Source organism: Vibrio sp. ED002, from assembly GCF_023277445.1.
In the GTDB taxonomy this organism is placed as follows: Bacteria; Pseudomonadota; Gammaproteobacteria; order Enterobacterales; family Vibrionaceae; genus Vibrio; species Vibrio jasicida.
Genome location: NZ_CP080239.1, coordinates 1,497,390 through 1,612,732, shown reverse-complemented (window position 1 = coordinate 1,612,732; position 115,343 = coordinate 1,497,390). Strand labels below are relative to the sequence as shown.

Here is a 115,343-nt window from a genome sequence, read left to right as displayed (position 1 = left end):
TGTACGGTGTAGTAAGACTTGCCGAACGTATGCGTGAAGATGTGATCTTAAGAGAGCAGGCAAACTTCTGGCGTACGGCTATTTCGGGCATGGAAGGCGATATCGATGCGAAATTCGCGACCGGAAAAGCGCTCGTATTTGGGCGTGGTACAGAGAAAAACATTCCTAAAGGTCACCAATTAATCGAAGAAGCTGCCGATGAAGGCTGCATTCCAGCCATGCTGTATATGGGCGAATGGCAGTTGTCACCAGAAAACACATCAGGTCAGCGGGCTGATGCGTTGTTTTGGTTTATGAAAGCTGCAGAGCAAGACAGTGCTGATGGCAAAATCCAAGTAGGTCTATGCTATCTCAATGGCATTGGTACTGAAAAATGTATGGTCAAAGGCTGTTATTGGTTAGAAAGAGCGGCGGAAAGCGGCAGTGCAGAAGCCATGTTCCATGCAGGTGAAGCGTGGAAAGACACTGGCAAAACAGGTAACGCGATTGCTTACGTTTGGTTGTTCTTGTCTGCGAACATGGGTTATGAGCCTGCGAGAGTTGTACGTGATGAGGTTGCCAGCAACATCGGTGTAGATGTGGTGGTTGGCTTACAATCAATTGCTAAACCGCTACAAAGAAAGTTGGCTTCTGGCGTGGTGAAAAAGCACTCAATCATCAGAGCCTTAAACAAGGTTTACAAGCGTGAGCCGTATTTCCCTGGAGAAGAAGAACTGAACGAGTTGCTTAATGAAGAGCATCATGAAGAAGCAAACGTACCTGATGGGATGCCAGAGTTAAACTTCGAAAGCGAAGTGTCCGCACAACAAGAATTTGCGCCTCCACCAAAACAACCTTCCAAAGAAGTGCTCGATTTTACGCAAAACTTCTTACAGCCACAGAATCTCAACAAGCCTCATTCGTGAGGCTTTTTTATCACTCAAATTCTTCTTTACTCTATCGATTGCATAATTGTTGGGTGATCTTTATGCAAAGCTTCAACAGAATTCTACCTGTCACCGAGCTGTTGGTATATAAATCGACAAATAGAGGGAAATCCCCCCTTGCTGAAAATACATGAATTAAGCTCCAATCCATTATTATTGATTAGCTCATATCATGGCTATGAAATTACTTTGTTAGCTTAAATTATTTTTAGTTAACTAGAACCATTACTTTAACTAATATTTGCTATTAAGAATTATATTATTAAATCTTAATTTCTATTTTTGTTACTAAGTGAATGCTATTGATCTTTAATTAAATTGAGCGCAAGATACCAAAAATAAAAATAGCGCATACTCTGCGTATAAATACAGTCGGAAGTAACCTGTTATTATCCTTTTCAACATAAAAGAGCAACGTCGTGCTCTTTTTGTTTCTATTAGAGATTTGTGTATGTTGAGAATCATTAGTGCAGATAAGTTCATCTCTTCAAGGTTTATCTTGGAATACAGCAAAGTGGAGTTTGCATCTTTGTTGGGTGTTTCCGTAGCTAAGATAACCAATATAGAGAATGGCAAATCTTCGATTCCCCCGGTGTACGATTACGCCATCAATCATTTGCTCAGTGAGCATCCGTTTAAAGATAGTGCAGTGGACGCCTTGTGCTCCCATGAGACACTTAACTTCGCTCGTCGTGTTGACGTAAACAGTAAGGTTCAGCGTCTTTCTTGTAAGCGCTGTGACAGTCGAAGGTTACACGTTATGGCTGGTATGAGTGGTTTGTATTTTGTCGAATGTATGGACTGCAAGCACACCATGTATTCGTCTGGTAACGCGGTGAAACGGTATCAATTGTGGTCAAATAACGGCGTTAAACTCGATAGCCATTTGTTCGATTAGACTTGAGCTCGAAGAAAGCACCAAAGAAAAAACAATAACGTGAAAAGCCATCAGCAGAAATGTTGATGGCTTTTTGTTATAGTTTATAAATTGTTAAATATAAGCGTATTTATTGTGTTTGTTATTGCTAATAAATCAATCTAGTTAAATATAGAGTGATGAAAATCGCAAAATTTTATTTTCTTTTGATTCCTTTTTTAATAATAACTGGTGAGGTCACATAATTCTTCACCTGAATTCAATTTAAACCAAAATTCAATATCATTGGCTTATTGAAAGGAAAGTGATAAAGATCGCGAAATTTTATTTCGAGAAAATAAGAGTTATAAATATGAACGAATAATCACGAAATTTGGTTTTTTAATTTTAAATATTAAATCCATTTGTAATATCTGTCTTATCGTTTTTACAGAACAAATAAGAGATATTTCAATGAAACGTTTAATTATCGGTGTTAGTAATTACATGCCAGAAGACTTCAGTTTATTATCTGAATCTTTGGATGAACAATTTAACCGAACTTTAAAACCGCTAGAGCATGTCGAATTAACTGACGTTGGCGCTGCAATTATTACTTCTTCAGATATTAAGGCTGGTCTACACAAAATTATTTCTGAGACGGGTTATGGTATCCCGGTCTTCTTAGTAACAGATGAAAATCCGGTCTCCGCCGACGATTATGTCTGGTTAACCGGTGTTATTGATCTAGAAAGACAATCAATTGAATACTACGGTCGTCAAATCAATGAAGCGGTGACCAAGTACGAATGCCGCCTATTACCGCCTTTCTTCAAACAATTGACTCACTATGTGGAAATGGGCAATTCTGCATTCGACTGCCCAGGACACCAAGGCGGTCAGTTCTTCAAAAAACACCCAGCGGGTAAACAGTTCTACGATTTCTTCGGTGAAAACCTATTCCGCAGTGACTTGTGTAACGCGGATGTTGATTTAGGTGACTTGCTGATCCACGAAGGTTCTGCTCACCAAGCTCAAGCGCACGCAGCAAAAGTGTTCAACTCCGACAAAACCTACTTCGTACTCAACGGTACTTCGGCTTCAAACAAAGTGGTTTGTAACGCGTTAGTGACCGAGGGCGACTTGGTGATGTTTGACCGTAACAACCACAAATCAAACCACCACGGTGCGTTAATTCAAGCGGGCGGTACGCCAGTTTATCTAGAAACGGCACGTAACCCTTGGGGTTTTATCGGTGGTATGGATGAGCACTGTTTTGATGAGGAATACATTCGCGCTCAAATTGCGAAAGTATCACCAGAGCGTGCGCGTGATGAACGTCCATTCCGTCTTGCGATCATTCAGTTAGGTACTTATGACGGTACGATCTACAACGCGCGTTACGTGATGGATAAGATTGGTCATCTTTGTGACTACATCCTATTTGACTCTGCATGGGTAGGCTATGAGCAGTTCATTCCTATGATGAAAGACTGTTCTCCATTGCTACTGGATCTGAAACCAGAAGATGCGGGTGTGATCGTGACTCAGTCTGTTCACAAGCAACAGGCTGGCTTCTCTCAAACCTCGCAAATCCATAAAAAAGACCACCATATTAAAGGTCAGGCTCGCTACTGTAACCACAAACGCTTCAACAACGCGTTTATGATGCATGCGTCAACCTCACCATTCTACGCGCTGTTCTCTGCTCTAGATGTGAACGCGAAGATCCACGATGGTGAAGCAGGTCTACGTCTATGGCGAGATGCAGTTAAGACAGGTATCGAAGCACGTAAAGAAATACTGAAAAGCTGTGAGCTGATCCGTCCATTCATTCCGGATGAAGTTGAAGGCCAGCCATGGGGTAGCTACGACACCGATCTTATCGCAACCAATAAGAAGTTCTTCATGTTCGAGCCAAATGCAAGCTGGCATAAATTCGAAGGCTACGGTGAAGGTCAGTACTTCGTTGACCCTTGTAAATTGCTACTAACCACAGCTGGTATTGCAGAAGATGGTAGCTACGCAGACTTTGGTATTCCTGCAACGTTATTGGCGAACTTCCTACGCGAAAACGGCATCATCCCTGAGAAGTGTGATTTGAACTCTATCTTGTTCCTGCTTACTCCAGCAGAAGATATGGGCAAGATCCGTCATCTTGTGGCGCAAATCAACCGCTTCGAGAAGTTCATTCGTGATGATGCACCGCTAAACATCGTGCTGCCTCGCGTTTATGAAGCAAACAAAGAACGCTACCGCGGCTACACCATCCGTCAGCTATGTCAGGAAATGCATGACATGTACAAAGAGCTGAATGTGAAACAGCTACAAAAAGCGATGTTCCGTAGCGAATACTTCCCAACCATGGTGCACAAACCAGATGTGGCAACACGCAAATACTTCCGTGGAGAGTGTGATTACTTACCACTTAAAGAAGCGGTAGGCCGTGTCGCAGCAGAAGGCGCGCTTCCTTACCCTCCTGGCATCATATGTGTGATCACTGGTGAGGTTTGGACACAGCACGTTGTCGACTATTTCTTGTCTCTAGAAGAAGGCATCAACCGATTCCCAGGCTTTGCACCAGAGATCCAAGGTGTGTACCTAGAAGACGTCAATGGCCGCACCACCGCCCATTGTTACGCCCTAAAAGATTAATCTACCCGTTCGCACCGTGCGTGAAAACCGCGGTGCGAACCGTTTATTCGTGGAGAATAATTTATGAGTACTGAAACCAAAAAAATGTCGGTGGTGCAACTTACCATTCTGACGTTCATTAACATGGCTGGTTCGGGCATCATCATGTTGCCAAGTAAGCTAGCGCAAGTAGGCACCATTTCGATTTTGTCTTGGTTGATTACGGCTGCTGGCTCTTTGGCTCTCGCGTATGTGTTCGCAAAATGTGGTCGCTTTAGCAAACGTGACGGTGGTATGAACGGTTATGCGTCGTACGCGTTTGGTAAATCGGGTGCGTTTATGGCGGGTTGGACCTACGGCTTATCATTGTTGATTGCCAATATCGCAATCGCCATTACCTGTGTCGGTTACGGCTCAGCGTTTTTTGAAGTGACTTTGTCGCCAGTAGAAACCTGTCTGTACACCATCGCTATCCTTTGGATTTGTACCTTCGCTAACTTTGGTGGTGCGAAGATCACAGGTCAAATCGGCTCGTTTACGGTCTGGGGCGTTATTCTTCCTGTCTGTTCTTTGGGCATTGTTGGTTGGTTCTACTTCAGCCCAACTATGTACATCGAAGCGTGGAACCCACACCACCTACCATTTGGTGAAGCGGTAAGTGCGTCGATCGCGATGACACTTTGGGCATTCCTAGGCCTTGAATCGGCTTGTGCAAACTCAGAAGCGGTAGAAAACCCAGAGAAGAACGTTCCAATCGCAGTATTGGGCGGTACGCTGATCGCGGCAGTGGTTTACATTGTTTCAACCAACATCTGTTCTGGTATCGTGGCGAACTCTGAGCTTGCTGCTTCTACGGCGCCATTCTCAACGGTATGGACAGTAATGCTAGGTTCTACTGCAGGTAAAGTGGTTGCGGGCATGGCAGTGCTAGCTTGTGCGGGTTCACTACTTGGTTGGCAGTTCACCATCGCGTCGGTATTTAAATCGTCTTCAGATGCGGGCTTCTTCCCGAAACTGTTCTCAGAAGTTGATAAACGCGGTACGCCAATCAAAGGTATGCTTGCTATTACAGTCATTCAATCCGTCTTGTCGCTTATGACGATCTCTCCGACGTTGAACGAGCAGTTTGAAGCATTGGTTAACCTTGCGGTTGTGACTAACGTTATTCCTTACATTCTATGTATGGGGGCGATTTTCATCATGCAAAAAGTGGCGCATGTACCTGACCGAGAAATGAAAACCACCAACATCATCGCTTTGGTTGGCTCTCTCTACAGCTTCTACGCGTTGTATGGTTCTGGCTATGAAGCCATGATGTGGGGCTCTATCGTTACCTTCCTAGGTTGGAGCGCTTATGGTCTGATTGCTTCTAAGCATGAACCGCTAGTGAACTAAGTTTTTTCAATCGAGCCTTCCCATACGCGGTGTGGAGGGCTCTTTTGTTTTTATCCATTTGGCAGATTAAGGACACAAAAGAAAGTTACTCGCCACTCGTAACGTGAAAACTCATTTTCGACAATTGGGGGACGAAAGATGATTAGCCAACCTGTTAAGATCGGTGACGATACCGTCGTAGTCATTCCAAGCGTGATCCTGAGCGAGCTCGGGATAAGGGAAGGGGACACCCTCGAAATTGCGCTCAATAAAGACAAAATGGAAATTAAGAAAATGGTACTGAAAACCAGCTCTCCAACCGATTCCAGCGAAGAAGGCTAGAATTGAGTTAGAGAATCTTGGTTTGTCGGATACACTACTGGTTTCGCAAATCTGGCGCTCGCCGCTGTCTTTGAACTATTGATAACAACAAGAAGAGGTCTGGTACTATGCAAGGTATCCTCTCTATACAATCTCATGTTTCTTTTGGTCACGCTGGTAACAGCAGTGCCGTTTTCCCAATGCAACGCATGGGTTTCGAAGTGTGGCCTATTCACACGGTTCAATTTTCTAACCACACCCAGTATCAAGAAGGCTGGACGGGTCGTGCGTTTTCGGCTGATGACATCAGCGAATTAGTTCGTGGTCTTGGCAACATTGGCGCGCTAGAGAAGTGCCAAGCGGTTCTGACTGGTTACCAAGGCAGTGCTGAGCAATGTCTGGCAGTAGAAGATACCGTCACTAAAGTTAAACAAGCGAATCCAGAAGCGCTTTACGTATGTGACCCAGTGATGGGCGCGCCAGACAAAGGCTGTATTGTTGCGCCGGGTATCGCAGAAAACTTGTTGAATCGTCTAATGCCAATGGCGGATGTGATCGTGCCTAACCAGTTCGAGCTAAGCCAATTTGCAGAGATGGAAATTCACACGTTGGATGACGCGATTAACGCTTGTCAGCGTGCGCTAGCAAAAGGCCCTAAAGTGGTGTTGGTGAAGCACCTTTACTGCTTGTCAGATGACAGCTTCAATATGCTGCTTGCGACACCAGAAGGCACTTACCTAGCGAAGCGTCCTCATTTTGAATTTGCCAAAGCACCGGTAGGCGCTGGCGATTTGATCTCGGCGATCTTCACTGCTGGCCTATTGAAAGGTTGGACGCCAAAACAAGCGTTCCAACACTGTCACGATGCTTGCTATGGCGTACTTAACGCGACTTACCAAGCGGGTGAATGGGAACTTCAAACCATTGCAGCGCAACAAGAGTTTGTAGAGCCAAGTGCGCACTTCCCATTGGAAGAAGTAACACTCAGCCAAGCGTAAATTCAGGCTGTAAGCAGTAAAAAGGGAGCATTGAGCTCCCTTTTTGATTTCTATAGCCTGTTCTACACAACCACAACGTTAAGTCTGTCCTAACAGCGAGAGGTATCAACCTTAAAGCTGTGTCCATCAGCGCCTTTTCCATCCAAGCGGTAATACGCATAGCATTTGCCTACCATGAGCGTTTCTGGTGATTCGTCATTGCCATACCCAACCATGGAGTATTGATTGTTCTCGATGAAGACTAAATCTGTCTGTTTCATCTCATCGGTGATGGTTAAGTTATCGAAGAAGCTGACCTGCTCACCGCACTCACTTTGGGTTTCTGGGTAGCCATTGTAAAACTCTTGATACCCAGCAGCGGTTAAGACGCATTGGTCTGCCCCGTGGTCTTGCTTAAAAGCTTTCGCATTCTGATTGAGAATAGAAACGTGATACTGCATGTCGGCAAAGATCACTTGAATGGCGGCTGTGCGGGCATCAGAAGTTCGTTGGTTGGAGTGATAAACGGCATACGCAGTTAAGCCGCCGAGCACGACAGCCGTTAGCAGCCACTCTTTTGACGAAAATCCAGACAACAATCTCATCGGTTTTTACCCTAAATACAACTCAACCATGCGCATAACAGGGCGGGATTCTACGCATGGTTTGAGGGAATTTTAAGGGCAAACTGCGTGTTTCAGAAAAACCTGACACAAACTTGAAGAACGATCAAATTATGAAGAGAGGAGCATATTGCTCCTCTTGCATTTAGAGTTAATTTGGTGTCGGCATTGGAATAAGGTTAGGCGATACAATCAGTTGAGCTTCCGTCGCCGCTTGTACCTCTTCAACGGAAAACTCTGGCGCGAGTTCGGTCAGCATCATGCCTTTATCGGTGATCTCGAATACACCCATCTCGGTAACAATCAAATCCACCTGACCCACTGCAGTCAGCGGTAAAGTGCAATGTTTGAGTAGTTTCGGATTGCCTTTCACCGAGTGTTCCATGGCGACAATCACTTTCTTTGCGCCGACCACAAGATCCATCGCGCCGCCCATTCCCGGGACCATTTTGCCCGGAATGATCCAGTTGGCAAGATTGCCACGTTCATCCACTTGCAGCGCACCAAGTACGGTTGAATCCACGTGACCGCCACGAATGATGGCAAAAGAGTCGGCGCTGTTAAAGTAACATGATCCTGCGATTGCTGTGATGTTCTGTCCGCCTGCATTGACCAGGTCAGGGTCGATTTCTTCCTCAGATGCCAGTTTATCAATGCCAATTAAGCCATTTTCCGCTTGCAGTAATAGCTCGACGTCTTTGTCTACTTCATTGGCAACCAGCGTTGGTAGACCTATTCCTAGGTTAACGATGTCGCCATCTTGCATCTCTTGAGCAACGCGCCATGCAATGCGGCGGCGAACGACTTCTTTATCTAATTGTGCAGTCATTAGTTGTCCTCCACTAAGATGTAATCGATGTACAAACTTGGGGTATGCACGGCTTCGGGTTCAATGTCGCCCAATTCCACAATCTGCTCTGGTTCCACCACCACGGTTTCTGCCGCAGTTGCCATTAAAGGGTTAAAGTTTTGAGTGGTTTTGCTGTAAAAAACGTTGCCTCGACGGTCAACTTTTGAACCACGAATCAGCGCTAAGTCGGCCTTCAGTGGCATTTCCAAGAGATACTGTTTGCCATCAACTTCAATCACGCGTTTGTTCTCTGCGACTATGGTGCCAAGCCCGGTTGGTGTTAGTACGCCACCCAAACCCGCGCCAGCACTGCGAATGCGCTCTGCCAATGTACCTTGAGGAACCAGCTCTACTTCAAGTGTGCCTTCGTTCATTTGCTTGCCCGTTTCAGGGTTGGTGCCGATGTGTGAGGCATACAGTTTCTTCACCCGTTTTTCCGCGATGAGTCGACTAGAGCCACGACCCGGTGAGCCTGTGTCGGTACTGATTAAGGTAATGTCTTTGATGTCTTTTTTGATCAGCAAGTCAATCAAACGCTCTGGGGCTCCCGTCGCCATAAAGCCACCAATCATGATGGTCATGCCGTCGTGTAGTAGGTCTCCAATTTGCTCGGTAGTGGCTGCTTTTTTCATGTTTTTCGTGTCCATGAGAGGCTCCTTTTAGCAACGTTTTAAAATCAACGCCGTGCCCATGCCGCCGCCGATGCAAAGTGATGCCAAACCGTAATCGCGGCGAGTGCGTTGTAGTTGATAAATCAAGGTGGTCACAATGCGGTTACCTGATGCACCGATTGGGTGACCCAGTGCAATGGCACCGCCACTTAAGTTACTGCGTTCTAGCAGCCACGCTTCATCTATATTGTGTTGCTCGGTAAGAGAGCGAACCACGCCAAGTGCTTGTGCAGCAAACGCTTCGTTAAGCTCAAAAACGTCGATATCTTCAATCGCCATTTCGGCTTTGGCTAAGGTATTGGCAATCGCAGACACCGGACCTAAGCCCATCACCTCTGGAGCGATAGCACCTTGTCCGTATTCGATGAGTTCAGCTATTGGCTTGAGGTTGTGGCGTTTCACTGCGCTTTCGGAAGCGAGCAAAATTGCGGATGCGCCATCGTTAATACCGGATGCATTGCCTGCGGTAACGCTGCCTTCTTTATCGAATGCAGGGCGCAGCGCCTGTAGACCTTCAAAGGTGCTGTCGGCTTTCGGATATTCGTCGTTCTTCACTTCGAATTGGCGTTTGCGATCCACAATGGTAATTGGCGCAATTTCTGCTTCAAAACGACCATTTTCTATCGCGCTGACTGCTTTACGTTGGCTTTGTAAGGCAAAGGCATCCTGATCTTCTCGGCTGATTTGGAATTGCTTGGCGATGTTTTCTGCCGTAACACCCATGTGGTAGTTGTGGAAGGCATCCGTCAAACCATCTTTGATGATGCTGTCTTCTTGGATTTGATGACCCATGCGGTAGCCGCGACGAATCTGGCCAGAAGAGACATAAGGTGCGTTAGACATGCTCTCCATACCGCAAGTAAGCACTAACTCAGCATCGCCCGCCCTAATGTGGCTTGCACCGTCCATGATGACTTTCATGCCACTGCCACAAATCATATTGAGGGTGTAAGCGGGAACGGATTCTGGAATGCCTGCCTTCATTGCGGCTTGACGACCCGGTCCCATGCCTGCGCCTCCAGTCAGTACATTGCCCACAATCACTTCATCGATTTGTTCTGGTGCAATATCCACTTGCTCCAAGGCTGCCTTGATGGCATGAGCGCCTAATTCCACACCGGACAATGACGCTAACGAGCCATTAAAGCTGCCAATTGGGGTGCGCTTTGCCGCCACAATAAAGATTCGTTCCATACCGCAGTTTACTCCGTAATCGTTCTGTCACAACCAGTGTAGGGAGTGCGATGTGCTCGCGATATAGCCAGGAATTCAAAGCCGCTTTGCGAAAATGCAAAGTACAAACGAGGCGCAAATCACGAACTTTTACCCCCACCAATCTTAAGGTGAAAGGAAATCAACTTAGGAGAAAAACACATGCTTGATCGTATTGCTTGCGCCCCATGCTGCTGGGGAGTGGAAGAGGCATCTCATGCGACCAACCCAAGCTGGGGAAAGGTGTTAATGGATGCGAGTGACAGTGGCTTTCGTGGTATTGAATTAGGACCGGATGGCTTTTTCCCAGAAGATCCTGAACTGCTGAAAAGTGCGTTTCGCGTACGTGGATTGCAGATGTGCTCTGGCAAGGTACAAGTGCCATTTTGCGATTCTGCAAACATGTCTGCCATTTTGGAAGATGTCGATACCGTTTGTCAGCGCTTAGATGCATTGGGTGTAAAGAACTTACTGGTGATGGAAGGCATTCACGCGGAACGCTATGGCTATATAGGACAAAGCGTCACTGCACCGCGTTTGAAAATGGAAAGTAAACGAACCATGATTGCCAACCTCGAACGCATCATTAGCGTAGCTAGCCAATATGGTTTGCGCTGTTTACTTCATCCGGGCATCGGCGGTTACATCAGTTATAAAGACGAGATCGATTTTGTCATGAGCCAGGTTCCAGCGAACAAGCTCGGACTTTGCATCGATATCGGGCATGCATTTTTAGATGGGATGGATCCGCTGGGGCTTATCCGTCAGTACGGAACGCGCATTGAGCATATTCATGTTAAAGATGTGTCGACGGACAAATTGAGGTTAGCTAATCGCGATAAGTTGGAGTGGGTCGATGCGTACAGCAAAGGGCTGATTACGCCACTAGGGGATGGCGATATCAAGCTCCAACAAGTGATGAGTGCACTTAAGGCGGCCGACTATCAAGGTTGGATCGTGGTCGAGCATGAACACGGCACCGCAGACGTGAGTCAGGTTTCGCGCGATTTAAAACGCAGTCGCGATTATCTCGCTCAGATTGTGGCGTAGTTCGATATTCGATTCTAAAAAGGTGACGATGATGCTCAGCGATCCTTGGTTCTATCTTTTGGCGATTCCTGCGGTGTTAATCTATGGCATTGGTAAAGGTGGGCTCGGTGGGGCGCTGGGCATTTTGGCTGTTCCTATGATGGCGCTGGTGGTGCCGCCAACACAAGCCGCAGCGATTTTATTGCCCATTCTGTTGGTAATGGATGCCTTTGCGGTGCGTCATCATTATCGAAATGCCGATGTTCGAGTGCTTAAAACCATGCTGCCTGGGGCTTTGCTTGGGGTGGTATTAGCGGGCTTATTTCTGAGTATCACGCCAGAGTCAGGGTTGAAGATCACCGTCGGTGTGTTGTCTTTGCTGTTCTGCTTTCAGTATTGGTTAAGTGGTGAAACACCCTCTCAATCAGGGAAGCTAGATGCTTGGGTTTGGAGCACTCTGAGCGGTTTTTCCAGTACTGCAATTCATGCTGGTGGCGGTCCCGCGAGTATTTATTTACTCCCGTTGAAACTGCCTAAAATCAACCTGATAGCAACCATGGCGGTGCTGTTCGGCATAGTGAATGTAGCGAAACTCGTGCCTTACATTTGGCTTGGTGAATTTGATTCGACCAACTTAATGACTGCGCTAGTGTTGATTCCACTCGCGCCCGTTGGCGTTAAGATGGGTGTGTATCTTTTGCATCGCGTCAGTCAGGAAAGAATCTATCAGCTCTGTTACTTGTTCTTGTTTCTTTCAGGCGCCAAGCTGACTTACGATGGCGTCAGCAGCTTATTGTTTTAAATCCAATCCGTCTTAACAAGGGGTTTTTAATAAGAACTCTTTGAACTTTATCGCCACTGGAGATGCAGTTTTGGGTGAATGATAGTACAGATTCAAACTCCAAATACTGGTCTCATACTCTTCCAATAACGGTACTAACTCGCCTTTATCTACTGCTTCTGTTGTGACAAATTGCGGTAAGTACGCGACGCCTGCACCCTTTAAGGTGCCACTAAGCAACAGGTCACTGTCATTCACTTCAATAGTTTTTGGCACTTTCAGCACCATGTTTTCCATTCCTTGACGGAAGATCCAATCGTTGCTGCCTGTCAGTGTGGTTGCAATCAAGCAAGCGTGGTCTCTTAGTGCTTCTGGATGCGTAGCCAAGCCATGCTTTTCAAGATATTGAGGCGAAGCCACGACGATAAACGGGCACTGCATCAGCTCACGTTTCACCAGTAATAAATCTTTTTCACGGTAGCCTTGGAAGCTAGCGTTAGCGCTGATCATCAGGTCACAAGTACTGGCATGATCTAATGCCCAAGGAGTGACGTTGATGTTGAAGGTCACCTTTGGGTTAAGCTTGGAATAATCGGCGATTTTGTCCATCAGGTAGTGATTGGCATACACGGGCGTGCACGCGATGTTGATATGACCTTTTTCGCTGTCTTGGAAGTCTTCTAATTTGCGGCTGATACGCTCGGCGCTGTCAACAAGAGGAGAGAACTCTTCATATAAGGTTTGGCCTGCTTGAGTGGCTTCCAATAATCGGTTCGAGCGGCGGCATAGGGTAGTGCCGAAGTGTTGTTCCAGTTCTTGCAGCCAACGGCTTCCGGCGGAGACCGAAATATTGAATTTACGCGCTGCGGAGGAGATAGACCCAGAGCGGATCACATAGACAAAGAACGCCATTTTATCGAGCATGAGGTTTGCCTCCAAAAGCAAAAGGGAACAAGTGCTAACACCTGTTCCCTTTGTAAAACATTAAGTTATCTTATGCACGTGCTTCAGTCGCAGTTCCAGATACTTTTTTACCCAGTTTTTTCGCCATCGCTTCTTCCATTTTTTCCAAGCTGACGCCTTTGGTTTCAGGCACATACTTGACGACCACGAACATACAGATGAGGGACAAGACGCCGAATAACCAGAAGGCAAAGGCACCGTTGAAGTTCTCTTGTAGGTAGGCGTTTTCATTGAGCATTGGGAATGACTGCGTCACGATAAAGCCAGTAAACCATTGTGCACCGACCGCGATAGCCATGGCACGAGAGCGGATACTGTTCGGGAAGATTTCTGAAATCATAGTCCAACATGCGCAGCCCCAAGAGGTCGCGTAAGACACCACGTACAGACAAAGTGCGAATAGCGCCGCGTAACCTTCCGTTTGCTGGTAAAGCACGTAGCCAACGATGAACATACCGAACGCACAGCCAAAGGTGCCGTATTTCATCAGTGGCAAGCGGCCGACTTTATCGATCAGGTACATACCCAAAGCGTTACCACCGATAAATACGATACCCACGAACGTGGTTTGGAATAGCGCGTTTTCAGTAGAGCCTGTGATTGGTTTTAAGATCTCCGGAGTGTAGTACATGATCACGTTGATACCGGTTAGCTGCTGGGCTGCCGCGACAAACGTACCGATAACCAAGATTGCGAACAATAATGGCGAACGCAGGCTGACCTTGTTCTTCTTCGCACCATGACTTTCTACTAACGACTCTTGGATCTCTTTGATCAAGCGGTCCGCGTGTTTCGGGTTAGAAATTCGAGAGAGAGTATCTTTTGCTTCGGCGACTTTGCCTTTTAGTACCAGCCAACGTGGTGACTCTGGAATGAGGAACAGCAACATGGCGAAAAGCGCGGCAGGAATCACTTCTGACCCGAGCATCCAACGCCAACCGAGATCGACGAGCCAAGCCTCGGACATGCCTTTTGCAATTAAATAGTTAACGTAGAACACGCCAGTCTGACCGATAACCGCGGATTGCTGGAACATGCTCACCGCGCGCCCACGGAAGTCTTTTGGCGCGACTTCCGACATGTACATTGGTGATACCACACAAGCCAGACCTACCGCGACACCGCCTACGATACGGAGCATGACATAGAACGAGAAGGTTTGTGCGAGGGCAGAACCGATGGCTGAAATGATAAAGAGGATAGCGGCGATAAAGAGTGTGTTGCGTCGACCGTATTTAAGGGCTGCCCAACCTGCGCTTACTGCGCCAATAATACTCCCTAGTACAACGCTGGATACGGCCCAACCGGTTTGTGCTGCTGACAATCCGAAATATTCACGGATTGGTCCAATTGCCCCAGAGATAACAGCAGTGTCGTAACCTAATAAGATGCCTCCGAGTGCAGCGATACAACAAATCCTAATGATGTAGGCGAGGTTGTGCTTTCGAGCTTCGGCCTTGGATGTAGCTTCCATTGTTTTTTCCTTTATTAGATCCCCAATCCTTCCCTTAACCATCGAATAAGAGCCAGTTGGGTAGCGGCCAATACTCCGCTTTGTAGGGTACGAGTATTGGATATCTATATTGCCGACTTGTTGTGTTTATTAGATGTATGAAAATTATTTTTCATTTGTCGGTTGGTTTAATCATATTTACTCTTTTGTTATTCGACTAGGTGTCTGTTCGTTTTTTATCCTAAAGTGTTATCCAAATCAAATAATGAAAAACATTTTTCATTTGATGTGCTTTATTTAACTTAATGATTTTAAATGATAAATTATAAATGAGATCCAGATCATACTCGCTTGAAAGGCACGTGGCTATTAGCTTTTTTCATGATTTAACAATTTGATGACATCGATTGCTTTGATTGAAAAATATTTTTCAATTTGTCTTTTTTTCGCTAATGTAATTTCCAGTGAAACGAAATTGGTGAAAGAAAAGCATCGATAAAAACACGCTTTTACTTCACGACATTTATTAAATAACGCAAACATTGTCGGAGAATAAAAATGAGCAACGTGCAATATGGAATTAGCCCACTGACTTGGACCAACGATGATATGCCTGAATTAGGCGGCGATATCCCATTGGAAACGTGTCTAAGTGAAATGGCAGAAGCTGGTTTCACTGGTACAGAGCTAGGTACTAAGTACCCACGTGAGCCAGAAGTTCTAATCCCTCTACTAGAAAAACATGGCCTAGTGCTCGCTTCTGGCTGGTACAGCGGCAATCTAATGAAGCTGACTGCGGAAGAAGAAATCGCAGCGATGCAAGAGCACATCAAATTGCTTAAGGCTGCTGGCTGTAAAGCAATGGTGTTCGGTGAAGTGAGTAACACGGTTCACGGCGACATCAACACGCCACTTTCTCAACGCGTGATCCTTACTATGGATGAGTGGAAAACCTACTGCGCGAAGTTAACTCAAGTTGCGGAATACCTTCTAAACGAGCACGACATCAAGCTGTCTTTCCACCATCACGTCGGCACCATCTGTGAAACGGAAGATGACATCAACATCATGATGGAATTCACTGGCGAAGCGGTTTACCTGACTCTAGATACGGGTCACATCACTTACGGTGGTGGTAACCCAGTGACCATGATCAAACGTTGGGGTCACCGTATTGGTCACATGCACTTTAAAGACCTTCGCCTAGAAGTAATGAAAGCCGCGCGTGATGCAGACAAATCATTCTTAAACGCAGTACTTGATGGCGTATTCACTGTTCCTGGTACAGGTGACGTGGATTACGACGACGTATTCGCAGCACTAAAAGAGCGCAACTACCAAGGCTGGTTGCTGGTTGAAGCAGAGCAAGACCCAGCGAAAGCGCACCCATTGACGTACGCGACAACTGCTTACGAGAACATCACAGGCTACGCGAAGAAATACGGCCTATAAGAGCACAAGCAAGGAAGGGGAGATTCGTCTCCCCTGTATCAAGCCGCGGAGACAACGTGGCTACAAAAATGATTGATACTACCGGGGAAGACAATGAAAACTGTACGCCTAACTGTTGCAGAAGCGCTAGCTCAGTACCTAGCCGCACAAATGATTGAAATTGATGGTAAAAAAGAACAGCTGTTTGGTGCAGCGTTTGCCATCTTTGGTCACGGTAACGTGACGTGTTTTGGCCAACAGCTAAAAAACATCGAAGACAAAATTCCGACTTGGCGTGGTCAAAATGAGCAGTCGATGGCAACAGCGGCAATCGCGTATGCCAAAGCGAACTTACGTCGTCGCATCGGCATCGCGACCAGTTCAATTGGTCCGGGTGCAACCAATATGGTTACCGCAGCAGGTATCGCGCACACAAACCGTTTACCAGTGCTTTTGATTTCTGGTGATGCTTACGTCAGTCGTCTGCCAGATCCTGTGCTTCAACAGCCAGAGAATTTCTACGATCCTTCTATCACTTGTAACGATGCGTTCAAACCGCTAACACGTTACTGGGATCGCATTATCTCGCCAACGCAATTGATGCACTCATTGCCTCAGGCAATTGACACTATGCTTGACCCAGAAACCTGTGGTCCAGCGTTTATCGGCTTACCACAAGATATTCAGGGCGTGGCTTACGATTTCCCTGAAGTCTTCTTCCAAGAAAAAGTACACCGCATTCGTCGTCCAGAGCCAGAAGTGGCAGATCTAGAAGATGCAAAAGCGGCGTTGCTTAGCGCGAAACAACCTTTGGTTATCTCTGGCGGTGGCGTGCATTACTCACTAGCAACGGACGAGTTGGCTGCCTTTGCGAAAAAACACAACATCCCTGTGGTTGAGACCATTGCTGGTCGCGCCACGATGCTGCAAGACAATCCTCTAAACGCAGGTCCAATCGGCGTGACAGGCTCAGACTCTGCAAACTACATGGCAGAGCATGCGGATGTGGTGTTGGCGGTGGGTACTCGCTTACAAGACTTCACGACAGGCTCTTGGTCGGTGTTCAAGAACCCAGATATGAAGCTGGTTACCATCAATACCGCACGCTTTGATGCCATTAAACATCGCGCTATTCCAGTTAAAGCAGACGCAAAACGTGGCTTAGTTGAGCTGTCTAACCTACTGGGTGATTTCCGTAGCAGTGACGAATGGGCGGCAACGGCGAAAGTGCAAGCGGATGAATGGAAGGCCGTGGTGCATCGCCGTACTCATCCTCAACCAGGCGACCTACTCGACGGTACGTCTTCTTATGCAGAAGTGATTGGCAAGCTCAACAAATCTATGCAGCCGGGCGACACCGTACTTACGGCAGCGGGTGGCTTACCAGCAGAGCTCGCGATGAACTGGCAGAACTACCAAATTGGTAAGTTCGACATTGAATTCGGCTTCTCTTGCATGGGTTATGAAATCGCAGGTGGTTGGGGCGCGAAAGTCGCGAACCCAGATAACGATGTGGTTGTGCTCGTCGGTGATGGTTCTTACCTGATTCAAAACTCAGACATCTACTCGTCAGTTCTGACGGGTCACAAGATGATTGTCGTGGTATGCGATAACGGTGGTTTCGCGGTGATCAACAAGCTGCAAAACAATACGGGTAACGAGTCGTTCAATAACCTATTGGAAGACTGTCGCCGTCCTGATGGTGAGGTAGCTCGCGTGGACTTTGCTAAGCATGCCGAAGCGCAAGGCGCAATCAGTGAGAAGCTGACCTCAATCGACCAGTTTGATGACGCATTCCAACGTGCCAAAGAAGCCGACCGTACTTACGTGATTGTGGTTGACATCGACCCAGTATCGCCAATGGCTTGGTCTAAGTGTGATTGCTGGTGGGAAGTGGGACTTCCTCAAGTGACACGCAATGACGACACCGCTGAGAAAGTGGCGGCATGGGAAGAAGGCAGAGCAGCGCAACGCGCCGGCGTTTAAGCCCAAACCGATTTATGTATCAAAACATCCAGCTTTAAAACAGATTTCAACAATTCGATTTATAGGCTCTTAAGCAAGAGCCTGTCAAGGAGTCAAACATGTTTAATGAAGAACGTCATTTTGAGCAACCAATCCGTTGGGCAATGGTCGGCGGTGGTCGTGGCAGTCAGATCGGTTACTCGCACCGTAATGCGGCGCAGCGTGATGGTTTGTTCAAATTGGTAGCTGGTGCATTCGATTTGGATGCGGATCGTTGTCGTGATTTCGGTGAGAACTTAGGTCTAGATGGCGACCGTTGCTACGCAAATTACAAAGAAATGTTTGAGAAGGAAGCGCAACGCGAAGATGGCATTCAAGCTGTTTCAGTCGCAACGCCAAACTCAACGCACTACGAAATTTGTAAAGCAGCACTGGAAGCCAACTTGCACGTCGTGTGTGAAAAACCAATCACCTTCACGACGGAAGAAGCAGAAGAACTCAAACAGATCGCAGCAGAGCGCAATCGCGTGATTGGCGTGATGTACGGTTACAGCGGTTTCCCAATGGTTCAGCAAGCGCGTGAAATGGTGAAACGTGGTGATCTGGGTGAGATTCGTGTTGTGAACATGCAGTTTGCTCATGGCTTCCACAACGAAGAGTACGAGAAAAACGATCCAGGTTTGAAATGGCGCGTCAGCCCAGAAGTCTCAGGTCCAACTTATGTTCTAGGCGATGTAGGTACGCACGCTTTCTACCTGTGTGAAGTGATGACAGGTCTTGAAATCGACCGCCTGTCTTGCATGCGTCAAAGCTTCATCCAGTCACGTGCTCCGCTCGAAGATAACGCTCACATCATGATGCAATTCAAAGATGGTGCGGTCGGTACGCTTTGGGCATCTGCAGTGAATGCAGGTTCGATGCACCAACAAAAAATCCGCATCGTCGGTTCGAAAGCGTCCATCGAATGGTGGGATGAGCAACCAAACCAACTTCGTTTTGAAGTGCAAGGTGAAGCTCCACGCATTCTAGAGCGCGGTATGGGCTACCTATACCAAGATGCTCCGGGTGTGGCTTCCAACCGTGTTGGTGGTGGCCATGCAGAAGGTTACTTTGAATCATGGGCGAACTTGTACCACCGTTTCGCGTTGGCGTTCGATGCGGCGGACCGTGATGACCAGCAAGCGCTGTCTGAAATTTGGTTCCCGGGTATCGACGCTGGCATCGAAGGCGTACGCCTATGCGAGAAGTGTGTGGAATCTGCAGACCAGAACGCCGCTTGGGTTGAATACAAATAATAGGAACAGACGATGACAAACATTGCACTTGAAATAAATCGACCATTGGATGCCATCGTTTTAGGACGTGCGGGCGTAGATCTCTACGCTCGCGAAGCTAAAACCGACATGGCGGACATCTCCGGCTTCAACAAATTCGTTGGCGGCTCAGCAGCAAACATTGCGGTGGGCATTGCCAAGTTAGGCGGTAAGGTCGGCTTTATTGGCTGCGTGGCTGACGATGCATTCGGTGGTTACGTCAAAGGTTACATGACGGAGCAAGGCATCAACCTTGATGGTATGAGAACCGATGATTCTGGTTCGCGCACTTCGGTGGCATTCACTGAGATGAAGCCAAAAGATTGCACCGTGCTTATCTACCGTAACAACGCATCGGATTTGACCATCAAACCAGAAGAGATCGACCCAACTTACATCGCTAGCTCAAAAGTCTTGGTAGTCACGGGTACGGCCTTGTCGGAAAGCCCAAGCCGTGAAGCCACTTTGATTGCGATGCAGCATGCCCGCCGCAGCAATACCTTAGTGGTGCTGGATGTCGATTACCGTCCTTACTCTTGGCGTACGGATACCGATGCTTCGATTTACTACGGCATTGCCGCGGGTCTTTCAGACATCGTTATTGGTAATCGTGAAGAGTTCGACATGATGGAAACCGTCATTGCACCGGGTAACACCGATGATGACCAAACGGCGGCTCGATTCCTCACGGAGAACACGCAAGTGGTGGTGGTGAAAGCCGGTGAGCATGGTTCGAAAGTGTACGACCGTACGGGGCATAAGTTCGAGCAAGGCATTTTCCGAGTGGAAGCCAATAAGCCATTTGGTTCTGGTGACTCATTCGCCGGCGGTCTGATTTGGACGCTAGTTACTGGCGGTTCGCTAGAAGAGGGCGTACGCAACGGCACGGCTGCAGCGGCGATTAATGTCAGCGGTCACAGCTGCACAGAAGCCATGCCAACCAAGGAACAATTATTCGATTTTATTGAGACGCGAAGTTAAGCACGGTTTGGTGCTTTCGGGCACCACATTGCTGCGCGTTTGGTCTCCCGGGCCGGTATGTCACTTGAGGGTAACCAAACAGTGCTCGTACACACCATCGTGGCCCGGCTTTTTTGTTAAGCCACTTTCAGAAGGATAGGACAGTCTCGTTATCAAACGAACTGTGAGGAGAAAAGAAAAATGGGAAAACACATTCCACCATTTGATAACAAGAATGAACCAATTATTGGTGCGAACGACGAAGTAACGCCGCTATGTTACTTCAACCAAGTGTTCTTGAATCAGAACGAAACTTTTGACCATGTTATCGAAGGGTATGAGTCTGTCATCGTATTGGCTGGCGGTACTTGCAGTATCACTGTGACGAAAGACGGCGAGAGCGAAACGTTCGACAACATTGGTAAGCGTAAATCAGTTTGGGACGGCAACCCAGAAGCGGTTTACGTGCCACTTGGCTACCGCGCAACCATCCAATGTGTGAGCGACAAGGCTGACGTCATGATTGCGGGTGGTAAGTTTGAAGCGTCACTGGAGCCTTTCTGTGTCCGCGAAGAGAACGTGGACATGGTTCAGTACGGTTCAGATGACACCAAAACACACCGCAAGATCAAACACGTGCTGGGTCAATCCAACGCAGACAAACGTGGTCGCTTATTAGTGAGTGAGCTATTCACCGTTGGGGCAGGCGGTTGGTCTGGCTTCCCTCCACACAAGCACGATGAAGATCGTGTTAAGCCTGACGGCAGCAAAGAAACCCTTTACGAAGAAGTGTATCAATTCCGCTTCAACCCAGATTTTGGCTTTGGTGCGCAGTTCCTATACGAGCACGAAGACGACTTTGGTCCGGTTTACCACGTGCGCACGGGCTCAGTGATTGCCATCGACAAAGGCTATCACCCAAGTGTGGCTGCTCCGGGTTACGAAATGTATTACTTCACCATCATTGTTGGCAAAACAGAGAAATCTTTGATTCAGCACTTCGATCCGCACCATGAATACCAAGTGGAAACGATCCCTGGCATCAAAGACATGATCGCGAAATTTAAGTAGGGGAATCATCATGTTGGTAAATTTGAATGACCTATTGCCGGAGGCTGCGGCGTCTAACTACGCTGTCCCTTGCTTTAATGTGTTCGGCTTTGAAGATGCACGTGCTGTTGTTGAAGCGGCAGAGCAAGTGAACAAACCTGTAATTTTAGCCTGCAACAAAGACGTAGTGGATTTTTATGGCGTAGAAACCGCTGCGGCGATGTTCCTAAATCTAGCGCACAAGAGCACAGTGCCTGTTGTGCTTCACCTTGACCACACTTACGAAGAAGACATCGTCTTTCGTGCGCTTAAAGCTGGGTTTAGTTCCGTGATGTTTGATGGCTCGCAACTGACGTTGGACGAGAACATTGCTCGCACCAAGAAAGTCGTGGAAGTGGCGCATGCGTTAGGAGCATCGGTAGAGGGTGAAATTGGTTCGGTGCCTTACGAAGAAGGTCGCGACCACATAAAATCTATCTACACAGAACCGGAAGACGCGGCGCGCTTTGCAGAAGAGAGTGGCGTTGATTGTGTCGCAATTTCTGTCGGCAACGTTCACCGCTTAACCGAGCCAACTTGTACTATCGATTTTGGTCGTCTAGACCGTATCGCAAATGCTGTGGCTGTGCCGTTGGTGATTCATGGTTCGAGTGGTATCCGCGATGAAGACATGCTCAAGCTCAAGCAAAGCCGCGTGTCCAAGTTCAATATTGGCACCTGTTTGCGTCAGGCTCTGGGCCATAATCTTCGCGATTACATGAATCAGGAACCACAAAAGTTTGACCGTATTTACTTCATGCAAAAGGCGATGCCTTATGTGAAAGAAGAAGCGGTACGAAACTTTGAATTATTATCTTAAAATAGCGGCCCCTTTTGTTACTATAAGGGGCCTCTATCTCCAAGCGTTCATTGATAGGAGAGCAGTATAACTATGGATGTTGAAGTGAAAGCACCTGCAGATTTAGACACACTAAAAGAGTTAATCGCAAAGCGTTACGACAGTTTGAGCGGGCGTTTGCAGCAAGTCGCGGATTTCGTAACCGACCAGCCGATGCTGGTGGCGGTAGAAACCATGGCGACCATTGCCAAGCAAGCTAACGTCCCCCTGTCGACCTTAAGCCGATTCTCTAATGCGATGGGCTTTGATGGCTTCACTTCTATGCAAGTACTGTTTCGCGATCAATATTTGAATCGCCCGAGAGATTATAAAGAGCGCGTTCGTAAAGCTCGTGAGATGGAGGACGTCCCGCATGACTCGCCTCAAGCCATCTTCCAAGATTTCGGACACGCAAACATTGAAGCATTAGAACAGCTTCAAATGTCGGTCTCTCCTCAAAAGCTGGAACGTGCAGTGGCTCTGATGGATGGTGCTGAAACCATCTACATTCAGGGGACTCGCCGCGCTTACCCAGTGGCTTTCTATCTTTGGTACGCCCTCATGAAATCTGACAAGAGTGTCGTGCTCTTGGATGATCACGGTGGCATGTTGTCTCCGTTAACTCGACGAATGAACGATAAAGATGTTCTGTTTGCTATCACCTTCAATCCATACGCGGAAGAAACCAGCCAACTGATTGATGATGCTTGCAAAAAGAACGTGCCGATTGTCTGCATTACCGATAACCAAATGACGCCTCATGGCAGCAAAATGGATGTCTGTTTTGAAGTGCAAGAAGGCGAATTGATGGGCTTCCGTTCGCTCAGCAGCTCCATGTATTTGGCGCAGGCGATTGCGGTGAGTCTGATTTGTCGAGAAGTGAAGTAATTTCATCGCTCAGTAATCTCGAATAGGGACGCGATCCTGCGAGCGAATAAGCAGTAAAGCGCGCAGATTTTTCCATACCTTTGTCCACTGATTAGGTGCAACTTAGCGGTTGTGCTGCGGGTTTGCTCGAGCTGAATTCGGCTTATGTCCTGCAATGTACAGGGCAATGAGAAGAGGTAAATCTGATGCGTTTTGCTCTACATGGCATGTGCTCTCTGCACAGCAATATTCTATCTGATGTCCGACTTGCCAAAGAAACTGGCTACCAAGGGCTCGAAATCCACACCGAAAAACTCTGGCGTTATATTCAAGCTGGCTTCACTGCTGAACAACTCAAACAGCGCATGGATGAGTTTGGCATTGTCCCAACGGCGATCGACATCATTGGCGCAGTTGAAGTGACAGATAAAGCCGGCCAACGTCAATTGTTCCAAGATTCAGAGACGTTGTGCCGTTTTGCGCAAGCCGTGGGTGCACCTACCATCCAGCTCAATGCTTTTGAGGCATTAAATGGCTTAACCAAAGAGCAAAACATCGAACTCACGGCACAGAACATTCGCCAGATTGTCGACATTGGTAAGAGCTATGGCATCCGTTTCCAATATGAAGGCGCGGCTTGGACTCCAATCGCCAAGTTGGAAGATTACTTCCGCCTGTACGACGCCGTCGGCCGCGACAACTTTGGTTTTGTTCTGGATACATGGCACTTATGGGCATGTCGCGGGGCAACGTTGGAGCAAGTGGCAAATATCGATGCCGAGCTGATTTACAACGTGCACTTGTCTGACGGTAAGCGTCCTGCTCCGGGCGAGGCTTGGCCCGATGAGCGCGCTCTACGCGGTTACTTGTTAGGGCAAGGTGAGGTGCCATTAAAAGAATGGGTCGATGCGATTCGCCAAACAGGTTACGACGGCTTCTATTCTGGTGAATTCCTCAATGACCAACTGTGGGAAGGGGATTACTACGACATAGCCACAGATATGTTGGCGGGCATGAACCGTCAATTCGATTAAGCGACACAGAAGGGAATTACTATGTTTAATATTGCTTTATTTGGAGCGGGTCGAATTGGTCAAGTCCATGCGGTCAATATCGAACGTTCACCAGAAACCACGATTTATTCGCTTATCGAACCTTATGAAGTCTATGCGGATCAGTTTTGTGCGCAGTATCCGCAGACAAAACGCCAAACCGTAGAAGAGGCGATGGCGGATGACGACGTTCATGCGGTGTGCATTTGCTCTTCAACCGACACTCATGCGGATTTGATTGAGCGAGCAGCAAAAGCAGGTAAAGCCATCTTTTGTGAGAAGCCAATCGACCTTGATTTGGGGCGAGTACGTGATTGCTTAGGCGTAGTAAATCAGCATCAAGTGCCTTTCTTATTAGGCTTCAATCGCCGCTTTGATCCGCATTTCCTGAGTCTTAAGAAAGCGTTGGATGACGGTCAAATTGGCGAACCAGCAAGCGTAATCATCACGTCTCGCGATCCTGCGCCACCGCCAGCGCAATACAGCAAATCGTCCGGTGGTATGTTCCGTGATATGACGATTCACGATCTCGACATGGCGCGGTTTATCTTAGGGGAAGATCCAATCGCGGTTACTGCACATGGCAGTTGCAAGGTAGATCCTGCCATCGGTGAAGCGGGAGATATCGATACCAGTGTGGTGACGCTTACATTCCCTTCTGGCGCGATGGCGACGATTCATAACAGTCGTCGCTCTGGTTACGGGTACGATCAACGTCTCGAAGTGCATGGCGAGAAAGGTATGCTGCAAGTGGCGAATCTGACCGAAAATCTAGTCAGCCGCAGTACAGAAACAGGGCAAACAGGCGCAACACCGAAGTACTTCTTCTTAGAGCGTTATGAGCGTGCTTACGTGGCGGAATGGCAACACTTTGTTGAAGTACTGAAAGGCGAAGCGCCATGCTGCTCTGGCATAGATGGCGAGATTGCTCTGACGCTAGCGGATGCTGCGTTAGAGTCGATGCAAACAGGGAAGACGGTTCGTTTGTAAGTCACCCTGAAATGGAAACAAAAAGGGGAGCCACGTTGGCTCCCCTTTCTATTTCCTACACCAAAGATGCGTAAATCTTACTGATGCATAAGTCTTACTGAGTTTTTTGCTGTTCTGATTTGCAAACAGCGGCAGTGAAGATAACGTCTGTTGAGCTGTTTAGCGCTGTTTCAGCAGAGTCTTGAATTACACCAATGATGAAACCAACTGCTACAACCTGCATTGCTACGTCGTTTGAAATACCAAACAGACCACACGCCAGTGGAATCAGTAGTAGAGAACCACCAGCAACACCAGATGCGCCACACGCTGATACTGCGGCAACAATACTTAGAAGTACTGCTGTCATGAGATCAACTTCGATGCCCATAGTGTGTACTGCTGCTAGCGTTAGCGTTGTGATGGTGATTGCTGCACCTGCCATGTTGATGGTCGCGCCCAGCGGGATAGATACAGAGTACGTATCTTCGTCTAGGTCTAGCTTCTTACATAGGTTCATGTTCACTGGAATGTTCGCAGCACTTGAGCGTGTGAAGAATGCTGTTACGCCACTTTCACGTAGACATTGGAACACCAATGGGTATGGGTTTTCTTTCGTTTTGAAGTATACGATCGCTGGGTTAACCACTAACGCAATGATCATCATCGAACCTAGCAGTACCGCTAGCAGATGTGCGTAGCTTGCTAGTGCGCCAAAGCCTGTTGTTGCAAACGTTGATGCAACTAGACCAAAGATACCGAACGGAGCAAGACGAATGATGAAGCGAACAATGTGAGAAACACTGTGGCTTAGATCTTCGAATACCGCTTTCGTCGTTGCTGATGCGTGGTGAAGCGCAAGACCAAGACCAACACCCCAAGCAAGAATACCAATGTAGTTAGCTTCTACTAATGCGTTTACTGGGTTATCAACCAGTTTGAACAACAAGGTTTGTAGAACTTCTGCGATACCTTGTGGTGGCGTTGCACCTTCAGCACCGGTTACTAGCGTTAAATTGGTCGGGAAAAGGAAACTTAGTAATACCGCGGTTAGTGCTGCAAAGAAGGTACCCGCTAGGTAAAGAACCACGATTGGGCGCATGTAAGTGTGTTGGTTTTTCTTTTGGTTCGCGATAGATGCTGCGACCAAAATGAACACCAAGATCGGTGCAATGGCTTTTAGTGCGCCAACAAAAAGGCTACCAATCATGCCAACACTTTGAGCATGGCTTGGAGAAATTGTTGCTAGTAAGATACCAAAGACGATACCGACGAGGATTTGGAGAACGAGGTTACCGCGAGCATATCGGGCAACGAGACTGTTGTGTTGCATACATCATTCCTGCAATGTGATGTCTGAGCAAGCGCGCAAAATTCAGTCATTACACGGCGTAATGCTCCTCGTAAAACAAGGGCTGAAGGTTGGAATTGCGTTGCTAAGACGTCCTGATTATCAATTATCCTGTTTTTATAAATTCAGCCATATTCTTGCTGAATATCACATATCTTAGCTTGGTAATATTTTGTGTCTAGTTTTAGTTTGTTCTTAGTTTAAATGTTTGCTTGATGTTGCCATTATTGGTCTTTTGTGTTGATTTGTGTCGCCAAATATGAATGATGGTTTTTCATTAAGTTATTAAAAAAGGAGGCGTTAGCCTCCTTTGTTCTATTGATTACCTAAATACTACAACTTAGTAACCTTGTTGGCGTTTTCGCTTTTCTCCGACGACATTACGTACCATCTTTCCAAATTGCTTGCTTTGCGCTCGCTTCTTAGCAAGTGTCGCGCCGTTATGGGCTTGTTCGCGCAGTAACTTCTGGTAGTTAGTAAAGCGGCGCATCTCCAACGTGCCATCTTCAATCGCAGCTTGAACGGCGCAACCTGGCTCTGTTTGATGCTGACAATCACCAAATCGGCATTGCTCTGCTAATGCTTCGATATCAGAGAAGGTCTCACTAACGCCAGCTTCGCAATCGGTCAATTGGATCTCACGCATTCCTGGCGTGTCCATTAAGATGCCGCCAGAAGGTAACAAGTGAATAGAGCGAGAAGTGGTAGTGTGTCGACCTTTGCTGTCGTCTTCACGGATACCACCTGTTTCTTGTTCTTGTTCGCCTAGTAGCGTGTTCACTAAAGTGGATTTACCCACACCAGATGAGCCAATAAAAGCAACGGTTTGCCCTTCGCCGCACCAACTCATTAACTTGCTTACGCTCGATTCATCTAGGCCATTTACGCTTTCGACCATTAGCAATGGATCGAGCCTTTGCACCTGAGTTTTTAGTTCATCGACATCGTCACATAAATCGGCTTTGGTCAGCACAATCACGGGCTCAACATCGGCTTCATTGACCAAAGTTAAATAACGCTCAATGCGGCTGAGGTTAAAGTCGTGGTTGACTGAACAAACGATAAATACGGTATCCACATTTGCGGCGATAAGCTGCTCGGCAACCTTGCTGCCTGCGGCTTTACGACTGAATAAGCTGCGGCGTTCAAGTAAACGAGAAAACTGTTGTTGGTGGTTTAGTATCACCCAGTCGCCCACTGTCATGCTGGGTAGTGAGGCTTGGATAGGCAAATGGGTTTCACCTTGCTCGCTTACCACGACATAGCCACTGCGATGGTGAGCAATCACTCGCGCGAAGAGTGTGTCTTCGTAATCGTCTAACGTCAGTTGTTGTTGAAAAAAAGGTTTCCAACCTAATAGCTTTAACGGGTTAGGTTGAGTAAGTAGTGTTTCACAAAAAGAATGTGTTTTATTCATTGTTGAATTATCCCAGACGCCGCAAAGCGCCTTAATACAAATCGTATGAGGGTCTAATTCGCATAGAGCTGACCCCGGTGGAAACCGGGCAAAGAAGGGAGGTGCTGTGGCTTAGCCACGAGAAAAAGTTGGACGTTTACCCTTTCACTGCCCAGTTAGTGTTATTCATTACAATCATCATATTTCCTCTTCGTTGGTGAGTTAACTGCCGGAGTATAGCGGCTGTGATTCGAATCTTACAACTCCTTTGCGTTTTATATGTGTTTTATTCGACGTTCTTCCATCTCTTGTGAATAGGTGTTGGCTTTTACGCCGTAGATGATTTGGATATGTCGGTCATCGATGATCACCACACCGTGTGCCCCGTGTTCTTTCAATGCTTTTTGATTCACGATAGCGGTGCTTTTTAACGTTAGGCGTAGCCTTGTCGCGCAAGCGCCCGTTTCGACCAAATTATTCAAACCGCCTATGGCTTGTATCACGGTGTCGACATCTTGTTCTAGATTTGGATTCACTTGCGTCAGCATTTTGAAGACGCGAGAAAGGGCTTTTAACATGGCGAGAAACTCGTTTGGCAGCAAAGCCTTGTTTATATCTCAGCTGCGGCTGTTTCGCTCTGATTTAGGACACAAAATTATGCATTGATAGCTTGGTGAATGCTGCTCAGAGAAAAGAGAGAGGAATAAAAAAGCTCCTCACGTTGGAGGAGCTTTGAACTGATTTGTCGAGCAACAATTAATGCTGATGCTCGTGCTTTTTCATTCCAGCCATGACTTTTTTAACCGGTGCGGTAAAGCTTTGCTTTTGACCATTGTCGTAAGTCACGGTGACTTCGATTTCGTCGCCTTCATTAAGCGGCTGTTTAAGGTCGAACAGCATGATATGCAAGCTGCCCGGTTTTAGCTCGGTGGTTTCTTTTGCTGTTAGTGTGATGTGATCTACTTGACGCATCTTCATCACATCACCTTCTTTAATCACATCGTGCAGCTCAACTTTGCCTGCTGCTGGTGTTTCTGCTGCAACGATATTGATGTCTTCTTGGCTTCGGTTAGCGAATGTCACGAAGACCGCGCTTGTCGTTGCGCCTGGCGCCATCGCTCGCGCGTATGGTTCATGAGGCATCACGTTGAGATTTGCTTGCGCCAAAGGGCTTAGAAGTAGGGCGGAGAGTGCCAACGTTTTGATTGCATGCTTAGCTTTCATTGGTTTTTCCTTCTGCAGTCAGTTTGGTTATCGCCTCGACAATTGGTGCAGGCGTTAGGGTATGAGGCACTTTGGTGATGAGTGTGCCGTCGGGCTTCAAGAAATAGAAATATGAGCTGTGGTCGAGAGTGTATTTCAGCTCAGAACCTTCGAGTTCCGTTTTACGGAAGATAACACCGTACTTGTGAGCAAGTGGGGTGGTGACATCCAACGGTGCTGACAGGCCTTCAATCATAGGGTGGAAGTAGTGCGCGTATTTGGCGGATGCATCGGCTTCGTCGCGCTCTGGATCAAGCGAGATAAACATCGAGCGCAACTGTGCTTTTTGCGCATCGTCGATTTGATTGAGTGCGCCTGCTAGCATGGCTAATGAGGTCGGACACACGTCTGGGCAACGCGTAAAGCCAAAGTAAACAATGCGAATGCGATCATCGCTGGTATCGAAGATATCGACAGGTTTATCGCCTTCGCCGAACAACACACTTTGTTCGGTCGCGACTTGTTGTTTTTTCTCTACGTCTTTTTGTCCATCTAGATACGTTTTGGTACCAAAGCCGAGGACAAAAGCAACCACGAGAAAAAGAGACCAATTACGGCTCATATCAATTCCTTATCTTTGCATTTTGAGGGCTGGGTAGATGGTGTCTTTACCGTCGGAAAGCTCACCAACCCACGTCATCGAATCTTGTGTACAAACGGGCAATGTCACGTCGCCCACGAATTTACCCGGCGCCACTTTCTTCAGCATGAATTTTGGCTCGCCCATTTCCATTTCTCGACCAACCAAACTTAATACAAGCTGATCGGCTTCGCTGTCTTGCCATTCGACTTCGAGTTGAGCGGGGATCAGAGGTTGAGCAGTATCGACGCTAAGCGTCATCGCAACATCATGTTGGATGCAAGGTTCAGTAGAGAGGAAACAGTATTCATCGAGCGACTTAGGCTCGGGCGCTGAAGAGAAGTTTTTGATCAGGGTAGGCGCGTAAAAGCCAGCAACCAGTGCAACGGCTATCCCTGCGATTTGTAACACTTTCATTAAGATTCAGTATTTATCACTTAACATTGTCTGCATCCTAGCACAGATGGGATGTAGGAAAACTCGTAACTTCAACAAATTGTGCACTATACCCAAGTAACCTTGAGATGCTTGGTTCAGCGAGAATGACTTGGTTTGTAGAGCGTAAATAAAAAAGCGGAGCCAATGGCTCCGCTTCTTAAATGATGGAATAGTAGTTCAGATTTATTTGTTTGAATCCGCAAACTTTTCTAAACCAAGTACCAGTGCAATGGCAGCTAGCATCATGATCACGGCTAACACCAGTTGTGATGGTTGAGACGTGATGTGCTCAAACTCAAACGGTGATAGGTTTTGCTCTAGCAATGGTACTTGTTCACCTTTCGAGTTTGTACGCCATGTTAACGTCTCTTTCCAAGGCCAGATCTTCGGTAGCGTGCCGATCATCAAGCCTGTTAGGAACATCAAAGTTAAATCGCGGAATTTGCGCAGTAGCCAAGATAACAGGTGAGAGAAAGACAATAGACCGACCACACAGCCAACAAGGAACAGTGCAAGAATATCAACTTGGAACCCTTTCACTGCGCCTAGTACAGGAGCGTACATGCCGATCAACAGCAAAATAAAGCTGCCTGAGATGCCCGGTAGGATCATTGCACAAATCGCAATCGCACCTGCAAGAATGGTGTTGATTGCAGTTGGCTCCATGTGAAGTGGTTTTAGTACCGTGATGCTGTAGGCAAAGCCAATACCAATCAAGAGGGCAACAAAGCGAATCGCATCGCGTTTCTCTACTTGGCGAATGATGTGGTAGACCGACACCAAAATCAGGCCGAAGAAGAAAGACCAGATTGGAATTGGGTGGGTTTCTAGTAGCCAGCTGATCAGTTTTGCCAGTGTTGCGATACTAGTGAAAATGCCCGCAAACAATGAAATCAGGAAGAAGCCGTTAATATGGTTAAATGCGGCTTTGAAGCCATCTTTTTTCCAAATCGAGAAAAGTGATGGGTTAATACGTCGAATGCTTTCTAGCAGCGTGTCGTAAATGCCGGTAATGAATGCAATGGTGCCGCCTGATACGCCAGGAACAACATCAGCTGCACCCATGGCCATTCCTTTAAAGTAGGTGATTAGATAGTTCATTTCTCAAGTACTAAGTCATGTTGATGGCAGTGAGTATACAAACATTGATGTCAAAAAAGTATGAAATAGTGTTTCGGAAGAGTTCGAAATGATGGCTTATCGGAGAAACACAAACTCTATCGCGAGTTTGAACAAATAAAACAGAACGATAGGCGAGATTTAGCAATGTGAAGAGGGGAAATATAAAAGGCGCAACACTGTCTAAATCATCCAAACTAAACAATAAATATCGTGAATCTGGCCATTTGATGATTTATTTATCATTTATGAAGTATGGTTGCGTATTGCAACTGCGTTTTGCGTTTTGGTTTTGCATATTGCAAATTTATCCGTTCTGGTCTGATCTGATATGAGATCTTGTGCCCAAAAATAAAGCTTTTCAAATTGGCATGATTAATGCATAATTCTTTTCGACCCTTCTTAAGCCGAGGGTCACCTAGCCAACTGACGTTGTTAGTGAATACACATTGTTCACATCATACATAAGCCAATCGCCTTAATTGCGGTTGGCTATTTTTTTGTCTGTAGTATACCCAAATAACCTTGAGATGCTTGATTCTGCGAGAATGACTCGGGTATATATGTACAACGTTTCCTACGTGCTTTGCAATTTGCACTTTTCAACGATTAATGAGCAATAAAAAGGGCTGACGCATAACGTCAACCCTAGTATCTAGCACTAATTTATTCAGTCCGATCAGTAACCCATCAACTGCAATAGATTTTCCGCTGTTACGATGGCTTCCTTACGGTTAGCAATGTTGAGCTTTTGGTACAAGTTACGAATGTGAGTCTTAATCGTTGTGCCTGCGACATCCAACTCTTGCGCGATTTGTTCGTTGCTAAAGCCTGAGTAGATTAGACCAAGAACTTGCCATTCGCGTTGAGTCAGTGGACTTGTACGAACCAGTTCCGGTACGTTCGGGTGATTCACCAATTTCTCAATAAAGTCTTCATCGAAGTGAATAGAACGACTACGTTGGTTTGATGAAATGTCTTTCATCAATTGCTGAGCACGATGACGTTCTAGGTCACCGAGTTCGTGACGAAGACTTAGCTTCTCTAACAGACCACCAATGGTGGCTCCATCAGTAAGGAAGTTACCTACCATGCCAGTTTGGTTCGTCATAACTAGGGCTTCTTTCAATAGCGCTTTCGCTTGGTCTTCGTCTTTTTGGCGTGCTGCCAAGATAGCCTCTACAACCAAGTTGCGGTTTGTATCCGTCACCAAATTCGTGCGACTAGCTTCGCTTTGCAAAAAGTTCAGTGCCTCACGTGCTTCATCATATTGGCCTAGGTTGATATGAGCGCGAGCAATGTTACGCCATTGCAGTTGTTGGAAGTGATTACATGCGGATTCAGGGCGAACGGCAGTATTCAACCATTCTTGAATCGCTTCTGTGTTACCGCGCGCTTGCCAGAACAAGATCAGAGAAAGTGAGGCGTTCGCAGTCCAATCTACGTGGTAAGTAGACTGTTTCATCAAGTGTTGGATGTGCTCAATGAATTTTCCTGCTTTATCGAGTTCACCACGGCCAATTGCAATACGTGCCAGCATTGAGTAGCTATGTAAGTGCTTGCTTGGTGAGTGATTTTCCAGAATTTGCAGACCTTTGTACGCACACTCTTCCGCTTCATCCAGACGGTTCCAACACCACAATACTTGAGCGCGAATACGCAGCAAGAATTCATGAAGGGGTACGTGTTGTAGCTGCTGGTCTTCGATCAGACGGAAGCCTGAGTCTTGCAGTTCAAATGCTGCTTGAACGTAACCTTGCGCAATCATAATTTCGCTTTGCTGCAGGATTGCCCACAACGCTTGGTGGTAAACCTGATACTGGCGAGCCAACTTTTCGGTTTGCTGCATCATTGGCAATGCACGATCGAGCTTACCCAATACGTGGTTAACTTCACCGACGACCGATGTCGCCACGATGCGACTGCGGTACACGGTAGGGTCAAGTTGGCTCAATGCAAGTTCGGCTAGTTCCAATGCACGCTCTGGTTGGTTGCTGTTGATCGCAACTTGAGCGAGCAGGGCGTGGGCTTGGCCTTGGTAGCCAGAATCCAACTCGATATCTCGCTTAGTGTGTTCTTCTTCGGCTTCTGCCAGCAACTCGCCCACTTGATTGTAACGGTGTTGGCTTTGTGCCAACCATGCTCTTAGCATCGACAGTTTTGGATGGCTGAAGAGTAACTCTTTATCCAGTTTGTTGATCGCCGATTCTAAGGTGGTTAACTCACCTTGGTTAAACATCTTCCAACCAAATTCATTTAAGATTTCGACGATCAAGTCGGTATCATGAGATTTCTGCGCATGATGAATGGCTTGATGCGGTGCTTTCTGGTTCAACCAAGCAACGGCGGCATTACGATGTAGGTCTTTTTCTTGTTGTGGAATTCGAGCAAGACGTTCATGAGAAAGGAATTCGCCAAATAAATTGTGGAAGCGGAACCAGTTTTGCTCACCTTCCAACGGATAGATGAACAGGCCATAGCGGTTTAGAGATTCAATCATACCTAGCGCGTCTTCACGCTGTGTGAGTGCGAAAACTAATTCATCATTGAAATGGTCCAGCACCGACACTTGCATTAAGAAGTGGCGTGTTTCGTGATCAAGCAAATCAAACACTTCTTCGACGAGGTAATCCCATAGGTGCGCATGATTAAACTGAGAAACCGACTCGACGGTTTGTGCCAGTGTGCGGTTTTGATGTTGTGCTTGCAGCGCGATCAATTGCAACGCGGATGGCCAACCTTCCACATAGGTACGTAGATTGTTTGCCATGTCTTCATCAATGCCATCGGCAATACGTTGGTTGAAGAAACGTGTGGTTTCCTCTGTATCGAATGCCAACATTTCGTTGCCAATTTCGATCATTAAATCGCGTACGCGTAAGTTAGCCGTACCCAAAGGTGGTGCCGCACGGCTTGTCACAACCACGGTTAGGTTGTCTGGCATGTGCTTTAAGAAGAAGCGCATTGACTCATGAATTTCGTCGTTGGTGATCAAATGGTAATCGTCTAAAACGACGTAGCACTCATGCTGAAAATCCGCCATTTCGGCGAAAACTTCGCTGAATAGAGAGCGCAACGAAGAGAACTGACGTTTCTCCGCCAGTTTTTGAGCATTAGAGCAGTTGTAGTTGGTGGCTTTATTTAAGGCTTGCAGTAGATAGTTAACGAAACGAAAGCCATCGTTATCGCTATCGTCAATGCTATACCAACCGACATTGGGTTTATCTGACAGCCACTGAGCCGCCATTGTGGTTTTCCCGTAACCAGCAGGCGAGCGGAATAGTACTAATTTGTAGTAAGGCGCTTGTTGTAGTAAGTCCAATACTCGTGGACGGACGATAGCATTATGCAAACGACCCGGACGAGTAAGTTTAGATGGAATCCACATTATTGATTCTGTCCTTGTTTTTTGAGCTAGCGAAACTAGAAAACTGACTCACACCACTAAAAATTTTAGTTTGTATGAAAAGTGTACAGGCTTGTGAGTCGTTTGGGATGGTACGACATCAGAAATGCCTCTTACTTTGATCCACTTCCTAATTCTCGAGAGTTGATGAAAATGCCGTCAACTACGCCCTGCATTTGTGATTCTGGTCACTTAAATGTCGCTGGTATTGATTCCATGTAGTTTGAGTTGCACATCTATTACGAAAAAATTATCGATGTTAAAAGACGTAATGTGATCGATTAGACACTTTTTACATTGGAGTGGGAAGGGGTCATAAAAACCGTCATGAACAAATTTTAATCTTTCTCAAGATTGGTTGTGATCCGAATCACTAAGAACAGGACGAGAGACAGCTGTGTTGCGATTTGGATCACTAACTTTTCAATGGTACTCCCTCTACGCCCTACCCCCTCCTCCCACGAAGGAGGAGAAACAGGAGGATGTTTATTCACAGAGGGAAATGCAGGATGTATGGCAGATGAATTACTAAATGACGTGAGAATTTCTTAATGAAACCAACTCAACAAAAACAATTTGACAAGAAGTCGTTCCAAGAGAGTGTGAAGAAGCATCTATCTGTAACTTATGCACACACGATTGAAAATGCAGATAGCCGTGCATGGTACCTAGCAATGGGTCGCGCACTGGCAGAATTCACGACTTGTGATTTGCTTGCTACAGAAGAAGATCCTCGCATCAAGAATGCGAAAAGTGTTAACTACCTTTCTCTAGAATTTCTAATCGGTCGTTTAACGGGTAACAACCTAATCAGCATGGGTCTTTACGAAGAGATCACTGAAGCAATGGCTGAACTAGGTCACAACTTAACCGACCTTCTAGAAGAAGAACGCGACCCATCATTGGGTAACGGTGGTCTAGGTCGTCTAGCAGCATGTTTCATGGATTCATGTGCGGCGCAAGAATTCCCTACTGTAGGTTACGGCCTGCACTACGAATACGGTCTATTTAAGCAGTCGTTCAAAGACGGCCGTCAACAAGAAGCACCAGACGCATGGCGCGGTGTAGAAGGTTACCCTTGGGAAGTGGCTCGTCCAGAGCTTGCGCAAGAAATCGGTTTCTACGGTCACGTTGAAGTGGTAAACGAGAACGGTAAAGAAGTTCGTAAATGGGTTCCTGGCATGTCTGTAAAAGCAATGCCTTGGGATCTACCTATCGTCGGTTACGAATCAGACACGGTTTACCCTCTACGTCTTTGGGAATGTCAGGCTATCGCACCATTCTCACTAGCAAGCTTTAACAACGGTGATTACTTCGAAGCTCAGCACGCGCTGATCGACGCAGGTAACATCACTAAAGTGCTTTACCCGAACGATAACCACGAGAAAGGTAAAACACTGCGTCTAATGCAACAGTACTTCCACTCAGCAGCGTCTGTACGCGACATCCTACGTCGCCACGAAGCTGCAGGCTACTCTCTAGCGGATCTACCGAAGCAAGAGACTATCCAGCTTAACGATACGCACCCAACCATTGCTATCCCTGAGTTAATGCGCATTCTAATGGATGAAAAAGGTCTTACTTGGGAAGCGGCTTGGGAAATCAGTTCTAAGACATTTGCGTACACCAACCACACACTACTTCCAGAAGCACTAGAGACGTGGCCAGAGTCGCTAATCCAGCGTCTACTTCCACGTCACATGGAAATCATTTTTGAAATCAACCACCGCTTCCTACAAGAAGTTCGTAAGATGTGGCCTGGTGACGGTGAGAAGCAAGCGAAGCTTTCTATCATCCAAGAAGGTTTCAACCGCATGGTTCGCATGGCTAACCTATGTGTAATCGGTTCTTACGCAGTAAACGGTGTAGCAGCACTTCACTCTGAATTGGTTAAGAAAGACCTATTCCCAGAGTTCCACGAGATGTACCCAACTCGTCTACACAACGTAACGAACGGTATCACTCCTCGTCGTTGGTTGAAGTTCTGTAACCCAGGTCTTTCTAAGCTAATCACTGAGAAAGTAGGTCCAGAATGGCCTGCGAAACTAGAGCAGCTAGAAGGCATCGCTAAATACGCAACAGACGCGAAATTCCAAAAAGAATTCATGGCTGTTAAGAAAGAAAACAAACAGCGTCTTGCTGATTGGGTTCTAGATAACATGGGTATCGAGCTAGATACTAACGCTATCTTCGACGTTCAAATCAAGCGTCTACACGAGTACAAGCGTCAGCACTTAGATCTGCTACACATTCTGTCTCTATACCACCGTATCCTGAACGAACCAGGTTTCGAGTGTGAGCCACGTGTATGTTTCTTCGCAGCAAAAGCAGCACCGGGTTACCACCTAGCGAAAGAAATTATGTTCGCAGTTAACAAGGTTGCAGAGAAGATCAACAACGATCCTCGCCTCGGTAACAAACTGAAAGTGGTATTCATCCCTGACTACCGCGTGAGCATGGCTGAGATCATCATCCCTGCGGCAGACGTTTCACAACAAATCTCGCTAGCGGGTAAAGAAGCATCTGGTACAGGTAACATGAAGATGGCTCTTAACGGTGCCCTAACTATCGGTACGATGGATGGTGCTAACGTTGAGATTCGTGAAGAAGTGGGCGACGAGAACATCTACATCTTCGGTCTTGATGTTGAAGGCGTGAAAGCGGTGAAAGCAGCTGGCTACAACCCTTACGATTACTACAATGCTGACCACTTACTGAAAGCGTCTCTAGACCTACTAACAGGCGAAGAGTTTACGCCAGGTCAACCAGGTCTGTTGCGTGCGACATTTGATAGCCTACTAGATGGCGGTGACCCATACCTATGTCTTGCTGACTTTGCATCTTATGTGAAAGCGCATGAAGACATGGGCAAACAATACAAGGACCAAGCGGGTTGGGCTAAGAAAGCCATTCTTAACACCGCCCTAGTTGGTAAGTTCACATCAGACCGCTCTATCCGCGACTACGTGAACAACATCTGGAAACTTGAGACGGTAAAACGCTAATAGTGATACCCAAGTAACCCCAGGATGCTTTGTTCAGCGAGATTGACTTGGTTTTCAGGCAAGGCAACGATTTGAAGATATAGTGGTTCTATATCAAAAATTGTTAACGAAGCATGTAAGACAAGGCAACTCGCCCTCTGGGAGCGTGTCATTGACCCGATTTCGGTGTCAAACAACTTGGAAAGAGGCTGCTATTCCGCGGCGTTGCTTTCCTTGAACTCGAATCAATGACAACGCTCTGAACTGTGCATCTTGAGGTCACTTGGGTATAAGACCAAGGTAGCCGAGTGCTACCTTTGGTCATTTTCAAAGATAAATTATTGATAACAATAAAACCCTACATGGAAGGTGTTGGTATTACCTTCGGAGAAAGCGATGAAAGAACAAACAGCATTAAAGAAAGTCGCAGACATGGCGCGATTAGCAGATAGCTACGTCAGCGCGTGGGGAGACGAGGCAAAAGTTTCAGAAGAAACACTGCGCCGCTTGCTCACTTCACTTGGCTACGATACTAGCAGCGATGAGAAGCTATTGGCTTCAGCTGAGAAAAAACATAAGAAAGACGTACTAGCCCCTGTTCTTGTTTTACGCGACGGCGAACCAGTCGAAGTGGAACTAAACCTAGGTACGAGTGCTCGCGAGAGTGAATTTAGCTGGCGTTTAGAAACAGAACAAGGAGAGGTACTTGAAGGCTATCTTCAGTCGCAAATTGTTCGTGATGAACGAGCTGAGGGTGGCCCTCTAGTGTTTGCATTGCCAAAGAACTTGGCATGGGGTTACCACAAACTGATCATCAGCCGTAAGCGTCGCAAAACGCCTTACGAAATGTCACTGATCATCACACCTAAAGCGTGTTTCAAGCAAGAAGATCTAAACCAACACAAAAAGCTATGGGGCCCAAGCATCCAGCTTTATACACTGCGTACTCAGCATAACTGGGGTATCGGTGATTTTGGCGATCTAAAGCAACTGGTGAGTGATATCGCATCTCGTGGCGGTGACTTCATTGGTTTGAACCCGATTCATTCATTGTTCCCTGCGAACCCAGAAGGTGCGAGCCCATACAGCCCGTCTTCTCGTCGTTGGCTGAACATCATGTACATCGACGTAAGCTCTGTACCTGAATTCGCGTTAAGTGCAGAAGCACAGCAACGTGTTGGCAGCGCAGAGTTCCAACAACGTCTGCAAAAAGCGCGTGAATCACATTGGGTGAATTACACCGAAGTGTCTGAGCTGAAGATGAGCGTGTTACCGCTACTATTTAGTGAGTTCAAAGCGCGTCACTTAGACAAGAACACTGACCGTGCTCGTGCATTCCTAGAGTTTGTAGAGCTTGGTGGTGATAGCCTACTTCACCAAACGGCATTTGATGCTTTGCATGGTGAATTGCACGCGGAAGATTCAAGCGTGTGGGGTTGGCCTGTATTCCCTGAGAAATACCGTACATTTGACTCGGCGGCGACTCAGAAATACATCAAAGATAATCAAGAGCGTGTTCACCTGTACATGTACCTACAGTGGATCGCTGACGATCAAATCAAAGAAGCGCAAGCACTGGCTGAAGAAAAAGGTATGACCGTTGGTCTTTACCGAGATCTCGCTGTAGGCGTTGCGGATTCAGGTAGTGAAACGTGGGCTGATGAAGGCAACCTAGTTCTAGATGCAAGTATCGGCGCGCCGCCAGATATTCTTGGTCCTCTAGGTCAAAACTGGGGTCTACCACCGCTAAACCCACAAGTGCTAGAAGCAACTGGTTACGATGCGTACATCAAGCTATTACGTGCCAACATGAAGCACTGTGGTGCGCTGCGTATTGACCACGTTCTTGGTCTACTTCGTCTATGGTGGATTCCAAAAGGCGAAAAGGCGACTGAAGGTGCTTACCTTTACTACCCAGTTGAAGACATGCTGGCAATCCTAGCACTTGAATCTCACCGTCATCAGTGTTCAGTTATCGGTGAAGACTTGGGTACCGTGCCAGATGAAATTGTCGATATCCTACGTGACGCAGGCGTTCACTCATACAAAGTGTTCTTCTTCGAAACATCAAAAGACGATGGCGGCTTCATTTCTCCGAAACATTACGCTGAACAGTCGATGTCGGCATTGTGTACACACGACATGCCAACCCTCCGTGGTTTCTGGCATTGCGATGACTTAAAGATGGGGCGTGAGATTGGTCTTTACCCAGACGAGCAACAATTAGAAGGTCTATTTGAGGATCGTTTGAAGTGTAAACAAGGCATTCTAGACAGTGTTCGTTGGCACGGTTACTTGCCAGAAGGTATTGGCCATGATGCTCAATACGTTCCAATGGACACGTACTTGAGTGAAGCGCTTCAATTGCACGTTGCTGCGGGTGATTCTGCATTACTGAGTGTTCAGCTTGAAGACTGGTTAGAGATGGATCAACCAGTTAACATTCCTGGCACGGTAGATGAGTATCCAAACTGGCGTCGTAAGTTGTCGATGAACCTTGATGAAATCTTTAGCCGTGAAGACGTAAACCGCATTTCGAAACGTCTCACTGAAGTGCGTGCGAAAGTAGGCAAATAATGAGTATTGAGTGATGTAGGAAATCGTGAATTTAATTGCGTAGAGGTACGAAAGTACAGCCTAGGTCACTCATTAAATCGGTACGATCCGTTAGGATGGAGTACCGTTATTATGCCCGCAACAATAGCGGGCATTTTTGTTTTTTGATGCCACTTTATTCATTGAATGGATAAAGTGAGCGGTTTTATATTTTTGTGAATTCGCAACGTTTGGCTGAGGAAATCCGATATTCAAAAACCACTAGGAGAATATCGGTGCTAGGGAGAAAGATTTGAAAACTAAGGTAAAGAAAAACCACAAACGCGCATACGAACTATTGGCTGAGGCGGCTTACTCAGACCCGTTTGCTACACTGGGGCCTTTTGCGAATGACGAAGAAGGTTCATTAAGAGTCTGGATGCCAGGTGCAGACAAAGTTGAACTGGTTGTCGAAGGCGAGCCACGTGTGGAATTAAAGCGCGATGGTGACAGCATTTTTGTCCTAGAAGAAGTGCGCGATTTGCACTTAACACACTACCAATTAGCGGTGAATTGGGATGGTGTTGAACAGCTTGTCGACGACCCTTACCAATATCACAATATTTATCAAGAATATGAGCACCTGCATACGCCAAAAGACATGTACCACTACATGGGCTCACATTTCGTGACGATGGAGCGAGATGGTAAAAATATCTCGGGCGTTCGATTCCTTGTTTACGCACCTCATGCATCCGCCATTAGCCTAGTTGGCAGTTTCAACCAGTGGGATGGCCGCCGTCATCCGATGCAACGCCTTGATTACGGCATTTGGGGCTTGTTCATTCCTGATTTGGAAGAGGGCGTACAATACAAATTTGAGCTCAAAGGACCAAATGGGGAAGGGCTTCCTCACAAACAAGACCCTTGGGGTTTCTTCTCAGAGCAATACCCGTCTTTCGCATCGATTACGTACGATCATAATCGTTACCAATGGCAAGACACCAAATGGCAAAACCGAACGGTCACGCAAAAACGTGATGAGGCTTTATCCTTCTACGAACTCCATGCTGGTTCTTGGAAGCGCAATGCGGACGGTGATTTCCTAAATTATCGTGAGCTGGCGACTGAGTTGGTTCCATACTTAGTCGACATGGGATATACCCACGTTGAACTCATGCCAGTGTCTGAACATCCGTTCTTTGGTTCTTGGGGTTATCAGCCAGTTGGCCTATTTGCCCCAACCAGTCGTTACGGCTCACCTGACGATTTCAAATTCTTCGTCGATGCGTGTCACCAAGCTGGCTTGGGCGTGGTACTGGATTGGGTGCCTGCTCACTTCCCGTCGGACGATCATGGCTTAGCGAACTTCGACGGTACGCCACTGTTCCACGATCCAGATCCTCGTCGTGGTTGGCACCAAGATTGGAACTCATACATTTACGATTTAGGTCGTGAACATGTTCGTCGCTTCCTTGTGTCTAACGCACTGTACTGGTTCGAGCAATTCCATATTGATGGTATTCGTGTTGATGCTGTCGCTTCAATGCTCTACCTAGACTACTCACGCAGCCACGATCAGTGGATCCCGAACGTCGACGGTGGTAATGAGAACTACGATGCGATCGCAACCTTGAAGTGGATGAACGAAGAGGTGTATAAGCACTTCCCGAATGCGATGACGATTGCAGAAGAATCGACCGCATTCCCGGGTGTGTCTGCTCCGACGTTTATGGGCGGTTTAGGCTTTGGCTTTAAGTGGAACATGGGCTGGATGCACGACAGTCTATCGTACATTCAAGAAGACCCTGTTCACCGCAAATACCATCACAATACCATCACATTCCCGCTTGTCTATGCACATAGTGAGAACTACGTATTGTCGCTATCTCATGATGAAGTGGTGTACGGCAAAGGTTCTATTCACAACAAGATGCCGGGTGATGAGTGGCAGCAAACTGCAAACCTACGTGCGTACTACGGCTACATGTATGCGCAGCCAGGTAAGAAACTCAACTTCATGGGCGCTGAGTTAGGCCAGACGGCTGAATGGAACCACGACGATCAGTTGCAATGGTTCTTACTTGAGTTTGGTCGCCACCAAGGTGTACAAGCGCTGATTCGTGACTTAAACCACTTATACCGAAACGAAGCGGCGATGCACGACCAAGATTGCGTGCCTGCTGGCTTTGAATGGCGTCTGCAAGATGAAGCTGATTCCAGCATTTTGGCGCACGAGCGTATTAGCCAAAAAGGCGAGCGTGTATTGGTGATCAGTAACTTCACACCAGTGCCGCATGAGCGTTTCCGTTTGGGTGTTCCAATGGAAGGCAAATATGAGCTTCTGTTGAATACTGATGATGTGAAATACGATGGCAGCGATTTTGAAGTGCTGGCCAGCGTAGAAACAGAAGAAGTAGAAAGCGAGTCGTTACCTCAGTCTCTTGAGCTGCGTTTACCGCCACTATCAACCGTATTCTACAAATTGGCAAAGTAAGCTGAGTTTACGCACATAACTCAAATAGCCAAAGAACCTGATAAACATCAAGCCCGCTTTACAATGTAAATCGGGCTTTTTTTGACTCTTTCAAAACTTTTACCCGTAAGGGCTCTCTATCACTAAATCCAGAACTTGAATATATCTATGCATCTGATGATTTAGTTTTTCAATTAAAGAGATCGTTGAGTGAGCGTTGTCACAATTCATTAACACTTCACCATGTGGTGACAACAACATGGTGCGATCTTTTTAAATTCCGTAATAAGAACATTAGAGGGAATGAATGTGAATATTACTTATCGGCAATTGAAGGCGTTTGTAGCGTTAGCAGATACTCAAAGCTACACATTGGCTGCAGAAAGAGTCCATTTAACTCAATCTGCATTGAGTCAGATGATCAGAAAGCTGTCTTTACAGATGTCTTGTGATTTAGTTGAAAACAAAAACCGAAAAGTAACATTAACGGAGGCCGGAGAGTCGTTTTATTTAGAAGCGAATATGATAGTTAACAGACTTGAAAAGTGGGAACAAGATAACCGTGCTCGGCAACAAGGGAAGCATGAAACACTCGTCATTTCTTCTTTGTATTCAATGTGTGCTTCTTTGGTGCCTAAAACGATCCAACACCTCAAAAAACATAACCCTCAGTTTGCCTTTAGATTAATTGAAGAACGAGTCGACGATATTCATGCTTCGGTTTTAGAAGGGCGAGCAGACGTAGGTTTAGGCACTCCGCCTAACAACTCTATGCTTAACTTTGAATTACTCTTTCGTGATCACTTGTGTTTCGCATGCAAGGTTGGGCATCCTTTAAGCGAATTGAAACAGATTAGTTGGGAAGAAGCTCACTCTCATGCTTCTATTGGTATCAGTCCGGGAAATAGCCTAAGAAGCCTCGCTGATCAGGCGTTTATAAGTGCTGGTTTGACATATGATCCAGAAGTTTGCGTGTCTCATACATCGACGTTGTTGGGCATGATAGAAAGTGGCTTGGGTTCTGCTATCTTATCTTCCACTATTGCGGCCTTGCACGCTAACGAACATCTGCGCTTCATTCCAATTGTACGTCCAGTACAGTATCGCTCTATCGGCATTATTACAAAAAAAGAAACTCATCATGAAATTATTGATGAGTTCATTTTAAGTTTGAAAAAAAGCGTTAATGCTTAGCTAAACGACTTTGTTTCCTACACAGGTCCAACTGGTAATCCGAGCAATGTGTAAATTAAAAATGCTGCTCCCCAAACTGTGAACAGAATACAGGCATAAGGGAGCATCATCGCCAAAAAGGTACCAAATTTCACATTGGAATTGTATTTAGCAATCAATGCTAAAACCATGGGAATATAAGGGTTTGTTGGTGAAATGATATTGGTTGTTGAATCTGCAATTCTATAAGCCATTTGTGTGTATTCTGGCGAAACATCAAGCAACATAAATAAGGGAATAAAAACAGGAGCCATAATTGCCCATTGAGCCGAACCACTAAAAACTATAAGGTTCATCAACCCTGCAAGAATCATAAACATTGCGAGCATCAATAACTTCGGCATTTGGACATTTGATAATAACTCGGCACCATTTACGGCAACAAATACCGCAAGGTTTGACCAATTAAACCAAGCAATAAACTGCGCAATAACAAAGACTAGAACAATATAGCCACCAACTCCGTTGAGGGAGCGTGCCATAAGCTCAGGCACATCATTTGGTTTTTGAATAACGCGTGCTTTTAATCCGTAGACGACGGCATTTAGAATAAAAAACGCCATAATGATAGGGATAATCCCAGATAAGAATGGCGACGGTACCAAACCCCCGGTTTCGTTTCTTAATGGTGAGTCACTAGGAAAGATTAATGCGATTATTACCGCTATAAATATAACAGAAGTTACTCCAGACCATTTCAAGGCATTAATTTCTTGTTCACTGATTTGATATGCCCTTGAATCTATTCCCTCACTTTCATTATATGCTTGTTTGCTGAATCTAGGTTCAATGTATTTATCAGTGATTAAAGTTCCTGTAACGACAAGTAACGGTACTGAAATTAACATAAAGTACCAGTTAGCAGCTGGGCTTATTTCTATAGGGTCAATAATGCTTGCGGCTTCAGTTGAAATTCCCGATAGTAATACGTCTGTTCCCGCTATGAAGATATTGGCAGTGAATCCTGCTGCGACAGCGACAAAACCGGCAGCAATTCCAACAACAGGGTTTCTGTTGGTAGCGGAAAAAATGATACCAGCTAGAGGAGGGACAAGAATGAAAGCTGCATCTGATGCTAAGTTACCAATAATACCAGTGATAAATATCGATGCTGTAACGAATTTTCGTGGTGCATTGAGTAAGGATTTTTTTATGGCTGAATCCGCTAATCCCACCTCCTGAACAAGGCCAACGGCAATCATCATGGACAGAACCAAACCCAGCGGCTTGAAGGCAATGAAGTTACCAATTGCTGAATTCAGCATATAAACTAACCCTTCACCACTTAGTAGGTTTTTAACTAAAACCTCATCTTGAGTTAGAGGATGGATAACGCTTCCTCCTAGCAGTGAAGTCAGCCAAGATAGAACCATCACCGAAAAGCAAAGGATAAGAAACATGTAAAACGGATGTGGTATTTTGTCGCCTACCTTTTCTATTTTTTCTATTAACCTTGTTTTGTTATGGACGCTATTTTGCTCGAGCATATGTGTCATATTCGTATCCTTTGACGGTAATAGTCCTTAAGCGTAATGTCTACGTAGTTAGATCAGCTCTGTTCAAGTAATGAAATGAAATAGGCGGCTCCAATCGGTAATATACGGTCATTAAAGTCGTATCGTTTGTGGTGTAAGCCAATCGTTTCATTTCCTTCATTTGTTCCATTTCCTATGAACCCATAACAACCGGGGACTTTCTGCAAGAAGAAAGAAAAATCTTCACTAGCGAGTAGTGGTTGGCATTCGCTATTGACTTTTTGTCTGCCGACTACAGAGATTGCAGCAGTGATCGCAGACTGAGTTTCTAGGCATGTATTGATAGTCGGTGGGTGTGATATTGGCCCAAGAGAAAAATGTGCTTCCATTTCAAACGCTGCTGCAATATTGGTTGTCAGTGTCTCCAATTGCTTAACGAGGCGATTACGAACATCATTGGATAATGTTCTAAACGTACCGCTCATGTTGGCAATATCTGCAATTGCGTTTGTTGTTTCTCCGCAGTGTAATTGAGTGACAGATACCACAACAGGATCGAAAGGACTTTGAGTCCTGGTAACTAACCCCTGTATTCCTTGATAAACATGGGTTGCGACGAGAAGAGGATCTTGAGTGTTTTGAGGTATACCCGCATGACCACTTTTCCCTTTTATTGAAATAAAAAGTCTATCAGAGCTAGCCATTATCGGACCGTTTTTAAAGGCGAAATGTCCTTCAGGGATTCCCGGCATGTTGTGTAATGAATAGCAAGCATCTAAAGGAGACTTCTCTAAAAGACCATCGGTGAGCATTCTCTTGGCTCCTCCAACGCCTTCTTCTGCGGGTTGGAAAATAAGAACAGCTTTGCCTTTAAAGCTTCTATGAAGAGCAAGGTATTTTGCAGCATACAGTAGCATTGTGGTATGGCCATCGTGGCCGCAAGCATGCATTTTTCCTGAGTTACATGAGCGATGAGCAAAGTCGTTCTCTTCATGTATGGGGAGAGCGTCCATATCAGCTCTAAGTCCGATAGTTTTTCCTAGGCCTTTATTGCCTTGGATTGTAGCTACTACTCCAGTGGTACCAAAACTTGTGTCAATATTTTCAATACCAAACTCTTTTAGTTTTTCGACGACCAGTTTCTGAGTTCTGAATTCTTCAAATCCGAGTTCCGGATGTTTGTGAAGGCTATGGCGTACCTCTGTCATCTCCGGTAGCCAAGCCTCAAGATTATGTATCGTGTTCATTACAACCCCTTTTTAACATTCGTGAAACATTTAACAGTAAGAGAGATTGCGAGCCTAGTTTGATATGTAATAGGTTTATTAGATTCTGTAATGAGCGCGTTTGTTTGTTGATGTCACCTGAACATTCTTATGCGTATATTGGTGTTTTCGTTCTGAGTGATTTCTCAAAAAAGGTATATTTTTTCAAAAGACGACTTATGAAAGTTGCCACCTTTTTCATTTGAAAAGGTTTTAGAGGTTAGTTGCCGAGGTGAGGTAGCTTTTGTGCTATGTTTAACTTTCCTATTTGTTGAGCTTATTTAGATGCTGAGAAAAATCAAATCTTTACTGGTTAAATTGCTGTTGCTCCTTTTAGTGGTACCTGTAGTAATGGTTGGCATAGTGAAATACGTCGATCCACCAATTTGGGGGTGGAAGATCAGCCGCATGATTTCTCCTCCTGAGGGATTCCCTGAAGAGAGTCAGAATGAGTGGGTGCCTTTGAACGATATTTCTAAGCACATTCAATTGGCCGTGATCGCGACAGAAGATCAAACGTTCCCGACCCATTACGGTGTGGATTTCGATTCTTTATTTAAAGTGATTTCTCAAGCCGGAGAAAATGGCCCTTCGCGTGGTGCGAGCACGATTACTCAGCAAACTGCAAAGAACGTGTTTCTGTTTCCTTCCCACTCTTATGTGCGCAAAGTGTATGAGCTTTATTTTGCTCTGCTGATGGAAGCGATGTGGAGTAAAGAACGCATTCTCGAAGTGTATTTGAATGTGGTGGAATTTGGCCCGGGTATTTATGGCGCGGAAGCCGCTGCGCAAAACTACTTTGGTATTCCTGCTAAACAACTTTCAACACGCCAAGCAGCAAGGCTTGCAGTAGTGCTGCCAAATCCATATCGCATCAAAGTCTACCCTCAGACTTCATACACCATCAGCCGCGTCAATTGGGCGATGAGACAAATGCGCAACCTTGGTAGCGTTCAGCTTTAAACTCCCTTTTATCCTGCTCATAAATAGAACTACGCCCCAATAAAAGCAAAATGTGAAGCGTCACAAGCTTTAGGGCGTAGCCTTTCAGAATGATGTGCTCAGTTTTTCATCCATTTACTATTAGTGTGAATAAAACTACAACACGAATACTGCGCCTATGCGCAACCAATGGACTGAACGATGAAACTGAATCTGATTACGACTACCTTATTGCTTGCATCGGCAAGTGCCATCGCCGAGCCAAACATTACCATTTCTACCACGACCAACAGCCGTGACTTTCCTTTAAGTGCAGAGCAGCCTTTGATTGTGCCATTAACCAAAGATGGCTATACGCTCAAAATCACTGGCGTTGAAGGCGACTGTGTGGCGCCTGATGGTCAGAAGGTCAAATTCAACAAACCTATCGCGCTGAACTGTGGACAGCCAACAGAACTGCCGTTAAAAATCCGCTTTACCGGCGACTACTCTTTCGCTTTTGATGCGGAAGCGAAAACACTGCGTTTTAAGCGTGAACCAAAGAAATCTGCTAACACTGAGTTCAAACGCCCAATCCCACAAGTGCAATGTGAGGTTTACCAAGGCGGCGAAGTCACCATCGCGTTAGGTGACAGTTTCCCAGATGGCACCAAGTTGCGTGATGCTTACTCTGGGCAAATGGTCGAAGTAAAAGATCAGCAAGTATCGCTGACGCCAAGCAAAGATTCAGGCGGGTTGGTGCTACTAGAGTCAGTGAAGAAAACCAAAGAAGCAGTACCGTTTGATTATCGCAATGCCAACATTTACTTCGTGATGGTCGACCGTTTCAATAATGCCGATACGAGCAATGACAACAGCTATGGGCGCAAGAAAGACGGCAAAGAAGAGATTGGTACCTTCCACGGCGGTGACCTAAAAGGCGTGATTGAGAAACTGGATTACATTAAGAGCCTAGGAACAGATGCGATTTGGTTATCGCCAATCGTTGAGCAAGTACATGGTTTTGTGGGTGGTGGCGATAGCGGTTCATTCCCGTTTTACGCTTACCACGGCTACTGGACGCGTGACTTTACCAAGATTGATGAAAACTTCGGTAACGAAGCTGATCTTAAAAAGCTGGTGGAAGAGGCACACAAACGTGGCCTTAAAGTCTTGATGGACGCAGTAATCAACCACACCGGTTACTCAACGTTAGCCGATTTGCAATTTGACGGTATTGAGGTGTTAAAACCAAACGCTGATTTACCGAAGAAGTGGGGCGACTGGCAACCAAAAGCGGGTGAAAATTGGCATAGCTACCACCAGAATATTGATTACCAGAGTCCAAACTGGGCGAAATGGTGGGGTGGTGATTGGGTAAGAACAGGTTTGCCGGGCTACCCTGCTACAGGCAGCAGCGATATCACCATGTCATTGGCGGGTTTACCTGACTTTATCACTGAATCAGACAACGCCGTGAAGCCTGCACAATGGCTATTGGATAACCCAGGCACTCGCGTAGAAGCGCGTGACAATTACACCGTTTCCGATTACCTCATTGAGTGGCAAACTGATTGGGTGAAACGCTTTGGTATTGATGGTTACCGTGTCGATACGGTGAAGCACGTTGAAGGTGATGTGTGGAAGCGTTTAAAAGAAGAAGCGTCGAGCAGCCTTGAACAGTGGCGTAAAGAGAACGGTAAATTGGGTCAACCATTCTGGATGATGGGTGAAGTATGGGGACATACCGCTTATCGCAGCCCTTACTTTGACGATGGCTTTGACGCCTTGATTAACTTCGACATGCAGAAGAAGTTAGACAAAGGCGCGGCGTGTTTCAGCCAAATGGCAGACACCTACCAAAGTTACGCAGATACTATCGCTAATGAGAAAGACTTCAACCCAGTGAGTTATATGTCTTCTCACGATACCGAGCTGTTCTTCTCTCGTTTCAAAGATTATGGCATGCAGCGTAATGCCGCGAATGCACTACTTTTGAGCCCAGGAGCTGTTCAGGTTTATTACGGTGACGAAGTGGGTCGTAACATTGGTCCTTACGCAGACGATTTCCATCAAGGCACACGCTCTGACATGGTATGGAAACTATCAGATGAGAAGCAAGCATTGCTAAAACATTGGCAAACACTTGGTCAGTTCCGTAAAGCGCACCCAGCGATTGGTGCGGGTCAGCATCAAGTGATTGAACAAGAAGGCGCGTACGTGTTCTCTCGTTCGCTTGGCAATGACAAAGTCGTTGTGGCGTTTGTTGGTCGTGAGAAATAAACGACACTACGGCATCAGCCCCTCCTCGCTTGAATGTGGGGAGGGGCTGCGTGAGTGCTAATAGGTTTTTATTTCTAGATAGTCGTATTTAAAAATCAATATCAGAGGTTTTGAAAGTAATCAGTCCAACAAGATATTTGATGATGGATATGACACAAGCAATGCCAGCACAGCCGATTAAAGTCATCGCCAAATCACCAAACTCAGCGGCTCTGTGAAGGCCAAATCCGATGACCAGATAATAGAACAAGCCTAATAGTGCTCCTGCACTCCCTAAGTGATCGCGATAGTGAGTTAACGCGCCGCTTAAGAGGTTTGGAATAGCCAGTCCAAATGATAGGGAAACCAATACCACAGGGATGAAAAACCAAACTGACTCTTGCATGATGAATACACCAAATCCGCCAATCAAAAGTAGCCACGATGCAAACATCACAATCTTTTCGTGACTTAAATGCATGCGTATTAACTTCATATTGATGACAGAACCTAATACAGAACCCAGTGCGAGTATGAACCCTGTATTGCCGAAAAAGTTAACGCTTGCACCCAGTTTTTCAAACATAAATGGTGCGATGCTGTAATAAGAAAACAGCGCAATGTTAAACAACCCTACCATGAGTGTGATGTACCAGATGTGCGCATCGGTCAGCATCTTTATACCGACGGATAACAGGCTATCTTTTTTGGTGTGTGTTGGCTTTGTCTCCGGCAATTTGAACAACGACCAAACCAACAGTGCAATGATGAACACGACCATGGCGATGAAAACCCATTGGTATCCGCCGAATGATGTTAGCCAACTGCCAGCCAACATTCCGATCACAGGGCTAATGCCGATCGATGTTCCAACAATCGAAAAAACGTGGCTGAGCTCTTTACCATGATAGCCATCACGAATGATGGTTTGCGTGCAGACAGAACCAACCGCCGCTCCAAAAGCGCAGCAACCAAAACCGGTTAGCAGCAAATTAAATGTTGGTGCGAGCATGGTAAAAATGGCTGCAATAATGAAGACGATAAGCCCTAGTATCGTTGATACTCTTCGACCTATGACGTCACACATTCTTCCCCAAAAAACCACACCAAACGCAAAAGCGACAAAGAAAATGGACATCGCTTGTGCGGCTTCATTGCTACTGACGCCAAACGTACTTTTCACGGAAGTCAGTGCAGGGCTGTACATTGTCTCGATGATCTGTGGAAACATTAAGAGCACAACAGCCAACGGAATGGACACTTTTTCTATTAATTTATTCATTGTTAAGTTCTCAAAAATACCTCTATTGCTGAGCGTCGTTTGAACATTTAGTTTGATGTTGAGTGAACGACATTCGATTACGTGTTTCACGTTTCTTGGTTTACGTGATGCAGCAAAGTATATCTGTGCCATGCTTTGGGTTTATAATGAGAATCAAACATAAAATATCGAAATAAGGACAGGTTGATTTCAATGGCATTACTTTCGAAAGGTGATCATTTTTGTGCTGATGAACACAATGGATTGGTCATTGGCGTCGCTGTCGAGGTATCGGATCATGATTCAGGTATTCATTTCCATGCGAAAGACCAGTTACTTTCATCACAACATGGTTGCATGACGATAACGCTTGAGGACGTCAAGTATGTGTTGCCACCTATGAGAGCAGCATGGATTCCTAAAGGGGTATCACACAACGCTCAGTCAACGAATGTGGCGCAATACCGTTCTCTCTATTTTGACCCGTCATTGACAGAGCGTTTGCCGCGGAAGATTCGAATTTTCGATGTGACGCCTCTGATGAGAATCTTGATCGAAAGGATGTCTTTCTGGCCATTTGATAAACCTGAAAGTGAACAGATCAATACCCTGAATTTATTTATAGAAGAGCTTAACGATTCTGAAGATGTCTATTTACAATTGCCGTTACCCAAAGATTATCGATTACAGTCGTGGATCGCGAAAATCGATGATGAAGCGTTTACCGCGCCTTCTTTGGCTAAGTTAAGCCAATGGGTTGGGGCGAGTGAAAAGACGATAACGAGGATCTTTAATCGTGAGACGGGGATGCCGTACCAAAGTTGGCGTCAGCAATGGCGTCTGCTGGGGGCCATTGAGTTGTTATCCAGCGGCATGAGGCTATCGGATGTTGCGCATCGGTTGGAGTTTTCAAGTGACAGCGCATTCATTTACTTTTTCCGCCAAAAGACGGGGACCACGCCAATGAGTTACTTAAACAATGAGCCGAGTTTTGGTGGGAGCCAACTCAAATAGTCGTCCAATTGCTATTTAGCCTCGTTCTCTTATGATAAAGAAAAGCCCTTCCTTGACGACTCAGGGAAGGGCTTTGTTATTTTCGGTTCTTACTTAGCTACTTCAATAGCTATCGGTATCAATCGCTATTTATTTCTTTAGCTCTTGGTCGATGACTTTCTCAAGCTCTTCGAAAGGTACATAACCTGGAATAACTTGGTCATTAATGATGATCGCTGGTGTGCCTCGAAGACCTAAGCGAGTGAAGTACTCGTAGTTTTTATCCAACAATGCTTTGGTCTCTTTGTCGTCGACAAGCTGTGCTTCTGTGCCGGTCTTCTTGGCGATTTTTTGCAGCGAACTTGCATCGTGTGGTCCCGGTTTTTTCACCAATAAGTCATGTACTTGCTTGTATTTGTCATGTTGGTTTTGCCATACGTTCAATGCGTAGCTTGCTGAGTTGTAACCGTTCTTCTCGTACTGTTCTTTGAACGATACCGTCATGTTCAGTACTTTTATTTGCGGGTATGCTTTCTCTACCTTCACCAACTCGCCTTCAAGACGCTTACAGAAAGGACAGCTGTAATCAGTCACATTGATGATAGTCAGTTCTGGATTCTCCGCCCCGAAATACGAGTGCTTGCCATCGTTCAAGTAAGTGCGCACTTCTTCAAGCGTAGAGCTGAATGATTTTTGGTAGGCGACGTACTCTTGTAAGTTTTGATGCAAAGAGTCGAGGACTTGCGGGTTTTCTTGCAGTATCTGCGTAATGTCATCCAGTTTCTCTTGAGTGGTTTTTTCTGCTGCTTGTGAAAACATTGGCACTACCGTAAGTGCTACCGTTAAAAAGGTGCGTGTGAATTTCATGATCTTTCCTAAAACTATCGGTCTTCACTGTTTTGTTAGTGAAGTGGTTAAAAATAAAACAATTAATTTGGCGGCAATAGGCCCTAACAATCGGGTTTTATTCTCTAAACACACACAGTTTTAGGTGCACCCGAACTTTTTCGGGTATCGGCTCAGTATGATGACGGAAAGCGTTACGTTCACCACCACAGATAGAGAGTAAGATCAGCGTAAACAGAAATAAGGGAACAATGAAGCTATCCAGATGGTTTTGTGAAACCTGAATCAACTTTTCAGATCGTTCACACTGTTTCGTTAGGCCTTTCTCGCTCTTTTGTTGTTGCGCAGTAGCGTGTTCAGCCGTGACTTGAACCGCTATGAGAGGGCAAGATTGATAGAGGCCCGCATTTTTACTTAAACAGATCACGATCACCCAAGCTACGAGGGCAAGTGTCCAGCGAGCGATGTTAGATTGTGATCGAAGCAAAAGGCAAATCCTAGGTGAAACTCTATATATGACCGCACAACCCTAAATTAAATTTCATTGGACTTTTGTTAGTTTTTGGTCAGAAAACACCAAATAAGCAACAAAACATGAAGCACGTCGAAGGTGTGGTTAAATACAATTTTGCTCAAAAGTTAAACATACTTTGTTAAACGTTTGATTCGTACGGATGTTAGATAAATCTACCTTATCTTGGTCATAAATATTTATTATCTTTTAAATGTGATTCAAATCATAAAATAAAACTTCATAACTGAGTGAGATGATTGTTCGGCAAACGGATTGATTTTGATCATCTCTCTAGCACATTATTCAAGGGATCATCTATGTGTTCTGTTCCACATATATAGGTGAATTTATGACAAGCCCTGTTCATGCTGAACGCAAGGTAACGATTGGGTGTTACATCGCACTCGCGTTTGCGGTTGTGTTCTTCTCTGGTTTAATGCAATCCAACGAATGGTACGGTGTATTCGACTTTACAACGCTTAATGGCTCTTTCGGTAAAGTGGCTTACGGCGTAACGGAAGGTGCGGATGGCGCGGTACAAGCTGCGACTACCTCTTTCCGCGGTACTGGCGGTAGCGGTGCTCGTGACGGTTTCATTTTCGCACTTACTTTGATTCCAACCGTTATGTTCGCATTAGGTATGATCAACGTACTTGAGCACTACGGTGCACTTGAAGCTGCTCGTAAGCTTCTTACTCCTCTTCTACGTCCTCTTATGGGCATCCCAGGTAACTCTGGTTTGGCTCTGATTGCTTCTCTACAAAGTACCGATGCAGGTGCGGCAATGACGCGTCAGCTAAAAGATGAAGGTCACCTAACTAAGCGTGAAACGGACGTATTTACCATGTTCCAGTTCACTGCTGGTGCAACCATCGTGAACTTCTTCTCATCAGGTGCTGTGCTATTCACGCTGACGATGGCTGACGGCTCTCTAGCGGTAACGTCTTCAATTGGCTTGGCGGTTGTTGTGATGTTTGCATTTAAGATCATCGGCGCGAACCTGTTCCGCATCTATCTGAACATGACTGAAGGTAAAGAAGATAAGCAAGACCAAAACAAATCTGAGAACCTAAAAGAGGAGACGGCATAATGGGTGACGTTAAAGCGAAAAAACCAATGGTGACGGATATCTTCGTCGAAGGTGCTAAGAAAGGTTGGGTGATTGCGACTACCTCTACGGTTCCTAACGTGTTGATGGCGTTCGTTATCATCAAAGCGCTGCAAATCACTGGCGCGCTGGATCTGATGGGTACTGTGTTCTCTCCAATCATGGCGGTGTTTGGTCTTCCTGGTGAAGCGGCAGCCGTTCTTATCGGCGCTTGGATGTCGATGGGCGGTGCAGTGGGTGTGGTTATCACGCTGTTTGACCAAGGTATCCTTAACGGCACGCACATTGCGATTCTTGCGCCTGCTATCTACCTTATGGGTTCTCAAGTTCAGTACATGGGTCGTATCATGGGCCCAATCGGTACTGAAGGTCGTTACATCCCAGTTATGATTGCAATCTCAGTATTGAACGCGTTTGGCGCAATGCTGGTGATGAATCTGTTTGTCTAGGAGTGAGTCATGCAATTCTCTCTAAATGAATATCTAGAAGAGCTACGTCCGCTAATCAATGTGGATTGTGGCACTTACACCACTGATGGTATCGAGTTCATCGCTTCTCAATTTGAAGATAAGTACCAAGCGATGTCAGGTTGGAGCGTAAAACGCATCGACTGTGGCAGAGCCGGTGTTGGTCTTGAAGTTCGAAATAAGCCGGAAGCTGAGCAAATCGACGTGATGTTGATTGGTCACATGGATACCGTGTTCCCTGTGGGTACCGCTGAGCTTCGCCCAATGTCTCAAGAGGCAGAGAAAGCTTACGGTCCGGGCGTCTCGGACATGAAATCTGGTTTGCTGAACATCGTATACGCGATGCGCAACCTAGACAAAGCGGTGTTGGATAAGTTGTCTATCGTTATCTGCATGAACCCAGATGAAGAAACGGGATCTCTGGACTCTGTGGATTGGATTCAATCAGTAGCGAAAAACGCTAAGAATGTACTGGTTGCAGAAGCAGCACGTGCAGACGGCGGTTTAGTGAAAGCGCGTAAAGGCATGGCTCGCTACAAAATGACATTCAACGGCGTTGCAGCTCACGCGGGTAACGAGCCAGAAAATGGTCGTAGCGCAATCACTGAGATGGCGAACTGGATCTTGGCAGTCAATGCAATGACCAACTTTGAATCTGGTACCACGTTGAACGTCGGTATTGTCTCTGGTGGTAACGGCGCGAACATCGTCCCTGAACATGCTGAAGCGATTGTGGATGTGCGTTTCTGGAGCAACGAAGAATACGATGATGTTGATAGCAAGCTAAACGGTATGCTGGAAACACCATTCGTTGATGGCGTGAGCATCGAGCTGGTTCGTGAAGCTTATAAGCCTTCGATGGTGCCAAGCCCACAAACGGAAAGCCTGATGATGCTAGTTGAAGAAGCCGCAAGTGAACTGGCGATCGACATCAATTGGAAAGAAGTAGGTGGTGGCTCTGATGCAAACAACACTGCAATTCTTGGCGTTCCAACTTTGGATGGTCTAGGGCCTATCGGTGCAGGCTTCCACAGTGATCAAGAGTACTTGTTGCTTGAGTCTATTGAACCACGTATCAAAATGCTGATGCGTGTACTGGAGAAGATTGCTCAATAAGGCATTTTGCTTTTAAAGCTTGCTTCCCAGAGCTTTTGGTTTCCAAAACTTTTTGTTTCCAAAGCAATAATCCCCGGACTTCGGTTTGGGGATTTTTTTATCTAGCTAGTTGGCTTCCTTTCTTCATTATCATTACTCGCTATTAATCCTACGTTCAGGTTCATCGTCTTAATATCTATGCCACAGTCATAAATTCAGGAGGCACGATGACCACAAGCATGTCTGTAAATTCGGCGTCCGATGACGTTTTAGACCAAACGATGCAAGCGCCAGATGAGAAAACCTTTTGGCGTAAAATGAAAAATTCCGTCAAGAAAGCAGGCGAAGAGATTGCTGTTATGGGCATCAAATCATGGCTCGCGATGGCAGATTCCAACACCTCTGTTCGCCACAAAGCTATCCTAGGTGGCGCATTAGCTTACTTCGTTCTCCCTACTGATATGGTGCCCGACGTACTAGCAGGCGTAGGCTTTACCGATGACATGGCAGCACTTACCCTAGCGGCGAACTCGGTCGGCAATGCCATTACCGACGAGCATGAAGAACAAGCGAGAGAGAAGCTGAGTTCGATGACGGAGTAGGAGGAAAAGTGCCCATCAAACATGGTCTATGTTTGGGCTAACTCAAACGAGAAATTGTTATTTTTAATATTTACTCAAAGTACACGAGCTCGTCGCAATGCACTTTACAGTGGTAGATTTGATCTATTGGAAAGGGTACTTTTGGATTTAAGTTTTTAGCTAAAGAGAAGCCTTCCATGTACAGGTATACGCCAGATATCCGCGGAATGCTAACTTTGAAAGGAAAACCGTTGTCATCTCAATTAGTGGTCCTTCGAGTTGGTGTTCGTGGAACCATACATGAGTTTCAAATTCTTACTGATGCCAGCGGAGCGTTTGCTTTTCCTGCACTTGAAGAGCACAAGTCACAAGGCGTGTTAAACCTAGATCAGAAGTTCGTGCTCGTTTTCCTGAAAACTCATCTAGCAAATGGAGAAGAGGTGACGATATGGGAATCTTCAATTGATGGTTATGAGACTTATGAGTTTGCTAGCGAAAATATGGGAAATTTGAATTGTGAAGTAACCAATGAAGTTTACTACTTCGCTTTTTCTTATTCTGGAACTGGTGAAGATGATACTTATGTATACAGTCAGTGCAAGTTAACTGGTTATGTAGACTCTGGAATATACGAAGAATAAAAATGAACTTATTTATCATTTCGTTGAGCTTCGACAGCTAAAACAAAAGCCCCGATGTTTCCATCGGGGCTTTCATTTAGACAGGATAATTTAGCTTGGAAGGAATTAAGTTTCCGCGCGTTTTAGATGTACTTCTTCTTCTTCGACTCCAGCTTTTGGATCGTTGAAGCGAGCTTCATCCAATGCGCCTTCCGATTTAGCAACAATGATAGTCACTGCACTGTCACCGGTGATGTTTACTGCGGTACGAATCATATCAAGTAGACGGTCAACACCCATGATAAGTGCAATACCTTCTAGTGGTAGACCTACTTGGTTTAATACCATTGCTAGCATTACTAGACCAACACCAGGAACACCTGCGGTACCGATCGACGCCAATGTTGCCGTCATGATAACCATTAGGTAGTCGCCCATAGTTAGGTCGATATTGAATGCCTGTGCGATGAATGCTGTCGCCACACCTTGCATGATCGCCGTACCATCCATGTTCACGGTTGCACCCAGCGGTACTGTGAACGATGATACGCGGTTCTCAACACCCATGCGGTGCTTAGCCGTTTCCATTGTCACTGGAATCGTCGCGTTCGATGATGCTGTCGAGAAAGCAAACATGATCGCGTCTTCCATCTTACGTAGGAACGTAATTGGGTTTAGACCCGTGAAGCCTTTTAGCATCAAGCTGTAAGTTACAAGGCCGTGCAGCAATAACGTACCTGCTAGTACAACAAAGTATTCAGCAAGGTTGAAGATTGCGCTTAGACCAAGACCGGTAAACAGCTTCGCCATTAGGAAGAACACACCGTAAGGCGCTAGGTTCATCAAAATCGCAACCAGCTTCATGATGACTTCATTCAGATCAGAGAAGAAAGCGGCAATACGCTCGCCTGGCTTACCCGCTGCACTGATCGCGATACCGAATAGGACGGCAAACACGATAACTTGCAGGGTTTTACCTTCTGCCATCGCGCTGATTGGGTTAGTCGGGAACATATCAATGATCACTTGACCCAAAGATGGCGCTTCTGCTGATTTGAATGAACTTGCTGCAGTTAGGTCTGCACCAGCGCCTGGCTGGAATAGCGTACCCATGGTTAAAGCAAGTGTGATTGCGATAGCGGTTGTTGCTACGTAGAAAGCAAGGGTTTTACCACCCATGCGACCCAATGTTGATAGGTCTTTTAGGGAGCTGGTACCACAAACTAGCGAAACAAATACTAGCGGTACGACAAGCATTTTTAAGCTGGCAACGAAGATCTGTCCACCAACTTCGAATAATCCATTAACAATGTATGCGTCGACAAATCCGTTGTCGGCGAAAAGTGTGCGAATTGCAAATCCTGTCAAGATACCCGCTACCATACCCAAAATTACGCGGCTGGTGAGCGACATCGGTTTCTTGGTATTCATGAGAACACTCCTTATAGTTATGCACCTTAAGTTCACTTCAAGGCGGCGAGCAGATTAGCAGTGGAGTGTGAAAATACGAAAGAATAATCGTCTGAATGGTTAATAGATGTGAAGTGAGTCACTCTAAAAAATAGAATTTTAACCAACAAGTAACGAACTGAATGGTTGAAAAGTTTTAAATTTAACAAATTTATCGAATATACAACCGATAGAAATGATTTCTTACATTTTTAGTTAATAGAAAACAGTATGCATAAAGGTGAGGTTTTTGATGCTCAGTGCATAACTAAGCATCATTTATTCACCTTGCTTTCAGGTTATTGCTTTAACGGTGGGCGAGTTTTTTCATCAACGCTTTGAGCGAAGTTCGACAATGCTTGGTAGTCGGCTGGAGACCAAGTGGAGCGTGACTTTAGCGCGCTAGGCAATGACGAAAATGCTTTTTCCTTGTCTTTTGCTATTAGTTCGACGCTCATCCACTGATCGATGGGTTGTTGATCGGCAAAGTAAGCATCTAATGAAAGCTCATGGTTCGCACCGGAGTAATTGGGTGTTAATTGTAGCGCCATATGGTAGTCGCGGAATCTCACTACCCATTTATCTGGCAAGCGTTTTGAACTATCCCACCATACTCCGTCTAGTTGTTGAATCTTTGCTTTTGTCACGGATTTAGGTTGTGCTTGCAGATCCTTTAATGCTTGTTGGAAAGCGCTGTCCATGGCTTTTGAAAAACTTTTAGGTGTTAGATCTGGGTTACTGAGCAGTACCTGTTTTGCTAGGTTTGCACCAAGCATATTTGAGTAAAGATCTTCAGAGGAAAACGCAGAGGCCAGCTCTTTAAAGCCACTCACCGACACCATGCCAAACCATTGAGCTATTTCATGCCATTGTGCGAGACGAAAAGCAGTCAGTGCTGCAGCTTGAGCGCTGCGTTCGATGTTTTCTTGCTCGCTGAGTTTGTTTTTATGCTCGTACCAACGAATACGTCGAACACGCAATTCTTCAGGCAGATCTAAGTGTGCTGCTCTGCCTAAATAGTGTCGATTTAACTGAAACAGATAGTAGGTGTAATCTGAGGTGTCCCGCACGTGTGCCGTATCAATAAAGCCGCCTAATTCGGTAAAAATCAGACCATTGGCTTCTTCATTTAATCCAAGCAGACTGCCGGGTACAGACTCACTGCCGTCATTGTAGTGGTGAGTACCCACTTCGTTGCTAGACAATACATTTTCTAAGGAGAAGAAGGGTACTGGCACGCTTCCTAACTCAGCTTTGAGATCGACTCCGAATGCGCAACATGGCCTGACGCCCACGGGCGCCTTCAGTGCTTGTGCTTGGACGAACCCGCTACAAAGGCTAAGTAGTAATAGTGCTGCTTTCTTCAAACCATACTCCTAGAATGCTTCATTGATTTGGAAATAAAAACCGGTGCTGTCTTTACCTATACCAAGGTCGACACGGACATTAATGCGTGCTTTAAAGGCGAATCGATAGCCAACGCCGACGGTTGGTAGCCAGCTGCTGGCAAACAAATCGTGGTAGGTTGGCGCAATGTTACCTGCACCCAACCAACCGACCACACCGTGACGACCAGAAATGGTGTGGCGAATTTCTACTTGTGTCGAAAGCTGATGTTTGTCGCGATACTGCCCTTGGTAGTACCCGCGCATGCGTTGGTCATCACCCAGTTGGGCATAATCAAACCAAGGCGCGTCACCGAAAATAGATTGTGAATATACCTCCATCGCAACAATTGTCGTGTCAGACCATTGTTGGTAAAGGCGGTAGTTAGCAATAAGATTGTCGTAGTCTTCATCACTGCCCAGTGAATCTCTGTTCGCAACCCATTCGATATCGAGAAATTGACCTTTCATGGGATTAGGTTCGAAATCGCGAGTATCGTATTCCATTCCGACTAATACGCCACTGCTGGTGGCGTCTGTGACTTCGGAAGGTAGGATGTCACCATCCACGCCATCAACTTTATTGAATGATTGCCATTGCCAGCCCAATTTCGCGTAGGTATTGGGTGCGACTTCTACTGCAATTTTGGGACTCAGTTGCAAGCGTTGTCCTTCGTACTGAACTTTGTTGCGATCATTTTCAGCCGCTTGGCTGCCAATACCCCAGTAGTAACCGGGCGTATGGCTGATCCACGCTTCACCAAGTAAGCGGACTTTGTCACTGTTTAGATAAGTGCGATTGTTCAAGCCCAAGCCATAAGAGCCTGAGGTTGAACCGTAAGAAGTGACAGTGACGGTTGAATAAGGATCGCCTTGTTGCCAGTCGTATGGTGTGTACAACCCAACGGCGGCTACGCCGATTCCGAAGCCTTGCTCTGGGTTGACGAATGGACCCGGTAATACACCCCAATCGATTAACTTCGATTCATCCACCGTTTCGCTTGAACCCAGCTTAGTTAGGATGTCATCCATCAAGCTGCTCTCATCTTGCTGCATAGCAAAAACATGTGGTGTGCAAAACAGTGCTGCAATTGCAAGGGAATAAGAAGCTTTCATCTTCTCTTTACCTTAGAAACGACGATCTATAGAGAAGAAGATGCTTTCACGATCACCAAAGCCGGCTTCACCTAAAAGGTACCAATCGTCATTGATTTGGTATTGCATGCCTGCGATGGTGTTCCATTCGGACTCCAAATGCTGTTTAACGTTGAAGCGACCAGAGAGGTTGATACCGGCTTGTCTCAACGTACCTGAAAGTTCTTGTTCTACGTTTTGGTACATCGCACCAACCCAAAGTCGAACTGGTACACCATTTTTGTGGAAGTCGAAGCCAACACGAGGAGAGACGACGATCGCGTCAATTGCACCGTCGATCACATTGAGATTTGTTTGGGTGTAGCTTGCGTCAACAAGGGCAAATAGTTGGTCGTAGCCGCCAGCAAGAACAAAACCACCACCGTAGGTGTACCCTTCGAGGTCTAGGCGGAATGGAAATTCACCAATTTTTTGGCCAAGGACACTGACTTTTACGTTGGTCTCTGAATAGCCATCCAGTGTACCCACCAACCCATACACATTTAGGAATGGAAGCAGCCAAACATCACCGCGCAACGTCACCACATCGCTGGCTTGTTTTCCTGCACCAGCTTCCATGTTGAGCATTTTCTCTAAGCCATGCAGTCCGCTTAGAGCAATAGAATCGACATTGATGCCTTGTTCCATACTCATATAGCTTAGGTTTAAGCCAAAGGGTTTTGGTAAGTCATAGCCAAGTGCTTCTGCTTTATCTTTCCAGATTGGCAGTGAGATCGAGTCAGCATTCGCCACGCCAGTGAATAGACAGGAAGCGGCAACAAGCAAGGAGCGTAATTTCATAAGTAACTTCATTAAACGTGACGATCACAACAACACCAGGGGTCTTGTAATAAGGGCATCGACTCTGGAGTTTGCGTCACGGAAAAATCACAGCTTCATCAGAAGGACGAAGCGCCACAGCGTGAGTTAAGAGTGATTATTGTTTGGTATTTTCGTGGAATCTTAACGTCGGCGAGCGCATCTTACTCCTAAAATTAAGAAAGTAAACTTCAAAGTATACTTTTGATTGTTGTGCGCTATACTCTGCATCCACTTACATGAGGTTGGTGAATCTAGGACCATGAAACTTTCAGAAAAGAAACGCTTAGCGCTGATTGAAGCAGCTCAACAAGAGTTCATTGAACACGGTTATAGCAGTGCGAATATGGACAGAGTGTGTGAGCGAGCAGCAACATCAAAGCGAACCTTATATCGCCATTTTGAAAGTAAGGATGTGTTGTTTATTGAGTCGATCCAATCGGTGCTTGAAACACAAAGAGCGCGTTTGCAACTCACATACAGACAAGATGTGGATATAGAATCTCAGCTTCGTGACTATTTGTATTCTAAGCTGGATTCTATGTACGAAGACTTTGGTTTGCCTTTGGCTAAAATGGTGATCAGTGAGTTTATGCGTACACCGGATTTAGCCGAAAACTACCTTCATCAACTTCAACGTCAAGATGAACTTCTCCAAGCTTGGTTTGCTGAGGCGATAGCAGACGGAAAATTCAAACCTCTTGATCCTGCAATGATGAGTAACATGCTGATGTGTTTGCTCAAGGGCAACTTTTTGTGGCCACAACTGGTGGCGAATCAAGCTGTACCAAATGAAGAACAGCGCAAGGAAACCGTTGAATCAATCCTGACGCTGTTTTTCAATGGTTATTGTTGTTAACTCTTATCTCTAATTTGTGGTTAAGCGACGCAATGTAGGCAGTTGCTCGTGATCCCATGTCCAGAAGTCTTGCCTTTGATTGCGGATGCCTCCAACCCAGTAACTTTGTGTGGCTCGGCATTTACCATTCAAGCATGCTTGACCTTGTTTACTTAAACTAACTTGATGTTCCCACCAGTTTTTCTCGAGTTCACTTATCGTAAACAGCGGTTCTTCGTATTGGGAGAGTGGTAATAGCAAAGCGTAAAACATCACATCACCCAAGGTTGGTAGTGGTTCCTTTGTGAGGTACTGCTGAAACCAATCTTTGACCGTAATTGGGACGCTGTGCTTAGCTAATGTTTCCAATGCCAATCTTTGTGTGAGGCTCAACCCTGAACTTGAATGAGGCAATTCTTGAAGGTGCCGTTTTAATACAGTTTTGATGCTTGGCAAGCAATCTAACTCGTGATGTTTGATTAAATTCAAAAGTGAATCCGGCGTGGGGGATGTTAACGCTTGCCAACACCGCGCGGCTTGACTTAATAGTTTTGCAGAGACAGGTTTTCGGTGTTGCCAACATGAGCGAATCGCTTCAGCAGGGAGTTGCCCGAAGCCGATAAACTGCTCAGTTCCCGGAAACTGATTGAATTGGATGATCTCAATGATTTTGCCTTCGGTTTCCTCTAACAGAGAGAGCCCTCGAAGTAACATGAATTGATCGTAAGCATCATGTTCAACCCAAAAAACGATGCGTTCATATTGCTGGTCGAGCAGGGTGTTGATGTTGCTCTGCTCTGATTGGGCGATATCTTGCACCGAGTCTTTTCGCCTCATCACAGGTAATAACGTATCAACGACATATTGTGCACGGATTGCGATAAAGGCCTTTTCATCATTTGGAATGGGGCCGATGCACAACGGATCAATCATGGGTAAGAAGTCACCCTCGAATCCACATGTCTTTAGTTGCTGTTGAATGTCATGACCGCAGCGTACATGCAGCGTTGTCAACTCGGCATCGAGTGGCTTTTCTTGATTATCAATGGCACGTTTATGGAATTCGAGCTTTTCCACGTGCGCTTTTAACTTGCTCCAACTAGGTAAACCAAGCTCTCTTGCTAAGGCGTGTTGCACATCCGAAAGTTTGACTGATTCTGGCGTGAGCTTTTCTGGCTGAGTATGAAACTGCTTAACCAGCTTTAAGGTATCTTCATTATTTTGACGGATCGCTTTCAAGCGTTTTTTTGCCACGGATTTTTGTTGGTTTAGATTAATTGAGAAGCTGTTGTGAGATTGCATTTTTCACCTTTCTTATTCTTCCACACTCGCCTTAACAGAAGCTATAAAGAAGGTAAAAACAAATTGTTCCTGCTAATGAGAGCAGGGAAGTTGAATTGCCATGAACTGAGTTCTTTCCGCGAGTGTTGGGCGCTTTAGGCTTGAGCACCCTGATATTAGGTGCTCAAGCTTTGTCATGCAATACGTTGCGAGAGAATGGTGTCACAAAATAAAAGATTGGAGCAAAGAGGATTAAGCTCGGTATTCGACGCTTTTTAGCAAAGCTTGGTATAGCGCAATGGCAGCAGGGCCACTTTTTGCACCTTTAGGTAATGTAAGGTGCAAAGCAACTTGATACTGATTGGAGTGTTCTAATTCTAATACTTTGATTTTGTTGTTCTGACGATATTCGACCAGATGTTGAGGCAACCGACAAAACCCGACACTTTGTTCTACGGCTCTGAAAGCGTGGTCAAAATTATCGACAGTAATTCGCTGGCGCGCTCTCAACCAGCCCACATTTTGCTTCGCTTTATCAGAGTCTCCTAGATCACGCACTACAATCTGGCTGGTGGTCGCAAAGTCTGCCAGTGACACTTGTGGTTTTCGCGCAAGCGGATGATGTGCCGAAATCACTGGCACCATCGTGGTCGTACCGAACGCTTCTGCTGGGTAGTTAGTAATGGGAAGGTTGATGATCGCGATGTCTGCTAATTCATTCACTACCATGTCTGTGGTTTTACTCAGAGAGGTTTCTACGACTTGAACTGAAGTTGTGTTGTTTTGTGTGAGAAATTCGCTAAGCGGAGTATAGAGCCAACTTGGATCGCACAGGTGATCGATAGCTACCGTAATTTGCGACTCTACACCGCTATTTAGTTGTTCACTGATCATTTCAAGTTCACGAGCCTGCTCAAGCATTGACTGAGCCCGTCGAAGCATGGTTTTACCGTGTTCGGTTAGCCCTGCTTTTCGGCCTTTCACTTCTATCAACTTAATGCCGAGCTGCTCTTCGAGCTTTTTCACCGAATAGATAAGCGTGGTATGGCTTTTATTGAGCGTTACTGCGGCTGATTGAATACTTCCTGCCTGTTCAATTGCTTGTAGTGTTTGCCATTGCTCTAGGGTTGTTTTGAGTCTCATTGGTCAGTTTTTTCGACAGGTAATGGCAAAATTATGAACTTTTTTGTCAGTTTTATAAAGGTAATAATCTTCTCATCGAAAGCGAGTCAATAATAAGAGGAGACTCAAGATGGCGAAATTACTGCAAGTTGATTTTGAATTTCATGGCCCATTTGGTGAAGAGATGTCGAATGCTCTGATCGATTTAGCGAAATCAATTAACCAAGAGCCGGGCATGATTTGGAAAATCTGGACGGAAAGCGAAAAAGACAAACTCGGTGGTGGTATCTATCTTTTTGAAGATGAAGCCACGGCGCAAGCTTATCTCGAAATGCACACTGCTCGTTTGAAACAGATGGGTGTAGAAGAAGTAAGAGGCCAGATATTTGATATCAATACGCCGCTGAGCATCATCAACCAAGGCCCAATCGGAGAGTAACATTATGACTAACCGCACTTTTCTAACCGTTCATGGTGTCATATATACGGTATTTGCGTTTGCGCTGTTTTTTGTTCCGACCATGATGTGGCCGATGTATGGCGTACAAATTAACGACCAGTACGCGCTGTTTTTATCGCAGCATACGTCGATCTTTTTAGGTGGGATTGCTGCGGTCAGTTTGATGTTGCGTGATGTGGAACCTAGCACTACAGCCAAGCAACTGTTCAAAGCGCTGTTGACCACTAATCTCTTAGGCGTGGTGATCACCGCTTACGCTGGCATTACCGGTGTATTTGTCGGCTTTGGTTGGAGTGACCCTGCTTTCTTCTTATTACTGAGTGTGCTTACTTTTATTCAATGGAAGAAACAATCGTAGAGCAAACCATATCAAGAAAGCCCCGCGATGTGCGCGGGGCTTGCATTTTTAATGAGGCATAAACTCGCCACCATCTTTCATTATCTTTTTCGCAATACGGTTCATGACACGGATGAAGAAGCGCCGAGCCAAACCATATTTAACGTTCATTACCGCGATACAACATAAGTTGTCTTTCTCATCAAAGCCATAAAACACCTTCGCTCCACTCTTATCGAGATAAATTGCAGCAACATTGTTTGCTTTTGTTTCATCTGGTTGAATGAGAGCAACGGGGGAGCTCTGTTTGACCGCATTTTTCCATAGCGATTTTTTTGATTGAGTCTCGGTTATGGTGCTTGTACTACCAACGAGAAGCACTCGGCTTTTCACGCGCTGTTCCATAAAAGCGTAGGTTGGGTTTGAAGCATAGAACCACTGTGTCGGCTCGGCAGGAGTGACGTGTATTTCAGCGATTTCCAATTGGTTGTCTTTTGTATGACAGTGAACGGGCATCGGCTTTTCTGGCAACTTACAACCAAAGATCATTCCGTACGGCTTCGTTTTCGCATCCACAAAATCGAGAAGCCCCTGATTAAGGCAGATCGAACCAATATGAGAGCTTTCAAATGGTGCTTTTTGTTGAGCTTCTTCCAGTAACGCCATTTGCCTAGGACTGTCATCGACGATATGGAACACTTTGTCCGCAAGCAAGTCGCCATTTGGATGATAAATTCGATATCGATAGACGCCAGTAGAGTTAGAACTTTTTTCGCCTAGGTTCCAAGTCAAACAGTTGGAGTGATTCAGCTGAATCGAAGACTCATATTCATGTGAGTAACCTCCAATTGAAGCTCTGTATGGGTGATCGATGCGAACTGTTAGGGCGACTTCAGGTTCATAACCGTCCTTGTCGTCGTCATCTTCTGGGAAATAGCCGATACGAAGTCCAAAACAACGTTGATCTTCCGCACGAACTAGGGTGGTTTGTTTTATTAATTCGCTTGGGTCATCATCTTCTGGAATATGGTAAATGCCCCAATCGAGCAACTCAAAAGGAGAAAGCGCAGCATGACGATATTTTCCAGCTTGTATATCGGCAACAAGCTGTTGGACTTTCAACGATGGGTGCTGCGCATATTCACTGATGAGTGTTGTGAACTCTGGGAGGTTAGCGACCAACTCAATCAGCTTAAGTAGTTGGCTTATCTCCAACTGATCTGTATAGCGCTTTAGATCGGTTTGTTTGGCAAACCAAGGCATCGCATTGACCCAATGCTGCTTAATTGCATACTTGAGTAAGACGATCAGTTGCGCATCACGTTCATACAGTTGTTGAAATAATTCAGGTAGAGAAAGCTCTCGTTCATTCTCAAGCTGCTTCAACCCAAGACTTGGTTTGATTGCAAGTAGGTTCAACAGATTATTTTGTATATGTGGTGAGGCTTTCCAATACAGTTCATCAATACCAGGAATACCGTAACTGGTATCAAAATCACTGATGAAGTTAGTTTTTAGTGTATCCAGTAATTTTTGTAACTGCTCTGAGTTTAGCGATGTCGTTTGATCGATCTGAGCAGTGATCCACTCTACTGTTTTGCATTGCTCTTTGGTGATGGCGTAACCATTGGGGTTACGGCGTCCCATTTGTTCACTTACGGTGTAGCGAATAGAGTCTAAGAGCGCTTCATCGTAGTAACTGGTTTTGATATTTGGTCTTCGTTGCTCCAGCAGTGCGAAGAAGCGCAGCTCAGCATCCGGACGGAGTTGTTTTAGTGCTAATCGAACGCACTGTTTGCGTTGTTCTGTTTGTTGCTGCGCTTCGAACTGATCGAAATACATGTCCATCAAACTGATTTCATCATCGTCTCTGCGATCGATTTGAGACAATAGTAATTCCAAGCGCCCAGTCAGTTTATCGATCTCTGAATGGTATTCTAAGTCATCGACAAATGAGTGTGATTGATCGCTTAACTCTCCATAACGATCGCAATAAAAATAAGACAGCATGCGAGTGACTTTCGCCGGAGCTGATGTCAACCAGAGTAAAAGTAAGCGATGGCAATAGATTTGCTCAGGAGTATTTTGTAGTGAGCCCCAAACATGAGCGGCGACTAATAGCTTTTGGGCTTTGTCGTCAAAGTCACGCAGAAACTCATAGTAAGGCTGATTTTTGTTGATTTGTCTGCTGTCACTGAGCTGTTCGATATTTCCTTTAAAAGATTTTAGCGTGACATCGAAATCATCGCTTTCATTGCTTAGAAATGCATCGACGATCTTCCAATCTTGTTTTGCTTGGGACTCCTCTTCCTCTGTGAGAGGAACGTATCGCCAACGTTTCTCGGCAGTCTCAATACAATGGAATCGACTGTTTTCACTCAAGGTGAGAAGAAGCTCTGACTTTAGGCTTGAGGCAAGTTTGTCCTCAAATGCTTCTGTCGCCCTGTCGTTGATACCGTGCTTTTTATCGTGGTAAAGCATGCCAGCACAGAAGGCCAGTTGACTGGCTAAGCTAAACTCGTCATCAAACGCGTCAGCCAATTGTTCGAGAAGATCAGTTGCCTCTTCACGATGTTTGTTCAATAACTCATGGGCAAGCTGGGTCTCTTTCTGGCGAATATTGTCTCGGTATGCACCACATTCTTTGACATAGTTTAGAAACTGCGCCTTCCAATCACCGTTATAGCGTTGGGTGAAATCCTCATCACTTATGAGCTCAAAGTCGTGGACAAGCCCATGAGCCACATCGGCATGAAAAGACGCTTTGTTGTTCCAACAATGTAATACGTCAAACAAGCGTAAGATCTTTTGATTGTTTTCCGCTATCGCTGCGTCATCCAAGTCTTCATTGTGCCAATCGTGTAGGATGTCACCGGCAATGGTCATCATCTCTTCGTGATAAGAGTCATAGCGGCCGAGGTAATATTCGAATTTCTCGGAGATATCGAAGTTACCTTTTCTCGCAGCGATTTGAATGTTACACGGTTCAATCACATCTAGGACTTGTGCATCTTCCCCACTCTCGATGTAATGCCAAATTGTTTTCCCTTCATTAAAACCTTCGGTAATGAATGACTTCCATTGCGCAATACCAGTGCCTCGATAGTAGTAGTGATCACGGTAGTAGTCGTCTTCATTTTCGATGACTTTGGGTGGAACAATTGGACGACCCAGATATGCTTCGATCTCACTGGTAAGTGCCATCGCTGCTTGTTCTGCTGATGAGTCAATAAAGTTGCTCATCATCACCGCGTGGTAATCTACTTGATGATCATCGATATCAATGCCATGAATGGGCGACATGATGGAATAGATGAATCGGTCTACTGGGCGTTCAACATAGTAGCGAGAGTCATCTGTATATTGTAGGTAGCCTTGTTCAGCAAAGCGTTGCTTCATTAAAGATCGAAATACCTCGAACTCGTGTGGCTTTTCACGGAAGATCTTAAGTAATCCAGTGACCTGGCTACGAGTCGTTAGGTCGCTTGCACTCTCATGTTTAGAATCATCAAACATGTATCCTCGAGCAGCACTGTTATCACAGTAGCAAAATGCTTTCAGTGTATCGTGGGTATAACCCAAATGGTTTGTCAGAACTCCCAATGCAAACTCACCGTGGGGAGCGTGCTCACTGTCCCAATATGGGATGGTGTAACCGCCAAGATAAAAAGCCAAGCGAGGGAAGGTGAGCCCTACAATCAAAAGTGGTAACAACCCAAATACTTGCTCTTCAGATACCCACATCTCACTAGAGTTATTAAATTGTCTAGCGAGGTGGCAAATCAATTTAGCCGTTTCCTCTAATTCAGACTCTAGTGCTTGATGTTGACATGCTCGAAGAAAAAACGCGCCTTCACTGGTTAAATAGGTGCTGTTTAATAACTGAGTTGGTTGAATATCACTTATGTACGAGTAGCCAACGTAAGCAAACACTTTTTGAGCAATTTTATTTTCAACCAATGAACCAATTTGATCGTCACTCCCGCTATTTACTTGGAAGCGAACATGACAATGATAGTTATCAAAGGCATTTTCTTGCAGGAGGGCTTCTCGATAGTGTCTTAGGGCTTGGCGTAAAGATTCGAGAGATTGAGGGTCGTATTCCACGACCAGAGATTGGGTATCTAAAGCAACTGACATAATACTTGCACTACAACTGTTTACATAAGAGTTGTGAGAATAAGTAGAGCTGATATTTATGTCACTGAAAAGATGGAGATATTTATAAAGAGGACAGCTTTGATTGCTCAGATTGTGATAACCATTGAAAAAAGCCCCGCAATAGCAGCAGGGCAGGTTCTTACTTGGTTGGATCACTCGCTCTTGTAGGTGTAATTGTAATACCCATAACCGTATGAGCTTGCGGCTTTTTTCTCAATGGCGTTAAGGATTACACCTTTAACTTCTACGCCAGATTGTTCAAATCGACTACGAGCGACTTCAAGTTCTTTTGATGTCGTTTGGTCAAATCGTGCAACCATCAGAGTGGTGCCTGCAATCGCACCAACGATACTTGGGTCAGTCACTGCTAATACTGGCGGTGTATCGATGATAACTAGGTCATACTCTTGCGACGCTTTTTCTACAAACTCAACAAATCGTGGGTGCATCAAAAGCTCAGAAGGGTTTGGTGGTACTTGACCACGAGTAATAACGTCCAAGTTCTCAACTTTAGTCTGTTTGATCACAGTCTCTTGACCAATCTTGCCGCTTAAGAAATCAGAAAGACCGTTATCAGCCGTCAGACCAAAACATTGCTGCAAGTAACCTTTACGCATGTCCGCATCGACCAGCAGAACTTTTTGACCTGTCTTAGCTGCTACTGCTGCAAAGTTTGTCGATACGAATGTTTTACCAATTGAAGGCGCAGGACCCGAGATCATCAGTACGTTGTTTTTCGCTTCCATCATCGCAAAATGAAGGCTAGTACGAAGTCCACGTAATGCTTCAATCGAAAGATCTGCTGGGTTTTCTTCTGCTAGTAACAGTAGGTCCTTGTTACCCTTGCGCTTAAGCTTGTTAGCGACTTCCAGTTGTTGTACGGACTTAGGAACGCTGGCATAAACAGAGATACCTGTTTGTTCTATCTCATCTGGAGAGGTTACACCACGGTGGAAAGCTGTTCTCACAAGGACAAAAGCAACGGCCACCATTCCGCCTAATAGTGTTGCTAAAACAACAATAAGAGGTTTTTTAGGCTTCACTGGAATAGCGTAAGACTGTGCACTATCAATAATACGTACGTTACCAACGGTACCCGCTTTAATAATGTTCAGCTCTTGAACTTTGTTTAGAAGCTGGATGTAGATCTGTTGGTTCACTTCGACATCACGTGTCATACGTAGGACTTCACGCTGCGTTTTTGGTAGTTTTTGAACTTGTCGGTTCAAACGAGCTTTTTCTTGCAGTAACGTCTGGCGCTTATCCAGTAGCGATTTGTATGCTGGGTGATCCTGAGTGAACTTCTGGCTGATTTCACTTTCTTTGAATGTCAGCTCGTTCAGTTGCGCTTCAAGTGCGACCATCACTTTGAGTGTTGATTGTGCTTCAAGGTTTAAGTCGATCGATTCGTTTTCTTGTCTAAAGCGATTCAGTACATCTTCTGAGCCATTCAGCTTATCTTTGATTTCAGGTAAGTGATCTTTGAGGAAGTTTAAACTTTGTTCGGCTTCTGCTGAGTTTCTTCTCACATTCTGCAGGAAATAGTTTTGAACAACATCGTTCAAGATTTGTTGGTTACGCTCAGGGTATTCCCCTTCAATACTCAACGAGACAATACCAGTCTTAGCGCCTCGCTCAGAAATTGATAGTTGTGAAGCGAGCCTGTTGATCGCGTCAAGCTTGCTAATTTTACTGATTGAAAAACTGTCTTCGTTTTGTGCAACCAACTCACGAACTTTGATGTGGTAGCCATTCATTTCAATCGTCTGACCAACGATACCAGATAGTACGACTTGATCTTCAATCATAAGATCAAAGGTCCCCTTTTCTGCATCTGTCACCAGTAACTCATGTTTTAAAGTTCGTGCGGTACGCGGAATCTCGAAAGTAGAGACAGAAATGTAATCTTGAGTGCCATTGATGCGAGCCAGACCTTTACCAATGAACGCTAGGTAGTTTGGGGTGGTTATGGTCGTTAAATTAAACTTATCGACGGTATCGCCAAGGATCATGCGAGATTTAATGATTTCAATCTCTGTAGTTGCTGAGGATTCGGCAGCGAAAAGATCCCCCATGTCGCCAACCATCGCAGATATGCCGCCAGAGCTTTTTTGTTCGATCTGAATCAACGCATCAGCTTTGTAGATTGGTGTAGATAGCAATGCAACAGCAATGCCTAATGTTGCAAAGAGAAGCGTAATACCAATGATGAACCATTTAGCATCGATTAATATGCCAAACAGTTTGCCTAAATCGATTTCATCATCAGTTGGTGCAGATGAACTTATAGTTTGGTTAGCCATTGTTTTTTTATTTCGCCAAGTAATCTGAAGTTATAGTTTTTTTACCCAAGCATGGGCGGATTGTTCAATTAGAGAAAACGCATGATCAAAGGCCTCTCTGCTTTGTCTGAACGGATCAGGAATGCTGGCTGCGTTCATCCAATGTCCAAATAACATAGTTTTGCCTCTGGCTTCTGGAACGATCTTAGTCAGCGCATCAATATGACCTTGCTCCATCACTAAGATTAGATCTTGCTTCGCACACAGCTGCGCAGTCAGTTGTTGCGCTTGGTGATTCTCGAGTGAAAACCCTTTTTCTGAGGCAATCAGCGTTGCGGTCTCATCCGCTGGTTTCCCAGTTAGGCGGCTTTTCTCAACGGCAATACCTGCTGAAGAAATGGTTTTATTCGGAAGAAGCTGTTGAAGCACTCGTTCTCCTGTCGGAGAGCGACAAATGTTACCTACACACACAACAAGAATGTTTGAAAACATGATTTATTCCTTATCAATAACTTTCCGACAGGGCTTGCCTGTTCTAGACAAGCCCTGTCAATAATGCTTGAGCTACGGCCAATTTCTTACACGAAGCACACCTTCTGTAAGCTCATTGAAGCCTGAAATCGTTGGTACTAGTTGTGCTATAACACGATTCCAACGACTGACTGGTGCCGCAGTGACATACACGATGTCATAAGGCTTTAGGTCAAATTCAGTACCAATTACTAACGCGGCTGCGTCAGATATATCGAGTTGGTAAATATCGCCTAATGCTTGATTGTCTTGTGCTTTTCTAATAACGAACACACCAGTCGCATCTGCAGAAAGTTGATTGATACCACCAACATTGCTTAGAGCTTCGGTCAAGCTCATACCTGCGCGATCCATTTTCAATAGCTTGGGATCGTTAACTTCCCCCATGACGAACACTTTTTGAGTGTCATTTCTTGGTACATGCACGATGTCGCCAGGTTGAAGTAATCGGTTTTCAGTAAGGTCTCCTTCTTGCATTAATGCATAGAGAGAAATGTTCTCGACTTTGCCTTGTCGTGTGAGTGTGACGTTACGCCAGTCTGCGTCTTGACCTAAGCCACCAGAACGATTCACGGCATCTAGCAGAGTCAAAGGGATGTTGGTGATCGCTTGTTGCCCTGGCTTATTAACTTCACCGGTTATATAAGATTTCTTGGAACGGAATGCGGCAACACTGACATCTACTTGAGGGCTTTCGATGTATTTCGCCAATTTTTTGGAGATGTCTTTTCGAATTTGTCGGACGTTTTTACCCGCGACTTTTACAATACCTATGTATGGGTAAAAGATGGTGCCGTCTGCATGTACCCAGTTACCTGCTTCTGCAGAGCTGCGATAAGAACCAGCAGGAATAGTAAGCTCAGGGTGATCCCAAATAGTGATATTCAGAATATCGCCAGGACCGACTTCATACTCGTAAGCCGCGAGTTGATGGTCAAGCGTTGGGTTCGCTTTGGTTTCGACATCCGAGTTTTTTAACTGCGAGACTTTATCAAGAGTCAGTTGAAATATATTGAAATCTGCAGCTGTGTTGGTGCTGCCGTCCTCAACGATACGCTTACCACTCGTGGATAAGTGACTGCCCGGTACTGTACATCCGGTAAGAAGTACAGAGGAAAGGAGTAAACTGCCTAGCTTTTTATAATTGGAGTTCATGCTTTTATTCATCTGACGTATAGAGTTAGTTGCTAACAGCAACATTATATTTCCAGAAAACAACAACACGTTATATGGCACGATAATTAATTGTAATTTATAGAATGCTCAATAGGAAACGGGTTGCATCCGGCGAGCGCACTCTAAAGAATTTCGTTTGTCGGGGCAATAGACGATAAATTGATAAAATGCTAGTGATATATAGCTATTTTTTATATTTATGGGGTCTGAGTGGGGATTATTTGATGAAGAGCTTTATTAATTGGCTCTAATTTTTGGTATTGGCTCACAAATTGCGTATTTTTCGTAAAATTCAATTAGTTATAAATGCGGTATATCTAAAGATAAAATTTATTTATTTTGTTGTGTATTGTGATTTAGATCTTATTTTTTCTTCTCAGTCAATATGGATTTGTTATGGCTTTGACAAAAATAAAACCGAAGATGGTCAGACTTTGATGCTGATGCCATGTGTGGAAATTGCATGAATGGTTTCTTGTGAAATAGACCTCATCCGAGGCCTTTTTTGATCTATCGGTTAATTAAACGAACTTTTTCATTATCGCTTAGCCAATCCCTTACTATTTAGATAAGGCAAGATGTGCGGGCGAGACTCTCCAGACAGCTTTCCGGCTGTTTCTTGTGACCATGCACTCTGCTTTTGATTGCTTGTGCGGCTCGCGTAGTACTCTTGCATGGTTTGATCGTAAGCTTGTACATCGTCTACGTTCAGCGTTTGGTATTGGTTTTCGTGGACAATAACGTTAACGGGCAAGCGTGGTTTTACTTCTGGGTTTTGATCAGGGTAGCCCAAACACATACCAAACAGGATAGCGGCGTTGTTAGGTAAACCGAGTAGCTCATCGACTTGCGCAGCACTATTTCTTAAGCCACCAATGTATACGCCACCTAACCCCATAGACTCCGCAGCTAACAAACAGTTTTGCGCCATGATGCCGGAATCCACAGCACCAATTAGGGTCAGTTCAGTAAAGTCAGCTTGAACGTCAGGATTGATGGTTGCATGACGCTGGTAATCGATGCAAAACACCAAAAATTCTGCAGCACTTTCAACGTAAGCCTGATTGCCAGCGTATTGTGCTAGCAGTTTGCGCTTTTCTGCGTCTGTCACTCGAATGATAGAGACCACTTGCAGCATGCTAGAAGAAGAGGCGGCTAATCCGGATTGGAGAATCGTTTGTAGTTGTTCACTTGCAATAGGCTCAGAGGTGAACTTACGAATAGAGCGATGACCGAGAATGGTTTCAATCGTACTGTTCATGATCAATCAACTTCCTTAGTTTGTTCTTAGTATTGGCTGAATCTTCACCATAACGCTATTTATATTGAGCGTAAACCAGGATGCGCTTCAAACTGTGGCGACGAGCAACAGGTGAGGCGCTTGGAAAGTGCAGAGGACATAAAGTGACGTTATTTATAAAGTTGGGTATATAATGATTTTTAATAATCAATAACTTACCAAATGTAGAAAACATGAAAGAACTCATACTTCATACCGTCACTGTATTCATGGGCTTTTTTGCCATCATGAACCCGATCGCTAATATCCCTATCTTCTTAAGCCTGACAGCGGATGAAGACAAGCAAACCGTGCGCTCAATTGCGCTTCGCTCTGTGTTTATCGCCTTTGTTATCGTTGCTGTATTCGCTATTGCTGGCAAAGTCATCTTCGACCTATTTGGTATTACCCTTTACGCTCTGCGCATTACTGGCGGTATCTTAGTATTCCTCATTGGCTTCCACATGTTGCAAGGGGAATCGACACACAAGAAGACCAAGGAAAAGGCTTATTCACCGGAGCAAGAACAAGCCGCGTTGAGCATTGCCGTTTCACCATTAGCAATGCCGATATTGGCGGGGCCAGGAACACTTGCGACGGCGATGAACTTTGCAACAACGGGTGGAATCACCGAAACCATCATTACCATTGCTTCATTCGCAGTCCTTTGCGTGATGACTTATGTCCTGTTTTTGTTTGGTGACAAGTTAGTGAAAGCCGTTGGTCCAAGCGCACTGAATGTGATCACCAAAATGATGGGATTGATCCTTGCGGTGATTGGCACACAGATGTTTATTGAAGGTGCTGGCGAAGCGTATAAAACCGTCTTTGCGTAATCTCTAATTGAAAGACTGCAAATCCACATCAACGCTTTGGTTGATGTGGATTTTTTGATCCTAAGTTTCCACTTAAAGTGTAAGAAACACATAGACTTCGCCTATCTCAATAATAAGAATAACCGATTGTTGCTGTAGCACGAATTTCAGTAATCTTTTTAACGTCTTTATTGGGGGGAAACATGGCAACAAAAGCAATCGTAGTCGAAGGTGGCGCAATGCGTGGCGTCTTTGCCAGCGGCGTATTAGATGCATTCTTAGAGCAAGACTACAAACCATTTGATTTTGCGATTGGCGTATCAGCCGGGGCTTCAAACTTGATCGGTTATCTAACTGATTACCCGCACCGTAGCATCAACGTCATCACTAAATTAGCAACCAGCAAACGCTTTTTCGATCCTACCCGCTTTTTGAAAGGTGGAGATTTGATCGACGTGAAATGGTTATTTGAAGAGTCAAATCGTTTGTACCCAGTCGATGAAGCGAAACTGTTTGAAGGCATTCCTTTCTTAGCGGCAACGACGAACATCAATACAGGTAAAGCGGATTACTACCGAGTGAATCGTCATAACTTCCACAACGCGATGGAAGCAACAACCGCTCTGCCTATTGCTTACAAACATACCCCGTGTTTCTCCGGTGGTTGTTATACCGATGGCGGTGTGGCAGATTCCATTCCTGTACGAGAAGCCTATCGTCGCGGTGCTCGTGATATCACGGTTGTCCTTTCACATCCTTTGGCTTATGAGAAAAAGCCAGTGAAGACGCCTTGGTTAATGAAGAAGCTGTTCGCTGAACATCCACAAATGGCAGAGGCTATGCTTCATCGCTCAGAGAACTACAATGAGTCGCTTGAGTTCATTCGCAATCCTCCCGAAGGAACGCGTGTTCGCGTAGTTGCTCCGCCAGATGAATTCAACGTTCAGCGATTGTCTATGCGTCAATCTGTCTTGCTAGAAGGCTATGAAATGGGGTTGGAAGCTGGGCGCACACACCTTACCAACCGAGCTGGTGAACACGGCTTAGACAGAGAAAACTGCCATTTTTGTATTTAGTTCTTGAGTATGAGGAGTTAGTCCAAATCGACTTCAAGCGCTCCCCAAGATGAAGGTTCTCCTTCTCTTGTTAAGGGGAACAGACAAGAGTCAGGTTTGGCATAACTTAACCGATGTAGACGCTGAGTCACGTGGTAGCTATCAAGCCCAGAAATGGTCACCAAGTCGAGCAGTTCCAAATCGAGATAACCATCTGGCATGATCGCTCTTTCCGGTGCGTGCACCATTAACACTTCACCGATCAGCATCTCTGTTTGATTGCTCTCAATCTTGATGTGTTCTTTCAAAGCTAGGCCCATCTTGAGGTTACTTTCAAGGACAAAAGGCGCAGGAAACGCATCATCGTAATAAGGTGTCAGCCCTACGGCTTCAAACTCTGAGATATGCTTTGGGTAGCGCGCGGAGGTTTGATGGGCTTTTTGCACAAAGTCTACGCCGATAGCGTTGATGGTGAAATGCTTGGTATCGAGGATGTTTTCTAGCGTGTGACGGCGACTTTTACGTGGACGAACGATAAAGCCGAATAGAGGTGGATGCGAACCCAAATGAACCACCGAGCTCACCACGGCAAGGTTCTCTTGTCCCTGCCTGTCCCTTGTGCCGATGAGGTTAGCGCTTTTGTACCCCGCTAGAGAGTTGATCAATCGGGTGCGTTGGCGTTGCTCCATCGCTTGAATATCATGCTTCGAGAGTTTGATGTTTTCCATATCCTTGAAAGGGGCGGGTGAGCCCGCCCTCCTTGTTAATTTTATTTCGGCATGATGACTTCATCAATGACATGAATCACGCCATTCTTTGCTTTGACGTCGGTGGCAATTACAGTAGCGTTGTTGATCATCACTTTATCGCCCATGGTTTTGATCATCACGTCTTGCCCTTGGACTGTCGTCGCTTTATCCATTTTCACTACGTCTGCGGCCATCACTTTGCCCGGAACCACATGGTAAGTAAGAATCGCGACCAGCTTGTCTTTGTTATCTGGCATCAGCAACATATCAATCGTGCCATCTGGAAGCTTAGCAAATGCTTCGTCAGTCGGTGCAAACACCGTAAATGGGCCTTCTCCTTTAAGCGTGTCTACTAAGCCTGCGGCTTTGACTGCTGCCACCAAGGTGTTGAAGGAGCCATTTGCAACGGCGACATCAACAATATCTTCTTTCATCATTCCGTGTTCATGGGCTTGCGCTGGCATTAAAAATGAAAAAGTGGCAAACATAACCGTGGTTGTAACCAAAATACGTTTTAACATTGTGCATTCCTTTCGTTGTTTGGGTACCGCTCTCTCCCTGATAAAAGCCTTTGTTTGTACGCGCGCTTCTTTCTGGGCGATCAACTTGCTTTCTTTTTGCTCGAAGGCCGAACGTGCTGCGCCAGAATTCTCGCTCCTTCTATTTTCACTTCTGTGCGTTTGCGCCATGCCCACAATCGCTCTCTTGCTGCTTTTGCGCTTGCCTCTACATCCACGATGGGCACGAGATATCGAGAATCGGGATCCAATTGGTACATGACGGTTTCCATTGCGGTCATTTTCCATGGTTCAAACAACAAGGGCGTGGGAACCATTGCAAGTTCTGGAATCCATTTATGAATGAACTCACCGTTAGCATCGTGCTCTTGTGCTTGTTTCGTCGGATTGTAGATGCGAATCGTATTGGTGCCGGTCACTCCTGCTTGCATTTGAAATTGTGGGTAATGGATACCCGGTTCAAAGTCGAGGAACAACTGAGCTAAGTGATTCACGCCATCGCGCCAATCCATGTTCATATGATGCGTTAAAAAACTCACCAACATCGCGCGCATGCGAAAGTTGATGTATCCGGTGTGATGAAGACAACGCATGCAAGCATCGATGAGCGGTATCCCGGTTGTGCCTGACTTCCAAGCGTCCAAGAGTGCCGCATCTCTGACGTTTGCTTGATGTAATAAAGGTTCATAAGCCGTATTAACACAACGAAACTCCATTTCGCATTCGGATTCAAACTTCTGCATAAAGTGACAATGCCAATGCAGTCTCGAAGACAGCGCAATTAAGCTGCGACGAAACCCTGCCACTTGCCAATGTTTCAGCAGGTATTGGTAAACTTCTCGAAGCGATATATTGCCCCATGCGAGATAGGGAGAGAGGCGAGTACATGCGGTTCGAGATGCTGTAGGGCTAGAAATACTTCGGTAATAATCTCGTCCTCGGCGTTGAAAAAAGTCTTCCATGGTTTGCCAAGCGAGTGAACTCCCGCCCGTTTGCATGCCTTTTATTTTTTCTAACCAAGAAGGAGGGGGCGTAAACGAGCAACCAAGTGCGTCAACATCGAGGGTAATAAGAGAAGCGCTTTCAAGGTCGATAGCTTCAATCTCGGCTCGCATAACCGTATCCCAATGCTTATCCCAACCGAGTCGGTCTTTTGCTCCTCGAATGACTGCGCCATGTTCAAATTCGTGCCACGGAATCCCTTGTGATTGAAGCCATTCTGATACTTGTTTATCTCGTTCAAACGTACAACGCAGTCCGATTTCTTGATGGGAGAAAATAGCATTGATGTTGAACTGGTTTTGAATCGCGCTGAGGCAATCTATTGCGCTACCTGACATTACGGACACTTGATGGCTACGAGCCGAGAGTGTTTTATTCATATCTTGGAGTGATTGCCAAATAAAACGCCAGTGACGAGCAGAGTAATGTGGGTCATCCAGTAACATGGGTTCGACAATATAAAGCAGCACAGTTGGATGTTCTGAAGATAGAGCGTGTTGCAAAGGCGTATGATCGGTCAGGCGTAAATCGCGTTTTAGCCACACTAAGTTGATTGTTTGCATTGTGCCCCTCACTGTTTTTCCGATTTCTACGCATTAGGGAGGCAAATTTCTCACTCGGTGATCGATTTTATTACGGTTGACGTAAAGGCACGGAGCAAGGAGGTGCTCTATGTCTATGCCGCTCAGTAAATTGGAAAAATTCTTCTACATCGACAAGCTCGTTATCCACTCTCTCGATCTCGCTCTGTATCAAGTATCTGTCTTAGTCGATGGAGAGGAACACTTTGTTACCGATGATCAAGGCAAGTTTTTGAGAGCGCATTCGATACTGGAGTTGCAAAAGCAATGTCGTCACTTGAAAGCGAAACAGCAGGTACTTCGCCAACAAAGTGCCTATGACGAAATGGTTGGGCAGACATCCAAAGATGGTACCAATGAATTAGAGGTTCCTCTGCGTGATAACCAGCTTTACTGACTGAGAAATAACCAAAAATTGAACTCGACGCCATGTGATGCTTGCTAGACTGACATAAAGCATCACACGGAAACGGCTATGCAGTATTACCCAACTCAAGACATTATCTCTGAGCAGCGGTTCGGCTTTGGGCCCCTTTATAAACACAGTTCGCCAAGTTTAGAAAAGCAACTAAGCAGCAATACCTATTGGCATGAGGCAATAACCAAGTTGCCGAGTACAAACGAAGTGTTGTTGAAACTGAGAAAGCTCAATAACACCAAACGAGAGCTCAAACAATCCCCAACCAAAAAGCGCGAAGTGCAAAAGCAAATCGGTGCGTTCTTTCGTGAGCAATATTTGCGGCAAGTCGAGGCTCGCAACCAACAGACTTTGCACACTCCGTATGGATTTCAGGAACGCTTGATTCAATTTTGGAGCAACCATTTTGCTATATCTGCAGACACCCGAAAGGTGCGTCCGATAGTGGCAAGCGTCGAAAATGAAGTGATTAGAGAGCACTGGAATGGTAACTTTGTCGAGATGCTCTTAGCGGTGATTCAGCACCCAACCATGCTGATGTTTCTGGATAACAACTTGTCGGTAGGACCGAACTCCAAACAAGGACTGAAACAGGGTAAAGGGCTCAATGAAAACCTCGCGCGAGAAATCATGGAGCTGCATACGCTTGGTGTTGATAGCCAATATACACAACAAGACGTGATTGAGCTGTCAAAAGCCATTACTGGCTGGAGTGTTGGATTCAAAGCGCCAAAAGTTGGTTTCCAATTTAATTCAAGAACCCATGAGCCAGGCTCGATAACTCTGCTTGGCAAGCGCTATTCTCAACAAGGTATTGAACAAGGACGAGCGTGTTTGAGAGATCTTGCGCTTCATCCTGATACTGCAAAACATATTGCACGTAAGTTGGTGCAGCATTTCCTAGGACCTTCCGGTGAAGCCTTGGTTGAACCGCTCAGCCAAGCTTACCTAAAAGGCAAAGGGGATTTGCTCCCGGTTTATCGATTGTTGATTCAAAGCGCTTTGAGCCAATCGGCAGAAGCGATGCGCTTTCGCACTTCTCAAGAGTGGTTATTCGCGGTTTTGCGCAGTGCTGATGCCCGTTTTCCTGAATCGAATGATATGCAAATGAGCAAGTCTGGGAATAAATTACTCGGTGCGCAAAGAAGCTTAGGGCAGCCTCCTTTTATGGCGGGTTCTCCTGCTGGTTGGCCAGACAAAGACGCGGATTACAACAGTCCATCGGCGCTAACTCAGCGGTGGCAGTTAGCGAATCGAATCGCTCGACTGGCGGTGAAAAGTGCCAAGTCCCAAGGTGTGAAACCACAAGCTTTTGTTGAGAAAATTAGCCAACAGCTTTACGGCGATGCGTTGGACGAACACACAAGGTTGGTGATGAACAAAGCCCCATCGGCAGAGATGAAGCTTTCTCTACTTTGGCTTAGCCCGCAATTCCAGTATCGATGAGGTGAGTGATGACAATAGATAAACAAACGAACTTAACATCGACTCGTCGACAATTCTTGAAATCCGTTTTAGCCGTGGGCGCAACAAGCATGTTGCCTAATGCAGTCTTTGCTCAATCAAGCTCTCCAAATATCTTTGTTTGGATTACGTTGCGGGGTGCGATGGATGGATTAAACGTTGTGGTTCCTTATGCTGATAAGCAGTATTTAGCTCTCCGTCCGACGATTGGTTTAGCAACAGAAAAACTGAATAAACTCGACGATTTTTATGGTTTGCATCCGGCGATGAAAACCAGCTTCGAGTGGTATCAAAATAAGCAGATGGCGATGATTCATGCTTGTGCCACCGCGTATCGTGAGCGCTCTCATTTTGATGGGCAAAAGGTGTTAGAAAACGGTACAGACAATCCGTTACATCGTGATGGATGGTTAAACCGATTGCTGCAACTGGATGCCAAGTCGAAAGGTTTGGCGATCGATTCAGGGTTACCTTTGATTGTTCAAGGAGAGAAGGCGGTCAGCAGTTGGTATCCAAACAATCTGCAAGCGCGAGACAGCCAAGTGGAGCTGCTAGAGGCTTTGTTTCAAAGTGATGAGAAGCTTGCGAGTAATTTTGAAGAATCGCTGAAGATTGAAATGATGTCGAATCGTAATCGTCCCGGTAAGCAGTTTCCTGTCTTGGCGTCTCAAGCGGGAACTTTTCTCTCTACTGAAGGTGGCCCTAACATCGCGGTATTGGAACTGGGAGGGTGGGATACTCATGCTGGCCAAGGCGCAGAAACAGGAAGGTTAGCCAATCAATTGCGTAAATTGGATAACGGTCTTGCCAACCTAAAGAAAGCGTTAGGGGATAACTGGTCGAAAACCGTCGTGATGGCGGCAAGTGAATTTGGACGCACCGCAGCGGAAAACGGAACCAAAGGCACCGATCATGGAACAGCAAACGCCATGTTTATTGCTGGTGGAGCCATCGAAGGTGGCAAGGTATTGGGAGAATTTCCGGGGCTTGCCCAAGCTGAGCTTTATGAAGGGCGAGACTTAGCCCCTGCGAATGATATGAGGGCGGTGATCAAAGCCGTTCTACAGCAACACATGAGCATAGAATCGAGTGCGCTAGAAAGCGTATTTCCTGACAGCGGCTCAGATAAAGCTTACGCAGGCCTTATCAGAACATCCTAGTTTTTACCTTCCAACGATAACAAAAACGCCCCGTCTCCAAGCCAGAAGCAGGGCGTTTATATTTAATGTGTTTGAATCTTACGCTTGCTTACGTTGCGCGTCTTTCTTCGCCAGTTTTTCTGCGCGTCGCTGCTCACGCTGTTTGGCACTTTCACCACCAACGTGTTGTTCGCCACGAACCGCTGCTAACGACACTTGCTTTTCACGCTCGCGGAAGCGTTCTACTTGCTCTTCACTGTGTTTACCAAAACATTTCGGGCAGCTTACGCCTTGCTCAAATTGCTCTGATTGTTTGTCTTCTTCCGTGATTGGCAGTCGGCAAGCATTACACAAGTCGTAATCTGCTTTTTCCAGCTGGTGGTTCACCGCAACGCGACCGTCGAATACGTAGCAGTCGCCTTCCCACAAGCTTTCTTCTTCTGGTACTTCTTCAAGGTATTTCAGAATACCGCCTTCTAGGTGGTAAACCTCATCAAAACCCTGCTCTTTCATGTAAGCAGTCGACTTTTCACAGCGAATACCACCAGTACAGAACATCGCGACTTTTTTGTGTTTCTCTGGATCCATGTTTTGTTTTACATAGTCAGGAAATTCGCGAAAAGTGTCAGTATTTGGATTAACAGCACCTTTAAATGTTCCGATCTCAATTTCATAGTCATTACGAGTATCAACCACAAATACTTCTGGATCAGTAATCAGATCGTTCCAATCTTGCGGCTTCACGTAAGTACCAACCACATGGCGAGGATCGATGCCTTCAACGCCCAATGTCACGATCTCTTTCTTTAGCTTTACTTTGGTGCGGTTAAACGGCTGAGTATCTGAGTACGACTCTTTGTAAACAATACCAGTAAGGCAAGGCTCGGCATTTAGCCATGCAAGCAGTGTATTAATACCTTCGCGTTTCGCTGCAACCGTACCGTTAATACCTTCACTCGCCAGTAGCAACGTTCCATGTACACCGTGGGCTTCCATTAGGGCAAGCAATGGCTCGCGTAACTCTTGGTAGTTTTCCAGTTCCACAAACTTATACAGGGCGCAGACAACATACTGACTCATGATTATTCCTTACTTTAAAAGGTCGATGGTTCGACGACTCGATACCTAACAATTTTAGCGGCTCGGAGTATACCTGAGTAATTTAGTCGGAAATACGGACAAACTATGCGGATATTTTCAGTCATATTGATCAGGCGATTTTTTCGACAAATCTTGGCGCGTAACATTGGAAATTAATAGGCATGAAAATTTGAACTAGATCACATTTGTAGTTCTTTTCTATAAATGAACTAAGTTGATGAAAATTAAGGCTTTGCGGAAAACTTCATCACTTTATCAGGTTTGCGGTGCTTGTCTCTAATTGCAGTTCCTGTCGAGCTTGGTGTCAGTGTCAATATGTTTCCTCACCCTCTCTATCGTCAGTTCTAACTTTTAAAAAACTTGCTTGTAATGATAACTATTATCACCTAGATCTATTGCGTACATATGGTGCTCAATATTTAAACTACACACAAGATATAGATTATGGACGTTATAAAACGAGATGGACGGAAAGAAAAAGCCAGTCTAGATAAGGTGACTCGAAGAGCCGAAGCGCTGGCTGATGGACTAAAAGTCGAACCCATTGCGGTTGCACAACGCGTGGTAAGCGGTTTGTACGACGGCATTAAGGTGACGGAAATCGATGTATTCCTCGCTGAAACGGCAGCAAGCCTTGCGACGGAACACCCTGATTATGCCAAGCTTGCGGCTCGCGTGATGGTGAGTTCTCTGCAAAAAGAAACCAGCGGATACGCAACTGCAACACGTGAGCTCTCTGAAATCGGTATTCTTTCCGATGCTTACGTCGACTTTGTTGCCAAGAATCAGTTTGCGCTCGAAGAGATGATTGACTACAAACGCGACTATCAGTTTGATTATTTCGGCTACAAAACTCTCGAGCGTTCCTACCTATTGAAAGTAAAAGGTGTGGTGGTTGAACGACCACAAGATATGTTCATGCGCGTGGCAGTCGCTGTCGCAGGTGACGATCTTGAAGAAATTCGAGAGCTATACGATTTGCTCAGCCTTGGTTACTACACTCATGCTACGCCAACGCTGTTTAATGCTGGCTGTAAGATGCAGCAACTATCTTCGTGTTTCCTATTGGCGATGCAAGAAGACTCCATCAACGGCATTTACGACACCCTCAAAGATTGTGCACTGATTTCTAAATCGGCGGGCGGCATTGGGCTACACATCCACAATATTCGTGCGACTGGGGCGCCAATTATTGGCACTAACGGTGTGTCGAATGGCATCGTGCCAATGCTCAAAGTCTTCAATGAAACGGCTCGCTATGTGGACCAAGGTGGCGGTAAGCGCAAGGGCTCGTTTGCGGTTTATCTGGAACCTTGGCATGCGGATATCGAATCCTTCCTCGATTTACGTAAAAACCACGGTAAAGAAGAGTTCCGCGCACGTGATTTGTTCCTCGCTCTATGGGTGCCAGACTTGTTCATGGAACGTGTCGAAAACGACGCAGAATGGACTCTGTTTAGCCCACACAATACCAAAGGTTTGTCTGATTTATACGGTGCTGAATTTACTCAGAAGTACCAAGAATACGAGCGTATGGGCTTGGGCGTGAAGACCATCAAAGCCCGCCAATTGATGACGCAAATCATTGAGTCACAAGCTGAGACGGGAACACCGTACATGCTCTACAAAGATGCGTGTAATGAAAAGTCGAATCAGAAAAACCTCGGCACCATTAAGTCGAGTAACTTGTGCGCAGAGATCATGGAAGTCTCGACGCCAGATGAAACGGCGGCTTGTAATTTGGCGTCTATGGCACTGCCTAAGTTCGTTACAGACGCGGGGTTTGATTTCGACAAACTTCACCAAGTCACCAAAGTCGCGATTAAGAACCTCGACCGCGTTATCGATGTGAACTATCACCCAACCGATAAGATTGAAAAATCGAACCACGCGCATCGTCCTGTTGGTTTGGGTATCCAAGGTTTGGCGGATGTGTTCTTCAAAATGCATCTTTCGTTTGATAGCGAAGAAGCACTACAGCTTAACCGTGACATCGCGGAAACCATGTATCACGCATCCCTTGAAGCGTCTTGTGAAATCGCGGCGCAAAAAGGTGCGTACTCCAGTTATGACGGATCACCAATCAGTCATGGTCAGTTCCAATTTGATCTGTGGGATGAACAACCAAGCAGCCGCTGGGATTGGTCACAGCTCAAGCGCCAAATCGCAGAGCACGGTGTGCGTAACTCGCTACTGATTGCTCAAATGCCAACGGCGTCGACAGCGCAAATTTTAGGTAACAACGAAGCGTTTGAAGCGCAAACCAGCAATATCTATAAACGTCAAACATTGTCGGGTGAGTTCATCATCATCAACAAACATTTGGTAAGCGATCTGGAAGAACGTGGTCTTTGGACGAGCAAAATCCGTGACGCCATTATTCTCAATAACGGTTCAGTACAAGGCATCGATGCCATTCCAGACGATCTTCAATCCGTGTATCGCACCGTGTGGGAAATTTCTCAGAAAGTGATCATTGATATGTCGGCAGAGCGTGCCCCGTTTGTTTGCCAATCGCAAAGCCTCAACTTATGGCTCGCATCACCAACGTTCGCTCAAATCAATGCGATGCACTTCTACGCGTGGAAACGTGGTCTGAAAACCGGCATGTACTACTTGCGCTCCAAGCCTTCGACGAATGCGGTGAAAGTCACCGTTGGTCAGCAAAGTGAAGATGAAGATTGCCTAAACTGCGGCGCATAAACCTCTCTCGTCAATTAAAAAGATTCACATCAACCGAAAGTAAGGAAACGGTATGATTGTTAAAAACAAATTTAGCTTGTTCCCCATTCAATACGAAGAGATTTGGCAAGCGTACAAAACTCACGAAGCGGCATTCTGGACCACAGAAGAACTCGATTTTGCTCAAGATCTTGCTGATCTTGCCAAGCTGACCGAAGGCGAAAAGCACTTCATTCGACATGTGTTGGCGTTCTTTGCTCAGAGCGAAGGGATGATCAACGAGAACTTATTGACTCGATTTTATGGTGAAATTGAAATCGCGGAAGCGCGCTGTTTCCTTGCTTTGCAGGCATTTAATGAAGTCATTCACGCAGAGACTTACGCACTGCAACTCGAAACTTACATTCCCGATGTTGAAGAGCGTGAGCGCTTGTTCAATGCGATTGAAAACGTCCCGACCGTGAAGCGTAAGGCGGAGTGGGTAATGAAGTGGATCTCTTCCGATAAACCATTGGCAATGCGCTTGATCGCCTTTGGTTTGGTGGAAGGCTTGTTCTTCGCTGGCAGCTTCTGTGCCATTTACTACTTCCGTAAACGTGGTTTGCTGGCTGGTTTGGCAGCAAGTAATGACTTGATTGCTCGTGATGAAGGGTTGCACTTTAGCTTCTCTGCGCTGCTATTCAAAACCTTAGGTCAAGGCAAGGTGACACAACAAGAGTTTGAAGAGATTTGCCGAGAAGCGGTTTTAATTGAGAAAGAGTTTGTAACGGAAGCCTTACCAGTGGACTTGATTGGTATGAATGCTGATCTGATGTGCCAATACATTGAGCACACTGCCGATGTTATCGCTGGTTTGTTTGGTTTCAACCCGATCTTTGGTGCTGAAAACCCATTTGATTACATGCGTTTATTGGACATGGAAGGAAAGACCAACTTCTTCGAAAAACGCGTTACTGAGTACAAACGACCTCAAGATCGCCAATTGAGTTTTGATGCGGATTTCTAACGGCAAGGAATAGCAGAGAAGAGTGATGAAAATAGAAATGTACAGCAAGGAGCAATGCTCCCAATGTGAAACCGCAGCAATGTGGTTGCAAAATCAGGGCTTTAACGTGGCAACGCTCAAGTTGGATGTGGAGTTTGATCGGGAAACCTTGTTCGAGTTATTCCCAACCGCAAGAAGCTATCCGCAGTTTATGCTCGATGGCGAACCCATTGGTGATTTCAGTCGCTTAAAATCGGCACTCGCTTTTGAGCAAAGTGCCGCTTTCTAAATTATGTATACCCAAGTAACCTCGAGATGCTAGGTTCAGCGAGACTGACTTGGTTTGTAGACGCGGCGGCGATTTAAAGGTTTAGTGGGTCTAAATCAATAATCGGCAACAAAGTATACAAGCCAAGGCAGCTCGCCCTTTGGGAGCGTGTCATTGACCCGATTGCTGCGTCAAACAACTTGGAAAGAGCTGGCTATTACACTGCGTTGTTTTCCTTGCTCTCGAATCAATGACAACGCTCTGAATCCTGCATCTTGAAGTCACTTGGGTATAACCCCTTTTATTGAGAAAAGGGGAGTTTTATTTCCACTTAAATTTTGTGGATGTTCAAATTATCAGTAAAAACTCGTAAAACTGTTGAAAACGCACTCGACATAAATGGTCGAAATTTGTACTGTTGATTCGCTTCACATTCCTAAAACTTCTTATCCGATAATCAGTTGAAGCAAAGATCTGTGCTTGATACAGGTCGGTTGGCAAAGGAATTCAACATGCAACAGTTTCATATCAGAAGACTAAGAGAAGAAGACGTCCCACTGTTGAAAACGCTCTTGGTCGAACTCGACACTTCTCATTATAATGCTGAGCCAGATTTCTACCGTACTCCGGAAGAAATGGCGCAGTTAAGGGAAGATCGCAACATCTTCGATAAATATTTTGATGGCAGCATCACGGCTTTTATTGCTTGTTCTAACCGACAGGTGGTTGGTTTTATTTCTGGCACCGTACGAGAGGTCAACTCGATTCTCTCTCCAGAAAGACGCGTCGGTTATATCAATGAATTGGTGGTGTCTGAAAGTTACCGAAACTTAGGTATTGGTTTGTCTTTGATGGATAAAATCGAGAGCGATTTATGCAGCCAAGACATTGAAGAGCTCGGTTTAACCGTGGCATCATTTAATCACGAAGGCGAAGATTTCTACCATAAGATGGGTTACCGCGTGATCACCAAAATGATGACCAAGCGAATCAAAGACTAGCGCTAATTTAAACGTGAATCGAATCAAAAACGCCTCCCTATCTCGTGATAAAGAGGCGTTTTTCTATCTAGGTTTTTAGCGAACCCTGAGCGTTAGCTGCTCATTTCAACGTTGCTGTGGTTTGTTTACCCATCGCAATTAACTTGTCGAGAATACGCTCACCATCTGCACGAAGACCGTTGTGCTCATATTCGTTGGTGATCCACGCTTTTGAGTTTGGTATTGCAGCGAGTGTTTCGCGGCTAATGTCCATTTCTACAAACATATCGTCGGCATAGACAGCGCAGCTCACAGGCACCTTATTGTTTGCCAATTGCTGCGCATCGTATAACGGCGTCCAATCGGCTTTCTCTGCCAGTAATTCCGCCGCTTCTTTCAGTGGCTTTAAGTTTACGTATTGATCGAACATCCAAGGGAAAACCATTTCTCCAGTAAAGTAGAACGGCTTGCCTTGTTCGTAGTTGAACGCGTTGTGTTCTTGACGCACTCGGTGCGCGCTCCATTGAGAAGCAAACCCTTGGCAGTAAATTGATTCGTGCAGAATCGCGTAAATTGGATTGGTCTGGAAGTTTTGCTGCGCCAACATGTCGTTGAGGAATTCATAACGAAGCTGAGGTTTACCGTTCACTTCAATCAAGGCACTTTCTAGCCAGTAATAAGTTGGCAAGAAGGTATCACTGACACCAAAGTTAATCCCAATTTGTTGGAACTGTTCGACAGTAAAGTGCTGACCATTTGGCAGAAACTCTTCGTGCACCAATAAGTGATCAGCAATGTTTTGGCATAGCTGCTGCGCTTGTGGGAATTGTTGGAAGAAGGCTTGGTTCTTTTCCATGGTACGCTTGAATGTTGCGTGATACACATCATCCGCATGGCGAGAAACCGAAGGCACACCACCCGTAATGTAGCTTTGCAGAAGGCTGTTCGGGAACAGCGATAGATAAGTTAGTGAGCAGAAACCACCAAAGCTCTGACCCAAAATCGCCCACTTCTCAACACCAAATTGTTCACGGATAAATTCCGCATCGCGAACAATGTTGTCTGCGCGGAAGTGGCTTAAGTAGTCCGCTTGTTGCTCCGGCGTGAGGTGCGCAAGCGTCTGGTGATTAATCACGCTGCTGTTGCCAGTGCCGCGTTGGTCGAGCAGCAGTACACGGTACTCACTCAGTGCGCGTTTGATCCAACCGTTGTTTCCGTTTGGACGAGGAGAAGGGAAGCCCGGACCGCCTTGAAAATACACTAACCACGGTTTGTCGGAGTCTTCATCGCCGACTAAACAAACGGAGCGAGCGAAGACGTTGATCGTGCCTTTGCTTAGATCTTGGTAGTCCAGCGGCACGGTAAACGAGCAGGGCGTGTAATGCAGTCCTGCGTCGATAAATGATTGAGCGTTCATTGTTATGGTCTGTCCTTGTTTATAGTCGCGTTACGATATCGAATTCCTTATTAGAAACAATAGATTTGTTGTAAGAACTCGATTTTTGAAGCCTGAAAGGCAAGTAATGGCATTCAAAACAGAAACTCTTCGATCTTTCCGTGTTGGTATGCACTGAGTGAACTATGATCTGATAGGTGCAGTTTAGACATCACTGTCTTACCGTTTTTATGAAACGAGACATTTGGCGGTCATTGACCATGGAGGATGCTTGATGAACACGTCACTAACCCGAATCACGCTCGCTTGTTTATTACTACAGACCATCAGTGCCCCTGCATTGGCAGTCGTAACGCCGAATCCGCCTCAGTTGCAGGCAAAAGGCTATGTGTTAATGGACTTTCAGTCCGGTGCCATCATTGCTGAGCAAAACGCGCGTGCCGGATTAGCCCCAGCCAGTTTAACCAAGCTGATGACCGCTTACGTCGTGGGGCAAGAAATCAAATCTGGGCGGCTTCAATGGGATGATAAAGTGACGGTGAGTGAGAACGCGTGGTCAGCCAAATTCCCAGACTCCTCAAAAATGTTTATCCAACCCAAAGATGAAATCACCGTTGCCAACCTAATGCGTGGTGTGATCATTCAATCTGGTAATGATGCTTGTGTGGCGCTCGCCGAACACGTTGCCGGTAGTGAAGGGGCGTTTGTCGCCTTGATGAACGGTTGGGCAGATAAGCTCAGCTTGAATGATACCTACTTCGTTAACTCGCACGGTCTGGATAGCGAGGGCATTCAAACTTCTCCTAACGACATGGCGACGCTGATGCAATCCATCATCAATGACGTGCCTGAAGTCTATGCGCTTTATAGTGAAAAGGTATTTAAGTGGAACAAGATCACCCAATACAACCGCAATAAACTGTTGTGGGATAAATCGATGGATGTCGATGGCGGCAAAACGGGCTACACCAGCAATGCTGGGTACAGTTTGGTCAGTTCTGCTAAGCAAGGAAAGATGCGACTTATCTCGGTAGTGATGGGGACACCAAGCAAACAGTCGCGTATTAGCCAATCTAAGAATCTACTCAGTTATGGCTTCCGCTTTTATGACACCAAACAAGTGGCAAAACAGGGCGAAGTTCAGGCGAGTGCAAAAGTTTGGAAAGGCGATGTCAGTGAGATTGATTTGGGTTTTGCCCAAGATGCGTACCTGACGCTCCCTCGCTCTCTAACCGCTGGTTTAGACAAGAGCGTGGTCGTGAATGAGCCGCTGATTGCACCTATAGCAAAAGGGGATGTGGTTGGTAAAGTCGTGTGGAAGAGTGACGATAAAACCGTGGCGAGCTATCCGCTGGTGAGTAACCAAGCAGTGGAAGAGGGCTCGTGGATTGGGAAGTTATGGGACAGTTTAGTGCTGTGGGTGAAGTCGTTGTTTAGCTAGCGCAAGTGCGAGTTTCGCAATAGTTATTTCAGAAAAAGAAAAGCAGCTCGAAGGTGAGCTGCTTTTTTCTTTTTATAGCTGAGACGACTTTCGCATTTATTGCGGTTTCAGTGATTATTCAGACAAGGTGATGATTGGTAAGTCATCCCAAATCTTGCTCTCATCCGAAGCGCCGCCAGAGAAGTTCCAAGGACCTTTGTTTTGTTCCAGTGGACGGTAAGTGGCAGACAATCCATCCAAGTCCCAAGTTGTCACATAGAATCGAATGCCATCCAGTGAATCAGGTCGACCTAGTGCGTCACTCGCGAAGTCCATCGAAATGGTGTTGTTGGCTTTGTCTACCTTGACCATTGGTGCTGGTGTTACGGCTTCGCCCCATGTTGTCGCGTTTGCGCCTTGAGTGTTGTAAATGGAGCTTTGCCAGCCGAAGACCACAGCGTTGCGACTCCATGTTCCGCTTGGCATAGAAGCGTTGATCTTTGGCAGTTCCGTTAGGTTGGTTGCTGCTTCTTCCGGTAAATCAATGAAGATGGTGAAACCAACGTGGTCAAAGCCGTTTGGCGGCAACCAAGTATCGGTGATCTTGTCCATGGTGAAGGTCAAGCGCACGTTACTGCCGACAGTAAATACCTCGGCTTTGTTGATGGCGAGTTGGCTGTTGTCTTTATCGAACGTTGGATCCGTTGGTAGCGAGTAGTTACCGTTAGGACCGCCCATGCCATCTTGCGCATCACCCGCGTCATCAATCGTGTCGTCTGGCGTGTTCGACCAGCTTAAGTCCGACACAAAGTTCACATCTTCAATGCCTGCTTTTTTCTCAGTGGAGTAAATCGCGAAGCGGTGTTGCTGTTCGCCAATCGCAAAGTGACGGGTAGATAAAGTCACGCTGAACTGACCGTCAGCACCCACGGTAATGGCTTGTGCGGTTTCTAGATTACCGTCGACGACAAGGTTCAATTTCTCGTTTGCGTTAGCAGTACCAGCAATCACGATGTCATCAGTGATGGTTTGTCCTTCCCAATCTTGCGCCAGTTGAATGTTGAGGTCTGGTGTATCTACCGATTGGGTGTCGTTAGTTTTCGAGTAAATCACGGCAGATTTGGCTGGTAGCTCTAGGGTTACGTGACCGTTTTCATCTGCGATTAACTGCTCCGGAGCGTCTGCCCAGTTCGACATGATTTGTTGTTGGAAAACGGTGCCGCCCGCTTGCTCTACATTGAGCTGGTTCATCAACATTGGGGAGTTAGATGTGTTCATTACCACCAAGACTTCGTCGCTATCCAATGTTCGGGTAAAGGCGAACACTCCGGCGCCAGCTTTATCGCTGCTAATCACTTTCATTTCGCCGCGTGTCATGACTCTGTTTTCGGTACGTAACTTAGCAAGCTCTTGGATGAACAAGTACATCTCGCTGTTTTGATCGAATGAATCTACGTAGTCGCCATCTTCACGGTAACCGCCAGCAAACATTGCATCGCGCGCTGCTGACATCGCCTGTTCTGTACCTTGGTAAATCACAGGAATGCCCGGTACCGCCATCATGGTAATCAGCGCTTGCTTCATATCGTTGACGCTGCCTTGCGATAGAAAACGCGGCATATCGTGGTTATCAATGAAGTTCGGCATGATGTATGGATTTGGGAACATCTCCATCATTTTCTCAAGACGGAAGCGTAAGTAATCGGTCGGTTGTCCTGCTGCAAACACGCGCGTCATGGTAGCTTGCAATGGAAAGTTCAGCACCGAGGTTAACTGCTCCGGTGAGCCGCTTTCGCCGATGTAAGTCAGCATCTTCTCTTCGCCTTCGGTGTTGTAAGGCGTAGATGTTTCGAAGACTTCACCAAAGGTTAGGAAGTTATCGCGACCAGTATCAACCGCTTGAGTCATCACACCATCGTCGGCATGCAGGAAATCGTTCCAGAAATCGTGCTCAACAAACTTCACGGTATCGATACGGAAACCGTCAACGCCCACTTCGCGGATCCATTTACGGTAGCTCTCTTTTAGATAAGCGCGTACTTTAGGATCGGATGTATTCAGGTCATCCAGATCCGACAGTTGCCAGGTTTTTTCTTGGACGGGATCGTTGTGGTCGGTGATGCTTGGCGTCCAGTGGTAAATGCCTGTGCCATCTTCTTTACACTCATTCATGTTGAGTGGGTAAGGCAGTTTTTGCCCTGCTGGCAGCGCATTTTCAATCAAACGGAAACCTTGGCAAGGTAGGCTAGGATCGTAATTGTATGGGTCATCGTAAGTGAAGAAGTTACCTACGTGGTTGGTCACGATGTCTTGAATCAAGAACATGTTACGAGCGTGCACTTCTCGCGCTAACGCTTGGTAGCTTTCCATGTCACCAAAGTGCTCATCCACTTTTTGGAAATCACGCGCCCAGTAGCCGTGGTAGCCGCCGTAGTTTTGTTCTGCGTCCCACCATTGGTTTGCCACTGGCGGCGTAATCCAGATAGAGGTTGCGCCTAGGTCTTCGATGTAACCCAGTTTGTCGCTGACACCAAAAAGATCACCACCACTGAATTTCTTGTCTGAGGTAGGATCGTACTCATTCTGACCTTGATCGTTAAGCGTGTTGTCGCCGTCGTTAAAACGGTCGATCATCAAGAAGTAAATGATCTGGTCTTGCCAATCAGGAGATGCCACGTGGCTTCCTGTATCGGTTGGCGTAGTTTCATCGCTACCACAGCCAGAAAGAGCTAGGGCGATCGCAAGAGGGAGTATTTTTATTTTATTCATAGGGTTAGGTAAGATTTCAAACACGGTTTTTGTCTCCGTTATGCAGCAATGCGGAAACGATAAAACAAAGGTTTGAAATTGAGAGTGTCATTTCACGCCAAAAAAGACGTGAAATGATGTCACGAAGTGCTGAATTTGAACTGTGCTACATATTTAACTGAGTGGTTGCACAATTGGGTATTGAATCGGGTAATGGTCTTTGGCTAACTCATTACCCGAATGATCATAGAGTCGGAATCGACACTGTTTGGCCGTTTGGGGGAGGGGAAGTTGTAGCGCCCAGCATGTGTAATCTTCTGCATTCTGAGTTTGGCTCATTGTGTGCGGAGATGGCGCATCACCCACGTAGCAATCGATTTTCGCCACGTCTTTTAATCGACAGGCGAGTTCCACAAACAAGGTGTAATGAGTGCCGAGTTGGATCAGTTGTCTTGTTGGGACTATGTATTCCGCTGCGCCAATTAAAAGCCCTTTAGAAACCACGTAATCACGCTGGTGGTTGTTATCAATGTAGCGCTCACCATCGACTTCATAACACAGTCTAAAGGTCAGTGGATGTGCGACAGGAAGCTCTGTCGTCGCCCATAGTTCGGTGCCATTATTCAAAAAACGCTCGAAGAAGGCTGGGTAGCGACGCCAAGTGCCATCACGGTCTCGACACTCAACGGAGACCACTTTTTCAAACGCAATGTTATCCACTTCCATCCAGATTTTACCGACGGGTTGGTCAATGTCGTTATCGGCTAGAGTGTTCGCTTTGGCGTAGTACAAGCGGATGGGTTGGTTGTTGAGATGAGTGCGGTTATCCAAGCACTGCTGGCGATATTGCATTGGCGAAAACGGATACCAACGGCGAAAAGTTCGGTGGAAGTTGGAAGGTTCTTCATAACCCAACTGATAGGCGATTTGCTGCGTTGTGAGTTGAGTGTCTGCGAGTAGAGCTAATGCGTGCTTTTTCTTGGCGAAGTCGACGCATTGCGAATAGCTCATTTGTTTTTCTTGCAGGCGACGTTGCAAGGTGCGCTTGGATACGCCCAGTTGTAGCGCGGCTTGTTCTAGTTTCAGTGCGTAATTGCTGTTTTTGACGAACAGAGCATTAAGCACGCTTAGCAATTCTGGCTGTTCAATTGGTTGGTGAGACAGCAGCAAATAAACATGTTTCACCAAGTCGAACACAACCGAGTTTTGTGTTGAGTTGGTTTCTTCTTCTAGTTCGAAATGAGCAGAATGAAGGTCATGGTTGTGAAGCTGAATGCGCACAGATTCACTCAAACCTAGTTGTTCCAATTGCATCAGCAGTAAGTCATAAACCGATTCTGCCCAGCTTGGCATCTCGGTAGCTCGGCACTCTAGCCGCATCTGAATCTGGTTATCACTGTGTTCGAAAACAATGTACAAGCGACGGTCGAACAGCGAAACACTTTTGCTCCACCACAACAGACCTTCACGCAGCGTCGGTGCCTCTTGCAACATCATACATTGCAAGGCAACCAGCTTTTCAATGTGCCAATATTCGCCAGCAATTCTTAGGTGATTGTGCCCGAGTTTTTTGCAGAGAAAGGGCGTGATGATGTTGTCTTGAGGCAGCATGAAAGTGGTTCGGTAACGGAGCAAAGGCGACATTATTGCTTAAACCGAGTGTTGCTTCAGTGAGAGTGCTCAAAGCTTGTTACATCGGCGATTTTCAAATTTATTTTGAAGATGTTTTTAACTGAAATCGGTTTTTCCCTGTAACTCATAAGGTTAAAGTGATAACCAGCATAAACTACTCGACTGGAGAACCCGATGGACATCGTTCAAGCTGCTAAATCTCGCTATTCAACCAAAGTCTTTGACCCAACTCGTAAGCTGCCACAAGAGAAGATCGACGCAGTCAAAGAGCTGATTCGTTTTAGTCCATCGAGTGTGAACTCTCAGCCGTGGCACTTCATTCTGGCAAGCACAGAAGAGGGCAAGCAACGTATCGCAAAAGCAGCACAAGAGAACTACGCGTTCAATGCTGCGAAGATCCTAAACGCATCACACGTGTTGGTGTTCTGTGCTAAAACGGACATCGATAACGACTACATCGAAGCGCTATTGGCGCAGGAAGAAAAAGACGGTCGATTCCCAACCGAAGAGGCAAAAGCAGCGGTACGTGGCGGTCGTAGTTACTTTGTGAACATGCACCGTTTTGACCTGAAAGACGCCAATCATTGGATGGAGAAACAGGTTTACCTCAACGTGGGTACATTGTTACTGGGTGTTTCAACGCTAGAAATTGATGCGGTGCCAATCGAAGGTTTTGACCCGAAAGTGCTGGATGAAGAATTTGGTCTACGTGAAAAAGGCTACACTGGCGTTGTGATTGTACCGCTTGGCTACCACGCGGAAGATGACTTCAATGCCAAGACGCCGAAGTCACGCTGGGAAGAAAGCTCTGTGTTTACTGAGATTTGATATCAACTCTATCAATTATTTAATCCTCCTTGCTGGTTAAAATCGTTGATAACTTCGTTTTGAACTTTGTAATTAGACCCACTAGTTACCGCAGTTCACGCCTTGTTCTAAACGATTTTTCCTGCGCAATTTATAACCTCATAATCAATAGAGTTGATATAGATGATTCATTTAGTTGCAGAAATTAAAGCGTACCCAGATAGTATCGACAACGTAACCAACTTACTTTCTGGTCTACTAGAACCTTCTCGTGAAGAAGAGGGGTGTTGCCAATACGAACTGTATTTGGATCAAAAGATCGAAGGCTTGTTTATGTTCCAAGAAATTTGGGCGTCGCAAGAAGCGTTAGATAAGCACTTACAAAGCCCACATATCGCGCAGTTTATCTCGACGCTAGAAGATAACGATTGGGTTGAATATTCTCAGATTCGCCCAATGACGTTTGTCGGCTAACCTTCTGAGCAGAATGTTGCCAGCACTTTCTTACGTTGCTGGCAGCATTTTTCATGAATGAATTCACGGAAAGTACGAATGGTTGGCGTCAGCAAACGACGATCGGCGCACACCATGTATAGCGGTACCGGACCACAATCCCACTCAGGCAATACTCTTACTAATCTTCCCTCAATCAAATCTTGGCTGATGTCCATCAGTGATTTGTTGGCGATGCCTTTGCCTTTGATTGCTAAGCGATGGGATAAGTCACTGTCGTTGCTAAGTAGCTTGCCATTCACAACAACCTGTTCTGTTTCGTCTCCGCGAGTCAGCGTCCATTTGTTGTAAACCGAATCCGCCACCATGTAACACAAACAGTTGTGTTGGTTTAGATCTTCCGGTTTGGTCAGCACGGGATTATTTGCGACGTATTCTGGAGAGGCACACAGGATTCGCTCATTTGCACCACATAACGCCAATACGACGAGATTAGAGTCAGCAGGTTCGCCGTAACGAATCGCGATATCGACGGGCTTGGTGTACATATCGGTTAAGCTATCAGACAGCTCTAACTTGATAGAGACGTTTGGGTAAACATCAATAAATTCATCAACCCAATCAAGCAGCATGTTGCGACCAAAATCAGATGGCGCAGTGATATGCAGCTGACCAGATAACTCGCCACGCGCGCTTGATATCTGATCTAACCCCTCTTGCAGTGTTGCGAGCGCTTGAGTGGTTTTGTCTAAGAACAGCTCACCCTCTGAGGTGAGGCGAAGGCTGCGAGTGGAGCGCACAAACAGCGGAAAGCCTATTTGTCCCTCAAGACGTTTGATCGATGCACTGATGGCTGCTGGTGTCATGTCCATGTTGTTGGCGGCTTTCGAAAAACTGCCTTGGCGTGCGGTTTCGACAAAGATATTCAGATCGTTGAGGGCTTTCATAATGAAAAGGGCTTTTAAGAAGTTTGGGCTACTATAGGGGAGAGTCGCAGGGCAATTCAAGGTTAAAACATTAGGTTGCACGGCGAGTTTGAGTTAGATTAGCGCGCAACTTCACTTTACTGGATCAATAGCATGAGCCAACAGCAGCCGAATAACCCACTTCACGGGTTGAGTTTAGAAAAAATCCTTACCCGTTTAGTTGAGCACTTCGGGTGGAAAGGAATGCATGAGCGCGTTCGTGTTAATTGTTTTCAGAAAGATCCTTCAATCAAATCGTCGTTGAAGTTCCTGCGCAAAACGCAGTGGGCAAGAGATAAAGTGGAAGCGCTGTACATCGAGACGTTCTGCTAATTGGATTTGGTGCACGTCTAAAAGAGAGATCCCGGATGGCTCGCTAGAATGACACAACTTTTCTCATCGCATAGGCTGGAAGAGTACCTCTGCGTCATTCCCGATAGCGACGAAGGAGCGCAGTCGGGAATCTCGATTCTAATCTCTCGCTTCTCGCCTCTTTATTACTCCAAATGATGCGTACTGCCCACGGTGCCTTCCAAGTCTAAAATCGACTGGCGAACGTGGTCTGGAATCGCGGCTTTCACATTGTTCTTAAAATCAAACATCACACCAGTGGCGGTCGCGATGGTCGCAATCTTGCCCCACTTCTTACTCAGCACTTGGTATTCCATCGTGATGCGATCTTCTTGCATGTCGATTACGCGTGAGCCAATCAAAAGCGTATCTGGAAACGTAACGGGTAGTTTGTAGCGGCACTGGGTTTCACTTAAAACCGGACCGATGTGAGACGTCTGCAAATCTACCAACAGATTAATCTTGTTGAAGTAGTCCAAACGCGCAGTTTCGAAGTAACGAAAATACACCGCATTATTGACGTGTTGCAGGGCATCCATCTCTCCCCAAGCGACTTTGATTTCCGTAATCACTGGGAATTCTTTTAATAACGTATCCATTACTCATGTTCCTTTTTCATCGACGTTGCCGCAATTTGCCAAGCGACTTATCACTTTGAGTATTTATTCTAGATGGAACTGATTAAAATGTAATAAAATTGTATGTAAAGTGTGAAATGAATTAGATGCTTATTTTTGTAAACTAAAAACTTTACATAGTCAGTTGTGAGGCGTAGGTTTAAGTAAGCGTAACCAAAAGGAGATGTCCAATGACAGAACTGAAAGGTTTCAATCTTGCCAAAGTAGAAAAACGAATCGACTGGACAGGTGAGCTGTTCAGTCTACGAGTTTCCGGAGCGCCTCTCTCCTTCAAAGCCGGACAATTTACCAAACTGGCCTTGCTCGACGAACAGGGCAATCCCATTAGCCGTGCATACTCGGTAGTAAATGCGCCCAGTGAGCAGTTTGAATGGCTTGAATTCTTAGTCGTCGCGAACCCAGAAGGGCAATTGACGCCAAGGCTACAGCAGCTTCAAACCGGCGATAGCATTTATGTTGGTGAAACGGCCCATGGGGATCTGATCCACGATACCATTCCCAAACACGCAAACGATCTATGGCTGCTTTCCACGGGCACAGGCATTGGTCCATTTCTCTCTTTGTTAGACGACATCAATCTACTGCCACACAGCGATCATATTGTGCTGGTGCATGGTGTGCGTTACGAAAGAGATTTAGTTTACAAATACCTGATAGAGCAGCTCCAACAGCGATATGAAGGTCGTCTTCGTTATGTACCGATTGTCAGCCGTGAGAGTATTCCGGGTCAGCTTCAAGGCCGTATTCCAGATCTGATTGCGTCGGGAGAGCTCGTTAATCGCGCTGACTTACCGTTTTCTAAAGAAAGCAGCTTTGTGATGATGTGTGGTAATCCGGAGATGATCAAAGACACCTCTCCAGTACTGCAAGAATTAGGGCTTGATAAATACCGAGCGAGAACGGGTGGCAATATCATTTACGAAAGGTATTGGTAAGCTTTGACTGATTTTTAATCCATCTCACTTCTGAGAGAGGTTCACAAATATCACATCTCACAATTGAGCACTTTGTGGTCCATCCCTAGAATGCATCAGCTTGCATTTCAGGGGGGAAGTATGTGGTGTTCAATTGCCAGTAAACGGCGCAGATTTATTGGTGGGCTGATTGATTTAATGCTTGTGACAGGGATAGTGCTACTTATTGCTCTCACGATCAATTCCCTCATTAATGGCTTCGAACTTTCTTTTCGTGAAAATCTTCAACTTGTTAATGAGACCAAAGCAAACTACGTCCTAACAATTCCGATGTTAATGATGATGAATTGGAATTTATTGCGTGACGGCCAGACAATTGGCATGCGTTTAGTTGGGATTAAAGTGGTGATGAGTAATGGCCATGATACGACGAAAGTCACTGCTTCATTGCGATTATGCATGGGCTACTTGATAGAAATGCTTATTCCATATACGCCGTTAGTGAATTTGTTGTTGCTGATTCTTCACCCGCAAAGGCGACTACTGCACGATTTAATTTCCGGAACTAAAGTTGTGAACTGTTAAAACATTTCAGATTTCGCCTGTTTCATACAGAGTTGCGAGCGACTCACCTTTCCACAACCCTTCTCTAGCGTCTACACTTTCTTCAGACATAAATTCAATCGCTTAGGATCAAGGATAATGAACAAAGCTGGTTGGGCGGTTTGTTTCGCTGCACTATTCTCTTCGGCTGCTTCTGCGGGTGAATGGGAGATTGAAGCCGGTGGATTTTTCTCTCGCACCGATACGAAACTCAACGCTTACGACCCTTATCTCGATCAAATACGCACTATCGATTTTGAATCGGATCTCGATTTGAAAGAGTTTACTGTGCTGCCTTATGTGGAGTTGGAGTATTACTTTAACCCCAAACACAGCGTGTACGCAGATTGGCGAAGTTTGCATCGAGAAGCCACCCGAACGGCGGTGACCAAGCCATTCGAAGTGACGATAGATGGAACAACGTATGCTGTTCAGGCTGGTTCAAAGCTTACAACAGAGCTGAATATTGATATTGCACGCCTAGGTTACGGTTACCAATTTTATACCAGCGATAAATGGGCGGTGGATGTATTGGCTGGGTTGCACGTGATGTGGCTGTCATTGGGTTTAGATGGCAAGCTCGGTGCGAAAGTGAGTGGAGTGGATGAAATCCCAGTGATGTTTGTTGATGATGCGGTTTTAAATGATGTCACAGCGCCATTACCAGACTTAGGTATTCGAGCTGAGTATTCGCTGAGTCCTGATTGGATTTTGAAAAGTCACGCTCAAGTCTTCTACCTAGCCGTAGATGATATTGAGGGTTACTTGTTGGAATTCGATTTGGGCGCTAAATACTTCTTTACCAATCAGTTCAGCGTGACGGGGTCATTCAACTATTATGAGGTGGGCGTTGATTATGAAAGTGACAAATCAGCATTGGATGTCACTTATCGGTTTTACGGGCCGATGCTGACCATGGCGTATACATTCTGATATTAAAAAAGCCACATTCTGAACTGACCCCCAATAGTTGGACACTAATTATTGGGGGTCTTTTTATGTCCAAATATAGCCGCGAGCTAAAATGTGTCATTGCTAAACAATGCTTAAATGGTACGTCATCTAGTTATTTAGAAAAGCAATATTCAGTTTCTTCGAGACAGATTCGGTATTGACTAAGTTTTTGCTATCCATGGTGCAGCTTCATTTTTACCAACTAAACATGCTGTTTCTGCTCAAACAAAGCTAAAAGCATTAAATTTAATGTGGACGAATGACTGGTCTCTCTCGCACACTAGCGCAGTATTTAACCTCTCGTCCCCTGGGATACTTTCTGTCTGGCTCAAAAGATTTAACGAGCTCGGTATCAAAGGGCTCAAAATTCGCCAGAAAGGAAGACCTTCAATGAAACAGCAGCCTCAACGTACCACTAAACCAGATAATGAAATGACACTTGAGGAGCTAAGAGAGGAGTTGATCTACTTACGAACTGAGAATGCTGTTCTAAAAAAGTTGGAAGAGTTGGAGCAAGAAAAGAACCGTCGAACAAAGAAAAAGCGGTCATAGCTCTAACTCTTAAAGGTAAGTACCCACTGAAGCACCTGCTGCAAACTCTGCAACTGGCGAAAAGTGTCTTTTATTATCAGGCTCAAGCGAGCAAGCGTACTGATAGTTACGAAAGTGAACTGCGGTTGATAAAGTCAATTTATCATGAGCATAAGGGGGCGATACGGCTACCGCCGTATTCACTTGGAACTAAAAAAAGCGAGGCTTCATGTTGAATCACAAGACGGTTCAAAGGCTTATGGCTCAGCTAAACCTTAAATCAACGGTCAGGATTAAAAAGTACCGTTCATATCGAGGTGAGTCTGGAAGAACGGCTCCCAACATACTTGAAAGAGATTTTAGTGCGTCCCAGCCAGATGAAAAGTGGGTAACTGACGTTACGGAGTTCAAAGTCAAAGAGCAGAAAGTGTACTTGTCTCCGGTTGTCGACTTGTTTACTCAAGAGGTGGTTGCTTATAGAGTAGCTAAAAATGCCTGTTTGCCGCTTGTCATTGATATGTTGACGGAAGCGATATCAAAGCTTAGACCGAACTCAAAGCCAATTATACATAGCGATCAAGGTTGGCAATATCGGCATCGACAATATCAGCAAAAAATCGAAGAGAGTGGGTTAATACAAAGTATGTCGAGAAGAGGTAACTGCTTGGATAATGCTGTTGCAGAAAACTTTTTGCTTTACTTAAAACAGAGATGTATCACAACCAGAGCTTTGAAGATGCAGATACTCTGATAGAGCAAATTAAAGAATACATCGAGTACTACAATACCAAACGTATAAAGGTGAAGCTAAAAGGCCTGACTCCGATAGAGTATCGAACTCAGGCCTTGAAAGCCGCTTAACAGAAATGTCCAACTTTACGGGGTCACTTCATTCGAGTGTGGCTTTTTGCATTTAGCTATACGTGACTAAATCAACGTGCTTATTGCTGGTTGATGTACGCTTTAAAGCGCGCTTGTGTTTCTGCGTCTGCTTTTTGGTACCAGAAGTGCAGCATCTCTTCAGCTGTTGAATCGGCTTTCATGGTCGCAGGTTTAGTTTGCTTCATGTCCGCTGGGATCTTTGCAGGAAGTGTTGCTGGTTGAATTACTGCAGCACTTACAACGCCAACTGCCGCAACACCGCCAGCTTTGTTGTAATCTTCCACTTCACGAACGTAGTCACGACCGATTTGCATGCCAGGCTTCATAAGCTTGTCTTGCTCAACTGCGATAGCGTTGCCAGAAGCGTCAACCAGTTTCCAATCTAGATCTTTGATTTTGTTTTCAGCTTCACGAAGGTCGCGGTATTCCGGCAGTTGTAGAGTCAGCTCTGCATCTGTCGCGTCGAAACGCGTTACGATCACGTCACTCTCAACACTTAGGCGGTCATTACCTTGGCTGAAATATGGCGCGTAACGGAACACAACTTGGTTTACGCCGTCAGGTAGAGTGAAGCTCTTTTCCGAAGCAAAGAAGCCACCAGATAGTTTTACTTTTTCGCCGTTTGCGGCCAAAACTGAAACGTCGTCAGGAACATTTACGGTTACATCCGCGAATGCCATTCCGCTCATAGCAAGAGCAAGCGCGCAAGTTAAAGGCTTGATCAATTTCATTGTTTTTATCCTAAGCACTGTCATTTGTGGTCACCGAGAGTGCATCGTAAAGTGCTTTATTGCAACTCTCGAATGTAAGAAGTATGAAAATTTAACAAGAACGTCATTTTAATCTTATTCGCGTCGATGAAACTGTGAGCCAAATAGCTCAAACCGCTGCAAGCAGCGGTTTGTTTCAATTGATAGAACGATTAGATACCAGCGCCGTGTCCGGCTTCGTTTTGTCTGGAATCTCGCTCGGCATTTTCCTCTAACGCTTCTTGCTGCTGTTGCGCTTTTTCAATGTTCAACCACCACACGAACAGCTCGTACCAAATCGCTAGAATAACCGCACCTAAGAATAGGCCGACAATGCCGTAGAACAACATACCGCCGATTGCACCCAGTAGAATTACGGGCATTGGTACATCCACACCACGACCCATCAACATTGGTTTGAATAGGTTTTCAGATAGCGCTGCAACCACAACCCAAACCGTAAACATGGTTGCTGTGCTGGTGTCTTGCGTCATGTACATGTAACCAACGACTGGCAGTACTGCCAATAGAGCAGGTAGCTGTGCGATACAAAGAATCATCAGTACTAGTGTTAGTAAGCCCGCAGCCGGAACGCCAAAGATGAAGAACCCCGCACCAATTAATAGAGCCTGAATGGCTGCTACACCAACAACGCCAAGCAACACACTCTTGATGGTCGCTGCAATAAGCGTTGTCCAGCTCTTCGCATTATCACCCGCAGTACGAACCGCGATGGTTTTCAAGCCAGATGCTAGAGACTCAGAGTAAGTCATAAAGCCAGCAGCAATCGCTAGAGAGATGATTGATAGTAGTAAGCTACCCAGTGCACCACCGACCATACCAAGCAGAGAAGTCAGACCTGCCTTAATTTGAGGCATAAAGGTTTGGATTGCTTTTTCTAGGTTGGTTGCAAACAGTGTCCATACTTCGTAAAGCTTGTCACCGACCAAAGGCCAATCTGCTACCGATGCTTTTGGACCTGGGATCTTAATGTCACCACTTTGCAGTACGTCCAGCGCATGCGTTGCGCCATCGACAATAGAACCCGATACCATGACTAAAGGTGTAACCAATAGCGCGATACCCAGCAAGGCGATGGTCGTTGCAGCGAGGCCACGTTTACCACCATACACTTTTGCCAGCTTTTTACAGATTGGCATCAGAGCGACGGCAATGATGGCACCCCAAATCACCGGAAGGATGAAAGGTTTGATGATGTCGTATGTAAACATCAGCAAGATCAAGATCAAGCCGATTCGTATTGCAGATTCCACCATGTTACTGATGAAAACCTTACTTTCGATTTTTACCGATTGTTTATCCATTTTTGTTTACCTGATGTTCAATGTTGGAACTGACGAGACTTGAAACAACAATCGCCATATAAAACACGCCTACGATGGCCTCTAGATACACGACGACTTGCGCCAAAGGTGTTAGAGGGCTGATGTCGCCATAACCGAGAGTGGTTAGAGTGACGAAACTGAAATACGCTGCGTTAGAGAAGTTTTGGCCCCATGAGATGGCTTCCATCCCAGTGAATGAGTTTGGGGAAAACTCCAGCAGAATGAGGTAAGCAATTGCCCACATCAGACCGAGCAGCAAGAAGAGTGCAACAGATCCAATCACCTTGTTGGTGTTCACATGTCCAGTGAAAAGAATCTGTCTTGCAATCGATTTAAACGTACCAAAGAAGAAGGCGAAGGTTAGGGCGAGCATCACTACGTCCATCTCTTTGATGCCTAATACTGCTTTGATGGCAATGACCACGATCCACGTACCTAACAAGGTATAAAGGAAGCGTGACCAGTTCTTATCAAAACGCAGACTCGCCATACAAACGATGAAAGTCAGAATGGTGAAGCCTTGCAGAAGATGCTCCATTGCACCTTCCCCTACGACTTGTACAAACGCACCACCGATCAACAGACCGATAAGCGCTAACGTCAGGTAGAAGAAGTTGTTTTCTTCATTGATGTTTTTGAGTTTTTTTCCAATAGCCATGGTTTGCCTGTTTAACTCCTATTCTTGTTCTTGTGATGAGTCCTTCATCACTATGATGGAAGCGGAAAGCCCGAATCTCAGATCAACGCCTTCCGGCAATTCATGCAATGACACTCGAACAGGAATACGTTGTGCTAGGCGAATCCATTGGAATACCGGGTTCACGTTAGGCAGAAGGTTATAGCCCACGGTGCCGTCTTTTGGGGCGATACCCCAACCGATAGAATCGACGGTGGCATCGATTGGTGTGTCTGGGTGTGACATCAGAGTAACGCGCGCATCACTGCCCGGAGCAATTTGCGCTAATTGGTTTTCACGGAAGAAACCAAATACCCAGAAACTGTCTTTATCGATAAGGGCAACCAAAGGTTGGTTCGCAACGGCTTGTGTACCGTCGCGGATATCAAGGTTAGAGACAAAACCGTCAACCGAGGCATAAATCTTGGTGTAGCTAAGGTTCAAACGAGCTGATTTCAATTGCTCTTCAGCGGATTTGATTTGCAGCAGTGACTCTTCGTAGGTGATCTCACGGCGGATTAAGTCTTTGTGAGAAACTGCGCCGCGGTCTTTAGCACGAATGTCTTTCAAACGATCGTACTCTATCTTCTTGCCGCGTGAACTGACGATAGACTTTTGCAATGCCACTTCTGCTTGTGAGAGGGCAACTTCGTAAGTAGTAGGGTCGATCTCAAATAGCAGATCGCCTTTCTTTACTTCTTGGTTATCTTGCACGGTGACATTGACGATAGGGCCAGAGACTCTTGGCGCCACCTTAATGACATTGGCACGAACTTGGCCATCTCGGGTCCAAGGGTTATTAAAATACTCTTCGAACTTCTGATAGCCGAACCAAGCCGCGCCACCAAGAATGACAAGATTGAGTGCAATAACGAGTAGTTTTTTCATCTTGTTGGGCACCTAAAACTGTATATAAAAACTGTCGATGGCCACCACGTAAAACACCATGATGGCAAGGAATGTCAGGGACGGAAACGCAATAAAACGAGACAGACGTGTTTTGTTTAAAATGATCACGGTAATCCAAGTGGCAGTAACCGATAAAAACAGCACTAGCAACAATGGTGAGAAGTACACGTCACCCCAAGAGAGTTCATGTGGCATTATTGAGCCTCCCCTTCTTGTGGTGCGTTATTGCTTTCTGCTTGATCTTTCGAGGCTGAGTCCTCGCTACGATAAGGCGGCAGCACACGTGCTTCTTCATCCAAGTAGCCGTCCCAATCGCTGCGTTCTTGCATTTGCTTCGCTACACCTTCCGACAAGAAAGGTTTGCCCGTTTGGGCCTCCCAGCCACCACCGAGCGCTTTGTATAAGGCGACAACTTGGTTAGCAACATTGCCTTTGATGGTGGCGTAGCTGTCTTCCGCACGCGTCATTTTCTCTACTGAGTTGAGTAGACGTTCAAACGAAATTTGGCCATTCTCATACTGAGTCATCGAGATATTGAATGCACGAATAGAGGAGTTCACCGATTGCAGACGCAATGACTTTTGCTCCAAGTAAAGATCATAAGCCTCCAGCGCATTGGTCACTTCATTGACTGCTTGCAGAACTTTCTTGTTGTAGTTAGTGAGCGTTTCTTGGAACTTCGCATCTTCAAATCGAATGTTATTTTTCACACGGCCGTACTGGAATATGTTCCAACTGAATGTCGGACCTATCACCATGGTGAGCGAGTCACTGAAGCTAAAGCTGCTGCCATCTGGCACTGTGCTGTCTATGCCGATAGAACCAAAAAGGGAGAAGCTAGGATAGAGAGCCGTTTCAGCAACACCGATTTGCGCACTTTGCGCACGTGCTTGCATTTCAGATACTTGCAAGTCAGGACGACGCATCACTAAGTTCGCATCCACTTGGTTATCAAGCAGAGGAGGGCGAGGCACGATTGAACGTTCATCATTACCGGAGAGCGCTGGCTTTCTTCCTGAGGATTTAAATTGGGCCTCGTAATCCGCCATTCGCTGTGCAAAGCCCGCGGATTTCAACAATCCTTCAACCTCTTCTGGCAAGACACCAAGCAACAACGCTAACGCGGTTCGGGATTGCTTCATCGCGATTTCTAACGAAGGTTGCGCTGCTTTGGTGTTGAAGAGCTGGTTTTTTGCTTGTTGAACGTCGAGTTCCGTAACGTTGCCAGAATCAAACTGGACTTGAGTGATGTTCACCACACGTTCTTGGATCTCGATATTTCGGCGAGAAAGCAGAATACGTTCTTGGAAAGTACGGTAGTTAATGTAGTTGCGAGCGACTTCCGCAGTGATGGTGACCATAATGTCGTGATAAGACGCAATCGACGCGTAATAGCCTGCTTCGGCAGACTCAATTCCACGTGCGTATTTGCCCCAAATGTCCATCTCCCAAGCCGCATCAAATGACAACGCGGCGTTATTGACACCTTGGTCGTTCACATAAGCTCGCGCTAAGTTACCGGAGACGGTTTGTACTTGTGGGTACTGCAACCCAGTCGAGATGCCCAGTAGTGAACGTGCTTGAACGATGCGCAGGCCAGCTGCCTCAAGGTCAAGGTTTTGTTGGCTGGCCATCTCAACCAACAGGTTAAGGGTCGGGTCGTTAAATTGCTGCCACCACTGCTGCAATTTTTGCTCTGACTGCTCTGCGTCTTGCGTGGCGGCGGCTTTTTCTACCGACCAGTCACTTGGCAAGGCGGTTTGCTCTGGGTGGACATAATCCGGACCCAAAGTCGTACACGCACTTAATCCGAGTACAGAGAGTATGGCGAGGCTTGGTTTAGTTAGTTTTAGAAGCATCATATCCTCACCTTTAAAACCGCTTCTGACGTAAGTTCACCCAATCGATATCCTCATAGGTTTGCTTGCATTGGTTGATCGCTTCGAACACGTTCCGTTTTAAATTCAGCAAGATATAAAAACCGGCAATCTCTGAATAAGCGTAGTCAGATAAATCCAACTCACTAAAGAAATCTTCCAGTTTATTTTCAAAGGATTGGTAATCTTGGCTGTATTGTTCGAAGACAGTATCGAGTTCAGTTGTTGGCTGATGGCTTGCTAATGCGCCTGCCATCAGGGGTAATATGGAATCGGTATGCTTGCTGCGTAACTGTTTGATAAGTGGGTTACTTAATAACTTTTGCTCCGCTGCAATCAGGATGTTGACGTGGTTACTCAACGCATCGCAGGATTTACTGAATGCGCCGATCGCCTCTGGTGTCGTTTTTTCAAACAGTTTGTGGTTGACCTTTGAGCCCCACACTTTGAGTTTTTTCGAAGACACATTCAGAGTGACCAAGTGCAGTGAACGCTTGACGGATTTGAAGCTGGAGTTTGATGGCTGATGATAACTGCTAAACAGGTCGCCAACGTGTCGGAAATACCGCTCTTTCAAAGTCAGGAACAAATGCTCAGGGCGAGAGCTGAATGGAAAGTAATGAGCAAAAATGATCATAAACACCACCATGTAGAACAGGGTCATGATTGTCATTAGAATCCCGAAGTGATAGGTCATGTTGTTGTCGAGACCGAGGACAAACAAACCAATCATGTAGAAGATGGTCACCGGCCCTTTAAACAAGTAGAAGCCGATAAAGGTGTAGATGAAGATGAACAAGCCGAGTTCACCGCCGAGCTCTAATCCCGGCAAGATGAAGACGTACGAAGGCACCGCAAATAGGAAGCCAAACGTAAACAAAATCAGCAGCATAAATGGGTGAACGGGTACGAATGACAGCAATGACATAAAGATGGTCGAGAAGGTAACGAATGAGTAACCACCAGGAGGATTGAAGTAAATCCAAATCAACCCTGCTACCCAATAAGTCGTAAAGGTTTTCACTGCTGTTTTAAAGTTCTCAGCATCCCACCAAAGGAACTTACTTTTTTGTTTCGGCAGCTCTTGCTTGAAAGACACATTGTTAGTCACAGAATCAATACAGCTAATGCTTTCTGATAGGCGAGATAAGCTTTGATGCATTAACTTTAGCAAGTGACCAAGAGTAAGAGCGGAGCCTTTGGTAAGGTGGGAGGCATTCGATAGTGCATCTTGGTTATAATCAATGCTGAGTTCTTGCGCACGATAAGCTGGACCTTCGTGCTCCCACATTTCTTGGCAGGTTTGAAATAGGGTCTGGATCTCTTTAACCACTTGATCAAAGTTGTTGATGCAATCACGGTCTTGCTGATGGCTAAAGTGGCTGTGTGCCGCGACACTGAGTTCTTGAGTGATTTGTTTATTGAAGTGAACAGCGAGTTGCCATTCTTTCATGTAAGCCGAGACATCACTGCATTCAACACTGACCATGGCGAAGCGCTGTTCTAGCGCATTCTGAGCAGTGAAAACCTTATCTAATAACTCATCAATCGTGGGAGTCGGTTCTTCATCTTCATCCCCTTCTTTTTGTTCAGAGGAAGAGGCGTTAACGTGGTGTGGCGTTGTCTTTTCCTCGAAATTTTGCAAGATCGCTGCGAACAAAGTTTGCTGAGCTTGGTTAAGCTGCTCAATAAGCTGACGAAGGTTTTGCTCTGTCTTTGTTGGCCATAAGAAAGTACCAACCAAGGTATAAATGACGACACCAAAAATAGTCATGTGGGCACGATCAACACCGTACATGAATGCGCCCTCGGCATCTCCGCCATTAGACATCATCAAAACCATTACGCCGGTTAGAGCTAATAACGTCGGGTCTTTTTGGTAGGCATTGCGGAAGTAGAAGATAAAAGACACAACCACTGAAACACTAAACATGTACATTAAGCGATCTTGCGCGAACATGCCTACCAACAATAAGCCAATGACGGCACCGACTAGTGTACCAAGTACACGTAGTGTCCCTTTTGCTAATGATTCGCGACGGCTGCCTGTAGAAGCAATCAGCATGACAGTCGTTGCTGCGGTTGAAGCTTGCGGCCAACCCATCGCAAATGGGATCAGATAAGCCAGAGTTAGGCTAAGCGCGACTTTTGTGGCGAATTTGATTTTATCGTTCATAGTGTCAAAGTTTGCTCAGGCTTATAGTTGTAAGTAAATGAATTTACTCGGTCAATAATCAGAATTTCGTTCTGAATAAAATGCGGAGGCGGAATATAGCGAGTGAAAAGAGGTGGTTTGTAAATCCTTTGTCAAAACCAAATTAGGGTTAGACGCCACAATCGTTCCTTACGCCTTACTGCTGCTGGCGCGAGAGGAAAATGAGAAAGAAAACGTTTAACTAGAAAATCTCATTAGTGATACAGATTTGCAGGAATTACCAAGCCAAGTTTTCAATCAATACATAGGGCCGGTGCGTTATCGGCAGCGTTCACGTCCAAATTTGCGAGACTGACTGCCTATAGAAAAGCATAGATGATGATAGCTAAGTAGATAGGAAAGTTTTTATTTTTTATTGGCTTGCCGAGGGCAGTGCTATTTTTTGAGATCGATATTAGGTTTTTGAGCGCGAGATAAAAATACTAACGCAATACCGCTGAGGATGATTAGGCTGGTCATGACTGAGTGGAATGTCAATGTTTCACCGAGTAACAGCGAGCCAAGCAGCAAGGCGATAGCAGGAACCGAGAGCTGGCTGACTGCAGCTTGTAACAATGACAGCTTTTGCATTACTTGATACCAGAGCACGTAGCCGAAACCGGAAGCAATGGCACCCGATGCAACAGCCAACAATATACCTTGTATTGTAAAGTGAGCGGGAGCTGATAAGAGAGGAGAGAGCATAAGACCGAATAAAGAAGCGGTGATAAACCCCCACGTAATGCCACTACTTGGTGTCGGTGCTTGTTTACCAAGTGCGGTAAAACCTGCCCAACAAATACCAGAAGCGACCATTAATATTGCTGACCAAATATCAGGACGAGTCGCAGATGGCAGCATCAACCATGTAAAGCCAATCAAAGATACCGCAATACCGATCAACTCGAGCGTTCTAAATTGTTGTCCTTGCCACCAATACAGCGCGAGCAATGTGAGCTGGACGGCACCAAAAAGTAACAGAGCCCCCGTGCCTGCTGCTAGTTTTATATAGGCAAAAGAGAAGAGTGTGGCGTAACCAAAGAGTGCTAACCCTGCGAGTACGCTGAACTTGGTTGTCGGTCGTTGGCTATGCCAGTTTCCACGAATGAGAAGAATGAAAACTAATATGACTGTGCCTGAGAGCAAGCGGATAAGGGTAAAATTGCCAGCATCAATCAATCCTTCTGCCAATGCCAAACGACAGAGCAGTGAATTGGCAGCAAATGCCATCATGGCAATCGCAGTCAGTAAAAATGTCGACATTCCTTATCCTTATTTATCGTAAGAGCTGGCAGTGTAGCGCCAAATATCAAGTACGGACTAGTTGATAAAGTGATTAGTTATAGCGGAAAATATCGCTCAAGCTGGAATGAGAACAGACAACGTTAGGTTAAATTGAGTAGAAATTGCAATTGTTATAATATAACAATAATTTTAAATCCCTAAACTAGATGAATGAGGAATTCAGTTTGAATTTATTTGTTAAGGACCTCACTGTTATTGATGCTTCTTACTTGTGCGCAACACGAGGAATGGTCGGAGAGAGTTGGATTCTTGATGTCGTAATGCATGGTGATCTCAACGAGATGAGCATGGTGCTGGATTTCTCTAAAGTGAAAAAGCAAATTAAACAATTGGTTGATGAACACGTCGACCATCGACTGCTTGTACCGTCAAAGAACTCAGCAGTGCATTCTGCGCATGTGAAAGCGGGTTATTCCCAAGTTGATCTCATTCGCGGTGAAAAAAGTATTCATTTGAACTGCCCCGATGAAGCATTCTGCTTTATTGAAACCGAAGCTATCTCGATTGAAAGTGTGACTGAGCATATTCACAAGGTGTTGATCGGTCATTTGCCAAGCAACGTGGCTTCAATCGACGTTACCTTACGCCATGAACAGATTAATGGTGCGTATTACCACTATACCCATGGTTTAAAAAAACACGACGGCAACTGCCAACGCATTGCACACGGGCATCGTTCACCGATTGAAATCTTGACTGATGGTGAACGTGATACCGCTCGTGAACACGCTTTTGCACAGCGTTGGCAAGACATCTACCTCGCGTCCATCGAAGACCTAGTCGAGATTGGTCATCTGGAGCTGAGTGAACATGCAAGCCTTATCAACTGCGACACGCATTTTGGGTTCCGGTATACCACTTCACAAGGTGACTTCCAACTTGCTATCGCACATAGCGAAACTGAAGTATTAGATACGGATACGACGGTAGAGCTACTGGCTGTATTTATTGCCAATGACATTGCCCCTTCATTGGCTAAAGGGCAGTCGTTACAAGTCATCGCTTATGAAGGCGTAGGGAAAGGAGCGATGGCGTTTCGTTAAAATAGCGTCGCCCACTGTCAATCAAAGCTAACTTTTACTTAATTTTTGGAATATCACTTTTATGGATAAACTCAATAGTGTTCTGCTCGTGGCAGGTACGCATGGCAATGAGCTTTCTGGTATTTACCTTCAAAAGCTCATCAAAGACCGTCTTTATGTTGCCGACCGTTCGACGTTCAATACTCAGTGTGTACTTGGCAACCCTGAAGCGGTTAAGCAAAACGTTCGTTATGTTGAGACGGATCTCAATCGTGAATTTGCCTTGGCGAATCAATCATCGCCTGCGACTCAGCAAGAAACCGAAGTCGCGCAGCAATTCACGCAAGTACATGCTCGCCAAGAGAATCAATTGATCGTCGATCTGCACAACACTACTAGTAATATGGGCGCAACCCTGATCTTGGTGTCGAACAACGCGTTTTATCGAAAGATGGGGGCGTATGTGAAGCAGCGAATGCCAGAAGCGAATATCCTGTTTGAAGACAGAAAAGAGTGGGACGACCAACCTTATTTATGCACCACAGGGAAGTATGGTGTGATGATTGAAGTTGGTGCTCAAGCTCATGGTTCGTTGAAATATGAAACCTTGGAGCTGATGAAGAAAATGTTAACCATGGTTCTGGACTACGTTGAAGTGCATAACCTTGGACAAGTTGGCGAACTGAGTGACTATGACGCTTATTTTTACACCGAAGAGGTCATGATTCCTCTCGGCCAAGATGGTATGCGCGTTGCGACGGTACACCCAATGATCTGCGGGCGTGATTTCGAAGTGGTAAAGCCGGGAGAGCCATTACTCGCGACTTTCTTTGGTTACGATATCTTCTGGGAAGGTAAACAAGATATCTATCCGCACTTCATCAATGAGAGTGCATACAGCAAAGCCAATATCGCTATGGCACTTGCTGAGAAAAAGGTTGTGAGCGCGGAGTGATTGAAACCGAGCTTAGCTGGAATGCTCACCCTCAATCTTGAACTGTTTATAGTGCTCTTCAAATCGGTCACTTATCCAGTCCATAAGCATTTTGATTCTTGGCAGTTGATATTTGACTGGCGGACAGACGAGCGAAAGTAAGGTTTTTTCTGACCATTCAGGGAGCACTTCGATAAGTCTCCCTGATGTTAAATCAGCATGGCAGTACACATCGGTTAGTCGCGTTACCCCTAGCCCAGAAATCGCCGCGTGGCGCATGGTTCTGCCAGTAGCCGCTTTAATACCTTGCACTACGTTGATAATGCGCTGTTCTTTATGATTCTTCATGATCCAATGCTCAACACTGCCATGAATCAAAGGCAAGGCTTTAAGATCTTCTGGGGCGAGGATCTTCGGGTGCCGTTCAAGAAAATCTGGGCTTGCGACATAGTGTGTGCGGAGTGTGGTGAGTCGGCGCGCGATGAGAGTGGAGTCTGGCATCTCGCCGACACGTAGCACCAAGTCGTAGCTATCTTCAATCAGATCGACGCGATGTTTTGAGAAGTCGAGCTCTACTTTAACGTTCGGGTAGGCGGCTTGAAAACTCATCACCAATGGTGCAATAAGCTCTTCACCAATCGGACCTCCAACAGAATTCATGTGAATCCGCCCCTTAATTTCGC

100 protein-coding genes and 1 pseudogene (2 of these 101 cut by a window edge) are annotated in these 115,343 nt (G+C 45.7%); 53 read left to right on the top strand and 48 right to left on the bottom strand.

From position 1 onward, the window contains the following. From ITG12_RS23865 to pdxY, 6 genes are all read left to right on the top strand, one after another. A protein-coding gene (locus tag ITG12_RS23865; protein ID WP_038881273.1) for an SEL1-like repeat protein crosses the window boundary here: on the top strand, positions 1-905 show its 3' portion. Its footprint begins 301 nt before the window's first position; 905 of the gene's 1,206 nt are visible here — the last part of the coding sequence; the start codon falls outside the window, past its left edge; its stop codon occupies positions 903-905. 472 nt (positions 906-1,377) lie between these two features. Further along, positions 1,378-1,824, top strand: a complete 447-nt coding sequence (locus ITG12_RS23860; protein WP_038868929.1) for a helix-turn-helix transcriptional regulator — start codon at positions 1,378-1,380, stop codon at positions 1,822-1,824. Positions 1,825-2,256: 432 nt separating this feature from the next. After that, entirely contained in the window at positions 2,257-4,437 is a 2,181-nt protein-coding gene (gene speF / locus ITG12_RS23855) for an ornithine decarboxylase SpeF (protein WP_038868931.1), read from the top strand. Positions 4,438-4,500: 63 nt separating this feature from the next. Next, positions 4,501-5,811 carry a putrescine-ornithine antiporter gene (potE, locus tag ITG12_RS23850; protein ID WP_038868932.1) on the top strand — a complete coding sequence of 437 codons (1,311 nt, stop codon included), beginning with the start codon at positions 4,501-4,503 and terminating at the stop codon, positions 5,809-5,811. 138 nt (positions 5,812-5,949) lie between these two features. Continuing rightward, complete coding sequence (locus ITG12_RS23845) at positions 5,950-6,132, top strand: AbrB/MazE/SpoVT family DNA-binding domain-containing protein (RefSeq protein WP_038868933.1); 183 nt, start codon at positions 5,950-5,952, stop codon at positions 6,130-6,132. 107 nt (positions 6,133-6,239) lie between these two features. Next, a complete protein-coding gene (gene pdxY / locus ITG12_RS23840; protein ID WP_005429237.1) occupies positions 6,240-7,109 on the top strand; it encodes a pyridoxal kinase PdxY in 870 nt (289 codons plus the stop codon). 89 nt (positions 7,110-7,198) lie between these two features. Here the strand turns inward: pdxY and ITG12_RS23835 are convergent, their stop codons facing one another. The 4 genes from ITG12_RS23835 to ITG12_RS23820 form a co-directional block, all read right to left on the bottom strand. Further along, positions 7,199-7,693 carry a type IV pilin gene (locus ITG12_RS23835; RefSeq protein WP_248874270.1) on the bottom strand — a complete coding sequence of 165 codons (495 nt, stop codon included), beginning with the start codon at positions 7,691-7,693 and terminating at the stop codon, positions 7,199-7,201. A gap of 169 nt (positions 7,694-7,862) precedes the next feature. After that, positions 7,863-8,540, bottom strand: a complete 678-nt coding sequence (locus ITG12_RS23830; protein WP_038881277.1) for a 3-oxoacid CoA-transferase subunit B — start codon at positions 8,538-8,540, stop codon at positions 7,863-7,865. Beyond that, positions 8,540-9,193: a CoA transferase subunit A gene (locus ITG12_RS23825; RefSeq protein WP_038881366.1), complete on the bottom strand. Its 654-nt coding sequence runs from the start codon at positions 9,191-9,193 to the stop codon at positions 8,540-8,542. Before ITG12_RS23825 ends, ITG12_RS23830 begins: the two co-directional genes overlap by 1 nt. Before the next feature lie 27 nt (positions 9,194-9,220). Beyond that, positions 9,221-10,426, bottom strand: a complete 1,206-nt coding sequence (locus tag ITG12_RS23820; protein ID WP_038881281.1) for an acetyl-CoA C-acetyltransferase — start codon at positions 10,424-10,426, stop codon at positions 9,221-9,223. A gap of 180 nt (positions 10,427-10,606) precedes the next feature. On the opposite strand from ITG12_RS23820, the gene ITG12_RS23815 reads away from it, so the two are divergent. Beyond that, positions 10,607-11,494 (top strand): TIM barrel protein, encoded by an 888-nt coding sequence (locus ITG12_RS23815; RefSeq protein WP_038881283.1) that lies wholly within the window; start codon positions 10,607-10,609, stop codon positions 11,492-11,494. Positions 11,495-11,525: 31 nt separating this feature from the next. Further along, positions 11,526-12,275: a sulfite exporter TauE/SafE family protein gene (locus tag ITG12_RS23810; protein WP_038881286.1), complete on the top strand. Its 750-nt coding sequence runs from the start codon at positions 11,526-11,528 to the stop codon at positions 12,273-12,275. Between the two features lie 12 nt (positions 12,276-12,287). Here ITG12_RS23810 and ITG12_RS23805 read toward each other — a convergent pair whose 3' ends face one another. Together ITG12_RS23805 and ITG12_RS23800 are read right to left on the bottom strand one after the other, a co-directional pair. Continuing rightward, positions 12,288-13,178 carry a LysR family transcriptional regulator gene (locus ITG12_RS23805; RefSeq protein WP_038881288.1) on the bottom strand — a complete coding sequence of 297 codons (891 nt, stop codon included), beginning with the start codon at positions 13,176-13,178 and terminating at the stop codon, positions 12,288-12,290. Between the two features lie 70 nt (positions 13,179-13,248). Then, positions 13,249-14,691, bottom strand: coding sequence for a sugar porter family MFS transporter (locus ITG12_RS23800; RefSeq protein WP_038881291.1), 1,443 nt, complete (start codon positions 14,689-14,691; stop codon positions 13,249-13,251). A 537-nt stretch (positions 14,692-15,228) separates the two neighbouring features. Here ITG12_RS23800 and iolE point away from each other — a divergent pair. The 9 genes from iolE to iolG all read left to right on the top strand — a co-directional run bounded on the left by iolE (position 15,229) and on the right by iolG (position 25,175). Next, positions 15,229-16,122 (top strand): myo-inosose-2 dehydratase, encoded by an 894-nt coding sequence (gene iolE / locus ITG12_RS23795; protein WP_038881294.1) that lies wholly within the window; start codon positions 15,229-15,231, stop codon positions 16,120-16,122. A gap of 93 nt (positions 16,123-16,215) precedes the next feature. Continuing rightward, on the top strand, positions 16,216-18,087 hold the full coding sequence (iolD, locus tag ITG12_RS23790; RefSeq protein ID WP_038881297.1) for a 3D-(3,5/4)-trihydroxycyclohexane-1,2-dione acylhydrolase (decyclizing): 1,872 nt from the start codon (positions 16,216-16,218) through the stop codon (positions 18,085-18,087). A 98-nt stretch (positions 18,088-18,185) separates the two neighbouring features. Next, the gene (locus ITG12_RS23785; RefSeq protein WP_038881300.1) at positions 18,186-19,361 is read left to right on the top strand and encodes a Gfo/Idh/MocA family oxidoreductase; all 1,176 of its coding nucleotides are present in this window, start codon (positions 18,186-18,188) and stop codon (positions 19,359-19,361) included. 12 nt (positions 19,362-19,373) lie between these two features. Further along, positions 19,374-20,360, top strand: coding sequence for a 5-dehydro-2-deoxygluconokinase (gene iolC / locus ITG12_RS23780; protein ID WP_038881302.1), 987 nt, complete (start codon positions 19,374-19,376; stop codon positions 20,358-20,360). A gap of 180 nt (positions 20,361-20,540) precedes the next feature. Beyond that, positions 20,541-21,410 carry a 5-deoxy-glucuronate isomerase gene (locus ITG12_RS23775; RefSeq protein WP_038868950.1) on the top strand — a complete coding sequence of 290 codons (870 nt, stop codon included), beginning with the start codon at positions 20,541-20,543 and terminating at the stop codon, positions 21,408-21,410. A gap of 10 nt (positions 21,411-21,420) precedes the next feature. Further along, positions 21,421-22,248: a class II fructose-bisphosphate aldolase gene (locus tag ITG12_RS23770; protein WP_005437843.1), complete on the top strand. Its 828-nt coding sequence runs from the start codon at positions 21,421-21,423 to the stop codon at positions 22,246-22,248. A gap of 72 nt (positions 22,249-22,320) precedes the next feature. Then, on the top strand, positions 22,321-23,154 hold the full coding sequence (locus ITG12_RS23765; RefSeq protein WP_005437844.1) for a MurR/RpiR family transcriptional regulator: 834 nt from the start codon (positions 22,321-22,323) through the stop codon (positions 23,152-23,154). Between the two features lie 185 nt (positions 23,155-23,339). Continuing rightward, positions 23,340-24,167 carry a sugar phosphate isomerase/epimerase family protein gene (locus ITG12_RS23760; RefSeq protein WP_248874268.1) on the top strand — a complete coding sequence of 276 codons (828 nt, stop codon included), beginning with the start codon at positions 23,340-23,342 and terminating at the stop codon, positions 24,165-24,167. A gap of 21 nt (positions 24,168-24,188) precedes the next feature. Continuing rightward, a complete protein-coding gene (iolG, locus tag ITG12_RS23755) occupies positions 24,189-25,175 on the top strand; it encodes an inositol 2-dehydrogenase (protein ID WP_042600545.1) in 987 nt (328 codons plus the stop codon). A 94-nt stretch (positions 25,176-25,269) separates the two neighbouring features. Here iolG and sstT read toward each other — a convergent pair whose 3' ends face one another. From sstT to malT, 8 genes are all read right to left on the bottom strand, one after another. Beyond that, on the bottom strand, positions 25,270-26,487 hold the full coding sequence (gene sstT / locus ITG12_RS23750) for a serine/threonine transporter SstT (protein ID WP_038868957.1): 1,218 nt from the start codon (positions 26,485-26,487) through the stop codon (positions 25,270-25,272). A 358-nt stretch (positions 26,488-26,845) separates the two neighbouring features. Next, positions 26,846-27,922, bottom strand: a complete 1,077-nt coding sequence (gene rsgA, locus ITG12_RS23745; protein ID WP_248874266.1) for a ribosome small subunit-dependent GTPase A — start codon at positions 27,920-27,922, stop codon at positions 26,846-26,848. 254 nt (positions 27,923-28,176) lie between these two features. Beyond that, a complete protein-coding gene (locus ITG12_RS23740) occupies positions 28,177-28,479 on the bottom strand; it encodes a glucose PTS transporter subunit EIIB (protein ID WP_045498636.1) in 303 nt (100 codons plus the stop codon). A 178-nt stretch (positions 28,480-28,657) separates the two neighbouring features. Then, the gene (locus tag ITG12_RS23735; protein WP_063344172.1) at positions 28,658-29,125 is read right to left on the bottom strand and encodes a copper chaperone PCu(A)C; all 468 of its coding nucleotides are present in this window, start codon (positions 29,123-29,125) and stop codon (positions 28,658-28,660) included. After that, entirely contained in the window at positions 29,115-29,726 is a 612-nt protein-coding gene (locus ITG12_RS23730; RefSeq protein ID WP_248874264.1) for an SCO family protein, read from the bottom strand. Before ITG12_RS23730 ends, ITG12_RS23735 begins: the two co-directional genes overlap by 11 nt. A gap of 9 nt (positions 29,727-29,735) precedes the next feature. Beyond that, the gene (locus ITG12_RS23725) at positions 29,736-30,161 is read right to left on the bottom strand and encodes a hypothetical protein (RefSeq protein WP_005437869.1); all 426 of its coding nucleotides are present in this window, start codon (positions 30,159-30,161) and stop codon (positions 29,736-29,738) included. Between the two features lie 204 nt (positions 30,162-30,365). Continuing rightward, entirely contained in the window at positions 30,366-31,283 is a 918-nt protein-coding gene (locus tag ITG12_RS23720) for a DUF368 domain-containing protein (RefSeq protein ID WP_038868965.1), read from the bottom strand. Between the two features lie 697 nt (positions 31,284-31,980). Continuing rightward, entirely contained in the window at positions 31,981-34,689 is a 2,709-nt protein-coding gene (malT, locus tag ITG12_RS23715; protein ID WP_038881313.1) for an HTH-type transcriptional regulator MalT, read from the bottom strand. Positions 34,690-35,258: 569 nt separating this feature from the next. Here malT and ITG12_RS23710 point away from each other — a divergent pair. The 4 genes from ITG12_RS23710 to ITG12_RS23695 all read left to right on the top strand — a co-directional run bounded on the left by ITG12_RS23710 (position 35,259) and on the right by ITG12_RS23695 (position 43,896). After that, the gene (locus ITG12_RS23710; protein ID WP_038881316.1) at positions 35,259-37,712 is read left to right on the top strand and encodes a glycogen/starch/alpha-glucan phosphorylase; all 2,454 of its coding nucleotides are present in this window, start codon (positions 35,259-35,261) and stop codon (positions 37,710-37,712) included. A 375-nt stretch (positions 37,713-38,087) separates the two neighbouring features. Further along, positions 38,088-40,268 carry a 4-alpha-glucanotransferase gene (gene malQ / locus ITG12_RS23705; RefSeq protein WP_038881318.1) on the top strand — a complete coding sequence of 727 codons (2,181 nt, stop codon included), beginning with the start codon at positions 38,088-38,090 and terminating at the stop codon, positions 40,266-40,268. Between the two features lie 250 nt (positions 40,269-40,518). Continuing rightward, a complete protein-coding gene (glgB, locus tag ITG12_RS23700) occupies positions 40,519-42,723 on the top strand; it encodes a 1,4-alpha-glucan branching protein GlgB (RefSeq protein WP_038868973.1) in 2,205 nt (734 codons plus the stop codon). A 288-nt stretch (positions 42,724-43,011) separates the two neighbouring features. Then, a complete protein-coding gene (locus tag ITG12_RS23695; RefSeq protein ID WP_038881367.1) occupies positions 43,012-43,896 on the top strand; it encodes a LysR family transcriptional regulator in 885 nt (294 codons plus the stop codon). A gap of 17 nt (positions 43,897-43,913) precedes the next feature. On the opposite strand, the gene ITG12_RS23690 is transcribed toward ITG12_RS23695, so the two are convergent. Together ITG12_RS23690 and ITG12_RS23685 are read right to left on the bottom strand one after the other, a co-directional pair. Then, on the bottom strand, positions 43,914-45,431 hold the full coding sequence (locus ITG12_RS23690) for an AbgT family transporter (RefSeq protein WP_038881319.1): 1,518 nt from the start codon (positions 45,429-45,431) through the stop codon (positions 43,914-43,916). 53 nt (positions 45,432-45,484) lie between these two features. Further along, complete coding sequence (locus ITG12_RS23685) at positions 45,485-46,657, bottom strand: M20 aminoacylase family protein (protein ID WP_248874262.1); 1,173 nt, start codon at positions 46,655-46,657, stop codon at positions 45,485-45,487. Positions 46,658-46,960: 303 nt separating this feature from the next. Between ITG12_RS23685 and mtgA the strand changes: the two genes are divergently transcribed. Continuing rightward, a complete protein-coding gene (mtgA, locus tag ITG12_RS23680) occupies positions 46,961-47,638 on the top strand; it encodes a monofunctional biosynthetic peptidoglycan transglycosylase (RefSeq protein WP_038881322.1) in 678 nt (225 codons plus the stop codon). Positions 47,639-47,818: 180 nt separating this feature from the next. Then, on the top strand, positions 47,819-49,879 hold the full coding sequence (locus ITG12_RS23675; protein ID WP_038881323.1) for an alpha-amylase: 2,061 nt from the start codon (positions 47,819-47,821) through the stop codon (positions 49,877-49,879). An 88-nt stretch (positions 49,880-49,967) separates the two neighbouring features. Here ITG12_RS23675 and ITG12_RS23670 read toward each other — a convergent pair whose 3' ends face one another. Further along, positions 49,968-51,140 carry an MFS transporter gene (locus ITG12_RS23670; RefSeq protein WP_248874260.1) on the bottom strand — a complete coding sequence of 391 codons (1,173 nt, stop codon included), beginning with the start codon at positions 51,138-51,140 and terminating at the stop codon, positions 49,968-49,970. 192 nt (positions 51,141-51,332) lie between these two features. On the opposite strand from ITG12_RS23670, the gene ITG12_RS23665 reads away from it, so the two are divergent. After that, positions 51,333-52,133, top strand: a complete 801-nt coding sequence (locus ITG12_RS23665) for a helix-turn-helix transcriptional regulator (RefSeq protein WP_042600528.1) — start codon at positions 51,333-51,335, stop codon at positions 52,131-52,133. A 129-nt stretch (positions 52,134-52,262) separates the two neighbouring features. On the opposite strand, the gene ITG12_RS23660 is transcribed toward ITG12_RS23665, so the two are convergent. Both ITG12_RS23660 and ITG12_RS23655 read right to left on the bottom strand, forming a co-directional pair. Next, the gene (locus ITG12_RS23660) at positions 52,263-52,979 is read right to left on the bottom strand and encodes a DsbA family protein (RefSeq protein ID WP_038868978.1); all 717 of its coding nucleotides are present in this window, start codon (positions 52,977-52,979) and stop codon (positions 52,263-52,265) included. 97 nt (positions 52,980-53,076) lie between these two features. Next, on the bottom strand, positions 53,077-53,445 hold the full coding sequence (locus ITG12_RS23655) for a hypothetical protein (protein ID WP_248874258.1): 369 nt from the start codon (positions 53,443-53,445) through the stop codon (positions 53,077-53,079). Positions 53,446-53,821: 376 nt separating this feature from the next. Here ITG12_RS23655 and ITG12_RS23650 point away from each other — a divergent pair, with 376 nt between their 5' ends. The 5 genes from ITG12_RS23650 (at position 53,822) to ITG12_RS23630 (ending at position 57,364) form a co-directional block, all read left to right on the top strand. Beyond that, a complete protein-coding gene (locus ITG12_RS23650; RefSeq protein ID WP_005437881.1) occupies positions 53,822-54,562 on the top strand; it encodes a nucleoside recognition domain-containing protein in 741 nt (246 codons plus the stop codon). Further along, on the top strand, positions 54,562-55,029 hold the full coding sequence (locus ITG12_RS23645; protein WP_005374849.1) for a YjiG family protein: 468 nt from the start codon (positions 54,562-54,564) through the stop codon (positions 55,027-55,029). Before ITG12_RS23650 ends, ITG12_RS23645 begins: the two co-directional genes overlap by 1 nt. A gap of 9 nt (positions 55,030-55,038) precedes the next feature. Next, positions 55,039-56,163 carry a M20 family metallopeptidase gene (locus ITG12_RS23640; protein WP_248874256.1) on the top strand — a complete coding sequence of 375 codons (1,125 nt, stop codon included), beginning with the start codon at positions 55,039-55,041 and terminating at the stop codon, positions 56,161-56,163. A gap of 206 nt (positions 56,164-56,369) precedes the next feature. Next, the gene (locus ITG12_RS23635) at positions 56,370-56,744 is read left to right on the top strand and encodes a YkvA family protein (protein ID WP_009698021.1); all 375 of its coding nucleotides are present in this window, start codon (positions 56,370-56,372) and stop codon (positions 56,742-56,744) included. A 176-nt stretch (positions 56,745-56,920) separates the two neighbouring features. Beyond that, on the top strand, positions 56,921-57,364 hold the full coding sequence (locus ITG12_RS23630) for a DUF6795 domain-containing protein (RefSeq protein ID WP_061035292.1): 444 nt from the start codon (positions 56,921-56,923) through the stop codon (positions 57,362-57,364). 105 nt (positions 57,365-57,469) lie between these two features. Here ITG12_RS23630 and ITG12_RS23625 read toward each other — a convergent pair whose 3' ends face one another. From ITG12_RS23625 to ITG12_RS23610, 4 genes are all read right to left on the bottom strand, one after another. After that, positions 57,470-58,774 (bottom strand): dicarboxylate/amino acid:cation symporter, encoded by a 1,305-nt coding sequence (locus ITG12_RS23625; protein ID WP_248874254.1) that lies wholly within the window; start codon positions 58,772-58,774, stop codon positions 57,470-57,472. A gap of 317 nt (positions 58,775-59,091) precedes the next feature. Beyond that, on the bottom strand, positions 59,092-60,159 hold the full coding sequence (locus ITG12_RS23620) for a DUF4056 domain-containing protein (RefSeq protein ID WP_038868991.1): 1,068 nt from the start codon (positions 60,157-60,159) through the stop codon (positions 59,092-59,094). A 9-nt stretch (positions 60,160-60,168) separates the two neighbouring features. Then, positions 60,169-61,293 (bottom strand): BamA/TamA family outer membrane protein, encoded by a 1,125-nt coding sequence (locus tag ITG12_RS23615; RefSeq protein WP_104046877.1) that lies wholly within the window; start codon positions 61,291-61,293, stop codon positions 60,169-60,171. Between the two features lie 12 nt (positions 61,294-61,305). Then, a complete protein-coding gene (locus tag ITG12_RS23610; RefSeq protein WP_248874252.1) occupies positions 61,306-62,112 on the bottom strand; it encodes a TonB-dependent receptor in 807 nt (268 codons plus the stop codon). 280 nt (positions 62,113-62,392) lie between these two features. Between ITG12_RS23610 and ITG12_RS23605 the strand changes: the two genes are divergently transcribed. After that, the gene (locus ITG12_RS23605) at positions 62,393-62,989 is read left to right on the top strand and encodes a TetR/AcrR family transcriptional regulator (RefSeq protein WP_038881339.1); all 597 of its coding nucleotides are present in this window, start codon (positions 62,393-62,395) and stop codon (positions 62,987-62,989) included. Between the two features lie 9 nt (positions 62,990-62,998). On the opposite strand, the gene ITG12_RS23600 is transcribed toward ITG12_RS23605, so the two are convergent. Both ITG12_RS23600 and ITG12_RS23595 read right to left on the bottom strand, forming a co-directional pair. Next, a complete protein-coding gene (locus ITG12_RS23600) occupies positions 62,999-64,270 on the bottom strand; it encodes a DUF1835 domain-containing protein (protein ID WP_248874250.1) in 1,272 nt (423 codons plus the stop codon). Between the two features lie 231 nt (positions 64,271-64,501). Beyond that, the gene (locus ITG12_RS23595; RefSeq protein ID WP_248874248.1) at positions 64,502-65,392 is read right to left on the bottom strand and encodes a LysR family transcriptional regulator; all 891 of its coding nucleotides are present in this window, start codon (positions 65,390-65,392) and stop codon (positions 64,502-64,504) included. Positions 65,393-65,501: 109 nt separating this feature from the next. Between ITG12_RS23595 and ITG12_RS23590 the strand changes: the two genes are divergently transcribed. Continuing rightward, positions 65,502-65,810: a monooxygenase gene (locus ITG12_RS23590; protein ID WP_038881345.1), complete on the top strand. Its 309-nt coding sequence runs from the start codon at positions 65,502-65,504 to the stop codon at positions 65,808-65,810. 4 nt (positions 65,811-65,814) lie between these two features. Then, positions 65,815-66,189, top strand: a complete 375-nt coding sequence (locus ITG12_RS23585) for a hypothetical protein (RefSeq protein ID WP_248874246.1) — start codon at positions 65,815-65,817, stop codon at positions 66,187-66,189. 48 nt (positions 66,190-66,237) lie between these two features. On the opposite strand, the gene ITG12_RS23580 is transcribed toward ITG12_RS23585, so the two are convergent. From ITG12_RS23580 to nfsA, 5 genes are all read right to left on the bottom strand, one after another. Continuing rightward, a complete protein-coding gene (locus ITG12_RS23580; RefSeq protein ID WP_248874243.1) occupies positions 66,238-70,308 on the bottom strand; it encodes a hypothetical protein in 4,071 nt (1,356 codons plus the stop codon). 173 nt (positions 70,309-70,481) lie between these two features. Then, complete coding sequence (locus tag ITG12_RS23575; RefSeq protein WP_038881347.1) at positions 70,482-72,632, bottom strand: polysaccharide biosynthesis tyrosine autokinase; 2,151 nt, start codon at positions 72,630-72,632, stop codon at positions 70,482-70,484. A gap of 30 nt (positions 72,633-72,662) precedes the next feature. Beyond that, positions 72,663-73,103 (bottom strand): phosphotyrosine protein phosphatase, encoded by a 441-nt coding sequence (locus ITG12_RS23570; protein ID WP_038881349.1) that lies wholly within the window; start codon positions 73,101-73,103, stop codon positions 72,663-72,665. Positions 73,104-73,175: 72 nt separating this feature from the next. After that, on the bottom strand, positions 73,176-74,297 hold the full coding sequence (locus tag ITG12_RS23565; protein ID WP_038881369.1) for a polysaccharide export protein: 1,122 nt from the start codon (positions 74,295-74,297) through the stop codon (positions 73,176-73,178). Between the two features lie 559 nt (positions 74,298-74,856). Further along, on the bottom strand, positions 74,857-75,579 hold the full coding sequence (gene nfsA, locus ITG12_RS23560) for an oxygen-insensitive NADPH nitroreductase (RefSeq protein ID WP_248874242.1): 723 nt from the start codon (positions 75,577-75,579) through the stop codon (positions 74,857-74,859). Between the two features lie 212 nt (positions 75,580-75,791). Between nfsA and ITG12_RS23555 the strand changes: the two genes are divergently transcribed. After that, positions 75,792-76,433 carry a MarC family protein gene (locus ITG12_RS23555; RefSeq protein ID WP_248874239.1) on the top strand — a complete coding sequence of 214 codons (642 nt, stop codon included), beginning with the start codon at positions 75,792-75,794 and terminating at the stop codon, positions 76,431-76,433. A 182-nt stretch (positions 76,434-76,615) separates the two neighbouring features. Further along, positions 76,616-77,488, top strand: coding sequence for a patatin family protein (locus ITG12_RS23550; protein ID WP_095760098.1), 873 nt, complete (start codon positions 76,616-76,618; stop codon positions 77,486-77,488). Positions 77,489-77,505: 17 nt separating this feature from the next. Here the strand turns inward: ITG12_RS23550 and ITG12_RS23545 are convergent, their stop codons facing one another. The 3 genes from ITG12_RS23545 to ITG12_RS23535 all read right to left on the bottom strand — a co-directional run bounded on the left by ITG12_RS23545 (position 77,506) and on the right by ITG12_RS23535 (position 80,299). Next, a complete protein-coding gene (locus tag ITG12_RS23545; protein ID WP_248874237.1) occupies positions 77,506-78,195 on the bottom strand; it encodes a flavin reductase in 690 nt (229 codons plus the stop codon). A 41-nt stretch (positions 78,196-78,236) separates the two neighbouring features. Continuing rightward, the gene (locus tag ITG12_RS23540; protein ID WP_038869015.1) at positions 78,237-78,737 is read right to left on the bottom strand and encodes a fasciclin domain-containing protein; all 501 of its coding nucleotides are present in this window, start codon (positions 78,735-78,737) and stop codon (positions 78,237-78,239) included. A gap of 80 nt (positions 78,738-78,817) precedes the next feature. After that, entirely contained in the window at positions 78,818-80,299 is a 1,482-nt protein-coding gene (locus ITG12_RS23535; RefSeq protein WP_248874235.1) for a deoxyribodipyrimidine photo-lyase, read from the bottom strand. Between the two features lie 109 nt (positions 80,300-80,408). On the opposite strand from ITG12_RS23535, the gene ITG12_RS23530 reads away from it, so the two are divergent. From ITG12_RS23530 to ITG12_RS23520, 3 genes are all read left to right on the top strand, one after another. Next, on the top strand, positions 80,409-80,714 hold the full coding sequence (locus ITG12_RS23530; RefSeq protein WP_038869018.1) for a DUF6482 family protein: 306 nt from the start codon (positions 80,409-80,411) through the stop codon (positions 80,712-80,714). Between the two features lie 78 nt (positions 80,715-80,792). Further along, on the top strand, positions 80,793-82,181 hold the full coding sequence (locus ITG12_RS23525; protein WP_248874233.1) for a DUF1800 family protein: 1,389 nt from the start codon (positions 80,793-80,795) through the stop codon (positions 82,179-82,181). An 8-nt stretch (positions 82,182-82,189) separates the two neighbouring features. Beyond that, positions 82,190-83,359, top strand: a complete 1,170-nt coding sequence (locus tag ITG12_RS23520) for a DUF1501 domain-containing protein (RefSeq protein WP_248874231.1) — start codon at positions 82,190-82,192, stop codon at positions 83,357-83,359. Between the two features lie 78 nt (positions 83,360-83,437). On the opposite strand, the gene ITG12_RS23515 is transcribed toward ITG12_RS23520, so the two are convergent. Next, the gene (locus ITG12_RS23515) at positions 83,438-84,418 is read right to left on the bottom strand and encodes a rhodanese-related sulfurtransferase (protein ID WP_038881362.1); all 981 of its coding nucleotides are present in this window, start codon (positions 84,416-84,418) and stop codon (positions 83,438-83,440) included. 465 nt (positions 84,419-84,883) lie between these two features. Here ITG12_RS23515 and ITG12_RS23510 point away from each other — a divergent pair, with 465 nt between their 5' ends. The 4 genes from ITG12_RS23510 to ITG12_RS23495 all read left to right on the top strand — a co-directional run bounded on the left by ITG12_RS23510 (position 84,884) and on the right by ITG12_RS23495 (position 89,375). Continuing rightward, positions 84,884-87,142 (top strand): ribonucleoside-diphosphate reductase subunit alpha, encoded by a 2,259-nt coding sequence (locus tag ITG12_RS23510; protein ID WP_248874229.1) that lies wholly within the window; start codon positions 84,884-84,886, stop codon positions 87,140-87,142. A 52-nt stretch (positions 87,143-87,194) separates the two neighbouring features. After that, positions 87,195-88,127, top strand: a complete 933-nt coding sequence (locus ITG12_RS23505; RefSeq protein WP_045421668.1) for a ribonucleotide-diphosphate reductase subunit beta — start codon at positions 87,195-87,197, stop codon at positions 88,125-88,127. A 25-nt stretch (positions 88,128-88,152) separates the two neighbouring features. After that, the gene (locus tag ITG12_RS23500; protein WP_172622598.1) at positions 88,153-88,395 is read left to right on the top strand and encodes a glutaredoxin domain-containing protein; all 243 of its coding nucleotides are present in this window, start codon (positions 88,153-88,155) and stop codon (positions 88,393-88,395) included. A gap of 491 nt (positions 88,396-88,886) precedes the next feature. Further along, positions 88,887-89,375 (top strand): GNAT family N-acetyltransferase, encoded by a 489-nt coding sequence (locus ITG12_RS23495; protein WP_248874227.1) that lies wholly within the window; start codon positions 88,887-88,889, stop codon positions 89,373-89,375. Positions 89,376-89,475: 100 nt separating this feature from the next. Here ITG12_RS23495 and ITG12_RS23490 read toward each other — a convergent pair whose 3' ends face one another. Further along, positions 89,476-90,771, bottom strand: coding sequence for an alpha/beta fold hydrolase (locus ITG12_RS23490; RefSeq protein ID WP_248874225.1), 1,296 nt, complete (start codon positions 90,769-90,771; stop codon positions 89,476-89,478). 253 nt (positions 90,772-91,024) lie between these two features. On the opposite strand from ITG12_RS23490, the gene ITG12_RS23485 reads away from it, so the two are divergent. Continuing rightward, positions 91,025-92,191 carry a D-alanyl-D-alanine carboxypeptidase family protein gene (locus ITG12_RS23485; RefSeq protein ID WP_045416179.1) on the top strand — a complete coding sequence of 389 codons (1,167 nt, stop codon included), beginning with the start codon at positions 91,025-91,027 and terminating at the stop codon, positions 92,189-92,191. A gap of 114 nt (positions 92,192-92,305) precedes the next feature. Here ITG12_RS23485 and ITG12_RS23480 read toward each other — a convergent pair whose 3' ends face one another. After that, positions 92,306-94,963, bottom strand: coding sequence for an alpha-amylase family glycosyl hydrolase (locus ITG12_RS23480; RefSeq protein ID WP_248874223.1), 2,658 nt, complete (start codon positions 94,961-94,963; stop codon positions 92,306-92,308). Positions 94,964-95,092: 129 nt separating this feature from the next. Further along, positions 95,093-96,529 (bottom strand): helix-turn-helix domain-containing protein, encoded by a 1,437-nt coding sequence (locus tag ITG12_RS23475; protein ID WP_045421677.1) that lies wholly within the window; start codon positions 96,527-96,529, stop codon positions 95,093-95,095. Positions 96,530-96,724: 195 nt separating this feature from the next. Here ITG12_RS23475 and nfsB point away from each other — a divergent pair, with 195 nt between their 5' ends. Both nfsB and ITG12_RS23465 read left to right on the top strand, forming a co-directional pair. Beyond that, positions 96,725-97,378 (top strand): oxygen-insensitive NAD(P)H nitroreductase, encoded by a 654-nt coding sequence (nfsB, locus tag ITG12_RS23470; RefSeq protein ID WP_248874221.1) that lies wholly within the window; start codon positions 96,725-96,727, stop codon positions 97,376-97,378. A 162-nt stretch (positions 97,379-97,540) separates the two neighbouring features. Beyond that, complete coding sequence (locus ITG12_RS23465) at positions 97,541-97,831, top strand: putative quinol monooxygenase (protein ID WP_005436210.1); 291 nt, start codon at positions 97,541-97,543, stop codon at positions 97,829-97,831. Here ITG12_RS23465 and ITG12_RS23460 read toward each other — a convergent pair. Further along, positions 97,828-98,757, bottom strand: a complete 930-nt coding sequence (locus tag ITG12_RS23460) for a LysR family transcriptional regulator (RefSeq protein ID WP_038881557.1) — start codon at positions 98,755-98,757, stop codon at positions 97,828-97,830. The genes ITG12_RS23465 and ITG12_RS23460 overlap by 4 nt on opposite strands. A 132-nt stretch (positions 98,758-98,889) precedes the next feature. On the opposite strand from ITG12_RS23460, the gene ITG12_RS23455 reads away from it, so the two are divergent. Continuing rightward, positions 98,890-99,108, top strand: coding sequence for a VF530 family protein (locus ITG12_RS23455; protein WP_005429327.1), 219 nt, complete (start codon positions 98,890-98,892; stop codon positions 99,106-99,108). A 164-nt stretch (positions 99,109-99,272) separates the two neighbouring features. Here ITG12_RS23455 and ITG12_RS23450 read toward each other — a convergent pair whose 3' ends face one another. Then, positions 99,273-99,725 (bottom strand): thioesterase family protein, encoded by a 453-nt coding sequence (locus ITG12_RS23450; protein WP_005453229.1) that lies wholly within the window; start codon positions 99,723-99,725, stop codon positions 99,273-99,275. Between the two features lie 209 nt (positions 99,726-99,934). On the opposite strand from ITG12_RS23450, the gene ITG12_RS23445 reads away from it, so the two are divergent. From ITG12_RS23445 to ITG12_RS23420, 6 genes and pseudogenes are all read left to right on the top strand, one after another. Then, positions 99,935-100,699: a ferredoxin--NADP reductase gene (locus tag ITG12_RS23445; protein WP_038881555.1), complete on the top strand. Its 765-nt coding sequence runs from the start codon at positions 99,935-99,937 to the stop codon at positions 100,697-100,699. 120 nt (positions 100,700-100,819) lie between these two features. Then, positions 100,820-101,263, top strand: coding sequence for an RDD family protein (locus ITG12_RS23440; RefSeq protein WP_038869181.1), 444 nt, complete (start codon positions 100,820-100,822; stop codon positions 101,261-101,263). Positions 101,264-101,377: 114 nt separating this feature from the next. Next, positions 101,378-102,214, top strand: coding sequence for an outer membrane beta-barrel protein (locus tag ITG12_RS23435; protein WP_038881554.1), 837 nt, complete (start codon positions 101,378-101,380; stop codon positions 102,212-102,214). Positions 102,215-102,484: 270 nt separating this feature from the next. After that, positions 102,485-102,562: pseudogene (locus ITG12_RS23430) on the top strand (helix-turn-helix domain-containing protein); the annotation flags it as partial. A 63-nt stretch (positions 102,563-102,625) separates the two neighbouring features. Beyond that, positions 102,626-102,787 carry a hypothetical protein gene (locus tag ITG12_RS23425; protein ID WP_248875103.1) on the top strand — a complete coding sequence of 54 codons (162 nt, stop codon included), beginning with the start codon at positions 102,626-102,628 and terminating at the stop codon, positions 102,785-102,787. Between the two features lie 208 nt (positions 102,788-102,995). Next, positions 102,996-103,517: an IS3 family transposase gene (locus ITG12_RS23420; protein WP_248874219.1), complete on the top strand. Its 522-nt coding sequence runs from the start codon at positions 102,996-102,998 to the stop codon at positions 103,515-103,517. 190 nt (positions 103,518-103,707) lie between these two features. On the opposite strand, the gene ITG12_RS23415 is transcribed toward ITG12_RS23420, so the two are convergent. The 8 genes from ITG12_RS23415 to ITG12_RS23380 all read right to left on the bottom strand — a co-directional run bounded on the left by ITG12_RS23415 (position 103,708) and on the right by ITG12_RS23380 (position 112,662). Next, complete coding sequence (locus ITG12_RS23415; protein WP_038879472.1) at positions 103,708-104,379, bottom strand: DUF2057 domain-containing protein; 672 nt, start codon at positions 104,377-104,379, stop codon at positions 103,708-103,710. 191 nt (positions 104,380-104,570) lie between these two features. Continuing rightward, on the bottom strand, positions 104,571-105,722 hold the full coding sequence (locus ITG12_RS23410) for an AI-2E family transporter (RefSeq protein WP_038869038.1): 1,152 nt from the start codon (positions 105,720-105,722) through the stop codon (positions 104,571-104,573). Beyond that, complete coding sequence (locus ITG12_RS23405; RefSeq protein ID WP_038869040.1) at positions 105,715-106,401, bottom strand: potassium channel family protein; 687 nt, start codon at positions 106,399-106,401, stop codon at positions 105,715-105,717. Before ITG12_RS23405 ends, ITG12_RS23410 begins: the two co-directional genes overlap by 8 nt. Before the next feature lie 18 nt (positions 106,402-106,419). After that, entirely contained in the window at positions 106,420-107,307 is an 888-nt protein-coding gene (locus ITG12_RS23400) for an HlyD family secretion protein (protein WP_038879475.1), read from the bottom strand. 12 nt (positions 107,308-107,319) lie between these two features. Beyond that, the gene (locus tag ITG12_RS23395) at positions 107,320-107,523 is read right to left on the bottom strand and encodes a DUF1656 domain-containing protein (protein WP_019821560.1); all 204 of its coding nucleotides are present in this window, start codon (positions 107,521-107,523) and stop codon (positions 107,320-107,322) included. After that, positions 107,523-109,190: a TolC family protein gene (locus ITG12_RS23390; RefSeq protein WP_248874218.1), complete on the bottom strand. Its 1,668-nt coding sequence runs from the start codon at positions 109,188-109,190 to the stop codon at positions 107,523-107,525. The genes ITG12_RS23395 and ITG12_RS23390 overlap by 1 nt, the downstream gene beginning before the upstream one ends. 10 nt (positions 109,191-109,200) lie before the next feature. After that, positions 109,201-111,381: an FUSC family protein gene (locus ITG12_RS23385; RefSeq protein WP_248874216.1), complete on the bottom strand. Its 2,181-nt coding sequence runs from the start codon at positions 111,379-111,381 to the stop codon at positions 109,201-109,203. Positions 111,382-111,795: 414 nt separating this feature from the next. After that, entirely contained in the window at positions 111,796-112,662 is an 867-nt protein-coding gene (locus ITG12_RS23380; RefSeq protein WP_095760517.1) for a DMT family transporter, read from the bottom strand. Positions 112,663-112,868: 206 nt separating this feature from the next. Here ITG12_RS23380 and ITG12_RS23375 point away from each other — a divergent pair, with 206 nt between their 5' ends. Both ITG12_RS23375 and ITG12_RS23370 read left to right on the top strand, forming a co-directional pair. Beyond that, positions 112,869-113,747, top strand: a complete 879-nt coding sequence (locus ITG12_RS23375) for a 6-carboxytetrahydropterin synthase (RefSeq protein ID WP_042604742.1) — start codon at positions 112,869-112,871, stop codon at positions 113,745-113,747. Between the two features lie 61 nt (positions 113,748-113,808). Then, a complete protein-coding gene (locus ITG12_RS23370) occupies positions 113,809-114,681 on the top strand; it encodes an aspartoacylase (RefSeq protein ID WP_042601952.1) in 873 nt (290 codons plus the stop codon). A 12-nt stretch (positions 114,682-114,693) separates the two neighbouring features. On the opposite strand, the gene ITG12_RS23365 is transcribed toward ITG12_RS23370, so the two are convergent. Further along, a protein-coding gene (locus tag ITG12_RS23365) for a LysR family transcriptional regulator (protein WP_061035321.1) crosses the window boundary here: on the bottom strand, positions 114,694-115,343 show its 3' portion. It continues 268 nt past the right edge of the window; the window shows 650 of its 918 coding nt (coding positions 269-918); its start codon lies off the right edge, out of view; its stop codon occupies positions 114,694-114,696.

Bases quoted from the DNA above. Each gene is read 5' to 3' on its own strand.
- ITG12_RS23725 (WP_005437869.1), bottom strand. From the start codon at position 30,161: ATGAAAGTGTTACAAATCGCAGGGATAGCCGTTGCACTGGTTGCTGGC.
- ITG12_RS23460 (WP_038881557.1), bottom strand. From the start codon at position 98,757: ATGAAAGCCCTCAACGATCTGAATATCTTTGTCGAAACCGCACGCCAA.
- ITG12_RS23415 (WP_038879472.1), bottom strand. From the start codon at position 104,379: ATGAAATTGATCAAGCCTTTAACTTGCGCGCTTGCTCTTGCTATGAGC.
- ITG12_RS23370 (WP_042601952.1), top strand. From the start codon at position 113,809: ATGGATAAACTCAATAGTGTTCTGCTCGTGGCAGGTACGCATGGCAAT.
- sstT (WP_038868957.1), bottom strand. From the start codon at position 26,487: ATGCAACACAACAGTCTCGTTGCCCGATATGCTCGCGGTAACCTCGTT.
- ITG12_RS23720 (WP_038868965.1), bottom strand. From the start codon at position 31,283: ATGAACTATCTAATCACCTACTTTAAAGGAATGGCCATGGGTGCAGCT.
- malQ (WP_038881318.1), top strand. From the start codon at position 38,088: ATGAAAGAACAAACAGCATTAAAGAAAGTCGCAGACATGGCGCGATTA.
- ITG12_RS23500 (WP_172622598.1), top strand. From the start codon at position 88,153: ATGAAAATAGAAATGTACAGCAAGGAGCAATGCTCCCAATGTGAAACC.
- ITG12_RS23420 (WP_248874219.1), top strand. From the start codon at position 102,996: ATGTTGAATCACAAGACGGTTCAAAGGCTTATGGCTCAGCTAAACCTT.
- rsgA (WP_248874266.1), bottom strand. From the start codon at position 27,922: ATGAATAAAACACATTCTTTTTGTGAAACACTACTTACTCAACCTAAC.
- ITG12_RS23385 (WP_248874216.1), bottom strand. From the start codon at position 111,381: ATGAACGATAAAATCAAATTCGCCACAAAAGTCGCGCTTAGCCTAACT.
- ITG12_RS23570 (WP_038881349.1), bottom strand. From the start codon at position 73,103: ATGTTTTCAAACATTCTTGTTGTGTGTGTAGGTAACATTTGTCGCTCT.
- ITG12_RS23505 (WP_045421668.1), top strand. From the start codon at position 87,195: ATGATTGTTAAAAACAAATTTAGCTTGTTCCCCATTCAATACGAAGAG.
- ITG12_RS23630 (WP_061035292.1), top strand. From the start codon at position 56,921: ATGTACAGGTATACGCCAGATATCCGCGGAATGCTAACTTTGAAAGGA.
- ITG12_RS23450 (WP_005453229.1), bottom strand. From the start codon at position 99,725: ATGGATACGTTATTAAAAGAATTCCCAGTGATTACGGAAATCAAAGTC.
- ITG12_RS23690 (WP_038881319.1), bottom strand. From the start codon at position 45,431: ATGACACATATGCTCGAGCAAAATAGCGTCCATAACAAAACAAGGTTA.
- ITG12_RS23530 (WP_038869018.1), top strand. From the start codon at position 80,409: ATGTCTATGCCGCTCAGTAAATTGGAAAAATTCTTCTACATCGACAAG.
- ITG12_RS23845 (WP_038868933.1), top strand. From the start codon at position 5,950: ATGATTAGCCAACCTGTTAAGATCGGTGACGATACCGTCGTAGTCATT.
- pdxY (WP_005429237.1), top strand. From the start codon at position 6,240: ATGCAAGGTATCCTCTCTATACAATCTCATGTTTCTTTTGGTCACGCT.
- ITG12_RS23675 (WP_038881323.1), top strand. From the start codon at position 47,819: ATGAAACTGAATCTGATTACGACTACCTTATTGCTTGCATCGGCAAGT.
- iolG (WP_042600545.1), top strand. From the start codon at position 24,189: ATGTTTAATATTGCTTTATTTGGAGCGGGTCGAATTGGTCAAGTCCAT.
- ITG12_RS23445 (WP_038881555.1), top strand. From the start codon at position 99,935: ATGACAGAACTGAAAGGTTTCAATCTTGCCAAAGTAGAAAAACGAATC.
- ITG12_RS23810 (WP_038881286.1), top strand. From the start codon at position 11,526: ATGCTCAGCGATCCTTGGTTCTATCTTTTGGCGATTCCTGCGGTGTTA.
- ITG12_RS23665 (WP_042600528.1), top strand. From the start codon at position 51,333: ATGGCATTACTTTCGAAAGGTGATCATTTTTGTGCTGATGAACACAAT.
- ITG12_RS23710 (WP_038881316.1), top strand. From the start codon at position 35,259: ATGAAACCAACTCAACAAAAACAATTTGACAAGAAGTCGTTCCAAGAG.
- ITG12_RS23485 (WP_045416179.1), top strand. From the start codon at position 91,025: ATGAACACGTCACTAACCCGAATCACGCTCGCTTGTTTATTACTACAG.
- ITG12_RS23585 (WP_248874246.1), top strand. From the start codon at position 65,815: ATGACTAACCGCACTTTTCTAACCGTTCATGGTGTCATATATACGGTA.
- ITG12_RS23545 (WP_248874237.1), bottom strand. From the start codon at position 78,195: ATGGAAAACATCAAACTCTCGAAGCATGATATTCAAGCGATGGAGCAA.
- ITG12_RS23525 (WP_248874233.1), top strand. From the start codon at position 80,793: ATGCAGTATTACCCAACTCAAGACATTATCTCTGAGCAGCGGTTCGGC.
- ITG12_RS23540 (WP_038869015.1), bottom strand. From the start codon at position 78,737: ATGTTAAAACGTATTTTGGTTACAACCACGGTTATGTTTGCCACTTTT.
- ITG12_RS23860 (WP_038868929.1), top strand. From the start codon at position 1,378: ATGTTGAGAATCATTAGTGCAGATAAGTTCATCTCTTCAAGGTTTATC.
- ITG12_RS23465 (WP_005436210.1), top strand. From the start codon at position 97,541: ATGATTCATTTAGTTGCAGAAATTAAAGCGTACCCAGATAGTATCGAC.
- ITG12_RS23515 (WP_038881362.1), bottom strand. From the start codon at position 84,418: ATGAGTCAGTATGTTGTCTGCGCCCTGTATAAGTTTGTGGAACTGGAA.
- ITG12_RS23625 (WP_248874254.1), bottom strand. From the start codon at position 58,774: ATGAATACCAAGAAACCGATGTCGCTCACCAGCCGCGTAATTTTGGGT.
- ITG12_RS23550 (WP_095760098.1), top strand. From the start codon at position 76,616: ATGGCAACAAAAGCAATCGTAGTCGAAGGTGGCGCAATGCGTGGCGTC.
- ITG12_RS23635 (WP_009698021.1), top strand. From the start codon at position 56,370: ATGACCACAAGCATGTCTGTAAATTCGGCGTCCGATGACGTTTTAGAC.
- ITG12_RS23735 (WP_063344172.1), bottom strand. From the start codon at position 29,125: ATGAAAGCTAAGCATGCAATCAAAACGTTGGCACTCTCCGCCCTACTT.
- nfsA (WP_248874242.1), bottom strand. From the start codon at position 75,579: ATGAACAGTACGATTGAAACCATTCTCGGTCATCGCTCTATTCGTAAG.
- ITG12_RS23410 (WP_038869038.1), bottom strand. From the start codon at position 105,722: ATGGATAAACAATCGGTAAAAATCGAAAGTAAGGTTTTCATCAGTAAC.
- ITG12_RS23565 (WP_038881369.1), bottom strand. From the start codon at position 74,297: ATGAACTCCAATTATAAAAAGCTAGGCAGTTTACTCCTTTCCTCTGTA.
- ITG12_RS23580 (WP_248874243.1), bottom strand. From the start codon at position 70,308: ATGTCAGTTGCTTTAGATACCCAATCTCTGGTCGTGGAATACGACCCT.
- ITG12_RS23835 (WP_248874270.1), bottom strand. From the start codon at position 7,693: ATGAGATTGTTGTCTGGATTTTCGTCAAAAGAGTGGCTGCTAACGGCT.
- ITG12_RS23425 (WP_248875103.1), top strand. From the start codon at position 102,626: ATGAAACAGCAGCCTCAACGTACCACTAAACCAGATAATGAAATGACA.
- ITG12_RS23400 (WP_038879475.1), bottom strand. From the start codon at position 107,307: ATGAAAAAACTACTCGTTATTGCACTCAATCTTGTCATTCTTGGTGGC.
- ITG12_RS23605 (WP_038881339.1), top strand. From the start codon at position 62,393: ATGAAACTTTCAGAAAAGAAACGCTTAGCGCTGATTGAAGCAGCTCAA.
- ITG12_RS23405 (WP_038869040.1), bottom strand. From the start codon at position 106,401: ATGGCTATTGGAAAAAAACTCAAAAACATCAATGAAGAAAACAACTTC.
- ITG12_RS23600 (WP_248874250.1), bottom strand. From the start codon at position 64,270: ATGCAATCTCACAACAGCTTCTCAATTAATCTAAACCAACAAAAATCC.
- ITG12_RS23645 (WP_005374849.1), top strand. From the start codon at position 54,562: ATGGGTGACGTTAAAGCGAAAAAACCAATGGTGACGGATATCTTCGTC.
- ITG12_RS23805 (WP_038881288.1), bottom strand. From the start codon at position 13,178: ATGCTCGATAAAATGGCGTTCTTTGTCTATGTGATCCGCTCTGGGTCT.
- ITG12_RS23670 (WP_248874260.1), bottom strand. From the start codon at position 51,140: ATGAATAAATTAATAGAAAAAGTGTCCATTCCGTTGGCTGTTGTGCTC.
- speF (WP_038868931.1), top strand. From the start codon at position 2,257: ATGAAACGTTTAATTATCGGTGTTAGTAATTACATGCCAGAAGACTTC.
- ITG12_RS23380 (WP_095760517.1), bottom strand. From the start codon at position 112,662: ATGTCGACATTTTTACTGACTGCGATTGCCATGATGGCATTTGCTGCC.
- ITG12_RS23520 (WP_248874231.1), top strand. From the start codon at position 82,190: ATGACAATAGATAAACAAACGAACTTAACATCGACTCGTCGACAATTC.
- ITG12_RS23815 (WP_038881283.1), top strand. From the start codon at position 10,607: ATGCTTGATCGTATTGCTTGCGCCCCATGCTGCTGGGGAGTGGAAGAG.
- ITG12_RS23555 (WP_248874239.1), top strand. From the start codon at position 75,792: ATGAAAGAACTCATACTTCATACCGTCACTGTATTCATGGGCTTTTTT.
- ITG12_RS23820 (WP_038881281.1), bottom strand. From the start codon at position 10,426: ATGGAACGAATCTTTATTGTGGCGGCAAAGCGCACCCCAATTGGCAGC.
- ITG12_RS23825 (WP_038881366.1), bottom strand. From the start codon at position 9,193: ATGAAAAAAGCAGCCACTACCGAGCAAATTGGAGACCTACTACACGAC.
- ITG12_RS23535 (WP_248874235.1), bottom strand. From the start codon at position 80,299: ATGCAAACAATCAACTTAGTGTGGCTAAAACGCGATTTACGCCTGACC.
- iolC (WP_038881302.1), top strand. From the start codon at position 19,374: ATGACAAACATTGCACTTGAAATAAATCGACCATTGGATGCCATCGTT.
- ITG12_RS23395 (WP_019821560.1), bottom strand. From the start codon at position 107,523: ATGCCACATGAACTCTCTTGGGGTGACGTGTACTTCTCACCATTGTTG.
- ITG12_RS23785 (WP_038881300.1), top strand. From the start codon at position 18,186: ATGTTTAATGAAGAACGTCATTTTGAGCAACCAATCCGTTGGGCAATG.
- potE (WP_038868932.1), top strand. From the start codon at position 4,501: ATGAGTACTGAAACCAAAAAAATGTCGGTGGTGCAACTTACCATTCTG.
- ITG12_RS23800 (WP_038881291.1), bottom strand. From the start codon at position 14,691: ATGGAAGCTACATCCAAGGCCGAAGCTCGAAAGCACAACCTCGCCTAC.
- ITG12_RS23610 (WP_248874252.1), bottom strand. From the start codon at position 62,112: ATGAAATTACGCTCCTTGCTTGTTGCCGCTTCCTGTCTATTCACTGGC.
- ITG12_RS23495 (WP_248874227.1), top strand. From the start codon at position 88,887: ATGCAACAGTTTCATATCAGAAGACTAAGAGAAGAAGACGTCCCACTG.
- ITG12_RS23490 (WP_248874225.1), bottom strand. From the start codon at position 90,771: ATGAACGCTCAATCATTTATCGACGCAGGACTGCATTACACGCCCTGC.
- ITG12_RS23775 (WP_038868950.1), top strand. From the start codon at position 20,541: ATGGGAAAACACATTCCACCATTTGATAACAAGAATGAACCAATTATT.
- mtgA (WP_038881322.1), top strand. From the start codon at position 46,961: ATGCTGAGAAAAATCAAATCTTTACTGGTTAAATTGCTGTTGCTCCTT.
- ITG12_RS23575 (WP_038881347.1), bottom strand. From the start codon at position 72,632: ATGGCTAACCAAACTATAAGTTCATCTGCACCAACTGATGATGAAATC.
- ITG12_RS23760 (WP_248874268.1), top strand. From the start codon at position 23,340: ATGCGTTTTGCTCTACATGGCATGTGCTCTCTGCACAGCAATATTCTA.
- ITG12_RS23440 (WP_038869181.1), top strand. From the start codon at position 100,820: ATGTGGTGTTCAATTGCCAGTAAACGGCGCAGATTTATTGGTGGGCTG.
- ITG12_RS23510 (WP_248874229.1), top strand. From the start codon at position 84,884: ATGGACGTTATAAAACGAGATGGACGGAAAGAAAAAGCCAGTCTAGAT.
- ITG12_RS23650 (WP_005437881.1), top strand. From the start codon at position 53,822: ATGACAAGCCCTGTTCATGCTGAACGCAAGGTAACGATTGGGTGTTAC.
- ITG12_RS23685 (WP_248874262.1), bottom strand. From the start codon at position 46,657: ATGAACACGATACATAATCTTGAGGCTTGGCTACCGGAGATGACAGAG.
- ITG12_RS23730 (WP_248874264.1), bottom strand. From the start codon at position 29,726: ATGAGCCGTAATTGGTCTCTTTTTCTCGTGGTTGCTTTTGTCCTCGGC.
- ITG12_RS23390 (WP_248874218.1), bottom strand. From the start codon at position 109,190: ATGATGCTTCTAAAACTAACTAAACCAAGCCTCGCCATACTCTCTGTA.
- ITG12_RS23595 (WP_248874248.1), bottom strand. From the start codon at position 65,392: ATGAGACTCAAAACAACCCTAGAGCAATGGCAAACACTACAAGCAATT.
- ITG12_RS23770 (WP_005437843.1), top strand. From the start codon at position 21,421: ATGTTGGTAAATTTGAATGACCTATTGCCGGAGGCTGCGGCGTCTAAC.
- ITG12_RS23830 (WP_038881277.1), bottom strand. From the start codon at position 8,540: ATGACTGCACAATTAGATAAAGAAGTCGTTCGCCGCCGCATTGCATGG.
- ITG12_RS23455 (WP_005429327.1), top strand. From the start codon at position 98,890: ATGAGCCAACAGCAGCCGAATAACCCACTTCACGGGTTGAGTTTAGAA.
- iolD (WP_038881297.1), top strand. From the start codon at position 16,216: ATGAAAACTGTACGCCTAACTGTTGCAGAAGCGCTAGCTCAGTACCTA.
- ITG12_RS23475 (WP_045421677.1), bottom strand. From the start codon at position 96,529: ATGCTGCCTCAAGACAACATCATCACGCCCTTTCTCTGCAAAAAACTC.
- iolE (WP_038881294.1), top strand. From the start codon at position 15,229: ATGAGCAACGTGCAATATGGAATTAGCCCACTGACTTGGACCAACGAT.
- nfsB (WP_248874221.1), top strand. From the start codon at position 96,725: ATGGACATCGTTCAAGCTGCTAAATCTCGCTATTCAACCAAAGTCTTT.
- ITG12_RS23765 (WP_005437844.1), top strand. From the start codon at position 22,321: ATGGATGTTGAAGTGAAAGCACCTGCAGATTTAGACACACTAAAAGAG.
- ITG12_RS23740 (WP_045498636.1), bottom strand. From the start codon at position 28,479: ATGTTAAAAGCCCTTTCTCGCGTCTTCAAAATGCTGACGCAAGTGAAT.
- ITG12_RS23615 (WP_104046877.1), bottom strand. From the start codon at position 61,293: ATGAAAGCTTCTTATTCCCTTGCAATTGCAGCACTGTTTTGCACACCA.
- malT (WP_038881313.1), bottom strand. From the start codon at position 34,689: ATGTGGATTCCATCTAAACTTACTCGTCCGGGTCGTTTGCATAATGCT.
- ITG12_RS23590 (WP_038881345.1), top strand. From the start codon at position 65,502: ATGGCGAAATTACTGCAAGTTGATTTTGAATTTCATGGCCCATTTGGT.
- ITG12_RS23660 (WP_038868978.1), bottom strand. From the start codon at position 52,979: ATGAAATTCACACGCACCTTTTTAACGGTAGCACTTACGGTAGTGCCA.
- ITG12_RS23640 (WP_248874256.1), top strand. From the start codon at position 55,039: ATGCAATTCTCTCTAAATGAATATCTAGAAGAGCTACGTCCGCTAATC.